Annotated in this window: 93 protein-coding genes (1 of these 93 only partly in view); 14 read left to right on the top strand and 79 right to left on the bottom strand. The window is 50.6% G+C overall.

Annotated features, from left to right (window positions below; translation table 11 throughout):
* Positions 1 to 11: 11 nt before the first annotated feature.
* From AC0YOA_RS04060 to AC0YOA_RS04125, 14 genes are all read right to left on the bottom strand, one after another.
* The gene (locus AC0YOA_RS04060; protein WP_475785509.1) at positions 12 to 1,700 is read right to left on the bottom strand and encodes a type 2 periplasmic-binding domain-containing protein; all 1,689 of its coding nucleotides are present in this window, start codon (positions 1,698 to 1,700) and stop codon (positions 12 to 14) included.
* Positions 1,701 to 1,919: 219 nt separating this feature from the next.
* Entirely contained in the window at positions 1,920 to 2,843 is a 924-nt protein-coding gene (locus tag AC0YOA_RS04065) for a carbohydrate ABC transporter permease (protein WP_210039416.1), read from the bottom strand.
* Positions 2,844 to 2,906: 63 nt separating this feature from the next.
* The gene (locus AC0YOA_RS04070; RefSeq protein WP_475785510.1) at positions 2,907 to 3,869 is read right to left on the bottom strand and encodes an ABC transporter permease; all 963 of its coding nucleotides are present in this window, start codon (positions 3,867 to 3,869) and stop codon (positions 2,907 to 2,909) included.
* 240 nt (positions 3,870 to 4,109) lie between these two features.
* Complete coding sequence (locus tag AC0YOA_RS04075) at positions 4,110 to 5,267, bottom strand: trans-sulfuration enzyme family protein (protein ID WP_475785511.1); 1,158 nt, start codon at positions 5,265 to 5,267, stop codon at positions 4,110 to 4,112.
* A 58-nt stretch (positions 5,268 to 5,325) separates the two neighbouring features.
* On the bottom strand, positions 5,326 to 7,242 hold the full coding sequence (locus tag AC0YOA_RS04080) for a heparinase II/III domain-containing protein (protein ID WP_475785512.1): 1,917 nt from the start codon (positions 7,240 to 7,242) through the stop codon (positions 5,326 to 5,328).
* On the bottom strand, positions 7,239 to 8,342 hold the full coding sequence (gene bglB, locus AC0YOA_RS04085) for a beta-galactosidase BglB (protein WP_475785513.1): 1,104 nt from the start codon (positions 8,340 to 8,342) through the stop codon (positions 7,239 to 7,241). The genes AC0YOA_RS04080 and bglB overlap by 4 nt, the downstream gene beginning before the upstream one ends.
* 102 nt (positions 8,343 to 8,444) lie before the next feature.
* Positions 8,445 to 10,241, bottom strand: coding sequence for a sensor histidine kinase (locus AC0YOA_RS04090; protein ID WP_475785514.1), 1,797 nt, complete (start codon positions 10,239 to 10,241; stop codon positions 8,445 to 8,447).
* 384 nt (positions 10,242 to 10,625) lie between these two features.
* Positions 10,626 to 12,272: a response regulator transcription factor gene (locus tag AC0YOA_RS04095; protein ID WP_475785515.1), complete on the bottom strand. Its 1,647-nt coding sequence runs from the start codon at positions 12,270 to 12,272 to the stop codon at positions 10,626 to 10,628.
* 644 nt (positions 12,273 to 12,916) lie between these two features.
* Positions 12,917 to 13,885: a ring-cleaving dioxygenase gene (locus tag AC0YOA_RS04100; protein ID WP_475785516.1), complete on the bottom strand. Its 969-nt coding sequence runs from the start codon at positions 13,883 to 13,885 to the stop codon at positions 12,917 to 12,919.
* 16 nt (positions 13,886 to 13,901) lie between these two features.
* Positions 13,902 to 14,327 (bottom strand): MarR family winged helix-turn-helix transcriptional regulator, encoded by a 426-nt coding sequence (locus tag AC0YOA_RS04105; RefSeq protein ID WP_475785517.1) that lies wholly within the window; start codon positions 14,325 to 14,327, stop codon positions 13,902 to 13,904.
* A gap of 151 nt (positions 14,328 to 14,478) precedes the next feature.
* A complete protein-coding gene (locus tag AC0YOA_RS04110; RefSeq protein ID WP_475785518.1) occupies positions 14,479 to 15,456 on the bottom strand; it encodes a hypothetical protein in 978 nt (325 codons plus the stop codon).
* Positions 15,457 to 15,553: 97 nt separating this feature from the next.
* Positions 15,554 to 16,552 (bottom strand): cysteine peptidase family C39 domain-containing protein, encoded by a 999-nt coding sequence (locus tag AC0YOA_RS04115; RefSeq protein WP_475785519.1) that lies wholly within the window; start codon positions 16,550 to 16,552, stop codon positions 15,554 to 15,556.
* A gap of 130 nt (positions 16,553 to 16,682) precedes the next feature.
* Positions 16,683 to 17,585: a helix-turn-helix transcriptional regulator gene (locus tag AC0YOA_RS04120; protein WP_475785802.1), complete on the bottom strand. Its 903-nt coding sequence runs from the start codon at positions 17,583 to 17,585 to the stop codon at positions 16,683 to 16,685.
* Positions 17,586 to 17,724: 139 nt separating this feature from the next.
* Entirely contained in the window at positions 17,725 to 17,910 is a 186-nt protein-coding gene (locus tag AC0YOA_RS04125) for a hypothetical protein (protein ID WP_475785520.1), read from the bottom strand.
* 279 nt (positions 17,911 to 18,189) lie between these two features.
* Between AC0YOA_RS04125 and AC0YOA_RS04130 the strand changes: the two genes are divergently transcribed.
* Complete coding sequence (locus tag AC0YOA_RS04130; protein ID WP_475785521.1) at positions 18,190 to 19,392, top strand: MFS transporter; 1,203 nt, start codon at positions 18,190 to 18,192, stop codon at positions 19,390 to 19,392.
* 91 nt (positions 19,393 to 19,483) lie between these two features.
* Here the strand turns inward: AC0YOA_RS04130 and AC0YOA_RS04135 are convergent, their stop codons facing one another.
* The 5 genes from AC0YOA_RS04135 to AC0YOA_RS04155 all read right to left on the bottom strand — a co-directional run bounded on the left by AC0YOA_RS04135 (position 19,484) and on the right by AC0YOA_RS04155 (position 28,638).
* Complete coding sequence (locus AC0YOA_RS04135) at positions 19,484 to 20,725, bottom strand: aminopeptidase (RefSeq protein WP_475765718.1); 1,242 nt, start codon at positions 20,723 to 20,725, stop codon at positions 19,484 to 19,486.
* 151 nt (positions 20,726 to 20,876) lie between these two features.
* Entirely contained in the window at positions 20,877 to 21,758 is an 882-nt protein-coding gene (locus AC0YOA_RS04140) for an amidohydrolase family protein (RefSeq protein WP_475785522.1), read from the bottom strand.
* A gap of 62 nt (positions 21,759 to 21,820) precedes the next feature.
* Positions 21,821 to 24,922 carry a GNAT family N-acetyltransferase gene (locus AC0YOA_RS04145; protein ID WP_475785523.1) on the bottom strand — a complete coding sequence of 1,034 codons (3,102 nt, stop codon included), beginning with the start codon at positions 24,920 to 24,922 and terminating at the stop codon, positions 21,821 to 21,823.
* Positions 24,923 to 25,249: 327 nt separating this feature from the next.
* Positions 25,250 to 26,992 (bottom strand): RNA polymerase sigma factor, encoded by a 1,743-nt coding sequence (locus AC0YOA_RS04150; protein WP_475785524.1) that lies wholly within the window; start codon positions 26,990 to 26,992, stop codon positions 25,250 to 25,252.
* 206 nt (positions 26,993 to 27,198) lie between these two features.
* A complete protein-coding gene (locus AC0YOA_RS04155) occupies positions 27,199 to 28,638 on the bottom strand; it encodes an ABC transporter substrate-binding protein (RefSeq protein ID WP_475785525.1) in 1,440 nt (479 codons plus the stop codon).
* Positions 28,639 to 28,841: 203 nt separating this feature from the next.
* Here AC0YOA_RS04155 and AC0YOA_RS04160 point away from each other — a divergent pair, with 203 nt between their 5' ends.
* A complete protein-coding gene (locus tag AC0YOA_RS04160) occupies positions 28,842 to 29,501 on the top strand; it encodes an NADPH-dependent F420 reductase (protein ID WP_475785526.1) in 660 nt (219 codons plus the stop codon).
* Positions 29,502 to 29,628: 127 nt separating this feature from the next.
* Here AC0YOA_RS04160 and AC0YOA_RS04165 read toward each other — a convergent pair whose 3' ends face one another.
* From AC0YOA_RS04165 to AC0YOA_RS04215, 11 genes are all read right to left on the bottom strand, one after another.
* A complete protein-coding gene (locus tag AC0YOA_RS04165; protein WP_475785527.1) occupies positions 29,629 to 30,231 on the bottom strand; it encodes a YjgB family protein in 603 nt (200 codons plus the stop codon).
* 189 nt (positions 30,232 to 30,420) lie between these two features.
* Positions 30,421 to 31,359 (bottom strand): hypothetical protein, encoded by a 939-nt coding sequence (locus AC0YOA_RS04170; RefSeq protein ID WP_475785528.1) that lies wholly within the window; start codon positions 31,357 to 31,359, stop codon positions 30,421 to 30,423.
* Positions 31,360 to 31,642: 283 nt separating this feature from the next.
* On the bottom strand, positions 31,643 to 32,878 hold the full coding sequence (locus tag AC0YOA_RS04175) for a Ger(x)C family spore germination protein (protein WP_475785529.1): 1,236 nt from the start codon (positions 32,876 to 32,878) through the stop codon (positions 31,643 to 31,645).
* A gap of 210 nt (positions 32,879 to 33,088) precedes the next feature.
* Positions 33,089 to 33,667 (bottom strand): hypothetical protein, encoded by a 579-nt coding sequence (locus AC0YOA_RS04180; protein ID WP_475785530.1) that lies wholly within the window; start codon positions 33,665 to 33,667, stop codon positions 33,089 to 33,091.
* A gap of 173 nt (positions 33,668 to 33,840) precedes the next feature.
* Positions 33,841 to 34,272, bottom strand: coding sequence for an NUDIX hydrolase (locus tag AC0YOA_RS04185; RefSeq protein WP_475785531.1), 432 nt, complete (start codon positions 34,270 to 34,272; stop codon positions 33,841 to 33,843).
* A 205-nt stretch (positions 34,273 to 34,477) separates the two neighbouring features.
* A complete protein-coding gene (locus tag AC0YOA_RS04190) occupies positions 34,478 to 34,795 on the bottom strand; it encodes a hypothetical protein (RefSeq protein ID WP_475785532.1) in 318 nt (105 codons plus the stop codon).
* 59 nt (positions 34,796 to 34,854) lie between these two features.
* On the bottom strand, positions 34,855 to 35,937 hold the full coding sequence (locus AC0YOA_RS04195; RefSeq protein WP_475785533.1) for a Gfo/Idh/MocA family protein: 1,083 nt from the start codon (positions 35,935 to 35,937) through the stop codon (positions 34,855 to 34,857).
* A gap of 30 nt (positions 35,938 to 35,967) precedes the next feature.
* Positions 35,968 to 36,831 carry a sugar phosphate isomerase/epimerase family protein gene (locus AC0YOA_RS04200; RefSeq protein WP_475785534.1) on the bottom strand — a complete coding sequence of 288 codons (864 nt, stop codon included), beginning with the start codon at positions 36,829 to 36,831 and terminating at the stop codon, positions 35,968 to 35,970.
* Positions 36,832 to 36,859: 28 nt separating this feature from the next.
* Positions 36,860 to 37,879, bottom strand: a complete 1,020-nt coding sequence (locus tag AC0YOA_RS04205; RefSeq protein ID WP_475785535.1) for a Gfo/Idh/MocA family protein — start codon at positions 37,877 to 37,879, stop codon at positions 36,860 to 36,862.
* Entirely contained in the window at positions 37,879 to 38,739 is an 861-nt protein-coding gene (locus AC0YOA_RS04210) for a sugar phosphate isomerase/epimerase family protein (RefSeq protein ID WP_475785536.1), read from the bottom strand. Before AC0YOA_RS04210 ends, AC0YOA_RS04205 begins: the two co-directional genes overlap by 1 nt.
* Positions 38,740 to 39,004: 265 nt before the next feature.
* A complete protein-coding gene (locus tag AC0YOA_RS04215) occupies positions 39,005 to 39,796 on the bottom strand; it encodes an AraC family transcriptional regulator (RefSeq protein ID WP_475785537.1) in 792 nt (263 codons plus the stop codon).
* A 137-nt stretch (positions 39,797 to 39,933) separates the two neighbouring features.
* Between AC0YOA_RS04215 and AC0YOA_RS04220 the strand changes: the two genes are divergently transcribed.
* Positions 39,934 to 41,220 carry a hypothetical protein gene (locus AC0YOA_RS04220; protein ID WP_475785538.1) on the top strand — a complete coding sequence of 429 codons (1,287 nt, stop codon included), beginning with the start codon at positions 39,934 to 39,936 and terminating at the stop codon, positions 41,218 to 41,220.
* A gap of 221 nt (positions 41,221 to 41,441) precedes the next feature.
* Here AC0YOA_RS04220 and AC0YOA_RS04225 read toward each other — a convergent pair whose 3' ends face one another.
* From AC0YOA_RS04225 to AC0YOA_RS04285, 13 genes are all read right to left on the bottom strand, one after another.
* Positions 41,442 to 42,407 carry a GNAT family N-acetyltransferase gene (locus tag AC0YOA_RS04225; protein ID WP_475785539.1) on the bottom strand — a complete coding sequence of 322 codons (966 nt, stop codon included), beginning with the start codon at positions 42,405 to 42,407 and terminating at the stop codon, positions 41,442 to 41,444.
* A gap of 24 nt (positions 42,408 to 42,431) precedes the next feature.
* Complete coding sequence (locus AC0YOA_RS04230; protein WP_475785540.1) at positions 42,432 to 44,036, bottom strand: helix-turn-helix domain-containing protein; 1,605 nt, start codon at positions 44,034 to 44,036, stop codon at positions 42,432 to 42,434.
* Between the two features lie 24 nt (positions 44,037 to 44,060).
* Positions 44,061 to 45,872, bottom strand: a complete 1,812-nt coding sequence (locus AC0YOA_RS04235) for a sensor histidine kinase (protein WP_475785541.1) — start codon at positions 45,870 to 45,872, stop codon at positions 44,061 to 44,063.
* Positions 45,873 to 46,053: 181 nt separating this feature from the next.
* Positions 46,054 to 47,430: an ABC transporter substrate-binding protein gene (locus tag AC0YOA_RS04240; RefSeq protein WP_475785542.1), complete on the bottom strand. Its 1,377-nt coding sequence runs from the start codon at positions 47,428 to 47,430 to the stop codon at positions 46,054 to 46,056.
* A 161-nt stretch (positions 47,431 to 47,591) separates the two neighbouring features.
* Positions 47,592 to 48,440 (bottom strand): carbohydrate ABC transporter permease, encoded by an 849-nt coding sequence (locus AC0YOA_RS04245; RefSeq protein ID WP_475785543.1) that lies wholly within the window; start codon positions 48,438 to 48,440, stop codon positions 47,592 to 47,594.
* Positions 48,440 to 49,375, bottom strand: a complete 936-nt coding sequence (locus AC0YOA_RS04250) for a carbohydrate ABC transporter permease (RefSeq protein WP_210039448.1) — start codon at positions 49,373 to 49,375, stop codon at positions 48,440 to 48,442. The genes AC0YOA_RS04245 and AC0YOA_RS04250 overlap by 1 nt, the downstream gene beginning before the upstream one ends.
* Before the next feature lie 202 nt (positions 49,376 to 49,577).
* The gene (locus tag AC0YOA_RS04255; RefSeq protein WP_475785544.1) at positions 49,578 to 52,034 is read right to left on the bottom strand and encodes a helix-turn-helix domain-containing protein; all 2,457 of its coding nucleotides are present in this window, start codon (positions 52,032 to 52,034) and stop codon (positions 49,578 to 49,580) included.
* A 150-nt stretch (positions 52,035 to 52,184) separates the two neighbouring features.
* A complete protein-coding gene (locus AC0YOA_RS04260; RefSeq protein WP_475785545.1) occupies positions 52,185 to 53,696 on the bottom strand; it encodes an extracellular solute-binding protein in 1,512 nt (503 codons plus the stop codon).
* Positions 53,697 to 53,735: 39 nt separating this feature from the next.
* A complete protein-coding gene (locus AC0YOA_RS04265; RefSeq protein ID WP_475785546.1) occupies positions 53,736 to 54,614 on the bottom strand; it encodes a carbohydrate ABC transporter permease in 879 nt (292 codons plus the stop codon).
* Positions 54,615 to 54,687: 73 nt separating this feature from the next.
* A complete protein-coding gene (locus AC0YOA_RS04270) occupies positions 54,688 to 55,599 on the bottom strand; it encodes an ABC transporter permease (RefSeq protein ID WP_475785803.1) in 912 nt (303 codons plus the stop codon).
* Positions 55,600 to 56,143: 544 nt separating this feature from the next.
* On the bottom strand, positions 56,144 to 57,382 hold the full coding sequence (locus tag AC0YOA_RS04275; protein ID WP_475785547.1) for a hypothetical protein: 1,239 nt from the start codon (positions 57,380 to 57,382) through the stop codon (positions 56,144 to 56,146).
* Positions 57,375 to 57,836, bottom strand: a complete 462-nt coding sequence (locus tag AC0YOA_RS04280; RefSeq protein WP_210039454.1) for an RNA polymerase sigma factor — start codon at positions 57,834 to 57,836, stop codon at positions 57,375 to 57,377. Before AC0YOA_RS04280 ends, AC0YOA_RS04275 begins: the two co-directional genes overlap by 8 nt.
* Positions 57,837 to 58,092: 256 nt before the next feature.
* Entirely contained in the window at positions 58,093 to 59,214 is a 1,122-nt protein-coding gene (locus tag AC0YOA_RS04285; RefSeq protein WP_475785548.1) for an ATP-binding protein, read from the bottom strand.
* Between the two features lie 339 nt (positions 59,215 to 59,553).
* Here AC0YOA_RS04285 and AC0YOA_RS04290 point away from each other — a divergent pair, with 339 nt between their 5' ends.
* Positions 59,554 to 60,972 (top strand): ABC transporter substrate-binding protein, encoded by a 1,419-nt coding sequence (locus tag AC0YOA_RS04290; RefSeq protein WP_475785549.1) that lies wholly within the window; start codon positions 59,554 to 59,556, stop codon positions 60,970 to 60,972.
* Positions 60,973 to 60,991: 19 nt separating this feature from the next.
* Here the strand turns inward: AC0YOA_RS04290 and AC0YOA_RS04295 are convergent, their stop codons facing one another.
* The 22 genes from AC0YOA_RS04295 to AC0YOA_RS04400 all read right to left on the bottom strand — a co-directional run bounded on the left by AC0YOA_RS04295 (position 60,992) and on the right by AC0YOA_RS04400 (position 89,759).
* A complete protein-coding gene (locus AC0YOA_RS04295; protein WP_475785550.1) occupies positions 60,992 to 61,981 on the bottom strand; it encodes a phage baseplate protein in 990 nt (329 codons plus the stop codon).
* 159 nt (positions 61,982 to 62,140) lie between these two features.
* Positions 62,141 to 62,545 carry a hypothetical protein gene (locus AC0YOA_RS04300; RefSeq protein WP_475785551.1) on the bottom strand — a complete coding sequence of 135 codons (405 nt, stop codon included), beginning with the start codon at positions 62,543 to 62,545 and terminating at the stop codon, positions 62,141 to 62,143.
* A 432-nt stretch (positions 62,546 to 62,977) separates the two neighbouring features.
* On the bottom strand, positions 62,978 to 64,279 hold the full coding sequence (locus AC0YOA_RS04305) for a 4-hydroxybenzoate 3-monooxygenase (RefSeq protein WP_475785552.1): 1,302 nt from the start codon (positions 64,277 to 64,279) through the stop codon (positions 62,978 to 62,980).
* A 1,015-nt stretch (positions 64,280 to 65,294) separates the two neighbouring features.
* The gene (locus AC0YOA_RS04310) at positions 65,295 to 66,401 is read right to left on the bottom strand and encodes a glycoside hydrolase family 172 protein (RefSeq protein WP_475785553.1); all 1,107 of its coding nucleotides are present in this window, start codon (positions 66,399 to 66,401) and stop codon (positions 65,295 to 65,297) included.
* 15 nt (positions 66,402 to 66,416) lie between these two features.
* The gene (locus AC0YOA_RS04315; RefSeq protein WP_475785554.1) at positions 66,417 to 67,403 is read right to left on the bottom strand and encodes an ABC transporter ATP-binding protein; all 987 of its coding nucleotides are present in this window, start codon (positions 67,401 to 67,403) and stop codon (positions 66,417 to 66,419) included.
* The gene (locus tag AC0YOA_RS04320) at positions 67,393 to 68,391 is read right to left on the bottom strand and encodes an ABC transporter ATP-binding protein (protein WP_475785555.1); all 999 of its coding nucleotides are present in this window, start codon (positions 68,389 to 68,391) and stop codon (positions 67,393 to 67,395) included. The genes AC0YOA_RS04315 and AC0YOA_RS04320 overlap by 11 nt, the downstream gene beginning before the upstream one ends.
* A 1-nt stretch (position 68,392) precedes the next feature.
* Positions 68,393 to 69,217: an ABC transporter permease gene (locus AC0YOA_RS04325; RefSeq protein WP_475785556.1), complete on the bottom strand. Its 825-nt coding sequence runs from the start codon at positions 69,215 to 69,217 to the stop codon at positions 68,393 to 68,395.
* Between the two features lie 24 nt (positions 69,218 to 69,241).
* Positions 69,242 to 70,240 carry an ABC transporter permease gene (locus AC0YOA_RS04330; protein ID WP_475765649.1) on the bottom strand — a complete coding sequence of 333 codons (999 nt, stop codon included), beginning with the start codon at positions 70,238 to 70,240 and terminating at the stop codon, positions 69,242 to 69,244.
* A gap of 87 nt (positions 70,241 to 70,327) precedes the next feature.
* On the bottom strand, positions 70,328 to 72,265 hold the full coding sequence (locus tag AC0YOA_RS04335; protein ID WP_475785557.1) for an ABC transporter substrate-binding protein: 1,938 nt from the start codon (positions 72,263 to 72,265) through the stop codon (positions 70,328 to 70,330).
* A 99-nt stretch (positions 72,266 to 72,364) separates the two neighbouring features.
* Positions 72,365 to 73,864, bottom strand: a complete 1,500-nt coding sequence (locus AC0YOA_RS04340; protein WP_475785558.1) for a response regulator — start codon at positions 73,862 to 73,864, stop codon at positions 72,365 to 72,367.
* Between the two features lie 18 nt (positions 73,865 to 73,882).
* A complete protein-coding gene (locus tag AC0YOA_RS04345) occupies positions 73,883 to 75,616 on the bottom strand; it encodes a histidine kinase (RefSeq protein ID WP_475785559.1) in 1,734 nt (577 codons plus the stop codon).
* 1,080 nt (positions 75,617 to 76,696) lie between these two features.
* Complete coding sequence (locus AC0YOA_RS04350) at positions 76,697 to 79,402, bottom strand: UxaA family hydrolase (RefSeq protein WP_475785560.1); 2,706 nt, start codon at positions 79,400 to 79,402, stop codon at positions 76,697 to 76,699.
* Positions 79,403 to 79,711: 309 nt separating this feature from the next.
* Positions 79,712 to 80,521: a class I SAM-dependent methyltransferase gene (locus tag AC0YOA_RS04355; protein WP_475785561.1), complete on the bottom strand. Its 810-nt coding sequence runs from the start codon at positions 80,519 to 80,521 to the stop codon at positions 79,712 to 79,714.
* Between the two features lie 184 nt (positions 80,522 to 80,705).
* Entirely contained in the window at positions 80,706 to 81,470 is a 765-nt protein-coding gene (locus AC0YOA_RS04360; RefSeq protein WP_475785562.1) for an SDR family NAD(P)-dependent oxidoreductase, read from the bottom strand.
* Positions 81,471 to 81,538: 68 nt separating this feature from the next.
* Positions 81,539 to 82,378 carry a carbohydrate ABC transporter permease gene (locus AC0YOA_RS04365; RefSeq protein ID WP_475785563.1) on the bottom strand — a complete coding sequence of 280 codons (840 nt, stop codon included), beginning with the start codon at positions 82,376 to 82,378 and terminating at the stop codon, positions 81,539 to 81,541.
* A gap of 2 nt (positions 82,379 to 82,380) precedes the next feature.
* On the bottom strand, positions 82,381 to 83,310 hold the full coding sequence (locus AC0YOA_RS04370) for a carbohydrate ABC transporter permease (RefSeq protein ID WP_475785564.1): 930 nt from the start codon (positions 83,308 to 83,310) through the stop codon (positions 82,381 to 82,383).
* 122 nt (positions 83,311 to 83,432) lie between these two features.
* Positions 83,433 to 84,779 (bottom strand): ABC transporter substrate-binding protein, encoded by a 1,347-nt coding sequence (locus tag AC0YOA_RS04375; protein WP_475785565.1) that lies wholly within the window; start codon positions 84,777 to 84,779, stop codon positions 83,433 to 83,435.
* A gap of 61 nt (positions 84,780 to 84,840) precedes the next feature.
* Positions 84,841 to 85,650, bottom strand: coding sequence for an SDR family NAD(P)-dependent oxidoreductase (locus AC0YOA_RS04380; RefSeq protein WP_475785566.1), 810 nt, complete (start codon positions 85,648 to 85,650; stop codon positions 84,841 to 84,843).
* The gene (locus AC0YOA_RS04385) at positions 85,650 to 86,648 is read right to left on the bottom strand and encodes a sugar phosphate isomerase/epimerase family protein (RefSeq protein WP_475785567.1); all 999 of its coding nucleotides are present in this window, start codon (positions 86,646 to 86,648) and stop codon (positions 85,650 to 85,652) included. The genes AC0YOA_RS04380 and AC0YOA_RS04385 overlap by 1 nt, the downstream gene beginning before the upstream one ends.
* Positions 86,649 to 86,678: 30 nt before the next feature.
* Positions 86,679 to 87,449, bottom strand: a complete 771-nt coding sequence (locus AC0YOA_RS04390) for an SDR family NAD(P)-dependent oxidoreductase (protein ID WP_475785568.1) — start codon at positions 87,447 to 87,449, stop codon at positions 86,679 to 86,681.
* Between the two features lie 96 nt (positions 87,450 to 87,545).
* Entirely contained in the window at positions 87,546 to 88,538 is a 993-nt protein-coding gene (locus AC0YOA_RS04395) for a zinc-dependent alcohol dehydrogenase (RefSeq protein ID WP_475785569.1), read from the bottom strand.
* A 60-nt stretch (positions 88,539 to 88,598) separates the two neighbouring features.
* Positions 88,599 to 89,759 carry a mandelate racemase/muconate lactonizing enzyme family protein gene (locus AC0YOA_RS04400; protein WP_475785570.1) on the bottom strand — a complete coding sequence of 387 codons (1,161 nt, stop codon included), beginning with the start codon at positions 89,757 to 89,759 and terminating at the stop codon, positions 88,599 to 88,601.
* A gap of 262 nt (positions 89,760 to 90,021) precedes the next feature.
* On the opposite strand from AC0YOA_RS04400, the gene AC0YOA_RS04405 reads away from it, so the two are divergent.
* The 6 genes from AC0YOA_RS04405 to AC0YOA_RS04430 all read left to right on the top strand — a co-directional run bounded on the left by AC0YOA_RS04405 (position 90,022) and on the right by AC0YOA_RS04430 (position 96,917).
* On the top strand, positions 90,022 to 90,825 hold the full coding sequence (locus tag AC0YOA_RS04405) for an IclR family transcriptional regulator (RefSeq protein WP_475785571.1): 804 nt from the start codon (positions 90,022 to 90,024) through the stop codon (positions 90,823 to 90,825).
* A gap of 429 nt (positions 90,826 to 91,254) precedes the next feature.
* Entirely contained in the window at positions 91,255 to 92,031 is a 777-nt protein-coding gene (locus AC0YOA_RS04410; RefSeq protein ID WP_475785572.1) for a helix-turn-helix transcriptional regulator, read from the top strand.
* Between the two features lie 195 nt (positions 92,032 to 92,226).
* Complete coding sequence (locus AC0YOA_RS04415) at positions 92,227 to 93,171, top strand: carbohydrate ABC transporter permease (RefSeq protein ID WP_475785573.1); 945 nt, start codon at positions 92,227 to 92,229, stop codon at positions 93,169 to 93,171.
* Positions 93,172 to 93,187: 16 nt separating this feature from the next.
* A complete protein-coding gene (locus tag AC0YOA_RS04420; RefSeq protein ID WP_475785574.1) occupies positions 93,188 to 94,561 on the top strand; it encodes an ABC transporter substrate-binding protein in 1,374 nt (457 codons plus the stop codon).
* A 66-nt stretch (positions 94,562 to 94,627) separates the two neighbouring features.
* Positions 94,628 to 95,488: a carbohydrate ABC transporter permease gene (locus AC0YOA_RS04425; RefSeq protein ID WP_475785575.1), complete on the top strand. Its 861-nt coding sequence runs from the start codon at positions 94,628 to 94,630 to the stop codon at positions 95,486 to 95,488.
* A 76-nt stretch (positions 95,489 to 95,564) separates the two neighbouring features.
* The gene (locus tag AC0YOA_RS04430; RefSeq protein ID WP_475785576.1) at positions 95,565 to 96,917 is read left to right on the top strand and encodes a family 4 glycosyl hydrolase; all 1,353 of its coding nucleotides are present in this window, start codon (positions 95,565 to 95,567) and stop codon (positions 96,915 to 96,917) included.
* Between the two features lie 144 nt (positions 96,918 to 97,061).
* On the opposite strand, the gene AC0YOA_RS04435 is transcribed toward AC0YOA_RS04430, so the two are convergent.
* Positions 97,062 to 97,352, bottom strand: coding sequence for a hypothetical protein (locus AC0YOA_RS04435; protein ID WP_475785577.1), 291 nt, complete (start codon positions 97,350 to 97,352; stop codon positions 97,062 to 97,064).
* A 365-nt stretch (positions 97,353 to 97,717) separates the two neighbouring features.
* Between AC0YOA_RS04435 and AC0YOA_RS04440 the strand changes: the two genes are divergently transcribed.
* Genes AC0YOA_RS04440 through AC0YOA_RS04455 form a run of 4 tightly spaced genes read left to right on the top strand, consistent with a single transcriptional unit; the run spans position 97,718 to position 100,216 of the window.
* Entirely contained in the window at positions 97,718 to 98,509 is a 792-nt protein-coding gene (locus AC0YOA_RS04440) for a hypothetical protein (RefSeq protein ID WP_475785578.1), read from the top strand.
* A gap of 4 nt (positions 98,510 to 98,513) precedes the next feature.
* Positions 98,514 to 98,987 carry a hypothetical protein gene (locus tag AC0YOA_RS04445; RefSeq protein WP_475785579.1) on the top strand — a complete coding sequence of 158 codons (474 nt, stop codon included), beginning with the start codon at positions 98,514 to 98,516 and terminating at the stop codon, positions 98,985 to 98,987.
* Positions 98,959 to 99,507 carry a hypothetical protein gene (locus tag AC0YOA_RS04450; RefSeq protein WP_475785580.1) on the top strand — a complete coding sequence of 183 codons (549 nt, stop codon included), beginning with the start codon at positions 98,959 to 98,961 and terminating at the stop codon, positions 99,505 to 99,507. The genes AC0YOA_RS04445 and AC0YOA_RS04450 overlap by 29 nt, the downstream gene beginning before the upstream one ends.
* Positions 99,425 to 100,216 carry a carboxypeptidase-like regulatory domain-containing protein gene (locus AC0YOA_RS04455; RefSeq protein WP_475785581.1) on the top strand — a complete coding sequence of 264 codons (792 nt, stop codon included), beginning with the start codon at positions 99,425 to 99,427 and terminating at the stop codon, positions 100,214 to 100,216. The genes AC0YOA_RS04450 and AC0YOA_RS04455 overlap by 83 nt, the downstream gene beginning before the upstream one ends.
* Positions 100,217 to 100,485: 269 nt before the next feature.
* Here AC0YOA_RS04455 and AC0YOA_RS04460 read toward each other — a convergent pair whose 3' ends face one another.
* From AC0YOA_RS04460 to AC0YOA_RS04520, 13 genes are all read right to left on the bottom strand, one after another.
* Complete coding sequence (locus AC0YOA_RS04460) at positions 100,486 to 101,490, bottom strand: 2-hydroxyacid dehydrogenase (RefSeq protein ID WP_475785582.1); 1,005 nt, start codon at positions 101,488 to 101,490, stop codon at positions 100,486 to 100,488.
* A gap of 17 nt (positions 101,491 to 101,507) precedes the next feature.
* Positions 101,508 to 102,713, bottom strand: a complete 1,206-nt coding sequence (locus tag AC0YOA_RS04465) for an iron-containing alcohol dehydrogenase family protein (protein ID WP_475785583.1) — start codon at positions 102,711 to 102,713, stop codon at positions 101,508 to 101,510.
* A gap of 21 nt (positions 102,714 to 102,734) precedes the next feature.
* Positions 102,735 to 104,171, bottom strand: coding sequence for an aldehyde dehydrogenase family protein (locus AC0YOA_RS04470; protein WP_475785584.1), 1,437 nt, complete (start codon positions 104,169 to 104,171; stop codon positions 102,735 to 102,737).
* 65 nt (positions 104,172 to 104,236) lie between these two features.
* Positions 104,237 to 105,331, bottom strand: coding sequence for a mandelate racemase/muconate lactonizing enzyme family protein (locus tag AC0YOA_RS04475; RefSeq protein WP_475785585.1), 1,095 nt, complete (start codon positions 105,329 to 105,331; stop codon positions 104,237 to 104,239).
* A 26-nt stretch (positions 105,332 to 105,357) separates the two neighbouring features.
* Positions 105,358 to 106,233: a carbohydrate ABC transporter permease gene (locus AC0YOA_RS04480; protein WP_475785586.1), complete on the bottom strand. Its 876-nt coding sequence runs from the start codon at positions 106,231 to 106,233 to the stop codon at positions 105,358 to 105,360.
* Positions 106,234 to 106,236: 3 nt separating this feature from the next.
* On the bottom strand, positions 106,237 to 107,121 hold the full coding sequence (locus AC0YOA_RS04485) for a carbohydrate ABC transporter permease (RefSeq protein ID WP_475785587.1): 885 nt from the start codon (positions 107,119 to 107,121) through the stop codon (positions 106,237 to 106,239).
* 79 nt (positions 107,122 to 107,200) lie between these two features.
* Positions 107,201 to 108,544, bottom strand: a complete 1,344-nt coding sequence (locus AC0YOA_RS04490; protein ID WP_475785588.1) for an ABC transporter substrate-binding protein — start codon at positions 108,542 to 108,544, stop codon at positions 107,201 to 107,203.
* Positions 108,545 to 108,847: 303 nt separating this feature from the next.
* Positions 108,848 to 109,504, bottom strand: coding sequence for a GntR family transcriptional regulator (locus tag AC0YOA_RS04495; protein ID WP_475785589.1), 657 nt, complete (start codon positions 109,502 to 109,504; stop codon positions 108,848 to 108,850).
* A 758-nt stretch (positions 109,505 to 110,262) separates the two neighbouring features.
* On the bottom strand, positions 110,263 to 112,044 hold the full coding sequence (locus tag AC0YOA_RS04500; protein ID WP_475785590.1) for an extracellular solute-binding protein: 1,782 nt from the start codon (positions 112,042 to 112,044) through the stop codon (positions 110,263 to 110,265).
* A 58-nt stretch (positions 112,045 to 112,102) separates the two neighbouring features.
* Entirely contained in the window at positions 112,103 to 113,002 is a 900-nt protein-coding gene (locus AC0YOA_RS04505) for a carbohydrate ABC transporter permease (protein ID WP_475785591.1), read from the bottom strand.
* Positions 113,003 to 113,014: 12 nt separating this feature from the next.
* Entirely contained in the window at positions 113,015 to 113,989 is a 975-nt protein-coding gene (locus tag AC0YOA_RS04510) for an ABC transporter permease (RefSeq protein ID WP_475785592.1), read from the bottom strand.
* 25 nt (positions 113,990 to 114,014) lie between these two features.
* Positions 114,015 to 114,410 carry a Rieske (2Fe-2S) protein gene (locus AC0YOA_RS04515; RefSeq protein ID WP_475785593.1) on the bottom strand — a complete coding sequence of 132 codons (396 nt, stop codon included), beginning with the start codon at positions 114,408 to 114,410 and terminating at the stop codon, positions 114,015 to 114,017.
* A gap of 18 nt (positions 114,411 to 114,428) precedes the next feature.
* A protein-coding gene (locus tag AC0YOA_RS04520; RefSeq protein ID WP_475785594.1) for an amidohydrolase family protein crosses the window boundary here: on the bottom strand, positions 114,429 to 115,343 show its 3' portion. 141 nt of this gene lie beyond the right edge of the window; only the last 915 of its 1,056 coding nucleotides appear in the window; the start codon falls outside the window, past its right edge; the stop codon is at positions 114,429 to 114,431.

Raw genomic sequence — 115,343 nt, forward strand, 5'->3', positions numbered from 1 at the left:
CATGACGGCGATTACGGCTGGTAGTTGACTTTTTTGTAGGCTTCCGTTAATTCGTTGTCGTATTCTTCACCGCCAAGCTTTTTCCAGCCTTCGATCATGGCATCGTATTCTTTGTCCGGATCGGAGGAAACGATGATCTTGGTTATCGATTCATTGATGAATTTCTTGATTGTTTCCTGATTTTTCTGCGCAAACGGCCTTGGATCCGTAATCTCAACCGTCTTCGGCGTGTATTTGGCAAAAATATCATTATATTTGGTGTTCACGGCCGCATAATATTCAGGATCGAACAGCTTGCCTTTCTCGCCCAGTATTTTCAAAGTGTCATATGAGCTTAACGGCTGTCCCTGCTGGATAATCGCGAGATCCCCGCTTCCGGCATACCATGTCACTTCCCTTGCGTTTTTCTCGGGATCGATCGGTATTTGAATGCCATCCGAATCAAGGGTGTAGTGCGTTCCTTCAATGCCGGATTGCAGGGTCTTGATGACTTCGGGATCCGCCATCCAGTTCAAATATTTCATCGCGGCAATCGCCTGTTCCTCTTTGCTGGCTTTGGGCACCATTATGAACATCCCGTAGTCCGCAGCACCACCGGCATACTGTTTGCCATCCGAGCTGATGAGCGGGTCGATCGGCATCCATCTGGCGTCCGGCACCGCTTTCATTGTAGAGTCAGTCAATGCCCAGCCGGAGTCATTGTTCTCCATGAAGCCGGCCACGCCTTGAGCAATATATTGATTAAGCTGCTGATTGTTCACATCCGTACCGAACTCTTTGGGGATCAAACCTTCCACGTAAAGCTTGTTCAGGAATTTGAACATATCCCGGGCGCCCGGCGCAGCAATATTGGAGATGAACTTGTCATTCTCCCATACCCCTCCGGCCAGGTCCGTACCGTTGCTCATCAGCTTCGGATTAATCCCGAATGCCGAGGACAGCGCATACATGAACGCTTTGCCGATAGCTGGAAAGGCGTAAGGCACGACTTTGTCCTTGCCTACGTTGCCGGGATCCTTTTCCTTGAACGCTTTGAGCACCTGATAGAGCTCATCGACAGTCGTCGGCGCCTTCATATTCAGTTTATCCAGCCAGTCCTGGCGGATTTTGAAAACCGCTCCGACATTCGGGTTCGCTCTGAGCGCCGTAATGGCAAAGCGTTTACCTTCGTAGGTGCCGGCTTGATCCAGCGCTTTTTGATTATTCGCGGTAATCTGCGGACCGTACTCCTTCAGCAGATCGTCCAGCTCCCAGATCCCGCCCTGCTGGGCATACTTGAAGAGCGTGTTGGTGTCATAGGTGAATATAATATCCGGCGCCTCACCGGAGGCAAGCCAGACATTCAGTTTATTCTCGGCTTCCGCCCGTGCAACAGGCACCATCTCCAAGTCGATGCCAAGCGGCTTCACCTGCTCCTGGGCCCATTTGACAAGCGGAGCATCTGTCAGCTTCATGCCCTCCGGTGCGTTCCCGCGATCATAAATCATAACGCGCAGCTTGACCTGCTTGACGGGCTCATCCGAAGGCTCCGGCGCATCCGCGCCCCCTGTGTTTGTGTTGGTCTGCTCCGGCGTGTTGGCAGCTCCGGAGCTGGTATTCCCTTCGTTCTTGCCTGAATTCGAGCATGCGGCCAGCAGCAGAAGCGTGAACACCAGGAAGCATGTCAGGCTGATCCTGACCCCTTTACGTACATTGACCATTGTCTTTCCTCCTCATGAATTTGGTAAAAACATCATTTCATCTGCCTACTGCCACAGGAGTAATCAAATATAAGAAAGTATTAGACTCCATCATACTTTGCTTATATTTCTGAGGAAGAATCCTGACTCTGCCTCCAAGGACGGCGAGAGCCGTTTCTTCTTGTATGAGACGGATGGCTCTTGGGGGAGCTGTCCGGTCCTGCCGGGCGTATCAGGAGGTTACCCTTTTACAGAGCCAAGAAAGGAGCCTTTGACAAAATATTTTTGCAGGAACGGATATACGATCAGAATCGGCACCGTCGCGAAGATGGCTGTGGCGGCTTTTAAGGATTCCTCAATGACCTGAAGCTTGCCCTGCTGCTGCATGACTTCAAGCGAGGTATCCATTTGCGAGAGGAGCAAAATGTTGCGCAATCGTACCTGCAGCGTAAACAGATCGGAGTTGTCGATCAGAATAATCGCGTTCATGTAGCTGTTCCAGTGTCCAACCGCATAGAACAGGCCGATTGTCGCCATTACGGCCCCGGAGAGCGGCAGCACGATGCGCAGCATGTAGCGGATATTTCCGCAGCCGTCCATAACGGCGGCCTCGCGCAGCTCCTCCGGCATATTTTGAAAGAAGGATTTCATTATGATGACATTAAACGCGCTGATTGCGCCGGGAATCATAAGGGCCCAGAGGGTATTGAGCATGCCCAAATATTTGATGAGCAGGTAGCCGGGAATAAGCCCCCCGCTGAACATCATCGTGAATATCATATAGTTCATGAAATATTTGCGCCCAACCAGATCCTTGCGGGAAAGCGGATACGCCGTAAGAATCGTGAACACCATATTGATCGTTGTCCCGACCGCCGTAACGTAAATGGTGACCAGCAGCGAACGGATGACGTTATTGTCCCAGAACACCGATTTCATGGCATCCAGCTGAAAATCAACCGGCCACAGGATAACCTTGCCTGACTGAATGGCATGGCTGCTGCTGAAGGCATTGGCAAAGGTATTGATGAAAGGAAAGATACAGACAAAAGCGATGATCGTAATCAAAGAATAGTTGATGACATGGAACGAAACGTCCCAGAACGAGTATTTTCGCGTCCGGCGATATTTGTTTTTACCTGTAGACTCCGCTTGCTCTGCCATAGGCTCACTCCTTTATACGACTTGATTCCAGTTCCATAAATGTTCCAGCTGCCGCCCGCTCCGTTACCAGATTCCTTCGCGGCCCATCTTATTGGCGGCATAGTTTGCAGCAATGATCAGCATCAGGTTAACGACCGATTGCACCATCCCGATTGCCGTCGTCAGACCGAATCCGCCCTGCCGGATTCCAAGGTCGTATATATAGGTGCTGAGAACGTCCGCAACATCCATAACCAGCGGGTTCATCAAGGCATAAGGCTGCTCGAAGCCGATGGAAACCATGTGGCCGACATTCAGAATGAGCAGAATAATGACGGTTGGCATGATGCCGGGAATGGTGATATTGATCATTTTCTTCCATCTGCCTGCTCCGTCAATCGAGGCCGCTTCGTACAAGTGAGGATCAAGCGTGGTCATGGCTGCCAGATAAATAATCGTTCCCCAGCCAACTCCGCTCCAGATGCCGGAACCGACAAAGACGCTGACCCACCAGTTGTTGCTGGCCATAAAATAAATCGGCTCCATGCCCATCCACTGCAGAACCTGGTTAACAATGCCGTACTTGGGCGAAAGCAGCGCATAGATCATCCCGCCCATCAGCACCCAGGACATAAAATGCGGCAGGTATAGCAGCGATTGCGAAATCCGCTTGAAGTATTTGTTCCGGACTTCGTTGAGCATGATGGCCAAAATAATCGGAGCCGGGAATCCGAACACCAGCCCCAGCACATTGAGCATCAGTGTGTTCCGTACGATTTTATAGAAATCCGGCAGATTGACCATATCCCTGAACGATTGCAAATGGTTCCACGGACTTTCCAGTACGCCCTTGAACATGTTATAGTCCTTGAAGGCAATCAGAAGACCGAACATCGGTATATAGGCAAATATAAAGAAGAAGATTAAACCGGGGCTCAAGCAGATATAGAGGTCGAGATTTTTCCGGATTCTTTTCCACAGAGAACTCTGTTTACTCGCAGCTATGCCCAGTGGCAGCTCAGTATTTGCTTTTGTTTGCGCTTCCATAGAATTCCTGCCTTCCTGATAGGATAGTCTTATTGTAAAGCCTGCCGTAAGCGTTTTAAATGAGTCTATCTTTACATTTTATTAGTTTTCTTGCTGTGAGCTGCGCATGCGGAAAATGTCTTTCGATATGCGCAAGTTTAAAAGCGGTTTTACAACTTGTCGTACCTTGAATTTTTGGATTGTGGGCAGCATTGTCACCCTGGTTCTCAACCATCCAAAGATAAATATCGCCGGCCTTCTCTACATGCCGGTGATTTTGTTTAATGAGGCATCCAAGTCCTCCATCAGCGAGTCCGCATTTTCCAGCCCGATCGAGATTCGCACCAGGCCCTGAGGGATGCCGCTCTCCATGGATGCTGCTTCGCTCAGCCACAGGCCTGGCGAGTTAATCAGACTTTCGAATCCGCCCCAGCTTGGTCCCTCCTCGAACAGCCGCAGCCGCTTCATGAAGCCCGTAATCTGCTCCCGATCTCCCCTTGGCACGAAGCTGAACAGCCCCGAGGTTCCGGACATCTGACTCTTCGCCAGCTCATACTGCGGATGGCTCGCAAGTCCCGGATAAAGCACGCGCTCCACCATGGGATGTCCCTCCAGAAATGCGGACACCTTCCCGGCATTCTCCTGATGCTGGCGCATCCGGACAGGCAGGGTCCGAAGACCACGGATCAGCAGCCAGGCCTGATGGGGATCCATCACAGCGCCGAACATCCCCCGCTCCCGGTGGGTGATTTCTTCCATAAGCGTTTTGCGGCCGATCATCACGCCCGCAAGAATATCGCTGTGCCCACCCATATATTTGGTGGCGGAGTGTACAACAATGTCAATCCCGCAGGCAATCGGATTCTGATAGAGCGGAGTTGCCCATGTATTGTCGACGATAGTCACAATCCCTCTGGCTTTGGCAATGGCCGCAATGGCCTTCAGATCCTGCAGCGTAAACACATTCGATAAAGGCGTTTCCAGATAGATCGCTTTGGTGTGGGGACGAAGCGCCGCTTCAATCTCATCCGTGCTCTCGCCGGATACGAAGGTTGTTTCGATGCCGAACTTCGTCATATAGGATTCCAGGAACCCCTTCGTCGGCGGATAGACATTCCGTGGACAGATGATATGGCTGTCTTTCTCCAATACGCTCATCAGCGCTGCCGTAATGGCAGCCATACCGGACGAGAAGCATCTCGCATCCTCCCCTTCCTCCAGGGCAGCGATCTTCTTCTCCGCGATCTCGGTTGTCGGGTTGGACACGCGGGTGTAAGTATAACCATGGTTGATCGTTTTGCGCGTGAACAGCGAGTTTTGGAAAATAGGCGGCACAATGGCTCCCAGATACCTGTCGTAATCATCGCCATAATGCGTGCATATCTCTTCCTTGGTGTAAGCAGATCTGTTATCGTCCATTGTTCCACTTCCCTCCGCGAGAAAGGCGCCCGAGTTGATCCGGGACGCCTTCTTCCTGTCATTTCATATGCAATTGTAAGGAATCGTTGATCCTGCTCGAAAAGCTGTATTCCGCTTTATAAGCCGCAGCGGTGCCGCGCCGTCTGACCATGACGCCCCAGCGCATCACATCAAGCCGGTGCTCATATCCCCTGAACAGATATACGGTTGTTCCCGGACTGCCTTCCATCTTCAGGGTCAGCTGTTTATCTGCCATCGTCCAGCTTACTTCCCAGTCGTTGTCCGTATCGCAGACCATGGTTTCCAGCATGAGCTGATAGCCATCCGCATCGCCTGGCGGGTCGGTTTCGCTAAAGTTCAGGTCCGATTGCGGCTCGCCGGAGCAGTGGAACAGCCAGTCGAAGACATGCTCCTCTTCATGTCCCGGCGCAGGGATCACCTGAAACTCGTCCTCCAGCCGGTCTTCATGAAGCTGGAGATGGCGGGCGTAATGGATGCCATCATAGACATCATCGGCCGCCACCCTGCAGCTGCTGTTCTCCCTGTCGAATTCCTCGATTCGGCCCACCGGCCGGTTCGGCTGATTCAGCTTGTCGACCATGACGGAATTATGGGCGATTGTTTTGCGCTGCCATTCACGGAACAAGTCTGAGCCGTAACCGCTGTTGGAAATATCCCGGGAGATGACTTCGTCCTTATAGAACAGCTCAAAGTTCATCATGTCGGCATGGGAATGGCCCCGCAGAACAAATCCATATTTGAGGAAGACGGAGGCATCTCCATTTTGCAGCAGGGCAAAATGTATATTCGGATCCACCCGAGACTCTGCGTCCGGCAGTCCTTTTCCGCGAAGCTCCCCGTCGAACTGCTCCTCCTCCCAATTCCTGCCGAACAGCAGTCTGGATACGCCACCGATATTGGCGTCCGCCCTGCCGGTATCCTCCTTGTCGTAGCATTGGGCAAGGGCATAACGATAGGCGGCTTCATCATGAATATTGCGAATCCATTCATACTGATGGGCGTAGTTGCCGAACTTCAGCAGCGGCCAGCCATCATTCGGATTCGGAAATTCGCCGTTCGGGAAGGCATACATGACCGGATACCGGTACATTCTCAGCAGGGCGTCTTCCATCTCGGGAAATTCATAGCCATAAAGTTTGCAGAAAGCCAGATAGTAGGTCATCCCTTCCGCGCAGTAGAAATGATAATGGAAGGAGGCTTCATACCAGAAGCCCTGGGGAAGCAGGCCGTCGGACAGCTTTTTCTTGATCCCGTATTCGCCCTCCGCAGCCAGCTCGCACCATTTTCGCTCATTGAAGAACAGACCGATCATACCCGCCGCCGCTTTCATCCAGCAAATAATATTCGGTGTGACGCCGACCTTCTCGATCAGAAACTCGGCCTCGGGAAGGAAGAAGCGGCGCTTGTACGTCTCCAGCTCATCCATCGTAAATTCATCCCGCACCAGCTCCATGCCGTTGAGCAGCCATATCACGCATACTCCGTCCGTCAGATCCGTACCGGAGAAACGCCCTTCCTGTCTTGGCGGTGTCCGGACGCTGAAGCTGCCATAATTGTCACTGAGGAAGCTGAGCACCTTGCGGATAAACGCCATGTAGGCAGAACCGCCGTACAGGTTGTGCAGCACGGCTGCCGAAAACACCTGCGAGCATACATTTGCGCGGTACATATAGCACCAGGCATCATCCACCTCCTGGGCTGCGCGCAGGCGGCCGCAGCCGCTGCATTTATGCTCATGCGGCTTCTCCGGATCAAAGATAAGCGCAGCAAAGCATTGGTCGCAGAAATAATGATGGCCCCAGCCGGCAACCCGGGAGGCATCGTCCTCGTAGTGGTCGACCCATTTGTCGGTGACCGGCTTTATCCTGTCTACGATCTGGCGGGCCCATGAATGCGTTTTGATTTTATCCCGCACGACCTGCCAATCCTCTACCAGATTCATCGTATCCTTCATTCGGCTGTTCTCCTCTCGGGCTCAAGCTGCCGTTCCCGGTGCTTCAGGCTCTCCACCAGCATCAATAACGTCATTGCCTGTCCATAAGGCATCGGGCAGACCGAAATATCCTTGTAATCCTGCATTGTATCCCCGACACAGGTGCCGTAGGAAACCTCCTGCACCATGCCCTCACTGTCGATGCGGCTCATTACAGCCTGCATCGCCTTCAGCCCGACCTCGCGGTATTTGGCCGGCAGATAGCCCTTGCGCACCGCTTTCAGAATCCCGTAAGCGAAACCCGCCGTTGCCGAGCTCTCTACATAGGAGCTTGAATCGTCAAGCAGCGTATGCCACATGCCCTCTTCCGTCTGCAGGCTGGCGAGCGTCCCGACCTGCCGCTCAAGCGAAGTAACCAGGAACTTTCTCACCCCTCCCGGTACCGGCACGATATCCAGATAATCCACCAGGCCAGCGGTATACCAGGCATTCCCGCGTCCCCAGAGAGCTCCGGCAAAATGATTGTTCTCCATAAAAGTCCAGCCATGATAGAACAGGCCGCTGCGGACATCGGTCAAATATTTTAGGTGGACGAGAAACTGGTGCATGCTCTCCTGCACATAATCGTCCCGGCCCAGCAGCACGCCCATCCGCCCCAGAAACAGCACGGTCATATACAGCGTATCGTCCCATAACTGGCCTTCATTCGCGCTCGTTACAGTCAGATGGGAGATTCCGTCCTCCGGCGTGCGCGGCATGTCCTCCTGGACATATTCGGCCCATTCCCGGCATATTTCCAGATAATCCGGCCGCCTGAGCTCTTCATAGAGATAACTCATCGTCAGCAGCGGGCACATCGTATTGACATTTTTGCGCGGCAGACCCTTCGCAATATGGCGGTCAAACCACGCTGTCAGTTCGTCGAGGATTTCTTTCCTGCCGGTTTCCTTGTAATACAGATAAAGAGCGAACAGGCCGACGCCCTGAGACCAGTCCCACACATCCATCGAGATGATGCTGTCCTTGACGTTCTCCTTGATGGTCGGCTTCAGGTTCCTCATGCCATGCAGTACGTGATCGATCGTGCCCTCAATTTCAGCCCTTGTTAAAGCCCCGATCATTCATCCCACTCCCTTCAACGCTTGATCTACTCCCATTTTACAAGAAATGCAAGCGTTTACTATTGGAGATTCTTGCGTTTATATTAGCTATTTTGACACGGGTCAAGAGGATTTCTCCTCACTTTCGTGCAGTACAGGCAGCCTTATCCGGATCTTCGTTCCCTCACCGATGGCGCTGTTTATAGTCAGGCCATATTGATCGCCGTACAAAATCCGGATCCGTTTATGGACGCTGATGATGCCCACATTGGTATGCCTGTTTTTCTCCAGATAGTGACCGTACAGCTCGGGGGCCAGCAGCCGCTCGACCATTTCGGATTCCATCCCGACGCCGTTGTCACTCACCTCGATCAGCAGATCGCCCTGCTCGGACCAGCAGTCTATCTCGATGATGCCTTTGCCCGGCTTCTCCTCGATACCGTGAATAATAGAATTCTCGATTAGCGGCTGCAAGATGAATTTGGGCACGCGGGAATCCATCAGCCTCTCGTCAAACCGGTAAATCACCTCGATTTTGTCCCCGTAGATAATTTTGTGGATGGACAGATAGCTCTGGATAAAAGCAATCTCCTCCTGCAGCGCCAGCACATCCCCCTTCTTGCCGATGCTTTCGCGCAGCAGCTTGCCCAGCAGATAAACCATCTCGCCGATCTCGTCCTCGCCTTTGATTTTGGCCATGCTGTATATCGATTCCAGCGTGTTGTAGAGAAAATGGGGGTTCATCTGCGCCTGCAGCGCCTTGTACTCAAACTGCAGCGTCCGGTACTCCGCCTTCTGCTTCAGCAGCTTCTCCCGGTAGACCGAATTGAACAGGTCGTTGATCTTCTCGGCCATGGAGTTGAATTTGGCGGCAAGCAGCCCCACCTCGTCACGGCTTTTGGGCACAATGACATGATGATTGAAATCCAGCGAGAAGCTGGACATGCTCTGCAGCAGCAGCCTGATATTCGCCGTAATGTTCTTGGAGATGAACGCCGCCATCAGAAAAGCGATAAACAGCGACACCAGAATGGTGCTGATGGTCCAATATTTGATGCTGTCCGTACCCCGGGTCAGCTGGCCGACATCGATGATCTGAACGATTTTCCATTTGTCGTATACGGTTGAGATCAGCGTGGAAATATAATGCCGGCCGCCGAACGTAAATCCATTTTTGGCTGAATCAAACAGGTACAGCTTGTTCTCCAGATAATATCGGGCGAGCTCCGTAGTGTCCTTCTCCCCCGGTACAAACAGCTCATTATTTTCATTCAAAATCAGAATATCGCCGTCCATCAGCGTATGGACATTGGTGATGATGCTGTTGACATAGCTGCTCTCAAGGCCGATCGCGATCAGTCCGATATATTTGTAGGTGCTGATATCATAAAGCGCCCTGGCCATGAATATGGTGCCGTTATCGCCTTGAAACCAAGCCGCTTTCCCCCGTTTATCGCGGATGCTGTCCATATCAAGCCGCTCCATGAGCTTCTCGTTGTAGTTCTGGAACATATTGCGTTCAATCGAATACTGTTTGTCGTTCACATCGAGGATCAGTACGGATAAGAATGTATCCTTGGTAAACAGCAGCTCGCTGAGAAAATCCGTTACATATTTGTCTCTCACATAGATTTCCTCTGCCGTGACCGCCTTCTGGCCCAGCTTTTCATTCAGACTGGAATTACGGAACTGCTGAAACGCGACTTCTTCAATATCCGTCGTGCGCTTCTCCAGATTGATGCCGATCTGCCCGATCAGATACTCCGAGAATTCTCCCGAATTCCGCTTGATTGCCCCGACGGAGACAAAATAGTTGATCCCGCTGATCATGAGCACCGTAACCAGGATGATCGCCGTGAACGAGATCAGAAATTTGGTTCTCAGCTTGGCATTGATAAAATAATTGATGATGGTGCGCAACAGCGCCACCCCCGGCTGAAGAATATGAATCCAGGCAGCGGCTGCCGCCGCTTTCCTGTACGAAATTGTTCGGCTGGCTTGGTACGAACAATTACCACGCATTTCATGTAAACGTTATCATTTATCTCGATTATTTGTCATTGAGATTCGATAGTTATAAACCTGTGGCGGGTATGGACGGAACAGTGCAGTCCTGAGAGGTATTTCCGGTGCCTCGCACTAGGTGCGACTAATAGATCAAATATTCATAATGATACATTGACGAGGTACTTTCGGTACTCTGCCCGAGGTTTGACGGAGCATATTGGCTTTCAACCTCATGCGGCAAAGCAGCCGCTGGTCTACATACATCTCACTGCTCCTGTACTGCAAGCAGCCGCCCATCTACATCTCGCTTCCCCTGTTCTTGTATTCCTTGGGAGAGATGCCCTCGATTTTTTTGAATACCTGATAGAAATAGGCGTATTCCTTGTAGCCGACCATTTCACCGACCTCGTTGACTTTGTTCTTCGGATCCTTGAGCAGCCGTTTGGCCGCTTCAATTCTCGCTTTATAGACCAGATCGACAAAATTAATGCCCGTTTCCATGCGCAGCAGGCGGCTCAAATAGCTGGAGCTGATGCCGAGATGGTCGGCTACGAGTGTCAGACTCAGGTTCTCTGCGAAATGGTTGTTAATATAATCAACGGACTTCTTGACGACCAGACTGTATTCCTTGTCGCCATTCTCCAGCTTGGTCTTGATCCCCTTAACGAATAAGGCCAAATAATCGGAAGCTGCCTGCATATTCGGCAGACGGTAAACATCATCCAAGATTTCATCAATCCGTTTGTTCATCCCGAATTCATCCCCGGTCAGACGGAAGTAATAACGGGCCGCTACGAGGCAGACATCGGACAGCAGTCCCTTGGCAACCAGGATATTGCCCTCGCTGTAGCCCCTGATTTGTTCAAGCACCTTCTCCAGATGCTTGATCATTTCCCCGCTGGTCGCATGCTCAAGCATCTGGTTGAACTGCTCCAAATCACGGATAATGGATTGCTTGCCCATTTCCCCGGCCGCATGACCGTTTTCCGGGAACAGAACAGGCTCCTCCGCCCGAAAGAAGCTGCTGTCCATCAGCGTCGAGGCTTCGGCAAATGCTTCGGGCAGCTCCCTCAGCTGCTTATACTGCGAGCTGACCGCAATACAGCACAGCAGTCCGTACTGTTCTCTGGCCTGCTCGATCAGCTCCTGGCATACGGCCTGAAGCTTCATTTTGATCTCTCGCGGAGGCAGTGCTCGGGGGAATAGACCAGCTAATACAAGGTCGTCCTGATGGAGCGACTCGATGATCTCAAAGTCCCGTTTGGCTGCCGAATGCCTTGCCATATCTGTGAGCTTGGCCTGCATGCCCAGCCTGATTCTGGCACTGTCCGCACCCTGCAGCGTTGCGAATGTCTGCTTGGAGCGCACAATCAGAACAGCGATGCGGCTGCATGAGATGCCCAACTGCTCGCAGATGATATACGCTTCCGTCTCCGATGCCCGTGCGCCGCCGATCTGCTCGGAAATAAATTTGCTCCGCAGGAAGGGCAGCGAGCTTTGATGACGCTCTTCCAGTCTGTTGATCGCTTCGGTCATATTCTCATTCAGGCTCAATTCCAGATGCCGGTTCTCCAGCTCCATCACGGCGAGCGCGATTACCCGCTCCAGTTCGTCATTACGCACAGGCTTGACGATAAAATCATAGGCGCCAAGCCGGACAGCCCGCTGTGCATAGTCGAAATCCTGGTAGCCGGTTATCAAAATCGTTTTGGACAGCGGGAAGGTCGATTGCATCAGCTCGGCGAGGTCCAGTCCGCTGAGTCCGGGCATCTTGATATCCGTGATCAATATATCCGGCTTGTTGTCCAGAATGACCAGCTTTCCCTCGATCCCGTCCTCCGCCTGCCCGACAACCGCGCAGTTCAGCTTGTTCCAATCGATCGTCTGCACGATTGCCTGCCGAATGAGCGGCTTGTCGTCTATCACTACCACACGTTTTTTCACAGGATTTCCTCCTCACGTTTACCAGTTAGCACGATTATAACCGAAGTCAACCGCTTTTTCCCATACTTCGGGAAGAAATGGCCCTGTCGCCCTCAGAAGCGGAATAGTCCCCCCCTTTGAAAATAATAAAATAGTGAAAGACTTACATGTGAAATCAACCTTCTCTGATATGAAGAGTAGAATTTTTTGCCGTCACATGAGCTTCTTCCACAACTTTGGTTGACAAGTATGGAGACGCACCGGGACGATCGGAAGAGCTGCAGCGAGGTTTTTTCCGGCTTACATGGCCGATGCTGGGGCTAATTAGCGTGTAAGCCGGTTTTTCCTTCCTTGAGCTGCCGGTTGGACCGGGAGAGCGCCGAATCGGTGCTGAAGTAAGGTCGGCGCTATCGCCGGCGCTTCCACGCATCAAAGGGGAACTCTCAAAAAGACTCCCCAAACAACAGCAAGCAATTCAAGCCCCGTACAACAACGCAAAGACGCCTCCAAAGCCACGATAGAGTGGCAGTGGAAGCGTCTATTTGGAATATCAGAGCCGGTATTCATAAAAAGCAAAAATGTCTATTGGGACAGTCCCTGACTGGACAAAAGAGTTCTAGCCTTAACGCTCGCAGCAAGCGGTTCATGGCGCGAAGGTCTGGACATTAACGTTTCGTGTTCAGCGGCTTCAGTTTGGCCTCTATGGATTGGCGTTGATTCTCCAGAAATGGCGGCAGCGCCAGCGATTCGCCCAGGGTCTCGAACTGTTCATCCGTCGCGAAGCCGGGACCATCGGTAGCCAGCTCGAACAGGATGCCGTTCGGTTCGCGGAAATACAGGGAGCGGAAATAATATCTCTCCACGAAACCGGAGTTATGCAGACCCGCCTGATTCAGGATGCCGATCCATTCCATGAGCTCTTCCTTGTCTTCAATCCGGAATGCAACGTGGTGAACGCCGCCTCTGCCCAGACTGGCTGCAGACAAATCGCTGCGCGGCTCGACCTGCACCTCGGCGCCGGAGCCGCCGTCCCCTACCTGCATAATGATAATATCCTCCTGCCCTTCAACCAGCGCCGGCACCCGGCTCTTCTCCGTGAAGCCAAGAAGCCGAAGCGCCCCTAACGTAGCATCCGGCTTACGGACCGTCAGCTTCACGGGACCAAGTCCCGTAATGCCGTAGGCAATGGGAACAGGGCTCTTGTCCCAGGGTATCCCGCCTTCCACGCCAACATTATGCTCATCCGAAATCAGCGCCAGCTTCTGGCTTTCCGGATCCTCGAAGAAAATCACGTTCCTGCCCGCATGTCCGGTAATCGGTGAATGCCTGACGCCTTTCTCAGTGAAGCGTTCGGTCCAGTACCGCAGCGCGTCGTCATTCTTCACCCGCAGTGAGGTTCCCGAGATACTGCTCACCCCTTCTTTGTTCGGCCCGATTCCGGGAAAATCAAAGAAGGTAAGCTCCGTGCCCGGCTTGCCCCGTTCATCCCCATAGAACAAATGATAAGCCGAGGTATCGTCCTGATTGACTGTTTTCTTAATCAGGCGCATGCCGAGGACATCCGTATAAAATTGATAGTTGCCTGCTACGCTTCCTGTCATAGCTGACAGATGATGAATTCCTTTTACATTCATGAGATTGCCCCGCCTTTCACGCTCTTAGTTTTCTTAACAGCTCAAGCAGCAGCTTCTGCTCGCCTTGGTCCAATGATTGAAATTGGGATGCCTGAAACTGCTCCTGGAGCGGAACAATTTCATTGAAAAGAAGCCGCCCGGCTTCCGTAAGCGAAATATATTTGGTCTTCCATTCCTGCTCACGTCCGATCAGTCCAAGCTCCTCCACCTTGTGAATGAGCTGGGTGATATTTCCTTTGGTGACGACCAGTTTCTCTGCCAGCTCCTGCTGACTGATTCTGCCAGCTGCGCCTACCTGAGCCAGGACATCGAACTGTGCGGCAGTCAGCTTCCACTTCTTCAAGTGGTGATTGGTTTCGCGGATGCTCCGGTTGTAAAAACGGGACAGCCGAAACCACAGCAGGATGCCCAATCGCTCTTCCTTCCTGGTTAATGCACTCATGTCCGCATCCTCACGCACCCGCTTCACCTCTTTCCTGCAGCATTACCGACAAAAATAATTTCTAAACTTGTTGTCAGTATACAACTAAACTGATAACAAGACAATCCATCTCAACCTCCGCCGGCGGCATTCGGAATCCCTTTATCCGTCATTACCTCAAGGCGATATCATTGAACCGGTTATCCACCGTTTCACGCATCAGCCCCTTCAGCGACCGGATTGCCGTCTCTTCCACCATCAAGGCATCGTCGAACAAATCAATCATATCCTTGGCTTCGCTCGCATTCAATCTCCGGACCGGCATCATGTCGACAATCATCATCGCCAGCTGTTGGAATATTGAATCCAGCCTCGCATAGGCATCCGCAGCTTCACAGATCTGCGGCATCCAGCGCACCAAAGCGGCGATGTAAGCATGGCTGTCTCTTTTGGCAGCTCCGTAACAGCGGATAATCTCCTTCAGTCCGGCTGGATCGTAATGACAGCCGCGAAGAGCATATATGATCGCCCCATAAGCCGAACGGCCGCAGGCATACTCCTTCTCAGGCAGCATCAAGTCATGGGATTCCCATTTATAGATAGCCTGCAGGAGAGACTCCTTGTAAATCTCCATCTCGTCCGATTCGATCCGGGTTTCAAAGGTCTGAACATACCAATAAGGCGATCGGTTACAGCCAAAATCGCCATACGGCAGCGCATCATAATCTTCTGCGGTGCCATCGGAGATATAGAGCACTTCCCGCTCATCATCATAGCCCGCGGCTATCGCAAATTTATCTTTCCAGATAACAGCGCCTGTCCCGCGGTCAAGGGAGTCTTTGACAGCGGCCACCGCCTGCCTCTGATAGAGCGGGAACGTGGGCTGAAAATGAAATCCGGCATTCTGCGAAGCGGTCACGCCCAGAAAATCCGCAGCCAGAAAATGTTCCGCCATCCAGTTGTATGCCGTCACGGATTCCGGGGTCAGCCTCCGGTTGACCGTGAAACGGAAGGCCGCCGCGGTCATCCCCGCAAGCATGGGTTTGGAACAGGCAATCCATCCCATCGGGAACAAAATCCCGTGCATGGCATCGATATAGGATTCGGATTCTGCGGTCATCCTCTGACCGGTTAATAAGACGGCTCCCACTTGAATCACTCCTTCCTTAAAAGCTTTCAGCTTACGCTTCCCAAGACTATATCCGCCTGCTCCGCCGGTTATCTCCGGGCTTCTTATCCAAATTGCATTATCGCGGGGAATGCGCTCCCCACCTGGGAATCGTAGTTCGTTTCGGATCCGGATATCGGGCGGATAATGTCTGGAATAGCTCCATTGCCTGCTGCTCCAGCATTTCGGCAGTCTTTAGCGCTGCAATCAGCTCCACGCTTCTCTCCTGTTCAACATGCCTGGATCCCCCTGTCTCCACGATGCAGCTCTCTATAGCGGTCGTCTCACCCACAAGACGATCATAGAGACTGAAGGCCACGTCTGCTTCATGCCAAATCCCCAGAATATCATGCAAATAATCTCGAATTTCCTTCCTGGAATAAAGGAAGGAATCCAGAATATAGACAGCTCCCCGCGCATCATATCCGCCTGCCTCAAGTGCCTCCGCAAGAAAGGTATAAGCCAGCTTCCCGGAAGCAATTTCCCGTCCAGGCAGCGTTTTATAAGGCGTTTCCCAGTCATAGACTGCCAGCCGGAAGGATTCCAGAATCATTTCCTCCTGCGGAATCTCCACTTTCTCTCCGAAGCTCTGGCAGTACCAGAAGTGCGTGAAATTAAGGCCGAAATTATCATACAACACAATCCGGCCCTCATCCGTCCTCCCATCCTGTACATAAAAGATCCCGTCCTCATCGTCATACCCGTGAATGACACCAAATTCAGGAATCCAATAGATAACGCCTATGCCGTTGTTCAGGCTCTCTCTTACCCATTTCACGGCCTCCTGCCGGTAATGGGAAAAGGTAGCATGCCTCGTTCTTCCTCCATCAATCGCTGTCCATATGCCCAGATTATCGATGGCAGGCTTATGCTCCGTCACCCACTGCCCGTAAGCGGATACGGACATCGGCAGGAGCTGCTCGTGAACAGAGAATTTGAACGCCATTCCGGTATAGCCGGAGAGCATATATTTGGGGCCGGCAAACAGGTTGGCCGCGGTCAATACCGCATAGAGGCTGTCTGTGAACGATTTCGATTCCCGCTTCATGATGAGATGGTCCAAATAAACACCGGACAATATTCCGCGCCCCCTCTTTTCGCACCGCGCACCGCTCATAGTTACCAGGCAATGGTCTCTGGCTCTCCGTATCGCGGCGGTCCAACAGTCCGCTTGATCGTATCTCTGGCTGGATTGTCACCGGCCGCCTTCACTCACGCTCCACAACTCCCAGCCGCTGAAGCGTTTGTTGACACAAATGAGCCAATTTCTTCTTCAGCCATTGCGGAGACTCAAGCTCCTTCCATTCTGCTACAAGCAAATGCTGCAGGAAGGCATCCGCATCATAGAAGGATATCCGGTAAAGGAGTCCATCCCGGGACAGGATCGGGTAACCCTTCCATGTATCGCCATGGACTGGACGAAGCATCTGTATCCGCGCTGTATAAGGTTTAAATACAGGGGGCGGATTGCCCAGGCCATCCGTCTCCATATCCTCGGAATACTCGTAATGCGACTCCGTCAATATGAGCTGCTGAATCTGATCCAGACGCACTGTTATTTTCAACCGCTGCCGGGCACAATAAGCGGCAATATAATCAGCGTTCACTTGGGAAATCAGCTTTAACGGATAGAGCTGAGCTTGCCGGGCGGCTCCCTGATCGGTATAAGTCATCTGAACGACAAGCTGCTGCCGGACGGCATGGCTGAGCAGCTCCAGATTATGCATCATGCGCGGATTAGCTTCAAAAACGGGCAAGCGAAAGCTGCTGCCGCTCCCCTGTTCACCCGTAAAACGCTCAAGCAGCTGCGCCACCCGGCGGATGGCGTCCGCATTATCGTAATTGTAGTTCCGGTACCGGTGGGCCAGGTATTTCAGCACCTTCTTCTCGTCCTCCGTCATATAGAGATGAGGCAGGACGTAGGCTTTGTCTTCATAACAATAGCCCCGATGCCTGGCAACATATAATAAAGGCGCCCGCAGTGACATTTCCAGATATTCAATATCGCGCTGCGCCTGCCGTTTGGAAATTTCGAACTGCTGCGCAAGCTTCGTGCTGTTAGGGTAACTGCCCTGAATAATCTGCTGGTCAAACCATTGAATCCGATGCATATTGCTCACTTTCAGCAGCCCTCCTTAACGGCAGATGCCCGTTTCCTTCCATTACAGCACTGAACAGTCTTTGCTTGCAAGCGGAATTTATGGAAAAAGGCCCGCCCCATCAAGGGAACGGGCCGTCCTTCCGGATAGCCTAGCTGATGGCTTCCACTTTCTCCTGCGGTGCGTTGATGCATCTTTTGCAAACCTTGACCGGCGTTCCATCGGACTTTGTCCGTGGATAAAGCAGTTTTATTCTGGTTCGGCTGCAGACCGGGCAAGTTCCCCGGCCGCGCGAGGGCAGACTCCACAGCACACGGCCTCTTTTTGTTTTTGCCACATTTAAACCCCATTTCATGCCTCAGCTCTTTTTTTCAACTATCACAAGTGGTCTGTGTCCGGCAGGCATCCGGCAGCCCGGCTGGCTTGACTGGATGAATCACGCCTTTCACTGCACTTGCACTCATTATAAAACAGCTGGTGCGACATAAAATGTCATCCCAATTGCACTCAGGAAAGAAACATCCGGGCCAAGCCGAAGCCGCCCGGCGCAAGCTTGTATTTAAGCCTGCCTGATTATCTGCTATATTGAAATAGCAAAGGAGCGGAATAACACATTATGGCAATGACATCCACTACCCCCGATATCGCTGCAGGCGGCCAGTCCCTGACCAAAGGATTAATTTTGCTCATGAGCGCGGCCTCCGGCATGGCTGTGGCGAACTTATACTACAACCAGCCGCTGCTTGCGGATATCGGGCGCACTTTTCACGTTTCATCCGACGCTGCCGGGCTTATTTCGATGTTTACGCAAATCGGATACGCTCTCGGCTTGTTTCTGTTCGTCCCTCTCGGCGACATCAAAGAGCGCCGCGGTTTGATCACCGCCTTATTGGCTGCCGTCACCGTATCGCTGCTTGGCGTCTGCACTGCCCAGAGCTTAACCTGGATCTACATCGCCAGTCTGGCAGTGGGCATTACGACCGTAGTGCCGCAAATTCTGATCCCCCTGTCCGCTCAAATGGCTTCACCACAGGAACGCGGCAAAGTAATCGGGACGGTAATGAGCGGACTGCTGCTCGGCATCCTGCTTGCCAGAACCGTTGCCGGTCTGATCGGCGGAGCGTGGGGCTGGCGGACCATGTATGCAATCGCCGCCGCGCTCATGCTTGGGCTGCTGATTGTTCTTCGTGCGAAGCTTCCGCGAAGCCAGCCGGGTATGTCGGCCTCCTATACGGAATTGATCAAATCGATCGGCGGTTTGATCCGCCAATTCTCCACGCTGCGGGAAGCCGCTCTGATTGGAGCTGCAATGTTCGGGGGCTTCAGCGTGTTCTGGACATCGCTGGCTTTCTTCCTGGAGGGCGGCACTTATGGCTACAGCAGCCAGGTTGCCGGATTATTCGGCCTTGTCGGGGTCGTCGGGGCCTCCGGGGCTCCGGTCGTCGGAAGATTGTCGGACCGATTTCAGCCGAAGATTCTGGCAGGTCTGCTGATTGCGGTTACGTTCGTTTCGTACCTTTTCTTCGGCTTTGCCGGCACTTCGTTATGGGGGCTGATTGTCGGGATCATTCTGCTCGATCTTGGCGTGCAGGGAACCCAGATTTCCAATCAGGCCCGCGTGTATGCCCTTGATCCCGCCGCCCGCAGCCGGTTGAACACCGTATTGATGGTCAGCACATTTATTGGCGGCGCCATCGGATCAACCCTTGGAAGTTACGCCTGGCATAATTGGGGATGGACTGGGGTCAGCTGGGCAGGAGGCAGCCTGATTGCCGCTGCATGCCTGGTATGGGGCAGTCACAGACTGCGCGGCAGATGACAGATCGGCTTCTATGCATCCCGAAACGAAAAAAAAGCTGTTCACCGGATTATGGGACTGACCCCCAATGTCCAGTGAACAGCTTCTTTCCTTATATTGCCCAGCCGCCTTTGCGGAATATGGGTACAGTGGAACCATCATGCAGAATGCCGTCGATATCCATCTGATCCGAGCCAATCATAAAGTCAACATGCGCTATACTTTGATTGACGCCATGCTTCTCCAGCTCCTCAGGCGGCATTGATGCGCCCCCTTCGATATTGAACGCATACCCGCTGCCGATAGCCAGATGATTGGAAGCATTCTCGTCGAACAAGGTATTCAGGAACAGCACGCCGGACAGGGAGATTGGCGATTCATGCGGCACCAAAGCCACTTCCCCCAAATAGTGGGAGCCCTCATCCGTATCCACCAGCTGCTGCAGAATATCCTGTCCTTCCTCTGCCTCCACCTTGACAATCCGGCCGCTCTCGAAGGTCAGCTTGAACTTGTCGATGATATTGCCGCCGTAGCTGAGCGGCTTGGTGCTTGATACAATGCCGTTCACACCGTTCCTCTGCGGTACGGTGAATACTTCCTCCGTCGGCATATTGGCCATGAACAGGACACCATTCTGGCTCGTACTGCCTGCGCCCACCCAAGTATGTTTCTCGTTGAGCTCGATAGTCAAATCCGTTCCAGGCGCTTTGTAGTGAAGCTTATATATCTTCTTGTCGTTAAGCAGCGACACTTTCTTATGTAAGGCTGCATTATGCTCCTCCCAGGCTCTGACAGGATCTTCCGCATGAAGACGAACCGAATCGAAAATAGCCGCCCACAGCTTATCGATCGCTTCCTGCCCGGATAATGCCGGGAATACCTTCTGCGCCCAATCCCTGGTGGAAGCCGCAGCAACGGTCCAGCTGACCTTATTGGATTGGATCGCTCTGCGGAATTCCTTCAACCCCTGGCCGGAGGCCTTCTGGAAATTGCCGATCCGCTGTGGATCGATTCCTTTCAGCAGATCCGGGTTGGGAGAGACAATGGAAATAAAGGCTGCGCCGTTATCCACAAAAGCTTGCCGTTTGGCCGTTTCCCATTCCGGAAACCGTGTGAACACCCCATCAGCCGCCTTCTCATATTTCAAGCGGGCTAATGCCTCGTCCGTCCAATCCACATGGACATTGCTTGCTCCAACCTCATAGGCCTTGCCTGCCACAAGGCGGATAAATGAGGCGATTTCGATTGTCGCTCCATTAATAAACACCTCTTGCCCCGGTTGGACGTTGACGCCTACCTTCACAATCAGCTCTGCATAAATTTCCAACAGCTGTTCGAAATTTTTCAAGGACATCTACCTCCTGCACAATAATCTGGAACTAATTCATTATACCCGCACCGGATATGCTAAACAATCGCCGCCCTTACAAACTTCTTTCCCCATGCTTTCATAAGGCTTAGCCGGGCGGGGTGGTGAAGCTAACGAAATGGTCATGATATCTCCTTTAATTCGTCAGCTGCTCCAGCCTTTGTCCGATACGTGGAAAAACCCGAAAGGCGTTATGATAGAACACTTCTTCATGAAACTTCTCGGGAATCAGCTGTCTGACGAAATTGATATACACCCCGATGGGAGCGAGCGGCCAGTCGGTTCCAAACAGCATCTTCTCATAATTGTCCGCATAGACGAGCGCTCTTCTGAAGTGATCCATGAACAGCGGCTCATTCTCGAACCGGTCGAACTTGAGCTGGTCTCCTACAACCAGCCCGGACAAATCGGCGTAAACATTCGGATTTTTGGAAACGACCTCCGCAGCATCCATAACCCAGGGATCGCCCAGATGGCAGATCATGAAACGCACCCCCCTTTGCTGATAAGCCAGCTCGTCGACGGTGAGCGGGTGGGAATATTTCAGAAGGCCGTTCATGGAATACGTATCGCCGGTATGAATCACCACGGGAACATCGTAGTGCTTGGCCAGCTCATAGATCGGACCATAGGTTTTGTCCGTTACATAATAATGATAGTAACCGGCGTAAAGCTTGATTCCCGCCACATCGGAGGATGCAAGCCGCTTCTCGATCCTGTCGAGCTCCCTCTTCTTCTCCGGAGAATCAAGCCTGACCGGATTGATCCCGACGCATTCCATCAGGAAAGGAGGGACGGATTCGGCCAGATCCAGCCCCATGGGATTGGAGGCAAGAGAATCCGGGAAAGCCCCGGCTGTTTTTTCCTGCACGCCCATCCCGATGCCCAGGATAACATCGCTGCGGTCAAACTCCGCTTTAAGACCGGCAGCGGAATAATCGACACCCGACAGCTCGCGCGCCGTACGGTGAAAGCTGTCGATATCCGACAAATGAATATGAATATCGATGATTGGCATAGCTACCCTCCATTATATTTAATTGCCGGTGAAAACCAGGCGGAGCATGCTCCGCCAGTTCATTACCCGCCAAAGCTGATTTCGGCTAATGCCCGCATATCCGTGTACGATAACGGGGTGCCGGCGAACGTGTAAAATACGGGAGCCGCCCATACCGTGCTCCCGGACGGCATCAGACTGCTCTGAGAAACTCCGTGATGGATAACGAGATTATTGGTATACATCCATGCTCTTGATCCCGGATAGCGGTTCAGCGTATGCAAAGCGGCGGAGCGGTTATCGCTGCCAAGACGGATTACGCCTTCCGATTCGATTTCCACTCCTGCTTTGCCGCATCTGTAACGGGTCCCGTTGTCCTTCTCCATCCATCCCTGCTCCAATGATTCGCCGGGGAGGAGAAAGCTGTTGATCGTGCTGTGGAAGCTATTGTAGGCCATTTCCGTTCCATTGGCCAATCGGGTAACGCAGCAGAGCACGGGAGCTCCCGGCAGCAGCAGCGCAAATAATGTCAGCTCCATACCGCCGTACCGCTCATGCTTCTCAATATGTGTGTGAAGCGCTATTCCGCTCCACTCATTCCCCCGGTTGTCGGTCAATGAAGCAAACGCGGCGCTTCGCCGCTCATCCTGCTGGCTTAGCGGTGATATACCCTGAACGGAAGCGGAGATTCCGCCATGCCATGGATTCCACCAGGAACGCGGTCCTGCTTCGGGATATGAACTATCCAGCCATTCTTCTCCGTTATGCCTGAGCGAGTGAAGTCCTGCGCCAAATGCCGGAGATGCTTCGATGGTCAATGTGCCGTTCGAACAGCGGTAAGTCTGGCCGTCTTCGCTTTGGCGAATTTCCTGTTGAACAGGCGCAAGGCCCACAGGGATCAGTACGGTTCCGCGTTCAATGCTCAGCTCCTCGGTCTCGAAGCGCATCCGGACCGGCTCGATTGAGCCAGGGACGAAAGACTTGAGCGCGAATACTGCCGAATGAAGAGCGTCATCACGGCGGAACGTTTTATGGAAAACCTCCGGCGCGGTCTCAGGCAAGGACAACGTCATATCGCCGGCAAGCGGCTGATTCCGGTGCTGCTTGATACTCACATCCGCATCCTGCGCGACGAATGGATTTCCCCCATTTACGCTCAATTCCAAATGATCCTGCAGCAGAGGCTGAACCGGATCTCTCCTTTTGCGAGCGAAGGAACGGAAATCCCACCAATCCGGGAATGTGCCTATCGCCAGAAAAGTCGATGCAGTGCGGACGGTTTCACCTGCTGCCAGCCCGCCGAGTTCATATTCGACGCCAAAATGCCATTCCATTTTTACCAGTCTTGCCGAGGGCTCCCAGCAGAATCCATGGGATAATTTCTCACTCCGGCTGAACAGCCAGTTTTCGCTTATCCGGTTAATATCCCAGTCGTCGTACTGCGCGGCAAAGCGGTCCTTCAGATCGTAATAACGTCCGTCATAGGGAAGCACCAGGCCTTCCGAATGATGATAGAACCCGTCGATCAGGTATTGATCCTCTCCGCTTGAATCCACGGAAACCGAAGCATTGTGCACTTCAAAATAACGTTCCACAATTCCGCTGGCATTCAGACGGTTGAAGGCTGTAAAAGCCATGCCCGGAAAATCCTCCGACCGGTAATCCGCTTCCAGCACCATCGCATCTCCCTGCGGATAAATCCTGACCTCTTCCGCTTTTTTCTTGCTGAATTCCGGGGAGTAGGGCTTCCCGATTCTGGGAAAGGTCCAGTTGGTATGATGGCTTCTCTGAAAATGGGAGGTCCAAAGTTCATTGTTGTTCTTGTTCAGTCCCATTGAATACGGTCCGTTCACGGCGACCCAATGGTCCACGATATCTCCCCCGTAACGGCCGGTGTTTCCTTTGAAAATACCCCAGATACGGGCGGTGAATGAAACGGGCTCCGAGCCTTCGGCGATCGCTTTAATCACCACATTCTCGGAGAAAATACCGAAATCCTTTAACAGGTAAGGAACCGTTACAGCGGCCTTGCCTTTGGCCGGAATACGGATCGAGATACGGGGATTCTCAAACTGTATAAATTCGGATGGCGGGAATTCAAGCTCAAAAACCGCCGGTTCCTTGAAATTGTTCTCAAAGGTAAGGAAGGCTTCCTCCCCGGCACCAATGTACTGCTCCTGGTTTTTCACGTCCAGCTTCACTCTTGCCGGAAACTTGGGTGCGATCCCCGTCCGAAGCTCCGCATGCCTCCCATTAATCGTCCAATCCGATACAACCGCAGGATGCGTTCGCCAGTCGCTTTGGTCTTCCTGGATCGGAAGGAGTTCGAACTCGCCCTCTACGACAACAGTATCCGCAACCCTGACGGTTTGCTCCAACGCGAATTGAACCGTCTTGTCATTGCGTCCGCGAATCGTACACTCCAGAGGCTCACCCGTCTTGTTCCGAATCCGGTAACGAACGGGATAGCGGCTGCCAAACACCAGATCGTGATCGTCAATTTCCGTATGTATCGCATATTCGCCGGTTTCAATCAGGCTTATTCCTCTGCCTGTTTTCTCGAACTCCACACGCAGTGATGTCCCGTCCTTCTCCCAGGCGTATTCAAAGTAATCAAAGCCGTTCTCCGAATGCCCGTCAGGGCGAATCTCCAGCTTGCGTTTGCTGTCGGCATACCAGTCGAGCCGCTCCAGAGAGGGCCGGAGAGCATCCGTCATCAGGACAGTCGGAATAAAATTCATCAGATGGACCGAATCTTCCTTCTTCTCCCAGAAGAAGCCGGTCTTCTTGTACATGGGAACCGCTTTCGTGTTTCCTGCCCAAGTAAACAAATCCAGCCTGGGCCAGCCCATCTCCACGGTGGTTTCAACGGCTTTGAGAATGAGATCCCTGCCAACCTTTCTTCCGTGATAATCCGGCCTTACATTCAGGAGCGGCACATACAGAGCGCCTTCGTCATGCTGGTACTGGGAAAAGCTGCAGTAGCCCACCACTTCTTCTCCGTCTACAGCCAGAAACACCTTCAGGTTGCCGGCATTCTGAAGCTCCCGCTTGACTCCGTCCGCGCTGCGGATACGGCTGCCCCCTCCCCAGCTCTCCTGGCTGCGGTTCCACATGTCGGCAACAGCCTTCGCATATTGCGGGGTATATTCTATAATCTGGATATGTTCTTGTGAATGACTCAAGCTTAATCTCACCTCTTGTCCGTATAATGGCTGATAGCTGATCGAATTTATTCTAAATTGTAAGGGATATTCCGAGGCCGGTAAAGTGCCACCCTGCGTATATATTCCATCATTCCCCTTTCCGCAATTATTAGGCCGTCCATCGCCATCTGCATAAACAAGAAGAAACGGCTGTCGCCGTTCTTTGGCGGCGCAGCAAGTTTCTTCCCTCAGACCTTATAGAAATCGATAAATGTGAAATTTATACTTGCTATAAGTGGAAAAATGGCAGCCGCTCCAACTCCAAGCCTGCTGCCATTTTGATCGATGCTCGATTGCAATTATTGCTTATCCCAACTTGTCCAGAATATTCAGCAGCTTCGATACTCCTGCCTGCTCATACATCTTAATGGTTTGCAGCAGTTCGATGGATTGCCGGGCATTCTCAGGACTATTCGGATCTCCGCCTTCCGGGAACGGGAACATTTGATGCAGTGCCCCGTAATGACCGGAAATCACTTCATACAATTCTGCCGTTTCCCCAAGCAGTCCCCGTATCTGCTGATCCGCTTCATCCTGCTGAGGCCATCCCGACAAGACTTCCTTCACAAATTCCAGCGCATTTCTGCGGCCGTCATTGATAACAGCGATGTTATAGGCATTCCCGTTCGGTTCCACATTACCTTCCCGGAATGCTTCGCACCATACATCGTAAGCCTTCAATCCTTTGACGGAATCAGAAGGCGTATTCGTTTCTCTTCCCTCATAATGGTCCACAATCATGCGCAGGGCGTTCCCGACCTGGTCGCGCCAGCTCGTTTCAATTGGCGTATCAAGCGCCAATACGAATATTTCTTCGAGCACGCTCCGGCCCAGATTCTCGTAAGCGAGCGTATCCCGTCTGCCGCATTCTTCCGCCAGCAGCAGCCGCTGTTCATCATCATAGCCGTAGAGAATCCCGAACTCGGGGAAGAAAATATCCCAGGCCAGGACGGGGTAACCCCGGTCCAGCGAATGATGAATCAAATCGAGCGCATCCGGCAGCGCATGATGAATCTCTCTTTTGTCCATCGCTTCTTTCGCAAGCAGAGAAGGATCGATCAAATTGGTGTTGAGGCCGATTGAAGCTGACAAACCATCGACAAACCTGGCGTGAAATCCCGCATTTCGCAGCCCTTTTGTCATGCTGTCGCCAAAGTTGTACGCCGTCGGGCCGGCAATATGAACGGTCTTCGGTATAATGTTGATGCGAAAAGCCTGGCCAGTCAGCCCTGCGACCATCGGGTAGGATAAACGTTTATCCGTATATTTCAGCATCGTGTAAAGGGCATCTACTGCCGTATTCCAGCTTCTAACCTCGGAGATCGTCTCCGAATCCGGTAAAATGACTTTCTTCATGCTTCCCATATCCTTCCTCGTCTTGATATAGGAGTCAACGGTCACGCGGATTTTCTCCTGGATAACCTTCTTGCGGGAGCGCGAAATAATCTGGTAGACATTGGCCGTGGAAAGCTCAAATAATTTCGCAATCTCCCGGGGAGACAGCTGATCGAAAAAATGGGACTCGAAAACGAGCCTTTCCTGCGGCTTCAGGCATTCGATGATCCCTGTCAGCACATGAAGCGTTTCCTGCCGCAGCAGTTGTTCTTCCGGGACATCTTCACGGGCAGAACGCTCTTCTGCCGATCGGCTCAGGCGATGAAGAATCGCATCCAGATTGTTCCATTCACCGTGTACGGCCTTCTCCGCCCCAGCGGGCTGCAGCGCAGAGAACGTTCTCTCTCTGGCAGCTGGACTGCTTTTCATCCGGGTAAAGGCCTGGTTCCGAACGATCCGGTGCACCCACGGCAGGAAGCGTTCCATATCAACCAGCTTCCCAAGATGCATAAACGCTCTTACAAGAGCGTCCTGCACAATATCCTCCGCCAGAAAGGATTCTTGCGTAATGGCTCTGGCGTAGCCATACATCTTGGACCGGTGCCGCTTGACCAGCTCTCCGAAGGCTTCCCGCTCGCCCGCTTGGGCGTGCCGCACCAGTTCCGCATCCTCCAGCAGTTCCCAGTTTATGATCTCTCCGCTCCAGTTATCCAAGGGCATATCCCCTCGCAGTGATGATTGTTGACTCCCTTTATTGACTTGCAAGGAACAGGATTTCTGACAGTTTCATAAAAATCCCATAAAAAAATTCCGGCTGCGCATGCAAAAGCGGTTTGTCATCGGACTTTTAAGTTGATTATAGCAAAAGAAACCGTTGTCGATAGAGCCGCTGCCAATATCCTTACAGCTTGGTATGGATATCACGTCGCCGGTGTTTCGGCCTCCACCGCCGCGGTGCCGGTTCCTTGTTCTGGCTGCTCCTTCACCTTGGCCTGCTCCTCGGCCATCGCCTGCTGACCTTTGACCTGAGCCGATGCAAGCGCTTCAGCAAGTGGTTTCTTGCCGTCGAACGCAGCCTTGAGCTCTTCCTGGGCAATGCCGGTAAACTTCGCGAAGAAGTTTTGCGGCAGTTTGTCGAAGTCTTTATAGATGGATGATTTTACCGGCTTCAGGCTGTAGAAGGCTTTAAAATTATGGTTTTCTTCATCTTTCAAGTAATTGGTGCGGACGGAGAAGGTGCCGTCTTGAAGCTTCGATGTGACTCTCGCATAATCATCGCTTGTAATATAGCGAATGAATTCTTTGGCCGCTTCCTGGTTCACAGACTTGGCATTGATTGCAAAAATTTGGCCAAGCGACATATTTGAACTGGTGTCCGGACTTTGCGGATCGACAGGAGCCGTGACAATATCCCAATTCTGGATAGCCTTGTCCTTCGCATTCTTCTGCGCTTCCTTGATCTGGGTCATGATATAGGCACTTTCGAACTTCATCGCCAGCTTCCCGGAGATGAACGGATCGCGCAGAAGATAATCCTCATAGGAAGTTTGAGTTGAGCCCGACGACATCCCGTTTGGATCTTCGGTGTATAATGCGCCGGACTTCAGCCCCTTCATCGCGACTTCAAATACATTCTTCCAGGCCGGTGTATCAATGGTAACCTGTTTGCTCGTCGCGTTGAACATGCTCAGATTCTGTGAGCTGCCAATCAGACTGCCTAACTGATAAAGCTCGCTATTGTAGCCCAGACTTAATCCATAGACCCGTTTGTCCTTCGCGCCATCTGTCGGAAACCGCTGCGCCAGCTCAAACAGCTGATCCCAGCTCATCTTGTCTTCAGGCAGCGGTATACCGTATTTGGTGAATAAATCCTTGTTGTAGAAAATAGCCTGGCTGTAGAAGTTCGGGGAGAGGCCATATATTTTTCCTCCGCCAAGCTCTCTCATATAATCGAGCAGGCCGGGGATCAGCGTCTCTTTGTCGTAATCCTTTTCTTCCGTCATCGTATCCAGCTCCAGCAGGCTGCCGTCCTCCGCGTAACGGGTCAGCTGATCCGCTGACAGCATGATGATATCCGGCTGCTCTTCTTTAATAAAGGTATCGAATCGGGCTTCCATATCCATCTCAGGATCATAGGGACCTGTTTGCTGATTGGTAACGACCGTGATGTCCACATCCGGATGAAGAGCTGAATAAACCATCCCCAACTGGCTGTAAAAAGATCTTTCATCATAATACATAATTTTCAGCGTCGACTTTTCATTGCTTGGCTTCGAACCCCCATCAAACATGCTGCAGCCTGACAGTATGATCGATATACCTAAGGCACCAACCACACCTATACGCTTTAACCCTTTCAATTCATCCTCTCCTTTTCCATCTTCTTATTAAATCTTCCAAATTCCTATTATTGTAACATATTATCGCCTATCAAATTCCAAATTTTCCTTAAACTCTTATCCCGATACTTCCAGATACTGAGAATAAACCTCATTGACATATGTAATTAAATTGGTTACAGTTAAGTTGCAAGTAGCCCATTACGACGAAAGAAGGGATACTAATGAGAATCGGAATTATTGGTACAGGCAATATCGGAGGAAACCTTACCCGCCGCCTCACGAAGCTGGGACATGATGTGCACATCGCGAATTCCCGCGGTCCTGAGACGCTGTCCGACCTGGCTGCTGAAACCGGAGCCAAGCCCGGATATGCGGCAGATGTCGCACAAGGAGCAGACGTTGTGATCGTGACCATACCCCAAAAGAATATCCCCTTGCTGCCTGCCGGTGTCCTTGACGGTGCAAGCAGTCATGCAGCCGTCATTGATACCGGAAACTATTACCCGCAGCAGCGCGATGGTCTGATTGCGCCCATTGAGGCCGGCTTGCCCGAAAGCCGCTGGGTGGAACAGCATCTGGGACGGCCAGTCATCAAGGTATTCAACGGCATTTATTCCCAGCACATTCTGGACCGCGGTCTGCCGGCAGGATCGCCGGGACGCATCGCCCTGCCGGTTGCAGGCGATGATCAAGCCGCAAAAGCCGTCGTGATGCAGCTTGTCGATGAGCTTGGATTTGATGCGGTCGATGCGGGCGGTCTCGACGAGTCCTGGCGGCAGCAGCCCGGGACTCCTTCCTACGGCGCGGATGCCGGTCGTGACGATCTTCGCCGCAAGCTGGAAGAAGCCAGTCCGGAGAGGCCCGCGAACTTCCGCGCTTAATATACATGCTTAAACAGGCCAACCGCCGATTTCCGGGTTGGCCTGTTTATTTTGCAGATCATTCACCGGGGCGGCTCAGAGTTGTATAAAAAAAGAGGCCTGTCGGCCTCTTTTAGGATTCATTCGTCTATTTATCCGCTTTAGGAGAGTAGACATTCATATGATCTATATGGGCTATGCTCCCTTTTGCGACACTTTTGGGGCCAACGAATTTCAACTGGAAGCTGCCGGCATTATACATATAAATTTTGTCTTCGCCGCTGAACCGCACCTCTTTGGGCATGCCCAGCGCAGAAATGATGGAGGTAAAGGTCAATGATTTGATCCCGGTAGTCGGGTCAATATTTTGTCCGAACGTGCGGAGATCAAACACGACTCCGCCTTTTCCCACCCCGACCGCAAACGAGCCTGTGCCCATTCCAAAATTGTAAAACTCATATTTGTTGGAAGGCCCTGAAGTGGGATCTCCCCATTTTTTATGAACATCCTTGATTAATGTTTTTCCGGATACAAAATCGGAGCCTGGTATTTTGCCCTGCTTGGCAAGAGCATACAGGCTTTTCACATAGGCGCTGGAGCTATTTTTGACTGTTGATGAAGAAATCGATTGCGTGCTGGCAGCCTTCGCATTTGCAATTTGTGCTGCAGCCGTAATCGAGCTTACGGAGATGATCGCAGCCAAGCTCAGCTTGGTCCATTTTTGCAGCGTTGTTTTTTTTATGTTGTACATGATGAACACCTCGATGAGTAGAATTTGTTTTTCTACTGCAATCATAATGGAGTTTGATTCTTAAAGAGTTACAGAAAAGTAACATTGTCATTGCCGGTATTAAACATTTATTCTCTTAATAAAAGTAATATTTTCCACAATATAATAACTTATCAATAATCAGGATCTGCTGAATTTTAATCCAATCTTCTACACAAGGAGTCTGTCCAAACCTATCGCACTAATCAAAAGACGCTCCTTCTTCGCGCCCAATAACTGTTGTGTCCAGTCCACAAAACCGCCGTCACCGATATTGAGCTCTTTCCCCTGAATCGTAGTCTTGATTGTAAACTGCAAACCTTTGTAATACTGATTATCCATCTTTGGTTCCGATACGGTTATATTTAATTTAACGTATTGCTCCTGGGCGAACTGCACAACTCTTGTCAATAGTCCCTCCGTGTCCGGGTAGCCGGCACGACCGCTGAGAATGATCTCGATTTGCGAACCAAACAAGGATTGAAACAGGTCTCTGTAAACCATGATGTGCTCCCAAAATGACTGCTTCTCAAAACCATAGGAGCCTTTATCCTCGCCTGCTGTGACCATACAAAACAGATGGAAATGCGGCAGCATCCCGGGGATATTTCCAAAATATTGCGCTCTCACATGCCTGTGCGTCGTACATAACCGGATATAATCATCTCGGTTATTCACGGATTGTGTTTTGATCATGTCACTAATATAGAGTGCCAGAAGATTGGTCGCATCCGATACCACTTCCGTTCCTCTTAGAGCGGAAATGATTTTATTCTGGTCGACGGTCGCGACCACCGAAGAGCTCCCAAGCGGCGCTACGGGCGATAATTGAACCGCTGAGACGGTATGCCTTGCCGCCATTTTCAATACATCCAGTTCAAGCTGCTTCAACAAAATCGCATCGGCATTTGCCGGTTGGACAAAACGGTTCTCGCCGTATCTTTTGAGCAGGTCGCCTGCAGAGGACGTTTCCGCTTTTTCCTGGAACACTTTAAGAAGAAGCGTGTTCAACTCGCTTCCCGACAAGCGCCCGGACAGTAATTCTACGATATTCTGCGTACCCAGCTTGCGTAAAATCCTCGTGAGGTCAGGCTGTTTCGATGGTCCCATACGACGCAACTCCCTCCATTTGACAAAGAAGCCCTTAACCGTTAAACAGAAAAGGGCGCCTTAATCTTGGTTGCACAGCTGTTACTTAACCCAGACAGCTTCATAAACAGATTTCCGGTCCCCGGCTGTTTTTGAGCTTTCATATGGATTAAATAAACATTAACATACTGGCACAAATGGAGAAATAGAAATTTTAACGCATCGGCCCGCTAATGCGGTCCAGAATATAATGCTGGCCCCCCTTGCGTGTAGAGAGTCAGGAAGTAGCAAACAATCGGGATTTCTAGCTTGCCTTCATTCCAACCCGCCGAATGCTCACCTTGCAGTCCACATCAACGGTCAAGGTCTTGAAGACCTCAATCCATTTCTCATCCGTTTGAATGCTGCGGTTCCAGTAATCCGGCATTTTCGCCCGAAACTGTTCGCCAAATCCGAGTATATCCGATCCTGCGAGCTGCAATTTTTTGATTAATCTCGTGGTCCCTTCATCTGTCATGGAGGCAGATATTTGGGACAGCTCCTTCAGATCCTTCTGTTTTCTGATTTTGGAGTTCTCGTTTGGATTCTCATCGATGTTTTCCTCCAGCAGCACCTGCACATGCACCTGCGGCTTCCCATTTTTCAATGAGATTTTTGTTGTTGTTTTTCGATGGGTGGCGCTGATCATCACCATCTCCCGGCTCCCCGGGTATCTTGGAATAAAGGCTGTATATCCTCCCCGCTGCCTGCCGGTTAAAGCCATATAAAACCCGATTTCGAGTGAATTGGTGTTTCCAACCATTTTATCACCGCTAAAATAGGCAAGTCCCGTTACTTCAATGCTTCCTTCTTCTTTATTCAGTTTGAACAGCGGCAGAATCGGGTCTATCCCTTTGCTCGTTCTCTTGCTCCAGAAAACTCCGATAAATTCATTCGGATATTCCCCTCTCTCGACAGCTTGTTCAAACATGCCCAGCAAATAAAGCGCAGGAACCCTTTCCAGCTGTGGAGCCGCTCGAAGCACCTTCTCCGCCCTGCCTTTGGCCACGCCAAGCCATGCGAGCCTTCGCACCTCCGGGTTCCGTCTTAAATAATCGTTCAAATTCGAAAGTCCTGTACGGGCGACCTTCTCGGAGACCATGATGACACGAAGATGCCCAAGAAACAGCTTATCCGCCAGCTGCTGCTGCAGCACGCTCATGGCGTCATCCAAGGTATGTCCGCTTGCCGATACAACCCAGACCGGCGATGTACCGCCTCCCCCTCCCTCATTGGCGGGACCCAGAGGAATACGCCCCGGCACGGCAATTTGCGCGGTAATCTGAAAGTCTGGCCCCTGCGGTTCCGGAAAGGATTTCTCCACATGCGTGACCTCCATTTGCTCTCCCCCCCTGTTTGGGATTGCAACATCAACAGCAATAGCCAGAACAACAGCCCTTTCTTCGATTTCCAGGCGGTCCCAGCAACCTGTCAGCAACGGGCAGAAGATGCATGCAAGCAGAATTGAGCTGCAGGTTCTTTTAATAAGCTGCGCCGACACTTTCTACACCATTGCCGAACATAATATCAAACTTGGTATTGAGGTCATAATCATATCAACACACTCCGTTTTTTTATCATGACAATATTAATAATGCATATTCTTCCCATTGATTCCTATTGTTATGTGAGAGCTCATGGCGCCCCTTCGTTTGTTCGCAAAAAAAAAGCACCGGCAAGGGTGCTTCAGAGTACTTCTTGGCAATTTTTTTTATTTTTTTATGCTGAGACGAAAGGTTGTATTATTAACGGTTTCGTCTCGGCTTGCGATATACCTGTTGAGAAGCTTCTGGGCCTGAATCGTGGACGTAGGTGACTGAAATCCGGTCTCTCGCAGATTTTTCACAAATTCACCTTCAAAATCTTTCCGGGCAATGCCTGTGTTATTGAGAAAGGTATAAGAGATGACATCGTTAGCGGGCTTAAAATGCGAATTCGTATTTTCCCTGGAATTGAAGCTATAAAATTCAATCTCATTGTCACTGTTCAGACCGCCAAGCGCAAACATAACCGTCAGGTGCTCAGGAATGAGCTTCTTTACTGCGGATATTAAGATGGTCTGAACAATGTCAAAGCTTATTCCTTCTTCAATGGCGTTTTTAAGATTTAACGCGATTGGTTCACACGATTCTCTATTGCCCGCATAAGCAATAAAAGCCTTCGAATCGTTGGCTTTTATGAACTTTTGGAAATCTTCCTGAATGATTTCTCCTGACACGATGTCCTTTACTCTTCCATCACTCATTACGGTAACAAAGCCAGTAGTCGCAACAATTGAAACAAAACTCATATCATGTCCCCCTTTACATACAATGTTCAACAAAAGAAGATAAATTTCCTCTTTCCGTGACGAATTATGTCACAACTTAATATATTCCCCTACGCTCGATTGAAGCAAGCCGATCGGCTCTTCGTTCATAAATTGATGTTGTCTTCACCCCTGCCTGTTCATTTTAATTTGCCTTACCGAAAAAAGCCATATTCCCCCGCAATCTGACCGATAATCCGGGTCATGCTCGCAGTCATCCATTCATCCGTTTCATGGAAAGGCATATAACGGTAACCATCAACCTCGGGGAGCAGTTTTCGGCTTTTATAGTGTTCAAAATATGATGTGCACACCATATCCTTAACATCAGGCAGGTCGTCCGTTATCCACATATACAGGTGCAGATTCTTGTTTCTCAAATATTCATAAACGCCCAGGTCCCTCAGTTTGCCAGGTTCGAGGATTATTCCGGTTTCCTCCAGCGTTTCCCTGCAGCATACGTCAATCGGCTGCTCATCTGCTTCCTGCAGCCCTTTGGGCAGATCGTAGAAGGAATTGCCTGTTGAATGGCATGCCAGAAATGAATGTCCATCCGTTATTAGAATACCGACCGAGGTTGCTTTCACCGCCATTCTCCCTTTCGTGCCTGCAGAATTCATTCCTCATTGATCATAACATTTTTCAACAGCAAGAAGCGGCTGCCGCATCCCTCTGGCGGTACGGCAAAGTATGGAGGAATTAAACCTTTCTTAACGTTCAAGAAAAAAACCTTTGCCAACAACCGGTTTACCCGGCTGATGCAAAGGCTCCTCGTTTTAAGCAAGCTAAGCTTCATTCCACAGCTGTACAGCAATTTCCTTGAAAGACAAAGCTCCTCCGGCTGCCCGGAAAAGATTGTACGCCAAAGCTGAACTGGTACTGATCCAGCAAGCTGCGCCAGCGCCGGGCTTCCGAGGGCTCCGGAAGACGTCCGAGGATGCCGGTAAATCCGGCCTTCGCGATATGCTCGAACTTCTGCTCGGCGCTCCATTCCTTACCGCCTTCCCCATAGCCGTTCATGGCCCACCAGGACTGCTGGATATCGAGCCTCGGAGCTTGCTCCAGATCAGTCCGACTGTCTTCGCTACGCGGCATATTCCATTCTGTCAATTTCAAGTCCTCCTCCCCTGTCTTTGCCTCATCGGCCCGCAGTGATAAAGCCCTCATCTCTATTCAATGGAATAGATATGCGCATTCTGACGGCGGCACTGCTCCATGACTTCCATCTGCGCCCTCACCTGAAGCGGCGTTATCTCAAGCTCCGCCCCTTCCGTCAGCGTCCTGAACAGCATCAGGTATACCTGCTCCGTCATATGATCGAAGGCTGACTTGCCGTCCTCAATTTTCAGGTCCCATGAATTATGATGCCAAATCAACTGCTCACTGCAGTATGCAGGCTTGCCGTTCGCGTCAAGCAGCGGTCCTCTGATCAACTGCTGGGGCGGCGCCTCCGCGGTTTTGTAATATTTCCATTCCAGGCGATGGTTATTGCCATGAAGGCCGCCATGCGTTCCCTGTATGACGAAGGGTTCGCCGGGAAATGCGCTGCAGGAGGAAATCTCGATATCTATAGAGGGATGCCCGGCACCATGCAGCAGCAGCTTGACATAATCCTCGGCATCTCCGAAGGTATTGGCGCGATCCATGATGCAGGTGACATTCGGCATCGTGCCGCTGCCGAACAGCTGAAGAGCCTGATCGAGCGGATGGGGACCCGTATTCATCAAATTCCCGCCGTTATTGCTCTGCAGAGTCTGCCAATCCCATCTGCGGGCAAAGCCGCTGCTCGTCAAATCAATCTGTACGATTCTGCCCAGCACGCCGGAAGCGATGATCCTGCGGATCTGTACGAAGGCCGGCTGATAACGCGAGTTCTGGAAGACAGCCAGCACCTTGCCGGAGCTTTGCGAAGCGGCAATCAGGCGGTCTACCTCCTCCGGCGTTTTCGCCAAAGGCTTTTCACACAAAACGTGCACGCCGCGGTTCAGCAGATCCAGCGAAATGCTGTAATGCTGATCGCTAGGCGAGGCATTGACAACAAGATCAAGCTCCTCATTCTCGACCATCTCTTCCCAGCTCCCGTATGCGCGGCAGCTATATTCCTTCTCGGCCAGCTGCCGGCGATCCGGGAGCGCATCCGCAACGGCAGCGATCCGATAGAAATCCGGAATCTGCTGCAGCAAATTCCCGTGTATGTCCCGGCCGCTCCGGCCCTGCCCGATAATACCAACCTTTAATGGTCCCCGATTCATAATGGCTTTCCCCTTTTCAGTGGTAGGATGTTATGCCAGGCCGCCAGGCTGAGCCAGCCAGTTTTTGACTTCCTTATAATCATGCTCGAAACGCTCCACAACCGGCAGCGGAGCGAAGCATTCCAGCGTTGCCCAGCCCTCGTAACCGGTTTCGGCGAGAGCCGCGAACAAAGGCTTGTGATCGACGGCCCCGTCGCCAAGCCTGCATTGGATAAACGCTTCTTCCCCGTGACGGGTCAAATTATTGAAGCTGCCTGCCGCTCCGGCTTCTGCGATCCGAAGCTCATCCTTCACATGCACATGAAGCAGTCGTCTGCCCAGCTGAAGAACGGATTCACGACCATAATCGGTGTCCGTGATGTACATGTTCCCGGCATCATGAATAAATCCGACATTGTCCTGCCGGATATACTGCAGCAATCGCTTGCAATCATCCGTCGTCTCCAGAATCGACTGATTATGAATTTCAAGGGCGACGCGGATTCCATAGGCTTCGGCTTCTTCGGCGCACCGGTCAATAAAATAAGCGGCCTTCCGGTAATGGTACTCCTGAGCCAGGAACCCGTTGGGCCCTCCCTGCTGAACGCGGAAGAGTGAAGCTCCAAGCTCGGCCGCCATTGGCAGCATACGCTTGAAATTCTCGAATTCCCCGGTGCTTTCCTTGTCTCCAAGCTCGGAAAACCGCCCCATATATCCCCCGATCGCGGGAATTTCCAGCCCCAGCTCTCCGGCAAGCCTCTTGATTTCCTTGACCCGAAGATCACTGGTAATTGGCGACAAATGCGGCTCGCGGCCGGCAATTTCCACGCCATCCACGCCAATCCGGTGCGCGATTTGCAGTGCCTCATGAATGCTGTAGTCGATTAAAGCGCCGCTGAATATAGCAATTTTCATAACTAATCCCTCCATCCGATGAAAGCGGTCAATCCAGCCATAGTTCCATTCCAAGCTTCGAGCTCTCATAAATTTTCCGCACCAGCAGCACGCTGGTATAGCCATCTTTTCCCGTGACCAGAGGCTCCCGGTTCTTCTCCAGCGCATCCAGAATATCCTCAATCTGCAGCCGGTGGCAGGTATGCTGAATACTTAACGGATCGGATACGCCCCCGCTTGTACCTGTCTGCTGGAGTGGCGGCTCCTCCAGCCCTTCCACCGACCAGTATGTAATTTCGGTGCCGAGGATTTTAATGGTTCCTTTATCGCCGTACAGATTGAGTCCTGCCGGAAAGCCCGGCTTGATACTGGTTGACGCCATAATCGTCCCGAAAGCTCCATTATCGAAATTGACGATAGCCACTCCCAGATCTTCCGCTTCCATCTGATGGGTTTGTGTGGCGATTTTTCCATATACGGAAACCGGCCTGCCAATCAGCCACAAGAGAAGATCGATGGAGTGGATACCTTGGTTCATGAGTGAACCGCCGTCTTCACGGATGGTTCCGCGCCAGGCGGCGCTGTCATAATAGTCCTGGGTGCGGTAATAGGGAACCGAAACCTCGGCGAACAGCAGCGACCCCAAGGCATCCTGCTCCACCAGCTGCTTGAGCAGCTGATGCTGCGGCTCGAACCGGCGCTGCGAGATGACCGATAATAGCAATCCCCCTTCTTCGGCGATTGCCGTCAGTTCTGCGGCTTCGGTATCATTCATCGCCATCGGCTTCTCGATTACCAGATGTTTGCCCGCCAGCAGCACATCCCTGCCAACAGCATAATGGCTCCCGCTGGATGTCGTCACCGACACAATATCGATATCTTCTCTTGCGAGCAGTTCCTTGTAATCCTCCGTCCAGGCGCAGCCTTCACGCTCACCGACCGCTGCTGCCCTGCCGCTGCTGCGGCTGGATACCGCGATGAGCTTCGCATGTTCAATTTCGTGGATGGCCTTGATATGAAAATCCGCTATCCCCCCGCAGCCGATAATGCCGAACCGCCACCGCTTCATCAATCGCTCACCTCGCGAAGCAGCGCCCGCAGCGCATCCAGGGTCATGCGCGTGCCGGTCATTTGTGAACCTCCTGCCGGAATGAAATGCGTCTCGATCGTAAAAAGCCCCTCGTAACCATCCTCGGCAAGAGCCTTCAACTGCGCGATAACGGGCACATCGCCGGAGCCGAGCGGCACGCATCTCGGGACTCCATTGCTGCCTATATAGGCATCCTTCAAATGAACATGGCCTACGGCATTCCTGATCCGCTCGTATCCAAGCGGGTAGGCTTCCCTGCCGCCGTAAGCCTCATTGCCGGGATCCCACAAACCGCGCAGGGCGGGAGAGCCGATCCTGCCGACAATTTCGGCTACCTCGCCAGCGAAGCCGGCATTGCAGGACGGCTCGTTCTCCAGCAGCAGGACCACACCGGCCTGCCTGGCAATTCCGGCAGCTCTCCCCAGATGCGCTGCGATTTCGTCCAGATACAGCTCAGGCTGCGCTTCACGCCAGAACGAGAAAACGCGGATCCGCCTGGTGCCCAGCAAGAGAGCGATTTCAATCATCCGGTCGAGCTTGCGGAAATGCGCGTCTACGCTTTCCTCCTGCTGTCCGAAGGTATCCCCCGTAGCAGCCGCACGGCTGGGGTCCAGCTTGCATTTGAACAGAGGCGATGCCAGCGCGGACACATACAGCCCGCGCGATTCTACCATTTCGCGTATATCATGCACCTCGTGATCTTCCAGATCCGCAATATTCCGTCCATTAATCACTCGCAGCTCGACATGCGCCAGCCCCTGCTCGGCAATCCAATTCAGCGCCTCCGTCAAATCCGTCGAGACCTCATCGGTCAGAACACCCAGTCGATTATTTAGCATTTTCTAACGCCTCCTTTGCCGCCCATTACAAGAACTGTACCTAGAACTATATCAACCCAGACTGAAAAATAATTGACTGATTTATTAACTTATTTGACAATTTAACGTTGGTTCCTTCATTTAAGCAGAAACGGTTTTATACATGCCATAGGTCAGGCAGAACCGGCTGCGCCGTTCTTTGGCGGCTCAGCCGACTTCTCTCCACCTTGTAAATACAAGCGCCGTATAAGCCGAATTATAAGCAGCCGCTCTCTTTTTAAGACTATTAGCGCTTGCGCAGCTCGGACGGTGCTACGCCTCTGTACTGCTTGAATTGCCGGCTGAAATAATAGACGCTGCCATAATCCAGGGCATCGGCAACCTCGCTGACATTCATGCCATAGTAGCGAAGCAGATGCTCGGCGCGCTCAATCTTCATATCGATCACATAAGCCTCCAGTGTTCGGCCCATAATCGCGCGGAACTTGCGGGAGAAATACCGCTCGGACAACCGCGCCCGCTCCGCCAGAGAGGATACCGTATGCTTCATCCCGGGAAATTGACGGATGTGGCTGGCAACCTCATGAATGATCGACAGCAGCTCCTGATTCTCACTCAGCCCGGCTTCCTCCTCGCATGTCTCCTCGCCAGCGTATTGCAGCAGCAGCAGATAGAGCAGATGTGCAGCCTCTGTCTCACTTCGCGCCTGGTTCTCCACCAGCGTGCGGACGTAGCGGGTCATATACGTTTCAAAGGTAAGACGATCCTTAATCTGATGGTAGAAAGGATAATGGCATGAAGCTTCCAATGGCATTTGAAAATGAATATAGGATATCGTGAGCGGAGATCGCTCATCATGGCGGCCGACCGTCTCGTCACCCGGCCGAAACAAAAAGCAGCTGCCCGCAGAAACGGGACGATGCACCCCATTCAAGATCACTTCGCCTTCACCGCTCCAAACATACCACAGATCAAAATCGTCAAATGGACGGCCAACCGTATTCCACCTCCAGCTCGGTTCGCAGAATACTTTGCCGAATGATGGTGTAAGCCTCAAATCCTCAACTGTAAAAGACATTGCTGAAGCACCTTCCTTCCCAGATAGACCAAATCGTATAAAAAGTTTGTCTTTACGTGAATGTATTTCCACACCCGGATTCGATAATCTGAAAATTAAGAATCACTATATGAAAAAAAACAGGAGGAATCGATATCATGCTGCATCCATTTATGGGTATCAAGGATTGGGATAAAATTGGGCTGTCTGTCGCCGACTCGGCCGAACGGCTGCGCCGCATCGCCTGCTTCGACAGGAAAATTACGCGGATAGCCGCTGGACGGATGATCGCTTGTCCGGAATACGAAATCAAGGGGCTTCTAGCCCGTATAGCATGGCTTGACGCCACGCATCATGATCAGCTGCGCAGCCGCTGCAAGCAGCTCCGCATGAGTACGTCCGCCTTCGACAAAAGCCCCGGACCATCGCTGGATAAGCTGATGGATGCCGTGCTTGATTCCGGCACCACGCTTGAGCTGCTCAGCGCCCTGTTCACCGTGATCAAGCCGGCGCAGATACGAGCGATCCGCGACTATATGGAGCTTGCCCAGCCTATCGTCGATCAGCCGACCCTTCACATCCTGCGCCACCAGCTGATCGATCGCGAGGATGAAATCGCCTGGGGGCAGGAAGCAATCGCTTATCTCTCTTCTACTGCCGGCCGGGAGGAGCTCGACAAGGTGCAGCGATGGAACGCTTATCTGGAGCAGCTGCTAGGCGCAGCAGGCGGAGCCGACGGAACCGGTCCGCAGTCAGCACTGCCCGAAGCAGGAGAATTTCAGAACGAACCTTTTGCACTGCCAGACCATAGCCCGCGCGACAGCCGCTACACATCCTCGGTAACCAAATTCAGAGACATTCATTTTGAAGACAGCGATGAAGGACGTTTCAAGATGATGATGTATTCCCGTTACTTTGAAATGTCGCCTGCGGAAGGCGTAGCCTTTGTTCTCTTCGAGACAACCGGCAGGCCATGGGCCTTCTACCTGGATACGGCGCGTCATCTCTGGGATGAGGTGCGCCACTCCTGGTTCGGCGAGGCCGCGCTGCGGAAGCTTGGATATGACGTATACGAAGCTCCTAACTGGACCGGGTTCTATGAGGTATCCAAAAATCTGTTCGGCGCAGAGGAAGCTTATGTGCATCTAACGGTAGCCATTGAACAGGCAGCCATGAAATACCCGCCCGGCAAGCGCGAGGAATGGGAATTTGCCCGGGATACAGCCAAGGACCCGCTTATGACCACCTTTCAGGATTTCGACTGGGCCGATGAAGTCGTCCATGCAGGCTTTGGCAAGAAATGGGTGATCGATACCGTCTATGACGGCAATATGGAAGCAGCCCGCAGGGACGCCGATCTGACATGGGAGAAAAGGAACCGCTTTATGGAGCAGGTGTCCGACAGGGAAGACAAGCCGCAAAGTCCCTTCGCCGGAAATTATTGATTGCCGCGTTGCCGCACCACAGCCCTAAAGTATTAGGACAGGCCTGGCCGCTTCAGAACGCAGAATGCCGGCCAGGCGTTGTTTATGCGCAAATTTATAGAACATGAAACTGGATTGCATGCCGCTGAAAATACTTGATGAGCTGCCAAAGGACGCAATAGACGATTCTTCTTTGCCCTCAATGGACGGCGAAGTCGTTTCTTCCTGTGCCCTATACTGGTCTAAAGAAGCTTGCTGTACATCGCATACGTACGCCACAGCCGGTAGCCCATATTCTCATAGAAGGCGGCAATCGGCGTCGCGTCAATGACAATGTTGTCAATTCCGCGGCTGCGAAGCATGGCGATGCCCGCTTGTACGATCGCCGCCCCATAGCCGAGGCCGCGGTAAGCGTTGTCAATGCCCAAGGGTCCCACGCCTCCCAACTCCTCTTTAAACAAGGGCGACCAGTATATATTTTGTGTCAAAAGAGGCGAAGCCGCGTCATTGATGCGGCAAAAACCGATTAGACGGTCCCCGCGCTCCATAATGACAAATTCCCGTCCGCTGCCGCCTTCCTCCCAATACTGGCGGGTGGAATACTCCCATCTGCCCGGAAAATGCTCTCTCATGAAGCTCTCCAAGCGGCCCCTCTCGTCTTCACGGAGAACGCGGATTGCAGCGTCCTTGAGAACAGGCATATGAATGGGTTCATCCGGGCGATATTGGCGCAGCAAATCCTGCAGGCTGCCTGTAGAGCGGTAGCCTTTGCTCTCGAACCATTCCGCCGCAGCGTCTCCCTGATCCGGAAGGCCGGGGAATATGCGTCTGTGAAGATCATTCCCGAGATCGGCTTTGGCCACGCCCGCTTCACGCAGCGCCCGCTCCGCTCTCTGCAGCAGCTGGCTGCCGATCCCCTGCCCCCGGTAGTCCGTATGAACCAGCAGCGCGCTGACCCACCCCTCATCAGCCGGGAACGAGATACCCTCCGTGGGATCCATCCATTTCTTCGCGGCTGCAAATCCGGCAAGTCGGTTCGTGGATTCATCGATCGCCGCCCAGGAACCGGCAGCGAGCATATTGCCATCCTCCTGCCAGCATTGCCGGAGCAGCCGCAGACGCATCGGAAAGTCGCTGCCGAGCTCTTCGTTCCACAAGTCAGCCGCAGCCTCAAGCTTCAATTCTGCCAAAGGTATAAATCGAACCATATTAATCCATTTCCCTCCTGAAGGTCAAGCTCCCCTGTATTCGCCTGGCGTCGAGCCGGTATGCTTCTTGAACAGCTTGGTGAAATAGCTCTTATTATCGTAGCCCAGCTTCTCTGCAATCTTCTCTACGCTGATGCCGGTTTTATCCAGCAGCTCCTTGGCCCGCTCCATCTTGGCGAAGGTGACATAATTAATGAAATTGTGGCCGGTTTCTTTTTTGAACAGCCTGCTGAAATAGCTGGAATTGATATGAAGAATATCCGCGACTTCCTCAAGCGTGATTTTCTTGTTGATATGCTTGGTCACATACTGCTGCGCCTCAAGAATCTCCGAGCGTCTGGACTGGCTGTAAATCAGCTGGACCAGCGGTATCCGCTCGCGGAAGAACTTCTGCACCCAGGCGGCGAGCTCATCCAGCGTACTGATATCCGCAATGGTCTGGTGCAGCACTTCCAGGGAGAAGGTCGTCTGGTAATGCTGCAGGGCCAGAAGCCTGGATTGAATATCGTAGAGTATCTTAAGCGTCCATTCCTTCACGATTTCAGGGGGATAACGTCTGCTGCGGATCAGCGCCATCCACCGGGTAATGATGCCGCCGAGCCTGTCTTCCTCTTCCTCCAGAAACGCATCCCGGATTTCCCCGAGCGCATCGGAGTAATGCTCGTACAAATCTCCGCCTGCAAATTCAGTAAACGCCGATCTCGGGTATATGCCGCCCTCTGCCAGATAAAAACGATAGGCCGACCCGCCGAGCAGCCAGGAAATTTCCGCGCTCAGCTCAAGAAGATCACCTGCCGCATTCCCATAGATAAAGGTCGCCACCATTCCGAACTGTCTTTTCAACTGCGAATGCAGCTCCTGGATCAACGGTCTGAACGCCTCGTAGGCATTTTCCTTTAGCGTCCGGCGATAGGGAATCAGAATAATATATTCCCTCACATTATTCGGAAGGAGCAGGACGCCAGGCTGGGCCTGCATGACTTCCGTCACAGCCGTCATCAACGCCAGCATCATCGGAGAATCCTGAATCAGACGTTCACGGACCTGGGCATCCGGATTCAGATAGCACATAATCGGCAAGTAGCTCTTCCCTTCAAGCGCGATCCCAAGCAGCTCCGCTTCCCTGATCCAGGCCGGGACTGCTGTTTCGGTCCCATGAAGCATCTTGTGCAGCAGCGTTTGTTTCTGGGCCATCTCATTCTCTTCGGCAATGCTCTTGAAGCTGTCGATTTGGGCGGAAATCCGGCTCCTGTCGGCAAGCTCGCTGCGTATCCTCGTCAACAGCTCAATCATTTGCTGCTGATTCATCGTTTCCTTCAGCACGTAATCGTCAACCTGCAGGCGAACCGCCTTCTGCGCATAGCTGAAATCATCCATGCACGATAGAATGACAATCCGGATATCCGGTTTAAGCTGCTTGAGCTCGGCTATCAACTGAATGCCATCCATCTGCGGCATGCCAATATCGGTCACCACAATATCCGGCGGCTGAGCCCTGGCTTTCTCAAGCGCGGCGGCGCCGTTCTTGCAGGCGGAGTGGAGCTTGAGCTCAAGCTCCTGCCATGGAATCATGGCGGAAAGAAACTCCAATACCGGGAAGTCATCGTCAACCAACATAACGGAGTACATCAGCGGATCACCTCTCAAGGTTGTTTATTCCGTCGTCAGAATCGGAATCATCACTTGCAATACAGTCCCTATGCCAGGCTTGGAGTCAATCGTCAGCCTGAATTGATTGCCGTAAATCAGATACAAACGCTCATATACATTGGATATGCCAATACTCGACAGCTTCACTGACGGCGCAGCCGGATTAATATCCCGGATACGGCTCATTTCATGCCGCAGCAGCTTCAGCTTCTCATAGGCGATTCCTTCCCCGTCATCCTCAATTATAATGGTAAGCAGCTTGTCCGCCTTGTGGGCGCTGATGCGGATCAGTCCCGCATTCTGATTCAGCCCGTGAATATATGCATTCTCGATTATAGGCTGGAGCAGGAATCGCGGAATCGGGACAGCCAGACAATCGGATGCCGCATTAATCTCCAAATCGGCCTTCTCGGACTGTCTGAAATTCAGCAGTTCCACATACTTCTTTACAATATGCAGTTCCTCATGAAGCGGCGTAAATTCATTGTCCCGCTGAATCGTCATCCGCAGGAGACCGGATAATGAGGACAGGAGCTCGGCATTCTCCTTGTCGCCTTTCATGAGAATACGGAGCCGGATCGAATTCAGGATGTTAAACAGAAAATGAGGGTTGATCTGGGCCTGAAGCATGGCGAGCTCCGCTTTGCGCTTTTGCGTCTGTTCCATCGTGACCTCCGCCATCATCCATTCAATGCTTTCGAGCATCTGGTCGAACATTTTGCCCAGATGGCCGATTTCATCACGGCCCCGGATGTTGGAGCGGATGGTCAGATCGCCGGCTTCTACCCGCGCCGCAACCTGCCCAAGCTTGATCACAGGCTTGGTGAACTGTCTCACCATATAAATAAACAGAACGAGGAACAGCAGCACCGCCGCGATTTGAATGGCAAAGCTTAGTCTGTATACGGTATGAATCTGGCTGACCGCTTCCTTGTAGGGCTTGAGACTTGCCAGCTCGTACCCGCCGTAAGACAGGCTATGTCTGCTGAGAAGAAAGGATTCATTCTCATATTCAACCAGGCGGGAATCGGGATTCTGAACTTTGCTGCTGAATTGAAACGGCTTGCCGACTTTACTGCTGTCCTTGCTGGCGATAATCATCCCCTGTTTATCAAGCAGAACGGTTTCCTGGCGTCCTACATCGTGGCGGAAAATCTGACTCAGCTGATCTTCCCCGATACTGACGATAAGATAAGCGTAAGTCTCATTGGAGGACATACGCAAATTACGCGCGACGGCGATTGAGAAGGGAATGCCGGAACGGCTGGAATCGGGGGTTCTTTTGATCAGACCCACCCAGTCCACCTCGAATGCCGGCAGATCCCTCAGCCGTTCCATCCATGGTTCATTCTCGATGTCGGATGGCTTGAATGCGTCATCCAGCTTAAGCGTGCTGGTAAAGTATTGTCCTTCTGTCGTCATCAGCGTGATATATACATTATCCATAGCGTAAGCAATATTTTCGAGCTTGTCATCGATAAAATATTTGGCCGCCAGCGTATCCTTCGCATAGTCCTGCTGTTTGGAACGGCTGCGCTGCCAAATTTCTTTCAGGGATACGTTGATATCATTCTCAAACAAGATCGAATTGGAGATCCGGATCATGCTGTCGAACAAGCCCGATATATACACATCCGCAAGCTCAAGCGATTTTCTCTCATTGTCAACAACCTGGGCCCGGACAATATTTTTGGTCAAATAATCGCTGGCCCACAAGGTGAGCAGGGAAGGCAAAAGCAAACAAAGCACAGAAGTAACGACGAGCTTGTAGCGCAGACTTCTTCTCCAGCTTTTATTTTGAAAAAATCCGGCCATGATTACCCCCCTGAGCGCTCTCAAATGTAAGGAAACTGTGCGAGCATGGAGAACAACTAAATGGAGTGATTTCATAGGATATCAAATAATTAGAAAAAACACCCTTTCCCGAAAAGCTGCGGATAAAATAAAGTTCGGGAAAGGATGTCGTGCTTATTCTATTTTAACATATTTTGAGCGATCATTTGTTAGCGTCGACTACTTTTTGCAAAGCCGCATTGGCGCTCTTGACCGTGGTTTCGAGATCCTGCTGTTTCAGTATGAATTTCTCCGCTTCCTTCACAAACGCATCATCCAGTTCGGTTTGATACGCCGGCGGGATATTAAGCGGTGAAGTCGGGCTGTTCTTGATGACATACGACAAGGAATCAGCGTCGATTTTATCGGGGCTTTGGACTTTTCCCTTGACGCCCGCAATAAATTGATCAACATCCTGGTTCTTCCATGCCGAATAAACATTGTTCAGCTGCTCGCCTTTGGTCGTGTACCAGCGGATGAAATCATAAGCGGCCTGCTTCTGCTCCGATTTGTTCAACACCGCCATGAAGTTGCCGTTCGCGGGGCTCAGACCTGTCTGCCCGTCCGCCGAGCTGGATGGCATTGGCGCAAACGCCGAGACGAAGGTTGCAGGGAACTCATCCGAGCCTCCTGCTTCGGTTATCATCCAGTTGCCGGTAACAATCATGGCTGCTTTCTGGGCGAAATAAACGGAGCGGTAAGCCAGCTTTTGAGAAATCGTGTCGGTATACGGAATTGCGCTCTTATCCACATTCTCCGCCTGATCGCGGATTTCCAGCGATTTGCGGATTTCCGGGCTGTCAATTTTGAGCACGCCGTTATTGATCAGGTTGTTATCCTTCGGCTGGTTGATCAAGCCGAGCTCAAAGTACAACGGCCAGGAGTGAAAGTACGTACCGAATATTTTATTGGCGCCTTCTCCGCTGGAAAGCTTTTTGGAATAATCGAGATAGTCGTCCCACGTCCATTTGGTCGGGATAGGCAGACCGGCTTTGTCCAGCATATCCTTGTTCAGCAGTACAAAATAATTCTCGTACGTGTCTGGAAGGGCATACACTTTGCCGTTGATGGAAGGATCAACGATATATTCGTCAGTTACGCTGATTCCTTCGGCAGTAAGCATATCATTGAGCGGGGCCAGCAATTCAAGACTCGCGCGTTTCGAATATTCGCTTGAATTGGGGAACAGGGCGATATCGATATCTTCCCCGGAAGCCACCAGCAAATCGAGCTTCTGCATGCCCGCCACGGAATCGTTATTATCAACAAGCGGAACATATTCCACTGTCACATCCGGTTTCTCCTTTTTATACGCTTCGATGGCCGGCGCCATCTGCTCCTCCGGAAACCACGCAGCCATTTTAATCGTAACCGGTTCAGACGAAGCATTGCCCCCTGTATTCGCATTCGTGGAGTTCGCGGGCTTGTTCGTTTCGGCAGATGTTGAATTCGCATTATTGCCGGAATTACCGCCGCATCCCGCCAACAATCCGACAGCAAGCGCAATTGTAACCGACATACCCCATGTTTTCTTAAACATATGATTCCTCCTCAGGTCTTTTGCGCAGCGCTTTTACTTTAGCAGCTGGATTTATCGCTTTAGCTAATCCTACCATTCAGCTTTTTATTAAGAAGCGAAAAAAATTGACTGGTTTAAAATTATTTTTACATTTTTCGGCAGTTTTCATTATTTTCCCACTCCTATCCTTTCACGCCGCCAAAACTGATTCCTTCGATTACATGCTTCTGGCCGATAATGAAGACGATCAACAGCGGAATTATCGCAGATACCGAAGCTGCCATAATCAAGGAATAGAACTGTCCGTTGCGGTCGGCAAAGGCGCTCATCCCCAGCTGAATCGTGAAGAGCTGCTTGTCGCTCAGGAAAATAAAAGGCGTTTGAAAATCATTCCACGTCCAGATAAAGCGGAGGATGCCGTAAGTTGCCAGGGCCGGTCTTACAAGCGGCAGCATAATACGCGTGAAGATTGTAAAATGGCCTGCGCCGTCCATTTGCGCCGATTCGATAAATTCATTGGAAATCCCCTGGAAGAACTGGCGCAGCAGGAAAGTTCCAAGGACGCTGAAGCCGCCCAGCAGAATAAGTCCGGTATGCGTATTGTAAAGACCCACAGAGCGGAACATGACGAACAAAGGAACCAGCGTGGCTTCGGCAGGAACCATATAGGTAGCCAGGATGAAGAAAAACAGAATATTCCGCCCGCGAAAATGAATTTTTGTAAACCCGTAGGCGGCCAGACTGGAAACAATAACGGACAGCAAGGTGGTAAGCAGCGTTACTTTTATAGAGTTCCAGTAAAACAAGGCGAAGTTCGCTTTGCCCGCCCAGACGGCGCGGTAATTATCAATGATCTGCCAATGCTTCGGAATCCATTCCACGGGATAGTTGAAGATATCCGTCTCCGGCTTGAAGGATGAGGACAGCATCCAGAAGAACGGCAGCAGAAACAGGAGTCCAATGATGGACATCATGACCGTCATAATGATTTTCCCGGTATTTCCTCTGCGTGAACCCGCGATTCTTTCCATTAATCATGCACCCACTTCCGCTGCGCAATCCATTGCAAAAACGTAATCAGCAATACGACGAAGAAGAGCACGACGGCCATGGAGGAGGAATAGCCGGTCTTCAAATTAACGAAGCCCTCCTGAAACATCCGGGTGACAATAACAGAGGTGGAATCTGCCGGTCCTCCGTCGGTCAGTACCTTAATGAGCGCAAATACTTTAAAGCTGCCGATGATTCCCGTAATCAGAAGAAAAAAGCTGGTTGGCGTAAGCAGCGGGAACGTAATGCTTTTAAACTTGTTCCAGGCCCTTGCCCCGTCAATATCCGCCGCTTCGTACAAATCATGCGGAATATTATTGATTCCGGCGATATAAATAATCAGCGATACGCCCATATCAATCCAGATCATCAGCATCATCACCGAAGGCAGCGCATAATGAGTGTCTGCCAGCCATTTGGGCGGGTTGTCCATACCGAGCGACATCAACAGCCCATTCACTGGCCCGTAGGACGGGTGAAACAGCACCTGCCATACGACTGCCACCGCAACGACACTGGAGATTTGCGGCATAAAAAAAATGATTTTGAAGAAGCTCTGCGCGTATACATGCTTCGTCAAAATAACGGCAAACAGCAGCGCTATGGCCATTCCGATCGGGACCGCCAGGATCAGAAACAGATTATGCAGCAGCGTTTGGATGAACGCCTCATCCTGAAACAGCTTGATGAAATTATCCATTCCGATGAAGCGGATTTTACTGTAACCGGTTACGAATGACCAATCCGTGAGACTTAACGTAAACAGCATAATAACCGGAATTAATGTGAATACAATGACGCCCAGAAGCATGGGACCTGTGAATAAATAACCGGCAAGCGTCTCGCGCCTTCTCCTGGCGCTGCTTGACCTTATCCTGACGCCGGGGACTGCCGCGCTCTTTTCCTGTAGCCCCATTTTATCGCCCTCCAACCCTATTCGAACTCATATCTTATTATAGGATTCATCAGAATGCGCACATAAGGCAGGATTATGACTCTTTTGTAATTTTTTTGACTGATGCAAGCGATTTCAGAGAGACACAGGGAAAAACCCGGAATCCAAGGATCCCGGGCAATTCTGAAATTGTGATAGAAATCGCTTGCAGTTATCAAGGTCTTCATCCGCTTCTTTGATCGCGGTATTGACCGGGTGTCAGCCCCTCCGCCTTGCGAAAGACGCGGATGAAATACGAAGGCTGATAACCGACAGCCTCCGCAATCTCGTTCACCCGCAAATCCGTTGTGCGCAGAAGCTCCTTGCCCTTGGCAATACGAACGGCCGCGAGATATTCAATAAAATTGATTCCATGGATTTGCTTGAACGCCCGGCTCAGGGAGAAGGTGCTAAGCCCGCAGGATTCCGCGCAGCTTTCCAGGGAAATGTCTCCTGCGAAGCTTCTCTCCAGCTCCTCCTTGACTCTGTCGACGATCTGCTTCAATTCCCTGTCCTGCTGCAGGAAGATCCATTTCATATAAGCGCCCAATACTTTATTCTGCAGCAGCTGGAGCATCGCTTCCGGCTCACGGATCGCCAGCAGCTGCTCGTAGAGGCTGCCTCCTTCCTGCTGGCCTGGAGGCTGGAAGCCCGCCTCCATCATCGTGTGCAGCAGGCTGCCAAGCAGCTGCAGCGCGCCCTCCTGCACCGCCATCTCCGTGACGCATCTGTGGGTCAGCTCCCGGAAGAAGGCTTCCATCCTGCCTGCAGACTCCTCTGCATGCCCCAACCGTACAGACTGGATCAGTTCCTTCTCCAGCGAGAACGGATAGCTTCCGGCTTCACCGCCCGCAGGAAGCATATCTGCAAGCTCCATCACCTGCCAATCCTCCTTGAGATCGCGGTGACGGACTGCTCCGCGCAGATAGGACAGCAGCACCGGGACCTCCTGCACCCTGTCGGGACCGCCATAGCAGATCACCGCCTGCAGCTTGAGCAGCGCGCGGAGCATCTGAGCCAGCTCCCTTGCCAAAGTGAGCAGCTGCTCCTTCGTCTGCTGCGGCGTTTCCCAGGCCGGGCACGGGATCAGAATCGCCACTGTCGTGTCTTGAAAATTAATCACTTCCGCCTGCTGAATTTTTCCCTGCACAAATTCCTGGGCGACATTGGCCGCGGCAAACGTCATCAATTGCTCTTCGTTCTCGCGGAACCTCCGCTCTGGTGAAGACAAGCGCCCGATCTGGAGCAGCAATACGGCAATCCGGTCCCCTGCGTTTAACGGCCAACCGAAGCCTGCCATTCTCTCCATCAGCTCCTCCTCGCTCAGCGTATGGTAATGGCCATTCACAAGCTGCATCAGAAAGCCCGCCCGCAGCGACGGATAAGCACGCTTGAGCTCTGCCTGAATAGCCTGCTTCTCATCGGACATATCCCGCCACCGGCTCTCGATATAGCCCATCTCATCCCCGTCGTAGCCTGTACTCCTGTCCTGTTTCCTGGAACCCGGTTGATTCGCAGAATCGCCATACCCGATGCCCTGCTCCATGGAAGCGGCATCCCGCCGAGGTTCTCTCACCAGCGCCACCAACCGGTGGATAGGCCGGTACAAGCGGCGGGATCCCAGCCATGACAGCAGTACAGCGAGCAGCAAGCCCGTCAGACTGACCGCAAACAGCGACCGGGATAATAAAATTATCGGGCCTGTCATCGCCGATAGCGGCGAAGCGGTTACATAGGTCCACGAGGTTCCGGATCTGGCGAGTTTGCTGTAAGAAACGGAATAGCTTTCATGATCCCACTTGAACAGATAGGAGCCGCTCTTCGCTGCTTTGCTGCTCGCGCCCTTCTCCTTATTTTCCCCCTGCCGTTTTCTGACATCTGTTATTAATGCGGCCCTGAACGGTTCCGAGCCCTCGGCAGCACTTGTTTCCTGAACGATCAATTCCCCGGCATCGTCAATCAGGAGCGAGGTTCCTTCCTTCTCAAGCGCCGTCTCCTGCACCATCGCCGTCAGCTTGGAGCGATCCATGATAAATAATAATGCCCCATATGACTTGCCGTACACCGGAAGCCTGTTAACCAGCACCACCTGCTCCTGCGGATCAGCTGCTGTCTGCCTAAAGTGAGTAAGCCAATAAATGCCTCTCGTATTGTCCAGCAGCCGATTCAGCTGATCCTGTTCTTCCTTGCCGGTAACCTGCCTGATTCCGCCGCTATCGGAGAGGACAACGGGCAGATCCTGCTTGAGATACAGCTGCACTTCACCGATAAACGGATAGGTTGCTTTAATCAGACCGAGGAAGCTGAATAACGCATAGGACGTATTGTACTCCCGCTTCAGATCCGTTTCCTTAAGGCTGACATCCATTCTGGGATCCAATGCCCATTGGGAAGCAGCCAGCTCCAGCTGCGAGAGGGTCTCGTCCATCCTCGCCGTTGTACGGCCGAGCAGCGCCTGATGGGCGCTTGCCACCTCCCGTTCGATATTTGTTACACCAAGCACATAGGAGGCTATTCCGATCACAGCAGTCGGCAAACTCGTGATGCATAAGACGAGTATCAGGCTTTTCTGATAGAAACGTCCGCGGCTTGTCCGCTGTTTCCACCACCGGTTTCCCATATTCCAGCCACGTTTGATCATCTGAACATGCGCTCCTTTAGAGGGATCAAGAAGTCCAAATAGGATCACGGGGAACTTTTTGAACCTGCATGATTAGCCAGTTTTTTTGATGCTTGCCTTCTGGCTTGACTACCAGTTTAACATGTTCAATTGTGAAACCGACGGTTACGCTTACCCCTCTTGGCGCTTCGCATAAGAGACATTAATCTCTTCGGTAATCTTCAGCATGTCGGGATCGGACTTCAGTTTGTTCACATAGTCGTCCCAGTCGCTCATCGGCACCTTGCCGAGAATCACTTTGGTCTTCATATCCTGAATTTTCTTGCGAAGCTCCGTGCCTGCCGTCACATTCGTTTCGGAATACAGGCCGGTGGACGGATCGGGAACGCTGACCTTCTCGCGCTCGTCGATGATTTTCTTGTTGCGTTCCAGCATATCGTTTGGCATGCCGCTGCGGTAAGCTCTCAGATATTTATCATATTTGATGAAAACCTGTCCGAGCGCCTGCTGGGCGACGATGTCCTTCTTCGCCTGCTCCGTCACCGTCTTGACGCCGTTTTCTTCCGTATAATGGGTTCCTTTGATGCCGAAGCTCGCCAAATCGCTGCCCTCATCGGAAGCTCCGTAGTCCATCAGCTCCAGCAGCCTCTTCATTTTCTCTTCGGGCACCGTCTTGGGGATGGCAAACATGCCGAAAAACCCACTGTCCTTGTTCACATAACCGTTAAGCGATACCAAGGGAAGGAAATCCGCATTCGGGTCGCTTTTGCGAAGCTCCTCTGTCGGCTCCCAAGCCGCCTCTACCGTATCCTGGAATCCGCCTGCACGGCCGGCCTTCAGCATGTCCTTGGCCTGACTGTTCTTCAGCACCGCCAGATCCTCGGGGATGAGCTTCTCATTATACGCCCTGTTCAGCCACTGGAGCGCTTCCTTCATCTCCGGCAGCAGATTCACATTGACCAGCTTGCCGTCCACTTCCTTCCAATCGCCGGTGGTATGGGTGAAAGCATTCACAAGGGTGCTGAAGTAAGCCATCCCGTTCTGATCCACAAAGCCTGCGTAGCCTATTGTATCCTTCTTGCCGTTCCCGTCGGGATCCTGCTCCACAAAAGCCTTCAGCACGGTGTACAGCTCATCTGTTGTAGTCGGAGCCGCCAGGCCCAGCTTGTCCAGCCAGTCCTTGCGGATATAGGGGAAGCCTCCGCCTTCCACAGGACGGACCCTTGGAATGCCGTAATTGTTGCCATCCGCCTGCTTCGTATTGGTCCAGGAATCCTCAGGGAATTTCATCAGATTGGGATAATCCTTCAGGAAAGGAGTCAAATCCCAGAATGCGCCCTGCTGGACCATGGTTCTCACCTGTGCCGTGAACGGGTCATCCAGCAGCATCAGATCGGGGATATCGCCCGAAGCGAGCGTGACATTAACCTTGTCCCCATAGCTGTTGGGAGAGACCCAGGTAATATTAAGCTCCGTATTGGTCTTCCTGGCGAACTCCTGCACAACGACATTGTCCGGTCCAGGCGGCTCCGCTGTGTAATACATGGTCATAATATTGACCTTCAATGGAGCTTCGCTGCCTGTTCCTTCATCGTTCGAATTCCCCGCGCTGCAGGCGGAGATAATCATGGTCATTACCAGAACGACGGCAAGGGTCAACCGTTTTTTTGATAAACGTTTCATAGTTTCATAGCCTCCCAATAGTTTATATGGTCCAGTTGCTTACTCTTTAACGGCCCCGATCATCGAGCCCTTCGCAAAATGCTTCTGCAGGAAAGGATAGACCAGCAGAATGGGAATCGTCGCAATGACGACCGCCGCCATCTTCAGCGTCTCCGGCGGAATCTGCTGCTCCGAGACCATCTCCGCCGCCGCAGCGCCCCCCGCAGCCGTGGAAGAGTCAATGAGCATGTTCTGCAGGAGCACCTGCATGGGCTGCTTGTCAAAATCATTAATGTACAGCAGCGCGCTGAAGAAGGTGTTCCAATAGGCTACGGCATAGAATAGGCCGAAGGCAGCCATAGACGGCAGGGATAAAGGCAAAATGATCCGCCACCAGACGCTGACATCGTTGCATCCGTCAATCCTTGCAGCTTCCTCGAGACTCGGCGGGATGCTGTCGAAGAAGCCCTTCATCAAGAGGACATACCAGCCGCTTGTCAGCACAGGCAGGATGAGCGACCAGGTGCTGTTGATCAGATGCAGATCGCGGACAAGCAGGTACGGCGGGATAATTCCAGGATTGAACAGGGTGGTAAGCAGGATCAGCAGCATCATGATGCGTCTGCCCTGCAGCCTTCGGCGGGAGAGGGAATAGGAAAGCCCCGATGTCACGAGCAGACTTAAGGCTGTGCCGACAACAGCGAGAAATCCGCTGTTGCCCATGGCCCGCAGGAACGCGTCCGTGGACATCAAATATTGATAGGACACCAGGCTCCAGTGCGCCGGCCACAGCGTTGCCCGGTTCTTGATGAATTCCGACGGGTCGGTGAAAGATACCACGAATACATAATAAAGCGGAAACAAGGTGACCAGGCCGACAACGGCAAGCAGAGCCGCATTGGCAAAGGTGAACATACGGTCACCGTAGTCTCTTTTCATAATCGACTCCTCCTTTCATTCTTGCGTAATTACAAGCCCAGGCATCTACGCGGATAATCCTTCGAATGCCTATTCAATAAACGCCTTCCTCGCCGAATTTTTTGGCCAGGCGATTGGCGCCAATGACCAGCAGCAGGCCGATGACCGATTTGAATACACCCACTGCCGTACTGAAGCTGAATTGTCCCTGCTTGACCCCAAGGCGGTAAACGTAGGTGTCGAACACGTCCGCAACCTCGGACACCGCTCCGTTCATCATCAGAAATACCTGCTCGAAGCCGACATCCATCATATGGCCGATGCGGAGAATCAGCAATATGATGATAACCGGCCGTATGCCGGGCAGCGTGACATGCCATATTTGCCGAAGCCTCCCCGCTCCGTCAATCTTCGCCGCCTCGTATAGCTGCGGGTCAATCCCCGCCATAGCGGCAAGGAAAATAATCGTCCCCCAACCTGCGTCTTTCCATATGGATTGCGCCGTCAGCAGCCCCCAGAAGTAGTTCGGGGTCGTAAGGAAATCTATTTTGTTCAGACCCGCCGCCACAAGCAGCTGATTCACAATGCCTTCACCTGTGGAAAGCAGCAGGAACGTGATGCCGACAATAATGACCCAGGATAAAAAATGCGGCAAATAGACGATGGTTTGAATGACCCGTTTGTAGGCGATGCTGCGAACCTCGGCAAGCATGACCGAAATGAGTATGGGAAGTGGAAAAAACAGCAGCAGCGACAACAGGTTAATCGCCATCGTATTGCGGAACAGCATCATGAAATCGGGATTGGAGAAGAACCGTACATAATGATCGAAGCCCACCCACGGGCTGCGCCACATCCCCTGATACGGCGAGTAATTCTGAAATGAAATGATGATTCCCCACATGGGCACATATTTGAACAAAATAAAGAAGACAATTCCCGGCAGCGCCAGCAGGTAAAGAAACTTGTCCCGCTTGATTCCGTTCCATATGCTCTGCTTGCGCATTTGCTGCACGGCAGAGATGTATGCGGTTTCATCACTTTGCTTCCGGTTCGCCTTAAAATACGAAGACATCCTTCCTGCCACCTCCTTTGACTGTATGAACCCAAGCCGCCACCCAGGGTTCGGGTAAGGCCACTTTACGATATGCGGTCATTTCCGGCAATCGCAACTTTTTGCAAAGCGGGCCTGCAGGTGCCTGATTGCCCTCTGCTGCGGGGTTTCCAACCTGACCGCTCCCTCTGCCCGGGAGGCTTATCCATGGATTTCCACCAGTTGACTTTTCTTGCATAATGACTGTCCGGCCGTGAAACTGTTCGTTGAACATACAAATTGTTGAATGGGGATGTTGATTCCGCGCGGTTATTAGAATGACAAAAACGGCAGCCCTGGACGAAAGAATGTCCTGGACTACCGCCGTTATATGGAGCCATTTAACCGGGAACGGGAATTTCCCATCCACGCCTGTTTGAATTCAAGATATAAGCCGCCAGGCTTGCAAACTTCACCGAACGGTCTGAATTGGAGCGGTATCGTCAGAATATGCCTGTTACAGCTTCAGATAATTAACGTTGCTGATATAAACCGTATCATCCGCATCCGCAGCTGCAGCCTCGGCTGGTTCGTCATGATCCTTTTCGGCTCGCCGAACATCGATTACGCCTTCATTCTTGATCAGCTTCGTTTGGACTATGCCATACTGTTCGCCCTCGACGCTGATGACGCCATAATTTACGATAGATCCGAGCGAATCGAACAGCAGTTGCGGATCGATCTCTGGCGCAACATCAAGCACCCCGTGTACGATGAAAGAGAGTGGTTCCGGCGTATATTTCAGCTCGCTCGGTGTTAAGCGGTATTCGCCTTCAACGACGCGCAGCTTGCCAGCGTAGCTCAGCACCTCCACGGCGGGATCGGTCGTTACGGCCAGCACGCCGTCTTTCAGTTCCAAGGGGCACAGGATCGTTCTGTCAGTGTGCAGACGGTCGACTGACGCGGCAAGCCGCTCCGGCGTTACGTCGCGCTCGAACCGGAGCATACTGGTCGCATGGATGCTTCTATGCGGCAGTCTCTGCAGCACGCCCGCATCCAGCGTCAGGTCGCGGTCGATATAGTACGTATCTGCAGGAATAGTGATGATCTTCGCCTTATGCGGATTGACCAGCCTGCCGGACAGCGCGGCCAGCAGCTCCTCGCGGATAACAAGCTCGCCCGTGAACTCCGCATTGTGCAGCTTTTCATCCAGCAGGGCAGTGTCGACAGCATCCAGCAGAACAGCTTTTCCGCTGAAGGAGACCCTGGAGCCGGAAGGCAGCTTGCGCAGGAACAGGTCGTCGATATGGACCGGATCGTTAATTAGAAGCGCGTTATCCATGTATGAAGCGAGACGGCCGTTGTGCTGTATGATCTTCCGTTGAACGACGCTGAGCACGCCCTCGGGGCAAAAAATCGTGCCATTCACGATGATTCCGGCAATGCCGCGCTCCAACGATTCGGCATCGGCATCCGGCCGGATAACGATCGTCCCGTTGACCAGAAGATATTGCGGGCTGTCTCCCTCCGCGGCGGCTCCGACCTCGTACCGGTCGTTCACCATATGCAGCTTGACGCCTTCCGGTATCTCGACCCGTACGTTGATGTTATTCTGAGCGACGTTAGCCAGCAAGCCGACGGTCGCTGTGCTGTACAGCAGTAAATTCACGTTCCTGATCATGCTTACGTCGTCCATCGTTTGTTCGGCTGCCGTCGTGATGTCCAGCACATTAACATTTTGGATTACTTTATTCATGGCGGGAATCCTCCTGTTCTTGGTTCAGCTTATTTCGCAATAAGCGTAAGGCGGTATGAATACGATAGCGGACGGTGGCGTGGGGGACGCCGGACCGATCGGCGATCTGCTTGCCGGTCATGCCCAGAATGTAACGCTGTCGGATGATTTCGCGAAGCTGGGAAGGAAGGCACTGCAGCAGCTCTTCCGTTTCCAGACCAGCCAGGAAATCGAAGTCGGTCCAGGGGTCGTACCCTTCGGGCAGCGCGGTCTCGAATTTCGTTCTCCGGCGCCGGTCGTAAAGCAGGTTTCTCATCACCTTATAGAGCCAGGCCCTGCGCTCGTACGCCGCCAGCCGTTCGAGGGTTACGGAATGGGCCAGCGCCCGGACGAACGTCTCCTGCAGCAGATCCTCCGCTTCCTTGTCGTTGCCGGCGATGGATCTGGCAAAGCGGTTCAATTCGGCATAATGCACGGTATACAGTTGTTCGATGATCGCGGCAGCCCCCTTTCAATATCCGTCCATTTCAGCTCCATCCGTCCTTCGCATGTATAACGTTCGGGCGGGGGAAAGTGTTGGGCAATGCGCGAACTTTTTTTTCCGGAAGCACAATCCTTGAAATTTGAGTCTGGCAGGGAGCAACAGTATCCAGTAGATTGTATAGGGGTAATGGCATATTTGAAAAGCACGCCAAAAAGCCAACCATCGAAACGGTTGACCCCTGGATCGTCTATTGAATGCTGAATCGCAGCTCTGGATTGTCTTTTCTCAGCTCATTGATTCGCGCTTCTATAACTGCTTTGTCAAAACTGCCCGCAAACAGGTCCCGTTCGGGATTAAAGGTAATGCTCGTGCCCGTTTCATTCGTCTCACCGACCTTCATTAATCCGGTTTGCGGTATCCCGTGCCGATACTCTTGCCGATAAATTCCGCCATCTCTGCGAATTTCCACGTTCAATACGCGAGATAGCGCATTAATGAACGCCATCCCGATTTCTTTCTCCGCACCTGGAGCGAAAAACGATGTGCCTTCTTTGAAGGCGTTGATCTGTTCGATTTCGGTCAAGACAGTCTGCACCACAGGCTTGCCGGTTTGCGGCAGCAATCGAATCGGAATCCCCCGTCCGTTATCCGTTACCGTTATGCTTCCGTCGTCATGCAGATAGATACCCAGTTCGCTGCAATATCCGGCCCGATGCTCATCGATCGAATTGTCGAGAACAGGCCAAAGCAGATGATGTATATCATATCCTGACTGCGTTGGAGCGCCCAAATAGGCATGCGCTTCATTACGGGCTTCAGTCATATCGATAAAATCGCTGGTATCGATCAAATCCGAAACCGCTGACAGCAGAAGAAGAATCGGAAAACGGCGGTGAGCCGGAATGGTATAGCGTCCTCCGCGTTCTTCCTGAGTCAATAAATCCGCGCCAGACAAAGCCTTCAAATGGTGATACAGCTGTCCGGTTGTCCCCATATTCAGCCGCTCCACAAGCTCCGTTCCAGTACGTGGCTCATCCCAAACCTCAAGAAGCAAATCCAGACGCTGTTTATGTCCGAGTGCGGAAATTACTTTCGCCGCCTTGCCTCTGTCAAGTCCGAGCAAATCGTCAGATTTTCGTTCCTGCGGCCCACATCTTACCGTTTGCTGCCCGCTTCGATAATAACCCGAGAAGTAAATCGCGCCATGTTCCGTGTTACCATCCTGCAGAAACGCTTCCGTTGAGAGGGGTTCGTTCCCTCCTTCAGCCGCCGGTTTCCGCTCGGTTCCTCCCATTTGCCGAACAAGCCGCTCGAGCTCTGACAACTGCGTTTTCAAGGCATCCAGTTCAACTCCGTAATCCCGATCCATTGTACCTCACTCCTTTTATTTAATAATGCTGCGGTCACTTAAGATATTCATTCGTTAATAACGTTATTACGTAATTACGTTATTACATATATAATAACAAATATATCCTTCGTTGTAAATGCCAATGGGCATAAAAAACAAAAGGAGCTGCCGCAGCAGCCCCTTCGTCAAATGACTTTCGTTAAACTAGTATCGCTCGCTCTCATTCTGATGCAGGTTAATTCGAGCAGATACAAACGTTTATATTTTGTTTACAACTTCATTACGTTTTGGTCACAAGCATCCTTTACATTAAATGAGGCAGAACTCTGAATCCGCAGGAAGACAGGTGTGTTCACGATGAAAAAAACAGCCCTTGCATTATTTCTAAGTATCCTTTTTGTATTTCTAGCCGCCTGCAGCAATAACAGTTCAGGCAGCGCAGCATCCCCCTCCAAGCAGGAGACGGGAAGCTTGGAAGATCCGTCCACCCCGCCGAACCAGACGGGAAATGGAACAGATCCGCAGTATCCTCCGGCAGAGGGGAAAGCCACAATCGTGTTCTCGACGTTCTGGGAGGACGCCAATCTTCAGGGAGCCGTAAAGAAATATGAGGCGCTGCATCCCAATGTTGATATCGATCTGAAGTATGTGAAGACGGATAATGAGCATTTTACAGCCGATCTTGAAAAATTCGTGGAGACCTCGAACACGTCTATGCTGGCAGGCAAAGGTCCCGATCTGATCATGATGGATGATTTGCCGATTGATAAGTATGTGGATCATAAGCTGCTTGCCGATCTGAACCTTATGATGCAGCAGGATTCGAGCTTTCCGGAGGAAGACTATTTCACCAATATTCTCGATAAGCTGAAGCTGGATGGAGGTCTGTACGGAATGCCGCTTTCTTTCCAGCTGCATGCGCTGGTCGGCGATTCAGACACAATCAGCCAAAGCGGAATTAAGGTGGACGATAAGAACTGGACATGGAGCCAATTTGCCGAGTCCGCGAAGCAAATCAAGGAAAAAGGCAGTGACAAGAACAAGATCGGGTTTGGCGGCACTCCGAATTATATGCTGCTTCAGATGGTGAACGATAATTATTCCCGGTTTGTGGACCGGACAAGGCGGCAAGCGAATTTCGACTCGGAGTCCTTTACCGGCCTGATGCAGCAGGTCAAAACACTCTTCGACGACGGAGTCATAGGCCCTGGAGTTTTAGGAGCGAATGGGTCTTTCTCTTATTTTAACCAGTCCCAATTCAATTCTCCCAGCGACTACCTCGTTTCCCTGAAGGAATTCGGAGAGGGCGCCAGGCTGTACGTCACACCACATACGCAAGACGCAGGAAATGGAGGTTATTTCACTCCCTACAGAAGTATAGGAATGAACGCCAGTTCTTCAGTGAAGCCGGAAGCCTGGGAATTCATCAAATTCCTGATCTCGGAAGAAGGACAGACCAGTACCAATCTGCAATCAGCTGGATTCTCCTTCAACAAAAACGTCTTCAAAAAACAAATCCAGCAGCTGAAGGACGCAGGGACGGTGCAGCCCGATAAGGAAGGACCTCTTCAAGGAAAGCCGTTTGCGGTTGATGCCGCTGCGCTTGATCAATTGGACGCCATCTTGAACGGAGAGTTTCATTCCGCGGCGCCCAAATCCTCACAAATTGAAGATACGATTATTCAGGAATCCGAAGCGTTCTTCACCGGCCAAAAAACGGCGCAGGATGTTGCCAAGCTGATTCAGAACAAAGTTACGCTCTTCCTTAATGAGTAGAATGTTTATTGGCGCTATTTTAAAAAGTGCTGTCAGGAACGTAATAAATTTTCTGCGTATTTTTTTTATTTACGGGGTCTGTAACGATATTAAAATAAACGTTACCGTCTTTTGTCTGTACTCCCTCGATTTCATGGGTTCCCACATTTGTGATATTCACAAGGGTTTTGTACGCTCCTGTGTTTGACATCATTGCAATCTGGGGAGTATCGCCTTCCGCTCCGCCTGATGTATAGATTTCCGTATTAACGAGCATATCAAAACCCTGGAAAGATCCGTTCGGTCTGACTATTGCACTGCCTGACTGGGTAAAGCTTGTAACGCAGGCGCTGACGGCCGCAGCACTGTCCATCCGCACCTGCTCATTGCTGTCAAGAAGCCGGTTCAATGCTGCCGTGTCATAAATGGACCAGGTAACAGTTCCTTCTGCAGTTTGTATGCGTAAAATCGTATGGGTGCTGTTGCCGCCGCCATCAACACGGTATGTCTCACCTAATCTTGAGCCGGTCTTATCGGCGTAATTCATATAGGTTAACCGATGAAGATCCGTATAATCATAAGTCGCGCCAGCCGAGTATTGAAGTCTTGCTACCTGAAGCGACCAGTTATACGTTGTTGAGGGATCCGCTTTTGAGCTGAAATAAAAGTAATTTATACCATTGTATGTGTACATATCAAGCGTTTGGCCATGACCGGAATTGGTAATGGTCATTTCATCCACGTAAGTAGCGTCACTTCCGTTCATGAGCAATCTTGATAGATAGACTGTCCCCCCAGACCGCTGGGTAACGTAGAGATATGTTGAAGCGATATAAGCTTTCTGAACGGCCAGGTTGTGATTAAGTCCCTTGAGATTGTATGCGAGTTTTGCCGAAGCGTTTACTGTTCTCTCAGGAGATGCCGCAAATACGGGCAAAACAGACATTCCAAAAATGAGAATGGCGAGAAAAACAGATGTGAGTATTCTTAGTTGGCTTTTGATAAGACTGAGCGCTTGAACTTGAAACATAATGATACCTCCATTGTTTTGGACTAAAATCGTTGTACGGCTCTGGAAAACTGAATCTATAACTGGTTTATAAATACAACTAGATTATCCAGTATTAGGATTAATCTTAGAATGGTCATTTAGAACCAAAAAATGTTAATATTCTGTATATGAAAATGGTTATGCGCACTTTCCTATAATATTTACCTTATCATTACTAATTGTCACTTTCGAATTTCCCGCCAGATATTCCGTATAGCCACAAACCGTTTCCTTACCGGTAACTCCTCTTGAGTCGATATATGTTATATATATTGCCCCTTCACCACTTAAGGTAAGTTTAGGCTTTATTTTCATGGTTTCCCCGCTCTTGATTTTCTTTGTACGAATATCTTTCGAGGTCCCTTTTATTATTCCAGTCTCCACTGAAACAATCTCATAGTCTGATTTATTATGTATGGTTACGGAAAAGCTCTGAAATTGGTAAAGTATATTGTCCTGAAGCCAATTGAAACCTAAAATAACTAATATTATAAAAGAAAATGCTGAAATTAACAGAAGAATAGGCCGCTTTTTTCGGTTCACATTCGTGCCCTCTTCCATTATTAGTATAATATTACTACTATAAGAGACGTATTCATACGCTTATAAGTTGCACCCTGCCAGGTTAACCTATTGACCCAAGTGTGAAAGGATTCACCTTTGTCAGAATAGCCATACAATGTCAATTGTGAACAATGAAACGCAGAATGTTGAGCATTATCTGCACTCTTCGTGCCAGTTCTAATGCGCTTCTTTGAAAATCCTTCCAAGTTATTCCATTTCCATGTATTTCACCGGGTTTACATTATTCACGACACGGTTCACATAACGAGACCCCTGTGCTTAGTCCACAGGGGCAGAATACTTTCTCATATTCACTGCAGTACGATCGATGGCAGACATTGGTCCGGTTTTAATAAAACATCTTCAGATTCGTTGCCCCTGAGACGATGATCTACCCGATTAGCAGGATCGCTATCGACCGACATAGCTTTCCGCGAACAGATTCGCATAGGCGTTGGATCCGCACAACCTTTCAAGTCTTGCCCGTCGCAGGCGCTCGGAGAACGCCTGTTCGTTGCTTCCATCGGTGCTGTGGATCAACCGCAACATCCAGTCGGAGAACTCTTGTACCTGCCACACATGCGGGAGGCGTGTCTCGGAGTACTCCCTTAGCAGCGTTCCATCCCTCTTTCGGTAGTGAGCGATAAGCGCGCGTGCGAGGACTTCGGCGTCGGCAATGGCGAGATTCATGCCCTTCGCTCCGACGGGAGTGATGATGTGGGCAGCGTCGCCTGCGAGGAAGAGGTTTCCATACTGCATCGGCTCAGTTACTACGCTACGCATGTCGAGTACCCTGCGCTCGATGATCGGGCCGGTGATCAAGTCGTTTTCACCGTCGATAGCCATACGCTTGCGCAGCTCTCTCCAGACGCGAACATCTGGCCACTCTGATTCCATGTCCCCGGGCGGACACTCCAGGTAAAATCTTGTGACCTGTGGGGTTCGAGGCATCTGCCCGGCAAAGCCGGAATCGTGCAGTGCATATACTATCCTTTTCATCGATGATGGTACCTCAGCGAGGAGAGCCAGCCATCCGATACCGTACTGCTTAGTGAATGTCGTAACATGGGTCGAGGGGATCGATGTGCGGGACACGCCGTGGAACCCGTCGCACCCCGCGACGAAGTCACATTCCAGTTCCAATTGGAGCGGACTGTCAGAAGAGTCCTGCACGACACAGGTGACCACTGCTCGATTGTCCTCCAGGCCTTCCATTTTGACAGCCGGGTGTGAGAACAGCACTTTCCCGCCTCGGGACGTAAACAGCTCGAGCAGGTCCCTCACCAAGAACTGCTGCGGGTAGACGACGTGGGCACCGCCGGCGAGATCACCGTATGGAACTATGTACTGGCTCCCTCCGTGACGGAACTCGCATGCCGTGTGGGGTACGCCTCGAAGGTCCAGTCCCTCCGAGAGGCCATGTTGGCGCAGGAATTCCACTACGCGGTGCTCGATAAATCCGGCTCGTGCACGGGTCTCCACGTATGCCTGGGTCTGACGCTCGACGACGACGCAATCAATGCCCTCCTGCTGCAGCAGGAGGGCCAGGACGAGACCGGCTGGCCCCGCTCCGACGATAGCCACTTGCGTGCGTGAGCGTATCAGATCCTCGCTATCTACCGGGCTTGGCACAAATTCCTCACCCAACGCTTTGGTATAGCATGCAGATTGTTCACTAGCAATCTCGTCGTTAAAAAAGTACCGCTTCGCCATTAGAACAGCCTCCCTTATTGTCAAACAATTCTGATTTTTATAGGGTCATTACTGTTTTTTGTGCTCTAACATCAGTTCAAGCGATTATTTAAAATCACTTACGTTTGTTCGTGAACCGATGGCATTAAGGCGTTTACTGGTACTTTTGGCGACTTGCGGTTAATTTGTTTTATTCGTATCTCTATGTGTGGCAACACGCCACAATAATTCAAAGACAGCTCCAAATGCTGAATGCTCAGTGATATTGAATCCCTCTCCAGTTTTTTCATATAGGTATAAAGCTTGCCATGATGAGGGTAATGGTGCTTCTAAACTCGATCGTAGAAGAAAACTGAGTAGCAAATAGCCCATTATCTACTCATGGCGCAATAACTGGTTAGAGCTCGCGACTTTCTTCAAGTATGTAAGGACTAAATGTGCACCTGCATTTCTCCGTCTTCTTCCCGAACCCTTCCCCCACCATTTTATCATTCCCAACATTTGGTTTAAAGGTTTTCCTATAAATAAAGCCCTCAAGAATGAGGACTAAAGTATACCTTTGAGAACTGTCATAAGCAGCGGGAACGCCGAACATCAGATTGCACACAGCTCAATTCCTTTTGTTAGCTGCCGGATCTCCAAAACTACATAGCTTTGTATCGCGTTCCTCCTTCAGTAAGCAGCCTCTCGGCACTCGTGTAGTGATGACTTAATGCCGTTATTTCTCAAATAGATCAGAAAGGATTTAATTTCATACGGTTTTATTTCGAATGCCTCTGCAGCTTTGGTTACATAGCGCTGAATCCGCTGCTCGTCGATATCGGGACCAGCAGAAGTGAGCGGCATGTGTTTCCGGCTATTTTACAAAAAATGACCTGAGTCTGCGACAATCCATACAGGTTCTTATCAGGAACTGACAAGAACCTGTACCGATAAAAAAAGTCGCACAGTTGCGCGACACCAAACCATAATATTTATTCTTACCTCTGCCCAATAAATTTTTATTTGAATTAATTATATTTAGGATGAGCTGGCTTTACCTCGGCCATCGCTTGTTCACAGGCAGCAGCTGCGGGAATGAAGCATGCGGCTCGGCCTGGTACCAGTACGCGACGGAAGACACATCATCCGTTCGTTCGTACAGGGCGCGGCTGTTATGGCCCATCTGCTGAATCGTAACCCGCAGCTCGCTGTCGAAGCGGATCGGGTCCATCAGATGCCAGCGATACAGACCGTGCATCGGAACGCTGTCTTCGCCGAAGATGTCGCTGCGGGTGTTGTCCTCCTTTGAGTAGAACGGATAGCCCATGTAAGGCGTGTTATAGGGGGTTTCTACAATTTTGCCGTCGCGCTTCTCATAGAAACACCAGGCTCCGCCGAAATAATCCTCCGTACCGGTGCCGCAGATCGTCGGCCATTCCACGTCGCCGTCCATAAAGAACTTGATCTCGCCTTCGCCCCACCAATACCGCTCAAGCGCGGCCCATGCCAGGTAGGTACCCACGTAATGGCCTTTTCCCTTAATGCCGTCCACAATTGTGTAATCCTGCGCTTCTGTCGTAATGTTCTCTCTTCGCCATTGGGCATGAAAATAGCCTGCTTCCTCCGGGAGCGCATCAACGAGCGTGTAATTGAATTGATAGAAGAAGCCTTGAATATCGGCAGCGTGCTGATTCTCCACCGTGATCTTCGCCGATTTGCGGAATGGCATCGGGAAATAGCAGTTCATGCCTCCTGTCGGGTTGACCACGACCGGCAGGGAGTTCACATTGCTGCGGGCTCCGAAGCCGTTGCAGAAGAAGTCGCCGAGCGGCGCCTCTACCGAAGGCTCCGCTTCGTCATCCCAGTACATCCGCAGTACTAAATCCCGCAGGACGAAATACCCCTGATCCGTTCGATCGGTAACGGTAATCCAGAAATGCTGGAGAACGCCCGGCCCTGTAATTTCTGCGAGAGTTACCGTGTCTCCCTGGGCAAGCGTGATACAAGGGCGGCCTTTGCGCGCTACACCGAGATGGCTTGCTTCTTTTCCGCCTGCGCCTGCTTCGCCCTTCGGATTCTCGGCCGAGATGGAGCGGGATTTGCCGTTGGTCATTAATGGGGCGGTGGATAAACCGAAGCCTAAACCGTGATTTTGCAGCATGTTCATTACCTCCTGTTATCGTGTGGTTTGGTATTCGTTGTGTTTAATGCATAACACCTCATGTTCCGGTTCAATGTCAACCATGTAAGGCGGAGCGGCTCGGCAGGCGTCCCTCGCGTATTTGCATCTTCCGGCAAATTTACAACCGGAACCGTCTGATTGGACACCATCCCAATCGGGGAGCGTGAGATCTTCATCCCATTTCCTGCCTACTCTCGGAATGGAGTCGAGCAGCAGCTCGGTATACGGATGGGAAGGCATGTTCAGAATGCTTCTCGCATCCCCGAACTCGATGAGCTGGCCGCGATACATGGTTGCAATATAATCGCTGATATAGTAAGCCGTCGAGAGATCATGCGTAATGTAAATGAAACTGACCTTATATTGGTCCTTCAGCTTGAGAAACAGGTTGACGATGTTCATCCGCAGCGAAGCGTCGATCATCGCGACAGGCTCGTCGGCTACGATCAGACTCGGTTTCGGGATAAGCGCCCGCGCTATCGATATACGCTGCAGCTCCCCGCCGGAAAACTGGTTCGGATACTTCCCTTTAATATGGTCCGGATCAAGACCAACCGAATGAAGCACCTCAGCTACGGCCGCTTGCGCTTCCTTCTTGTTTGCGGCAATTTCAAGATTGATCGCGGTTTCGTACAAATAGGAGTCGACCGTCTTCTGCGAGCTGAACGACGTGAACGGATTCTGGAAGATCGGCTGTACCTTCTTGAAAAATGCCTTCCTGTTCTTTCCCTTCCCATAGGCTGAGAGTGGGACGCCGCCAAGACGGATATCACCCGAGGAAGGGGCCAGCAACCGCAAAATCATTTGCGCCAGCGTCGTCTTGCCGCTGCCGGATTCACCGACGATGCTCAAAATTTGCGGTTTGTCGCCAGGCAGCTTCAGATCAACCTTGTCGACAGCAATGATCTTCTTGCCGAGCACCATGCCTCCGATTTTAAAGCTGCGGCTTAGCTGATTAATTTCCAATATATTAACGGACAATGATTTCACCCCTTTGCAGCGAATGGGAATCGTTCAGCAGGTGGCAGCTCGCGAAGTGATCCTCGCCGACGACCGACTCCGCAGGATCCTTCATCCGGCAAAGGTCCATCGCCAGTGGACATCTCGCAGCGAACCGGCAGCCGGCGGGAGGGTTTTTCAAGCTCGGCGGCGTACCGGGAATTCCCTCCTTTTGGCTGTTATCTCCGATTCTCGGGAGCGCGTTAATCAACATTTTCGTGTAAGGATGCTGCGGGCTGTTGAAGATTTGCTCCGTCGGTCCAACTTCAATCATCTGCCCGGCATACATAATGCCCATCCGGTTTGTAATCTGGTAGTGAACGCCCATGTCATGGGAGACGATTACCATGGAGTTCTTCATCTTTCTCTGGACGCGGGAGAGCATCGTCAATATCCCCCGCTGCACAATGACATCCAAGGCGGTCGTCGGCTCGTCGGCAAGTATGATCTCGGGATGGAGGAACGTCGCCAGCGCAATCAGGACGCGCTGCTTCATGCCGCCGCTCAGCTGATGCGGATAAGCATTCAGCACTTCTGGAGGGAGCTCAAGCTCTCTTAAATACTGTACGATCTCCTCCTGCAGCAGCCGCTTGTTTTTCTTGCCATGATACTTGCCGATTGCATCGAAGAACTGCCCCTTCACCCGCGCCACAGGATTCAAGACATGCATAGCTCCCTGAGGGACATACGAGATGACTTTCCACCAGCTCTTATGAATGTCTCCGTTCGTATAGACAATCGGCCTGCCGTCCTTTTGCGTGGAGTGAATTTCTACGGAGCCCGTTGATATTTCCAGCGGATACGCGATCAGGTCATACATGACCTTCAGCAGGGTCGATTTGCCGCAGCCCGATTCTCCGGCAATCCCGAAGATCTCATTCTTTCGCACCTCGAAATTGACGCGGTCTACCGCCTTAACGTAGCTGCCTAGCATATTGTATTGAGCGCTTACGTTGTTCAATCTCAGCATACTATTTCCCTCTCCTTAGCGCAGAATATTGTTGATATCCTGTCATGGTCAGGAACAGGGCAATGAAGATAAGGGCAATCGAGACAACCGGAGACCCGATCCACCACCAGCGGCCCGCCAGCATCGCCTGATGCTGATTCGCCCAGTAAATCATCGTGCCGAGCGTCGCTTTCTCGTTGCTCGACATCCCGATGACCGCAAGCCCGGATTCCGAGCCGATCGCGACCAGGATGGTATTGACGAAGTTCGCAAGCGACCATCCCGCTACGAACGGAAAGATCTCTTTGACGATAATTTTCAACGTGCTGCTGCCGGAGAATACAGCGGTATTGATAAAGTCGCGCTCCCTCAGCGACAGCGCCATCGCACGCAGCTGGCGCGCGGGCCACGGCCAGTTGAAAATAATCAGGATAAGCGCAATATAAAGCAGAGACGCCCTGCCCTTGAGCAGTGTGCCGAGAAGGATCAGGATCGGCAGCGACGGAATGACAATGAACGAATCGGTCATCAGCGTGATGAGCCGGTCAAGGAAGCCCCCTTTAAAACCGGCGATCAGTCCGAGCAGCGCTCCGATTACGGTGGCGAAGAATGCGACGGTAATGCCGATGATGAACGAGTTTTGCAGCGATTTCGTAAGCAGCCAGAACGTATCCTGGCCCAGGTTCGTCGTGCCAAACCAGTGCGCCGGGCTTGGCTTCAAATTTTTGGGATACGTTCCCCACTCGATCGGGTTTCCCGCGTAAAACCAAGGAAATACTAGTCCAAGGATAAGGAAAACGGCAAGGATGGCAGCTCCCGTTTTTAATCGAAAGTTCCAATTCTTCATGATTTCTCCTCCTTTTTCCTCTGGTCACTTGTAGCGTACACGGGGATCCAGGAACGGATACAGGAAATCCACGATAAACGTCGCTCCAGCAACGGCAATGATGGACAGCGTGATCGTACCCATAATCAGGTTGTAGTCGGCCTGCAAAATGCTGTTATAAATAAGCGTTCCGACTCCCGGATAGCCGAAGAGGATTTCCGTGACAAGCGCTCCGTTAAAAATAGTTCCGAGCTGCAGCGCCAGCATGGTCACCTGAGGAAGCGCCGCATTCGGCAGGACATAGCGGGTCATAATTTTACGCTCCTTCAAGCCTTTCAACCGGGCAAAATGCACATAATCCTCCTCTGCGATCCCGGACGAAATCGTCTTCATGCTGATCACCCACCAGCCGGTGCCGACTAGAATCATCGACAATGCGGGGAGCGTCGAGTTCACCAGCAGGCTCCTGATATGTTCCCATGTAAAGCCGGCCCCCTGAAACGTCGCCGTGAGCGGGAAGATCGGAATGATATAGGAGAACAGCATAATCAGCACAAGCGCGAAGATATAATAGGGAATCGGATAGAGTGCGATAGACAGGGCTTCAAAGAATTTGGAATACGGCTTCTCCTTCCGGAATCCGGCCAGCAGTCCGACGGTATTGCCAATCAGCCAGGAGATGAAAGTGGAAGTCAGCAAAAGGCCCATTGTCCAGGGCAGCGCGCGTCCGATCAGCTCGTTGACAGGAGCCGGATAGTTGGCCAGTGAAGGCCCGAAATCCTGAGTCAGCAGCACCCGCTTGAAAAAACCGAAGTATTGCGACACAACCGAGCCTTGCAGTCCGAAGGAATCGTTCAGCGTTTCCCGCAGCGTCTCAACGGCTTTCGGATCGAGAAATGCGGATTTGGACGTCATTTGTCCGATCATCGCTTCCACCGGGTCCGAAGGCAGGAATCGCGGTACGAAGAACACCGCCGTAATGCCGATGAACACAACCAGGATAAAGGTTAAAATCCGGGAAAATAAAAATTTATAGAAATCCATGGGGACTCACACTCCCTTTTTTGAAGCGCATTCCGGGCCGGATACGTTACACCCGGACCGGTATGAAAGGCTTCGATTTCTTCTGTCCTACTTGCCGGTCGGTTTATAATTTGGCGTATAGAACTTGAACTGGGACCACCACCACCACGGTCCTTCGAATTCATTCTCGGCTGTTTGGAATCCCTTCCAATAATACGTGTCGACAGGGACGAACTTGGATGTGCCGAACATGGGGATAAACGGCATTCCTTTTACCATTTCCTTGCTGATTTCTGTGATGTTCGGAATGACCTTCGGATCGCTGCTTTCCAGCCCGTTCAGCTCCTCGACCAACTGGCTGACGCGGTCGTTCGACCAGCGGTTCCGGTTGCCCGGCGCCTGCTGTCCGTTGGGAACGATATATTCCTTATTCCAGCCCTGCAGGTTGGCCGTGCTGTCCGGCAGCAGGCCGCAAGCAGGCCAGTATGAACCGACTTCGAAGCTGCCGGTCGATTCGCTGTCCCAGAACGTGGCGGCATCCATCTGCTGTACGTTCACATCAATGCCGTTCTTTCTCCAGCTGTCCGCAACCGCGAACGCCAGGCGCATCGATTGCACCTCGAAATTGGCAGGGGCGTTGATCGTCAGCTTCCAGGGCGTACCGTCCGGCTTCAGCCATTTATCGCCTTTCTTCTTGAAACCGGCCTTCTGCAGAAGCTTGGCGGCCTCATCGGGATCATATTTGAACCAGCCTACGCCAAAGGTGTTGACCATTTCTTTTGGGTCGGTCGGCAGTCCTTTAATGCCCTGCTGCTTCAGCATGTCGACCATATCCTTTGCATAGCTCTCCTCGAACGGCTTATAGCCGTCACTGAGCTGAAAATCCTTCAACCACGCCGTCATCGGCTTATGGTAATTATCCTGCAGCACGGAGATTGGCGGGAGAATAATTGGCGATACGCGAAGCATGCCGCCAAATGTTGCCATGGAAACGTTCTTGATATCGGTCATGAGCGCCAATGCCCATCGTACATCTTCGTTATCGTAGGGAGCTTTAGAAGCGTTGAAGGACATGCCCCTCTCGCAAGGGTCGTTCATATCGGCGTACGGGAAATTATCGTACCACGCCTGGGCAAACGTGTTCTTCTGTCTTAATACCTCCCAGCTCTCTGGCGTAATATCCTGAAGAATGTCCATATCATGCTGGATAGCGGCTACGATACGCTTCTCCTCAGGACCGAAGTATTTGAATAGAATATATGGGGGTCCAGGCTCTCCTACAAGCTTGCCAACGTCGCTCTTCTGCCAGTCCTGTCGCTTCTCGTACAGAAACCAGTTGCCCTGCGGGTCCCGCTTGCTCAGCTTGTAAGGGCCGACGCCGATCGGATCGGTAAATTTGAACTTCGTCGGATCTTCCTTCTCCCAGATATGCCTCGGCATGACCCGGAACGAAGTCCCCCAGATCACGACGCCCAGCTTCTGCGCGAGGCGCGTTTCCGGCTGCACGGTTTCCACTTCGATCGTCGATTTATCGACAGCCTTCATGCTCTTCACCAGGCTGGAAAAATAGCCGCTATATCCGATCTCCTTGGTTTTCAGCAGCATATCCGCCGTGTACTGCACGTCATCAGCCGTAAATTCGACACCGTCGGACCAAGTGAGGCCTTCCTGAATCTTGAATTTGAATTTTGTATTCGTCTTGTCAAGGGGCTCCGGCATCGTTGCCGCCAAATCAGGGATTTGCTCGCCTTTTACCGTATTAATTTCCCATAGATTCGAGTAAATCAGCTGATGCAGGCCGCTGTCCATCGCGACCGCTCCCGGCATATACGGATTCATGCGGTCGGGGTCCGGGCTTCTTCCGCTAAGAATATCCACGATGAGCGTCTGGTTTCGCGGTGTGCCGACGTCTGTCATTTTCCCTCCGCTGCTCGCGGACGGGGTATCGCCGGCAGACTTCGGTTGGGTCGTCGTGGCGGAATCCGTACACGCCGTCAGAAGAATAATAAGAGCCATCAGATAACTGACCAACCATTGATTTTTCATCACTATGATTCCTCCTTGATTAGGATATCAAAAGTGTATCACCGCCCCTTATTGAAAAAATTGAATATCCTTTGATTTCTTGTAATCGTATTGGGATTTTCATGTAACCGTTTTCTGAAAATCCTTCGGGCTCATCCGCTCAATGCTTTTAAAAACGGTGCTAAAGTACGCGGGGTCTTGAAAGCCGACCATTTCGGCCACCTCATATACTTTCAGATCCTTCTGTTTCAGAAATTGTTTGGCCATTCGTACGCGGAGCTGGTTGACGTATTCGCTGAAGGAAACGTTCATCCACTTCTTAAATTGTGTGCTGAAGTACCAGGAATTCAAAAAAACCGTGTCCGACACGTTCTTGAGTGTAAGCTCCTCCATGTAATGCTCCTCCATATACCGGATGGCTTTTTGAATGTAGCCCGGCATCGCTTCATCCCCCTCCGACTGGCTGAGAAACGAAGTTGTGACCCGCCTGATCCATAGCATCAGCCCATGGAAGGTGGCCTGGCGTTTCACTTCATCCACGTAATCGATCCATTCATGCCGTATCGACGTGACGCCGTGTTCCTCCAAATACTCCTTAAGAAACAGCACCTCTTTAAGTACTTCGTTCTTAAGCCGCTTCGGATCCCAATAAAGATGAAGTCTCTCAAGCGCCTCGACGGCTTCCCCGAGGACCTGCTTCAGCTTGGTTTTATCTCCCTTCAGGATGCACGTTCCCATCACCCGGATGGAGAAATAATAGCTGAACGAATAGGGTTTCTGCTTCTTCATATTTTCACAATACGATATGGCATTTAAAAGGGTCGGAATCTCGTTAAATGAGGCAAAATCCATCCGCCTGAGACAATCCTCATAGATTTGTCTCAGCTTGCCCGGATCGTCGAACCGATCGCCAATGCCAATATACGTCCTGTAGCCTTGGTCCAGCAAAAACTGCTGAACGCCGCAAAGGCTGCTCACGAACTTGTCGTCGTTTACCGGAGCGCGAAAGATCATGACAACATGCCCGTCGCCGCACACCAGATCATCCATCCCCTGCAGCATGACGCCCGACTTCCACCGCTCCTTGAGCAGCAGAGCGACCCGTTCAATGGCGCTAATATGTGACGCAAGCGTCACCATGAGCCTTGGATGCGGTTCAGTCCAGTTTGCCGTCAATACCCGCTTCCCCGACAGTGCCTCCTTCAGCAGCTCTTCATTCGCCCGTTCCTCATCCTGCTTGCTTTCTTTTGACCTTCTCTCTTCTATTTTGTGCAAGGTGTCGATAATATTCTGGTAATGGCAAGGCTTGAGCAAATAATCGCATGCGCCGTGCTTCATGGTTTCCCGGACAAATTCAAAATCCGCATATCCGCTGTGGACGATGACAGAAGTATCCGGGTATTGCGATCGGATAAACTTGGTCAGCTCGACCCCGTTCATATCTGGCATTTTAACGTCCGTAATGACACAATCGACATGCTCGCCGGTGAGCAGTCGCATGGCGTCGGCGGCATTCTGTGCCGCACCTACGATATCGTAATTCGGGCAGTATTGAGACAAAATATGCGCCAGACCTTGCAGGACGGTATTCTCATCATCAACCAGCAACAATTTCAGCATATCGATTGATCCCTCTCTTCAGGCATTGTCTTCGCTAACTGAAAGCGGTCTGATGTTTATTCGATTGCTAAGCTTTACTGTAATGATCGTTCCCTTTCCCACGGTGCTTTGAATCGAGACTCCATAGCCCTCTCCATATAAATATTTCGCCCGTTGATGCACGAGCTGTATGCCAAGGCCCAAACCTTCCTCTGGGTCCTCCTGCTCGCAGGCCGCAAGCAGCTGCCGCACCCTCGCCTCGGGTATTCCAATCCCGTTATCCTCCACTTCAAACACCAAATCATCCCTGCTGATCCGATAACCGCGAACGGAAATGTGTCCGCCATGCTTCATATCCTGAAACGCATATTTGAACGTATTCTCAACCAACGGCTGAATGACCAGCTTAGGTATTTTGTCTTCCCATATTTCGGGATGGATGTCGAAGCTGTAATTCAATTTATCTTGAAACCGCATGTACTGAATCGTTAAGTAGCTTTCCAACTGGTTTATATCCTCCCGTACGGTGACAAAATCATTGCTGTGAGAGATGGAGTAGCGAAGAATATTGGATAAGGCAACGATCGAGCCCCCAATCTCCTCCTCTCCTTTCATAATCGTTTTCCAGTAAATCATATCAAGGGAATTATAAAGAAAATGAGGATTAAGCTTGGACAGCAGGCTTACGATCTCCGCTTCCCGATGACGCCTTTGCTGCTGAAATACCGTTTCGATCAAGCCTTGAACCCGATCCACCATGTAATTGAATTGGAACATGATCGCGCTGAATTCGTCATTGCCTTTATGCTCCAGCTTTACGTTCAAGTTTCCCTGCTGAATGCTTTCCATGCCTTTAATGATCTTCTTCAGAGGCCGTAGAATAGCTCTTGCCGACATCATTGCGAATGACAGGATCGCCGCCAATATGGCAATGACCATCAAAATGAAAATCCGGTTGAACTCGTGGATCAGTTGTAAAATCTCAGCCTGTGGAACGATTCCTACCAAGGTCCAGCCGGTTTCGCTCATGGCATATTGCCCTCTTGTGCTGCTTCTGCCGGCTTTCTCCCGCTCATTCAGGGAGTTCCCAATCTGCGACCGGTCTTTGGCATACAAGATGGTATCGTCTTTCACCAAATAAATTTTGCCCTGCTTGCCAAGCTGGACATCGTCAAGGAAGCTGAAGAATGAATCGCTCAAGCTGATTTGCAGAATGCCGTACCTTTCGGTTTCCTGAATGGGTAAGAATGCCGATATCTGACCGGGTTCCGCCCGGGATTCCTTCCATAGAATCTTTTCTGGCTGCAAGCCGGAAGTGTCCGTCATCATTCTTTGGATGTCGGCGTCTGCAGTGAATACCGGGTTTGAATAGTACAGATTAATCGGAGGCTGACCGTCGACCGGATAAATGCACATATTGTCAATCCAGCTTAAATTCGCCGTTCGTAAAATTACGTAGCTGATTTTATACTTCGCAATCGTATAGTTGATGGATCGTCCCTTCAGATCCGCCAAATAATTTTTGACGACCTGATCTTTCCCGATCCCGATCGCCATCGTCTGGAACTGTTGAAATTGCATATCCACCCGTTGTCCGATCTGATAAACGGTTCCCTGGAAGTATGTTTCCGATTTATCCAGAATGATCGAGCGGATCCATTGCTGGAAAACTCCGATCTGAAGTACAAAAATCATGCTTGCAAAAATAATGAAGAAAATAATAATCTTCGATTTCAGCGAACGTATTTTTATTCGTCTCCCAAGTGATATCATAATTTTCCTATATCGTCCAAAAAAGTAATTTTAATCCTCTCCCTTCAGCTCAATCGTGTTTTGTAAACGATTACAATTTAGTTCATTGTAATTCTAGTACTCCCTTTCCGAACCCGTCAAGATTATAATTAACCGGCAAGTCGGCCAATATCCTACCGGAATACCGGAATCAGACATTAATAGGCGCTAGCTTCAGCCACCACAATGATTCCTTAGTCAATGTGCGCCAAGAACAGAAAAGCCTAATCTTCAGTTTTGAACTGAAGATTAGGCTCGTTTTGTTAGTGGGAGATTTAGCTGATCTAAGGGGACATCATCTTACTGCAATCCCCCTTCAGGTCCAGGCGGCCTGCCATGCCTTGACGCTGCGCTTGTATGGCGTCTCCTAATATTTAATATGGGAGCGAAACCGCTGCCCGATGATCTAAAGTTCCGCTCATGATATGATAATCCTATTGCTTAATACTCTTTATGTCCCCATAAGCCAATCTGAGACCGTCCCACGTGGCAATAAGTTCGTTAGTATCCAACTCATGAAGACGAATGACGGTATAGTCATACAGGTTATTATTCGCTGCACAGTGAATGATGCGGTCTATATAATACTGTCTTGTATTCTCCAAATTTAAACATCCCCCTTGAATTATTTGAATTCAATGATTTTCAATTGTTTCAATAATCATTGCTTGACGAAGCTTCGAGCAAAATAAGTTGGGCGACGATTAGTAAAGATTGATTTTACCGTTAATCTGTATGTCCTCTATCGAAGTTGGATGAAAGAGCAGAAGCACGTTTAACTTTTACTCTTGTTGCTTTAAACCCAATATAAAACGGATTCAAATTTATATCAATAGGTAGATCAATAAAACAAAAAGAGTCGAGTACTCCAATACTCGACTCTTTTATCCATTTATAACGTTAGCTTTGGCATACTTAATCCCCAACAACTTTATTTAGAATCAAACTACCAGGGATAATCAGAGGAAAAAGGTTGCTGAAAACACTCCCCCGGATCTAGTCCCATCAATCTATTTGCCAATATCATTTTATCCAGCATTGAAACCTCACCTGAGGTCCCATTCACAACGAAACACCCAAAAATCCGCGTGTTAATTGAAAATCAATATTACCCTGTTGATAGAGACGCGGAGTATAGCTATGCTCAATGATTTGCTTAGATGCTTCCAGAATCTGATTGGTCCAAGCGGCCGGATTCCCGGTAAGCAACAGATCCAAATCATTGGGATAGGTTTGCTGCATAGTCGGCTCCGATGCCACTTGCAGCATCGGCACGAACGGATGTGTCTGCATTGGGCGACGGTGGACGAGCGCAATAATTAACTCTACACCCGTGGCTGCTAAGCCCGTTACGGTCTCCACCCAATGCTCGGTTGGGGTTTCCATGATGTGGAAACCTGTGAGGCGGGCATGTTCGCCATACGCTAATGACGGCGGGACATTGGAGGCATTAAATAAATTATCACGGAAAGCTGGCTTTGAAAGCAACCCGCTGTTCTCGGGGATAACCACCATACCGCCTTCGCCAACAATCATCCTTGTCAACTTGGCCAGTTGTTCACTATCTGCGTCTGTAACGGAACCATCACTTATGATGCCAATGCGTAATGCTTCCAGACCAACAGTCTCCTTCGTGGTTGGCCCAGTCGCGGACAATTGATCAACAAACCACGCTTCCACCTTCCGGGTTACCTTATCAATCCCGCCGTCAAGTTGAATACTAGCAAAGCCAAGACGGCTGGGATCAACCCCCCTCTCCTCCATCTCGTGACGCATATAGTCATTGTGGGTTTTCTCACAGCCATGCTCCAGTAACAGACAATGCTGAACTAGCGGATGGGCAATATAGCCGATCATAGTGCGGGCATACAACTGTTCGGGTTGACCAGCCGAATTACCGCATCCTTCCGTATGAGCCAAGGCCACAAAGCGTGAGATGTGCTCAGGTTGCCCAAGCCCCTGTTTGTTCAGCTTCAGAGCAATCATATTCGCTACCTGCCCGGCACAAAGACTCGTGGGCAGGATTAAGCCAATGTGGTCACTGGCTCGATGGCCGTTGTGACGTGTTAATGTGAATCGGAAGGGATTTGGATCCGCGGCTGCATCTGTTTGAATCGCAATAGGTTCCCCTGTCGGCAGAGGTGCATGGAGCAATATATCAAGTTGGCTGGAATCGGTTTGCCGCCAGTTGCGCCAGATCTGCACCTGTGAGTGGCCAGCCTTCTCGCCAACACTGCGCTGACCGGAGGCTATTTGTAACGAAAGTTCAAAGGCTTGCTTGCCCAACTCATCCATGGATACACCTTCTAGGTACTGACCGGCGTTGACATCCATATCATTGGCTAATAATTCGAAACGACGCGTTGTTGTTACCACCTTGACTGTCGGTACAAAAGGAAAGTTGGTGATCGAGCCATTGCCTGTCGTAAAGAAAATCAGGTTGCAGCCTGAAGCCACCTGACCGGCAATGCTCTCGAGGTCATTACCCGGGCTATCCATAAAATAATATCCGGATTCTTTCATGGGCGCACCATAGTCTATCGCATAGTCAAGGCGGGTGGACGGGTCTTTCTTGAGGGCAGCACCAATGGACTTGAGGTAGATATTATAAAGGCCGCGATATTTATTACCACCGGATGGGTTTCCTTCAGCGTTAGCGCCATGCCAAGACGTGCGCTCCTTGAATTCTTCTAAGAACGTTAAGAATTTACGGGCGGTTTCCACGTCGCGTACCTTCTTCAAGACATAGGGCTCTGCGCCAATTAATTCATCGGTTTCAGCCAGACTGGCACTGCCGCCGTAATTTATCAATTCCTGTGCAATCCAGCCCAGCAGCGGATTAGCAGAAATGCCGGAAAAAGCGTCTGAGCCTCCGCATTGTAATCCGATTTTTAGATTGCTAATGGATTCAGGAGTCCGCTCCATGTCATTGACCGTTGGCAGCCAATCTTGCACAATAGCTTCCCCTATGTTCAGATTATCCTGAAAGCCGCCTTTGATTGACAGAAACCGATGCAGAACTTCATCCAATGGATAATTGTGTTCGCGTAAATACGTTTCTACCATCTGGTTGGTCACGGATTCAATGCCATAATCTACTATCAAGACCGCGCCTACGTTGGGATTGACGATAAATCCGGCCAACGTGCGCAGCAATAGCGCCAGGTTATTAGGTTGTTCAGTGCCCCCCTCAGTATGCGCTGCAGGGACAATCCCATCTACTTGGGGAAAGTTCTTCAGTTGCCCTTGCAGACGAGCGGCAAGCTGCTTGACATAGCTGCCCGTGCGTGAGGTTGTGCCCAATAAGACAATTGTGTTGCGGGTACCGACACCGCGGGCTTGGCTGCGCCGGTAACCCAGGAAGGTGCGCGTTTCCGGGTAAGGGGGCAATGCTGGAGCCGGTTGAAAATTCATCTCGTCGAGAACATATGGAGGAACTTGATCAGAAAAATTGGGCGCCGCCGGCAGCGCAAATTTCAACGAACGCACACTAAGCGCCTCCAACACACTTTTGTTGATCACATAATTGCCGGGCTGTATGGATTGCAGAGCCACACCAAATGGTAATTCCCACGAGAATAAGGCTTCACCAGGAGCTATCGCCTTCACCGCAAAGCGATGGCCTTCCATGACCGTATAATCCAAGGTCAGGATTTGGCCTTGATAATGAATGATGGAGCCGGCGTCCAGTTGTCGGGTCGCTACTGCGACATTATCTCCTAGTAAGGGAAGTCTACCCACTTCGTCAAAGTTAAAAGATGCGTTCATAGATTTCTAACTCCTTATTTAAGTTTTCGCTTGAATTAAATATAAATCCGTTAGCTCGCTGGTCACCAGCGGGAAGAGTTGAAACCGATTGCAAAAAGTCGAAATCGAAACTTCGCTTCGACGCATGTTCATGCAAATATTGTATCATAAGTTGAAATAACTAGCTGATATTTTCAACTTGCATCCAATTACTTATATCCGTCCTCATATCCATTCCTCCCATGAAGTTTAAATTGCAGACAAACAAAATCAATTAAAAAAATTACGGCTCAGCATCTGATCGTCGGGATTTACACTCTGTGTAAATTTTTATATCTTCTTTAAAACATTTGGATAATTATACCAGATAAACTCAATCCAGGGCGGTGCTACATTTGCAAAATGTCCCCAACTGCCAGGCAATGACTCAGTATCGTTGCTTTTAATCTCGGAGAAGTAAGCAAGAAGAAACCCTTCTTTAATTAATCCATTCATCATTCTGCTTAATGTTTGCCTGTATTCTCTCGGTTCTTGGATTTTAACAGGAGACTTGGATTGATCATACACCCACTCTTGATCCGGATAAGAAGTCACTGTTTCATCTTCATATGGATGTTTTAATGTGTAACCATCCCCATTCCAATCCTTGTGGGTTACTCCTGAGAAGAAAGGATTAGCGCACATCAGATGATAGAGTCCGCCCGCTTTGAGAACACGGGATACTTCATGAAATACAACCCGTGAATCCGGAACAAACGTAAGGGAATACGGATGCCAGACTATATCAAATGAAGCAGCGTCGAAGCAGGATAAATCCCGCATGTCACCCTGATATAAATTAATTCTGATCCCATAATGTTCAGCTGCAGCTTTATCACGTTCCAATTGGGACGGGGAAATGTCTAGGACCGAGACCAAAGCGCCGAGCAAAGCAAATGCAACTGACTGTTGCCCTCCACCACTTGCCAGACAAAGAACCGTCTTTCCGGATAAATCCCCATTAACTCCCAGCCTATCCAATCCCAAATAATCACGGGCTGTCTTTTTATCAAGATCTAGCTTTGGTCGCGTGAATAAGGCATTGGCTTCAGCCAAAGCTTCCCAGCGGGCGTGATTATATAAATAGACATCATCCTTCAATACGACACCTCCTAAAATGGATTTTATCATCAAACTAATATCTTAGGCAGAGATTTATTTTACTCAGCCATGCTGCCAGTTACATCCAATAGACTGAAAAGAGGAGCTGCCCCGGGCAAGCTCCTCCAATATCGTGTCCGCCAGCTAAATTAACATGGATGTGCAAATCACATGCTTACGCTTCTCACCGAAGGCTGGCTCCCCCGTCCACGGTCAGGATTTGGCCTGTTATCTGACCTGCCAAATCCCCGGCCATGAACACGACCGCGCCGGCAATATCCTCTCCAGTCTGCATCCTTCCAAGCGGCATACGGTCACCACGCTTGTCGATCTCTTCTTGATCCATGCCCAAGGCTGTCAAGCGCTCAAGTTCCCCATCGGACATTACCCAGCCGGGGTTGACGCAATTGACGCGGATACGATGTTTGGCCAGTGCCCGGGCCAAATTGCGTGTCAGGGTGATGATGCCGCCTTTGGAGACGGCATAAGCCATCGTCGATTCTTCGCCCATCCTGGCGTGGAGGGACCCGATATTGACCATGCAGCCGCCGCCGCGCTGTATCATTCCGGGCACTGCTGCTTGACTCATCAGGTATGCCCCCTTCAGGTTGATGCCGAGCACCTTATCCCAGAATGCCTCATCGGTGCCAAGCAGGTCTGCCCTTGGGAAGATTCCCGCATTGTTTACCAGTACGTCCACGCCGCCGAATTCCAGATCAGCTTTGCGGATAACGCTCTCCGCCTGCTCCGGAACGGATACGTCGCATTGAATAAACCGGACTGCGCAGCCTGCCTGCGCCCACTGAGCAGCATCCTCTTCTCCGTTTTCAGCGACGTCGGCGATTACTATTCGTGCACCGTACCGGACGAACTGTTTCACGATTGCGCGTCCGATTCCCTTCGAGCCGCCTGTTACGACTACCGTTTTCCCCTCAAAATTCCAATCCATTTGGCGAATAGCGCATTCCCCCTTTTTCGATCCCGCTTGTCAGTCCAACCAATACCTATGTCTCACCATTAACCTTTTATGCCAGTTGTCGAAATACCCTCCACAAAATGTTTCTGAGCGACGAAAAACACGAGAATGGACGGGATGACAGATACGAGCGAGACGGCAAGCAGCTGACCCCACTCAACTTTATACTCGGAATCGATAAAAACCCGCAGCGCCACGCTGACCGTATAATGCTCCGCTGAGCTCAAATACAGCAGCTGCCCGAAGAAATCATCCCAGCTCCACAAAAACGTATACACGATAACGGTCACCAGCGCCGGTTTGACCAGCGGCAGTATGATTCTCAGAAAAATGCCCAAGGACGAGCAGCCGTCGATTTTTGCGGATTCATCCAGCTCGCGCGGTATTCCGCGGATAAACTGCACCATCAAAAAAACGAAAAACGCGCCTCCGCCGAAAAAGTGGGGCAAAATGAGCGGAAGGAATGAGTCTACCATTTCCAATTTGTTGTACATAATATACTGCGGTACGATGGTCACTTGTCCGGGCAGCATGAGGGTCATCATCAGCAGGCCGAACATCAAGCCCTTGAGCTTGAAATTGATCCGCGCGAACCCGTAGGCTACAAGCGGCGTTGTGATCGCGGCTCCTAGCACGCACCAGAATTCAAGCCAAAGCGTATTGCCAAAGAATCTCGTAAATGTGAAGGACGGGAATGATGTCCAGCCGTTATAGAAATTCTCCCACATCGGCCTGGAAGGCCAGATGGCGGGAAGCGGCATCTCGGCATTGCTTTTTAGCGACGCGCCAACCCACCAGAATACCGGATACATCATCAGGAAGGAAAACACGAGCAGTATGATATGGTACCGTAGCGAGCCGCGTCGGATAGCGAAGGTCATTTTTACTTCCTGCCTCCTTCCGATTCATAGAATACCCAGTATTTCGAGGCGTAGAAATTGACGGCTGTCAAGAGAGCGATCAGAAACAGCAAGAGCCAGGCCAATGCCGATGCGTAACCCATTTCAAAGTTTTTGAATGCTTTGTCGTAGAGCATGAGCGCATACGTATAGGTCGAGTTTGCCGGTCCGCCGCCCGTAATGATGAACGCCGAGTTGAACATTTGGAACGAGCCGATTATGCCGAGCACGAGATTGAAGAACATAACCGGCGATAGCATTGGCAGTGTAATATGGAAAAACTGGCGAATCTTCGATGCGCCGTCCACGCCCGAGGATTCATATAAATCCCGCGGTATTTGTTTTAGGCCGGCCAGGAAAATGATCATGGTGGAGCCAAACTGCCAAGTCGCGAGCAGAATAAGCGTGCCCAGCGCGGTATTCGGATTGGAGACCCAGCCGATTCCTGTGATCCCGAACCATCCCAGCATATGATTGACGTAACCGTCCATGCCGAACATGTTCTTCCACAGCACCGCCACCGCGACACTCCCGCCGATTAACGAGGGGATGTATACCATGGTCCGATAGAACGAGATGCCTCGAATTTCCCGGTTAAGCAAAATCGCCACCATGAGAGAGAAGAACAATTTCAGTGGAACGGAGAACAGAACGTATGCAAATGTGACGCCCAGCGACTTCATAAAGATCGGATCCTCGCCAAATATACGGCCGTAATTTTTCGTACCGACCCACTCCGGGTCGCGAAGCAGCGGATAGTCCGTGAAGGAAAGATAGAAGGATTGCACAATCGGCCATAAAGTCAGAAGCAGAAAGCCGACAAGCCAAGGCGAGATGTACAGGAAGCCGGCCAAATTGTTTTCGTCCGATATCCGCTTCCGTTTGAAAAAAGCATACCAGCGACCTGAAGCCAACTTTTTTGTCCTTGTCGAGTTCAATTTGCGTATCACCTGCTCTCGATAAGATTCGGGATGGGACCAAGACTTGCAAACTCCCGGTCCGGCCCGATTTGTTCCTTCTGTAGGCTTGTGTCTGCTTAATTCACTTCGGCCATCTTACCCTCGGCATCCTTCGCGGCGGCCATGATTCTATCGAAAGCCTTCTCAATCGTCTGCTTATTGAACATGACGGCTTCCATTTCCGATAGATATACTTTCTCAAAGTCCTGCGCGCCGGCCGGGAGCGGATAAAACTTCTGGCCCATCTCACGCCCTACGTCCAGCATCTCTTTGCCAAGCTTCTGTCCCGGCTCGAGACCGGGCTCGATCGCTTTCCAAACTTCCTCGTTCAAGGGAATGCCCCGTGCCGTCTCCATGATTTTGCCCGCCTCCGGATCCTCCAGGAACCACTTGGCGAACTTGAGGGCCTCGTCTTTGTTTTTGGAATTCTCCGCTACGCTCCAGAACAGCGTCGGCTGCGACCAACCGCCGCCCTGCGCCGCTGTGGGATCATTTACGACAGCAATCTTCCCGGGCATCAAATTCTCCACGACGCCAGCCGAGGCAACGGTGGCTCCTGTTACAAGCACGGCTCCGGAAGCGACCGGATCCAGCTGCGGGTCGCCTTCTTTAAAGCTGATCGTCTTGTCGGGCGGCGGAACGACTCCTTCTTCGCGGTATTTCGCGTACAGCTGCTGCAGGCTCATCCACAGGTCTTTATCAATGTGCACCGTGCCGTCTCCCGGGAAGACGGGGCCTTTACCATTTGCCATCTGGTAGGTCTGGAAGGGGAACCATAGCCGGGAGAGATCCTGAATACCGTACCGGTCTTTCGGAAGCTTCTGCCGCGCCTCCTCCGCAAACTCGAAATATTCATCCCAAGTCCAATTCTTATGCGGCGGCGTCAGGCCGAACTTCTCGACATCGGCTTTATTATAAATGTATCCGCCGCCATTCAAGCTGGTCGGAATGCCGTACAGCTTTCCGTTGAATTTAATCGCATCCAGCAGCTTGCTGTCCACGAGGCCGGACAGGTCGATACTCGAGACATCCATCAACTGCCCGCGTTTGACGTATTGCTCCATGATCGCCATGTCCATATGGACGATGTCAGGCAGATTCTTGGCAGCTGAAAGCGTTACCAATTTATCGAAATAGCCTTGGACGGCAGCATATTCCGGTTGAAACTTCACATTCGGAAATTTCTGCGAATAGAGCTCAAGCACCTTTAACGTATTGTCATGCCGCTCCTGCGACCCGCCCCACATGATCCGCAGTGTGACGGGCTTTGCTTCCGATTGTTCGCCACTCCCCTCTTCATTCGCCTTCCCGCTGCCATTCTCTTCCGTGCCGGAGCTGGTATTTCCTCCGCCGCACGCCGCCAGGAAAACCAGACTGAACATGAGCGAAATCGTCAATGCGCGCTGTACGTATAGTCCGATCATCTTCATAAAACCTCCTCCAGGTAATGAAGTGCCCTATTCCTGCAACATGTACCGGCCCTCCTCAAAACTCGTAGCTGCCATCCTTGGCGGCGAACTCATAGGCCGCTCTCGGGATTTGGGTCGCAAGCTTGCCTCCGCTGATATCGATCATCGTTCCGGTAATGTAACCTGCATAGTCGGATGCGAGGAAGCAAATCAAATAAGCGACATCCTCCTTTTTCCCCCAGTACCGCAGAGTTAATGTATCCAGAAGACGTTCCTTGCGGTCCTGCGGCAAATCGGCAAAATGGTTCATATCGGTCGGAATCATCCCCGGAGAGTAACAGTTCGCCGTGATGTTCCAGGGACCCAACTCACCTGCCAGCACGCGCGTGAATTGATGAACGGCCGATTTGGAAGCGGCGTAGGCAGCGCTTCCATAAGACGGGATGATGGCCGCGAAGGATGCCGCGTTGATGATCCTCCCCGATCGCTGCCGCTTCATGACCGGAGCGACTGCTTTGCACATCAGGAAGGTGCCTTTCAAGTTGATATCCATATTGAGATCCCAGGTTTCGATTTTCAGTGCATCTATGGGTCCCCCGCTTGCAACTCCCGCATTGTTGACGAGAATGTCGATACGCCCACGCTGCTTTATCACATCCTCGATCACTTCTTCGATGCGGGCATAATCCCGCACATCGCACTCGTACGGATAGGCCTGTAATCCTTGATCGGCGAGCTCCTTTGCAGCGTCCTCCACCAGGGACCTGTTCATATCCAGTAAAATGGTGATGACGCCCTCATTGGCGAGTGTACATGCTATTTCCTTCCCGATCCCTCTTCCCGCACCGGTTATGACGGCCACTTGGCCGCTCAAATTGATATTCACTAAGAAGCCCCCTTCTTCGAAATGTTCTGGTCCCGGATAAGCTGATGCACATAATCCAGACTTGCCTGCAGCTCCGCATTCTCGTACGCGACAATCGCTTCCGCCGGCTCGCCTAACTCGTATGGTGTCCGCCATTCGTCAGGTGACGTCTCCGCATTTGTTTGAACATACCGGATCGTCTTGGCCAGCTGATGTGCCAAGCGGGGTGGATATTCCGGCCAATAGTCGTCGGCGAGCACGCGTATATGCCGCGCTTCAAGAGCGCCGATCTCGATAGACATGGTAAGATCGGTCATCGATGATTTCCGGAACACATTCAGGAGCGCCGGGAAATCCAACACGCCCTGCCCGATCGGGCACCGAACGAGCCTGTATCCTTCGCTGCTGAGGAAGCACCTATAGTCCTTCAAGTGCACATGCTTGATATAAGGCAGGATTTTCTCGGCAAAATCAACCGGCTCTTCTGCCGTAGCCAGCGGATTGCCGGTGTCGAGCGTAATACCGAAATGAGGTGAAGCGATTCTTTCGCACAGCCAGATCAATTCTTCGGAGGCAAGGTCTTGATGGTTCTCGACAGCAAGCACGACCCCTTTCTCCTCGGCCATTCGCGTTGCCGCTTCAAGCCCACTCAATACGTTCTGGAGAAACGGCTTCCATTTGCCCGCCATTTCCCTTCTGTCGCCGCCAATTTTTGCTCCTCCGACTACGGTTCTAACCGTTGCCGCACCAAGCTTAACCGATAAATCGAATATTCCCGAAAGCTTGCTCGGATCATACCCGCCGGATGCGATCGTGATATACATATCACTCCTGCGCGCCCTCTTTGCAATCGCGGATAGATCGGCTCCTTCCAGAAGGTACGGCGGCAGCTCCACGCCCCGCAATCCGCAGTTCTCCGCCTGATCCAATAATTGGCCCGGCGTAAGGGGCGATCTTCCGGAACGGGGGTGCAGCCCCATCGCATAAGTGGTGCCGAACATAGACAAACCAACTCGCATGCTGTTCACCTCTTCTTCTTTATTGAAGAACTATTTTGCCGTCCAGCCTCCGTCCACAGTAAGCGCCGATCCGGTCATAAAGCTTGAGGCTTCGGAGGCCAGAAAAAGGGTCGGGCCCGCGATTTCCGAAGGCTTGCCCCATCGTCCCATCGCAATATTGTCCAAAAACATGCGGTTCGCTTCCGGATTGTTTATGACTGCTGTATTGAGCTCCGTCGCAATCGGACCCGGGCATAACGCGTTAACCGTCACGTTATGGGCGGCGAGTTCGAGCGCCAGTACCTTGGTCAACTGAATAACGCCGCCTTTGCTTGAACAATAAGCGCTTCGTTCCGCCAGTCCTACGACGCCCAGCATGGATGCAATATTGATGATTCTGCCGTATTTCTGTTCTTTCATTTGTCTGGCCACCGCCCGGGAGCACAAGAACGGCGCCTTCAGATTCGTGCTTTGCACCAAATCCCAGCTTGCCTCGTCATACTCCTCGATCGGCTTTCGAATATTAATTCCCGCATTGTTAATCAGAATGTCGATCCGCCCGAAAGCATCGGTTGCAGATCGCACCATCGCTTCGACATCTTCTGCATTCGTTACATCGGCCGCAAGTCCGAGTGTCTCTTTGCCTGTTGCCTGTGCCAGATTCGCCGCCGCTTCTACCGCTTTCTCCTCCGTGCGGCTCGTTATGACGACGGCCGCTCCTGCTTCAGAGAGCGCCTGCGCCATCACCAGGCCCAATCCGCCTGTTCCTCCGGTGATCAGCGCAACCCTGCGGTCCAAATTGAATAGCTCCGAATAACCCAATTTATATTCCTCCATTCATAGCAGATTCCCGGTTTATGCAGGCGTGTACAGTCATTATGGACCTCGCTTCGTCCTTCCCTTATCCACCTGTTAACATCAGCCGGGCGCCAGCAAAATTTTTGCCGTTTTGCCCGGGCCGTAAATCAGCTTGTCGAAGCAAACGCCTCCCTCCTCAAGCGGCGCCAGGCTGGTCCACGGGCTCAGCCGTACTTTTCCCTGGGCGATCCACTGCAGCGCATCTTTAAAATCGGCCTGGTTATAGGCGAAAGCGCCGTAAGTCCTGATTTCGTCACGGATCATCTCATTGACCGGCAGCTGGCTTTTGTCCTCGTGCAAGCCTGTAAAGACTACACTGCCGCCGGGTTTAACCGCGCTTATGCATCCGTTCCGGGTAATCTGCAGACCGACCGCATCTACCGCAGCATCAAAGTCGTTGATCCCCCTTCTGGCATCTATTCGGGTCGCCGTTAAGGCGCCAAGCTCCCTCGCGATCTCCAGGCGCTCTTCATTGAGGTCAATGACCGTAATATCCTGCAAACCGAAGATTCGGGCGGCTTGCAGCGCAAGAAGCCCGATCGGACCTGCGCCCATGATCAGCAGCCTGTCGCTGGGATACAGCTTAATCAGATTGCAAATATGAACCGCGCACGCAAAGGGCTCGGTGTAGGCGCCTTCATCAAACGATACATGAGGCTCCAGCAAATGGACATTTCGCTCCGGCACGACGACGAACTCGGCAAACGCGCCCGGAAGGTGAGCCCCGAGCAGCTTCCGCTCCGTGCATAACTGCGCCGCGCCTGCCGTGCATGCGAAGCATCTGCCGCATGTGACAAGCGGATTGGCTGTAATCCGGTCGCCCACATCGACAAGACTTACGCCGCTGCCAATTCGCTCAACTGTCCCGGAGAATTCATGACCCATAATAAGAGGGGGCTTGCGCAAGGAATTATGTCCCAAATAGCCGCTCAATTCGGATCCGCAGATACCTGCGCGCACGACCCGTATAAGCACCTCGTCTTCACGCGGTTCGGGAACCGCCGCTTCGCGGACAGTCATCTGCTTCGGTCCCTCATATATCAGTGCTTTCATGCCGTACCTCCTAAAGCGTTTTCAAAGAAAACGCTGCTTCGTAAGCATTGCTTATTATCTTCATTGGCTTCTTTCATCCACCAGCGCTCTCTTCTCCCAGCCCTGCTTGAATAGCGGAAGATAATGACCGGGATGATACGGATGCTTCGCGATCTCTTCCAGGTTTAAATCAACGCCGAGACCGGGCAGCTCCGGAGGTTTGATATAACCTCGTTCAACCTTGCAAGCCGGCTCAAGGACGAATTCCTCCCAGGGCTCGTTAAACTCGTCAAAAATTTCATGAAGATAGAAGTTCGGCGTCGCCATATTCAAATGTGCGCATACGACGGAGCAGAGCGGACCTTGCGCGCTGTGCGGCGCAATGACGCCGTTATGGGCGTGAACCATACCGCATATTTGCTTGGATGCCGAGATTCCGAGAAACTGCGGTTCAAGCTGAATGATATGGACGGCGTCGTGCTTGAGCAGTTCTGCGAACTGCTCTCTGCAGTAGTAATCCTCTCCGCAGGCGATCGGCACCGGGCTTCTCCTTGCCACTTCCACCATGGAGGAGATGTTCTGCGGAGGCACGGGTGCTTCGAACCAGGTCGGGTTGAAAGAGCGCATGGCTTCGGCGAACTGCAGTGCTGTATGGACGCTGAAGCGGTTATGGCCTTCGATCAGGATATCCGTATCCGGGCCGACTGCGTCGCGGACAGCTTCGATGATGTCAAGAGCGAGATTGAAATCCTTTTTCTCTACGGTTCTCCAGGCACTTCCGAACGGATCGAATTTCAGCGCCGTGTAACCCCTTTCAATAACGACCTTGGCTTTTTCGTAAAAGTTGTCCGGGGTTCTCGGACCGCGGTACCAACCGTTCGCATAACAGCGCAGCTTATCGTGGCATTGACCGCCAAGCAGCTTGTAGAGGGGCTGGCCGGAAGCCTTGCCGATGATATCCCAGCAAGCGGTTTCAACCGCTGCCAGAGCCGATCCTTGAATTTGTCCTCCGTTCGAATAAACATCCCGCAGCATTTTCAAGGAGATTGTCTCCACATCGAAGGCACTTCTGCCGATGAACAGATGCTTCAGTTCATGGATGGCCGCCTCGACCGTCTTCGCAAAGCCATTCAGCGTTCCTTCGCCGATGCCGTACACGCCCTCTTTCGTATGCAGCTTGACGAAAAGCCAGTTCTTCCAGGGATTGCCCACGATAAACGTTTCCACATCGGAAATAATCACTCATGGTCACCTCATTTCATTTCTATATTAGAAACAATGTTTCTAATTTTATGGCTATAGTGTATGTGAAGAGTGAATAGTCTGTCAATTGTTTTTGTGCAGATTGACTGAATCTCGTGCTGAGCTATAAAATAACTATATACTCTATTGTTTTCGAAGCTGCCGCAGCATCTCCCTTCTCACGTTGACACTCCGTGCTGTGTTCTTGATAAAACGACAACCAAACCGGAAATAAAATTTCGAATCAGGAAGGGGAAACATCATGACACGCCGAATTCAGACAAAACCTTCAAAAGACAAAGTCGCTTCCTCTACAGTGCTCAAAGCGCTCCACGTGCTGCAGGCGTTAGCTGATTTATGCGATAATAATCCCCAAGGCGCTTCCGTCAGCAAAATTTCGCAGAAATCCGGGGAAAGCCCAAGCAGCGTTTGCAAGCATTTGGCCGCCTTTCAACAGTACGGGCTTGTCGAGCAGGATCCGTACTCGGAGCTTTATCGGATCGGGATCTATGCGCTTCGTCTGTCCACCTCGGCTCTGAAATCGATGTCCATTCGCGACATCATCTCCCCTTATCTTCGTAAAATCGCCGACCGGGTTGGCGAAACGATCCACCTAGTCGTTCGCGAGGGACTCCGGGTGGTGTACATCGATAAAGTCGAATCGTCCAAAACGATTCGCATGCACTCTGAAATCGGGCTGCGCAACCCGCTCTATTGCACGGGCGTTGGCAAAGCGATTCTCGCTTATTCGCCCATTTCGCTCGTCGATGCCGTCGTGACGGAAGGCCTCATTCCGTTTACCCCCCAGACAATCACCTCCCGGGGAGCTCTCCTTGAGGACTTGGAACAAATCCGGGCACGCGGTTATTCGATCGATAATTGCGAGCACGAAAGCGAGGTCCGCTGTGTTGCGGCTCCGATCTTAAACCACCTGAAGGAACCGATCGCTTCCTTCAGCGTCGCCTGTCCGAAATGGCGCCTTCTCGATGAACGCGTTGACGAGATCGGAGACATGATAAGAGAGATTTCCGCGGAAATTTCCGCACGTTTTGGTTATAACGGCTGATAGCTGCCCTGTCCTCGCTGCACCTTTTGACCTAAACATACCGCTCCTGTCTCCAGGAGCATTCGTATCACTATTTGTATAGTTCTCAGAGCCTTATATTCGCGCCTGGTTTCATTGTTAACTTTAGAAATCCCCACCCTTCATCCTTGGGCGGGGATTTTTTGCATTAAAAAGTATATGGAGGGATGAACGGAAGCGGTCACAGTCCGACATTTTTTGCTCCCTACTGTCCAAGCTCAGCAACCCATTCAGAGAGCCGCTGCTCGCATAGACAAAAATTCAATAAAGGTATAAAAAAGTAGGTAAGCCAATTGGTCAAATGGCTATTTTGATAAGAGAGGGGGGGCTACGTCTTGCAATATCCGCCGCCTGACTAAAGGGTCCGCTGCCCAGGATTCCAGGAAATCTATAAGAAGAGGAGGTATTTTTATGGATAAATCATGTCTATACTCTGCACTCAAGACTCATATCTCCGGATGGGTGATGGGATTTCATGAACATCCGCATTTTGAAATATCTGTCGTTGTATTTGGCTCCGGTACCTTCTTCATACACGATGATGACCAGGCATATCCGATTCATGAAGGCGATATCATTCTTATTCCGCCAAACGTCCCACACAACTTTACTTCCTCCACTTCCATCCGTTTCGCCGTGCTGCAGATTCAGAATTTGCCCGCTGAACTGCAAGCCATCTTTTTTCGCATGACTCGAAACTCTTTTTTGTATTCCCTGAGCTATATCAAGCTGGAACGTTATGAAGCGTTATTCAACAACTGGATCAATTCGGTCGTGGTCGTGCAATCCTTGAACTGCAGCGAGCGGGTGATCAAGCTATGGATCGAATTATTGCTGCTGTTTATTAACGATTCCATCGAGAACGTTCAAGACAAGGGATCTTTGCAAAGCGCCGCGGATTATATCCACAATAATTATGATAAGGACATCCGTATTTCGGAGCTTGCGAAGATGGCGAATATGTCCGAGAATGGTTTTCGATCCGGGTTTAAAAAGAAGTTTGGCCAGTCCCCGAAACAATATCTCCAAGCATACCGCATGTCCCAAGCCAAGCTCCTGCTGGAGTCCTCCTCCAAATCGATTCAACAAATAGGCCAGCAGGTTGGATTCCCCAGCATCCACGCCTTCTCTGCATGGTTTCAGAATATTGAAGGCAGGTCTCCTTCCACTTATCGTAAAGAAAAATAAGGGAATTTTGGAATGTTGTGTTTTTTATAAAAGGTTTATTTTTTTTTGTAAATACTTCAATTGGCGATATATATATAATCATTCGTGAGGCCTGTAAGCGCTTAAAACTCAACGCATCCGCGGAAAAGCTGAGAATGTTCACCACGTTTTGACCCGTTTCACCATATGTTCTTATCAAGCATGGGGGGTGTTTATTTGTCGACTTCACCTGCACAGATTGGTCAGCCCGTTCCAAGTGAATCGTCAAGGAAAAAAATGACTAAAGTAACCAAGCGGAATGTCGTAAACGGAATGCTGTTCGTCTCGCCCTGGGTCATTGGATTCATTGCACTTACGATGGTTCCCTTTGTCTTGTCACTGTACTACAGCTTCACCACCTATGACGTGGTCGCGGCGCCCGACTGGACCGGACTCCAGAATTACATTCAGCTGATGAAGGATCCGATATTCTGGACATCGATCTACAACACCTTGTTTTATACGGTATTTTCGGTCCCGCTGAGCATTGTGATCGGGGTTGCACTCGCGCTCCTGCTCAACTTGAAGATCAGGGGGATGGCATTCTATCGTACCATCTTCTATCTTCCGAGCATCGTTCCGCTGGTAGCTTCCTCGATTCTATGGCTGTGGCTGTTCGATCCCCAGTTCGGATTGATCAACAGCATGCTTGAAGCCGTAGGCATTCGAGGGCCGGGGTGGCTTGTCGATCCGGCTTGGTCCAAGCCCGCGCTTATCGTGATGGGCCTGTGGGGAATCGGCGGTGCCATGATCATTTATCTGGCCGGTCTTCAGGATATACCGCAGGAAATGTATGAATCGGCGGAGCTGGACGGAGCCGTATGGTGGCACAAAATTGTGTATATCACCTTGCCGATGCTGACTCCCGTCATTTTCTTCAATCTCATCATGGGCCTGATCGGATCTTTTCAATATTTTACGCAGGCCTATATTGTGACGTCGGGCGGCCCCAACGATTCAACCCTGTTCTATTCTCTATACCTCTACAATAATGCATTCTCCTACTTTCATATGGGATATGCATCGGCCATGGCATGGATTCTGTTTCTGCTGATCATGGCTGCAACATTGATCGTCTTCAAAAGTTCAGCCCGCTGGGTGTTCTATGGCGGCGACAAATAAATTTGGAGGTGTGTATATGAAAGTCCGAATCAGATCCTGGGTATTGCCGCTGTTTGCCGTCTTGCTTGCAATCAGTGTTGTCGCATGCTCCTCTTCTTCTACTCCCGCCAACACAGGTGAAGCCGGCAATACGTCAGCCAATGAGGAGCCTGCTAATTCTTCGGAGGACGGTAAAGTCGTAGAAGTGACGTATTGGCATATGTGGACAAGTGACTGGAAAAAGCTGATCGACAGCCTCGTGGCGGAGTTTAACGAAACCCACCCCAACATCAAAGTCAATGCTTTGTCGATTACCGGCGATGCGAATGCCAAATTCCTGACCGCGCAAGCGGGCGGGGATCCGCCGGATGTCATGACGCAATGGAATCAAATTATCCCTTCCTGGGCGGAGAAGGGCGCGATCCTGTCCCTCAAGGATTACATCGACGGCTCGGCTCCCGATCTGGGGGATTGGATGTATCCCATCGTCCGGGAAATCGGTACCTATAATGGCGAAATGTATGCCGTTCCTTTCTCCATGAACACATTTGCCATGTTGTATAACAAGGATGTGCTGGAAGCAGAAGGCTTCGATCCGGAGAAGCCGCCGTTAACTATCCAGGAGCTGGATGCGATGCAGGATAAGCTGTGGAAGACGGATGATCGCGGCTTCATTCAACGGGTCGGATTCATGCCGAGCTGGCTGACGCAGTGGACCGCGCCATTCGGCGGAAGCTGGGCGGATGCCGAAGGAAATCCAACTGCGACCGATCCGAACAACCTGGCTACGCTGGAGTGGTTTCAATCCTATGCGAAGAAATTCGATCCCACCAAGGTGGCCGCTTTCAATAAAAGCAACACCTCCAACGTGAATGCTGCATGGCCATTCCTCAGCGGCAAGCAGGTATTCGCCGTCGACGGAATGTGGAGGCTGGTCGATCTTCAGAAATATGCGCCTGACCTGAAATATGGGGTCACACCGCTCCCTTATCCAGTCGAGAACGGGAAGCCAAACGCAACCTGGGTCAACGGCAACTACAATATCATTCCTGCAAAAGCCAAACATCCCAAGGAAGCGTGGGAATTCATCCTGTGGCTGACTGGTTATCATAACGAAGAATGGGCAGCATCCATGCTGAGCAAGGGCGGATGGATTCCCGCGTCGCCGAAGATTACCGAGCAGCAGCCGTATCAGGATTATCTGAATGAAATTCCGGCAAGACGGTCGTTTGTCGATCTGCTCAGCAGTGAGAATGCGGTCATTACGCCGTTAATTCCGGACCAGCAGTACTATTGGGACCGCGCGGTCAAAGCTGAAGAGGATGTCATGACCGGGAAGAAGGACCCCAAGAAGGCGCTTGAAGATCTGCAAAAGGAAATTGAAAACGAAATCTCCAAAAATAAAAAATAACTGATAACGGGTGGAAGGAAGGGCACATATCTCTTCCTTCCCTTCACCCGGAAAGGGGAGAACCGGATGGCTGCGATCGGTAATCGGACGTCAACCCGAAAAAAACAGGAAATGCTCAGACAAGGAATGAGTCACATCATTCTCATACTGCTTGGCTTATCCTTTCTGTTTCCTTTCATATGGATGCTCTCAACAGCCCTTAAACCTGAAGCACAGATATTCAAATGGCCCCCCGAGTGGATTCCCGAACCGTTCATATGGTCGAACTTCCCGGAAGCGCTGACCTTTGTTCCATTCGGCTCTTATGTCAAGAACACGCTGATCATATGCTTCTGGTGTGTGGTGGGTACGTGCCTGTCCTCCGCTCTGGTGGCATATGGCTTCTCCAGAATACAATGGCCGGGACGGAATCTTCTGTTCATCATCATGCTGAGCACAATGATGCTTCCTTACCAGGTCACCATGATTCCTTTATTCGTTCTGTTCAAGCAGATCGGATGGGTAGGAACCTTCAACCCGCTGATTATCCCCTCTTTCTTCGGGGGAGCGTTCTTTATCTTCCTGCTTCGCCAGTTCTTCCTCACCATACCGCATGAGCTGACGGAAGCGGCGAAGATCGACGGCTGCTCCGAGTTCCGCATCTTCTGGCAGGTGATACTCCCGCTCGCAAGACCTGCCCTTGCCACGGTTGCATTATTCACATTCATGAACACCTGGAATGATTTTCTCGGTCCGCTCATTTATTTGAATGACGATTCCATGTACACCGTCTCGCTTGGTCTGCAGCAGTTCATTGGTCAATATGGAACGCGGTGGGGCATGCTTATGGCTGCTTCCACGGTTGCTGCCCTTCCTATCATCATTCTGTTCTTCTTTGCACAGAAGACCTTCATCCAGGGCGTGTCGACTACGGGAATCAAGGGATAAGCGATTGATATGAATCATAGCTTGTATAGAGATATAAAAGACCTGCTTACATTCGCAAGCGAAAGGAAGGGTTAGTATGAAAATCGTTATTATCGGAGCCGGCAGCGGCTTCGGCAGCAGACTGAGCATTGACATCATGTCCAGAGAGTCTCTAAGGGAGGCTACTATTTGTTTGTGTGACCTGCACGAGGAGCGCCTGAAGAAAGTTACGGCTTATATTCAGAACACGATTGATAAGTATAACTTGCCCACTAAGCTTGAGAGCAGCACAGATCGTACCAAGCTGCTGCCCGGCGCTGATTTTGTCATCACCTCTGTTTCAGTTGGCGGCGGAGCTTATTACGGCTTCCCCTATAACATAGAGGTAGAGATACCCCGCAAATATGGCATTGAACAAACGGTTGCCGATACCTATTCTGTAGGTGCAGCGTTCCGTCTGATGCGTACCGCCCCTGTTCAGCTGCAAATTTGCCGCGAGATGGAGCAGTACTGCCCTGACGCCTACCTGCTTAACCATACCAACCCGATGGCAGGGCTTACGATGCTGCATTCCACGGCCAGCAGCATTAAGAATGTGGGTATCTGCCACGGCGTGCAGCATACGAGCAGCGTAATCACCAAATTCATCGGTTTGAAGGATGAGGATGTCACTTACAAGGTCGCCGGAATTAACCATCTTGCCTGGTTCCTGGAGTATCAGCGAACTGACACCGGTGAGGATCTGTATCCTATGCTGCGCGACATGCTGGATAATCCTCAAACGGATGAGCAGAGGGATTTCCTGAAGAAGGAAGCCGTACGTGTCGAAATCATGCGCAAGTTCGGTTACTTCCCGACAGAGAGCAACCATCATGATTCCGAGTATTTGCCATATTTCCGCCGCAATGCGGATCTGATGAAGCAGTACTTCCTCAAGCCCAGAGATCCTGTCCGGGATTCACTTGGCGAGAAAGCCCGCGAGTGGCTCAAGGATAGCATGGATAGCGAGCACCAGCTGTCCGGTGATTTGCGTATGTCCAATGAGTACACCTCGGGCATTATGGAGGGTATCGTAACCGATCGCCCTTTCCGCTTCATTGGCAACGTGATGAACAAGGGCCTGATTACCAACCTGCCCGGCAAGCTGTGTGTTGAGGTTCCATGCTTTGCAGACAGACATGGTATCAACGCGTCCGTTGTTGGCGACCTGCCCACCCATCTGGCTGGTTTCAATCATGCTAACGGTACTTGCGTGCAGTTGACCGTTGAATCCATTCTCGAGAAAGATAAGGAGAAGGCCTTCTATGCGGTCGCTTTGGATCCCAATGCCGCTTCCATTCTGTCCCTGGATAATATCCGCAGGATGTTCGAGGAGATGTGGGAGGCCGAAGGCGACCTGCTCGAGTGGTACTGGAAGGATAAAATCACCGAACGTTACGCCCTGAACTGACAAAAACAAAAGGGCTATTCAATATGAAGATTCACTTTCTCTGGTTACGCGGTGTCCCGAGATACGCCCGCTTGAAAAAAAACGTACAGCTGCCAAGGTAGACCGGCAGCTGTACGTTTTTTATTGAACAACCTTATTTTGGATTTAATCGATCACGCCTCCCTTCAGATTACCGGAGAATTGGGGGTTGACCGAAGTGCCGATCGGGCCGTCTATGGCCTCATATACGTCCTTCATCGCTACCAAGCCGTCGGCCGCAGGTACTTCTTCGCGCATGATCTGCACGGCGAGCTCATCCGGCGTCGAATTGAAATCGCCCATCAGCATTGCCGGGAGCTGCTTCCGGGCGCGGACTTCGCGAACTCGGCTCCAGATCAGCTCGATCCCTTTCACTCTCGCCGTCCGGCCTTTGTGAACCAGGTGCGTAATGAACACGAGATTTCGATGCCATCCGCTTTATGACGGATATGTGCCCACGTGCAGATGCGGGAGCTCCCGCTTACCTCTCTTCATGCCGGACATTTGCGAAATGGCCATAATACGCCTCGCAATGATACAGGCGAAAAAAATTTTACGCGGTCTACATTAAACGACAGACTATTCTGTCACCACGCTTCTATACTAACTATTGGATCGACTTTCCTTACTTATCCAATCTACTCACGGATGCAGAAATTCGGGAGCAGACGGGCAAGGTCTTCGCGCAAGATTCGCTGGCTGCGCGTCTGGCGACTCAAGGCTCACTGGGCCGCATCATGTCGGAAAACCTGCAAGCGCTAACCCGGATCGAGACCCGGCGAATGACGAACACGCGCGCGAATGCGAGCGTGCAGACGGACAAGGGCATCCGACTCGCGCCCAAGGCTGCCAAGCGGCTCACCGTGGGCGCGGTCTACGATTTAACGAGCATCCAATTAAACGAAATCTTCGGTGAAGCCGCCACAGCGCCCCGCATGGAATTCGTGTGGGAGTTCGGCGATGGCAGCACCGCCACGACCCGCACGCCTGTAGTCAGCCATGACTACTTCCCGGCAATCGACCACTCGGTGGGCGTCGGCCAGTTCGTCGTTTCTTGTCACGTCAAACACGCGGGCATCTCCGTCAAACGGACGCTTACCATTCACTCGGCTTATGCGATTTGCAAGGCTGCCGGCACGGTCGTGCCTCATGTGACGGCCGACCTGTTCGCTCACAAGCGTTATAATATGCTGACCGGTATGTTCACGGTCCACAACGTGGAGGACACGCCGATCGTCCTTGATCGCATGTCGATCACGACGTTGGTTGATGATGGTGACGCCGTTACGCTGCCGCGGCCGTACGTCAATCTCAAGCAGCCGATCGCGATCGCGCTCGGCATCCATGGTCGGCGACAACGTCCCGTTCGTGACTGGCACCCCGGAGGCCGGACAGCTGCGTTTCGACGTCAAGAGCTTCACGGTTCTGTACGCTGGAACGGTAGGGACATTGCCAGTACGGTGCAGCGCCGTCTTCGACGTTCCGGTATCGGAATAGGGCATGAAACCGAAGCCTTTCCTCCTGCCCGAAGTTCCGCCCGAACAGCGCAAACCGTGGCCCTGGGAACTGGTTGAGAATATGATCGCGGAAGTCGTCAACCCCGTGGTCAATCCGGTTAGTCCCGGCAATGCCGTGCTTGACACGAAGACGGGCATCTTAGCCGTCTCCTTGGGAGCCTTGCAAAACGCTGCGAAGACGAAAGCTCTCGCGCGAGACCAAGGCACGCGAACATTATCCGCGGTATACGCGCCGGTCGACAAGATGATGGAGATGCGCCGCATGGCCGCACCTGCCGCGCGGTTCCTGTCGCACGAGATCAAGCGCGAATCGTTGAAAGTTAATCTTCCCAAGTTTACCCCGAAGCTGCCGACGCTTGACCTCGGAGGCAGCATACACACTCTCAATGGCCCGCCGCTGCTCGGCTTCATCGCCGAAGGGCAAGTGTGCGATCCTGATAACCTGTCCGAAGAGGATCTTGCCGCTGCCGGACTGTCAGCTCACCGAAGAAGTCAAGGATGTCCTCATGCCGGCGCGGTGGATGAACGCACGTAAAGTTTCTCCCAGCGGCGACGGAATCATCGGCGGTCTGATGTTGAACGTGAAACCGGCGCAGTGGTACAGCCATTCCGGGATCATGACGCGTAATTACGATGAAATCACCCATAGCATCGGCAGTCAGAAGCGTCTGATGGACCATCTAATCGGGGTGCTCGCCGACGGCTCCGATGGCTTCGAGCCGAACGTTCTGAAATACATTTGGTCGGGTGCGATCACGCAGACCGTTCAGCACTCAATTGAAGGGGAAGACTTTCCCGATCCGGAGTACGACAAGAATTATTCCGTTTCCGCTTTCGGACCGCATGCCGTTGGCGTTACCCACAACGACCAGTTCACGATGATTCCACCGCTGGTGGTAAAGCGGGATCCGATGCAGGAAACGCCAGCGGTTCGCACAGCGCTGCACGCTATCGCAACAGATGCGCGCAATAATGCAGGGCGGCCAGGCGTCAAGCCGAAGTATCACTATCGATGGTACTGCTACACCGACCCGACCATCGGTTCTTACCGATAGCGCGGATGACATCGCCAATCAGTTCCTCAATGCATTCGCCAATGACGATGCGGACGGGAAAGACAGCGACGAGTGGAGAAATACGACGGATGCGGACGCCGTGTCGCCGGATAACATGCTGTGGTGGGACGGTCCCTCGCTCGGCGGGCTCTACGGCTTCGCGGAGCCGGCGATCTACCGCGAACCGCGCATGGAGAGCTACACGGTCAGCAGGTGGAAGAAGGTTCTGAGCCGCGGAACCGTTCGCGGAAAAGTATACGGCGAAGCCGGTGCGGTCGCCGGCGCCATAGTTCAGGCCTATGACGGCAAGACGACGTTCACGGGCACCGACGGAAGTTATTCGCTTCACGACGTACCGCTTGGAGGCTACTTGCTCAAAAGCTCGAAGGTGATAGACGGCGTCTTATACTCGGCCCAGATCAACATCAATTTGAACGTCGCCGACCTCGTGGCGGACATCCATCTGCAGCCTCCTTCGGATCGTTACCGGCTCGCCCAAATCTTTATCAACTACTGGGGCCGCGATTACGAGGGAACGAGCGAGGACAACGACGACCTCGATGGCCAGGGCGGTCTCACATTCCAGATAGGCGTCGGTCAAACCTCCGGAGCTACGCTCACGATTACGAATACGGACGAAGACGACGCGGGCGTCTTGACCATTTCGCTCAAAAATGTCCGCAACACAAATGAGTCCTGCATTCGGTAGACGGGCTCGTTGATCAAGCAGAATTCAATCTGGAAGAAAAGAAACTGCTGTGTATGTAAAAGCAAGAAACCATGCGATGTTTCAAAGTTCAGACTGCGGAGCAACTGATCCGTTCTAGGAAGCTGGTTGGATTGAATAATAGTACCATTTCTAATTCAAATAGGGCCCTCCCAAAAAGGTCTGAAAAGACCGGGGGACAGCCCATTTTTTTGTGTGTTTTCAAACCAAGAACTTTTTACCTGCCAATGGAAAGGTATGCGCGCCCCATTTCATAATAAATCTGCATGCTTATTTGAAACCCTTGTATTGTAAACGTCAGGATTTACAATATTTTTTATTTTTTCGCCACTCAATCCCATCAGTATATTGTGGGCCGTCATTTTAGCCATTTCCATCCTGGTAGCTGCAGTTGCGCTTCCGATATGCGGCAATACTACTACATTATCAAGAGAGACCAGAGGATGGTCAGCATGAATCGGCTCGACTTCAAACACATCAAGGCCGGCACCCCAGATCCGGCGTTCTTGTAATGCAGTAATAAGCGCTTGTTCATCAATATTGCTTCCTCTGGAAGTATTAATCAGAATACCAGTCGGTTTCATCAATGAAAGCTCTCTTTCCCCAATCATTTTACGTGTTTCCAAAGTGGCCGGGGCCAGCATCACTACAAAATCGGAAGCTTGAAGCAGGTTATCAAGCGAGCTATATTTTACACCCAGCTTGTGCTCCATGTCTTCTCTTCGTCTCCTGTTATGATACAAGATCCTCATACCGAAGCCGGAAGCTCTTCTGGCTACCCCCATACCAATTCCACCCATGCCGATTATGCCGATTGTGGCATTGTAAACATTTTGTCCGGTTAGCAGCATTGGCCCCCAGCCTCTCCAGCTGCCTTCCTTAATATAATTGGCAGCTTCCACTACTTTTCGCGCAGTCGCAAGCAGCAAGGCAAATGTCAAATCCGCCACCGCTTCAGATAGAACATCTGGCGTATGCCCGACAAGTATGCCTCTTGCGGTTGCCTCCGCGATATCGATATTGTCATAACCGACTGCCATCGTACTGACCACCTTCAGTTTGGGAGCCGCTTGGAATACATATTTATCGATCCGATCCGATACATTTGTAAACAGAGCATCGGCATCCCTGACTTGTTCCAGCAGCAGCTCACCCGGAATCGGCACATTTTCCTCCTGCCACATGTAGGTGGTGTATTTCACTTCCAACATTTGTTTGACACTATCCGGAATACATCTGGTAATAACAATCTTCATGAAATCCACTCCCGAAATTAATAGGCCTCTTCAAGCAGCGCGATGAAACCTTCCACCGTTACCGCACGTGGATTGTTACGAATCAGCCGATCGATTTGCACCGCCTTCTCCGCAATCCCGGTCAATTGTTCCTTCTTAATCCCGATAGAGTTAAGCCGTGTCGGCAATCCGATTTGCTGCAAGATATCTGTGATATAGGAGACGACAGCCTGAATCTTGTCCGATGCTGATTGGAGAGGTGGAGCAGGAATATGCAATGCTTGTACTAATTTATCGATTTTCCCGCCTGCAGTATGGGCGTTGAAATTAATTACATAGGGCAGCAGAAGTCCCGTTACTTCTCCGTGAGGGGATTTGGTCAGGCCTCCGATCGGGTAGGCTAACGCATGAGCCGCAGCCGTACCGGCATTGGAAAATGCCAATCCGGCTAATAAACTGCCCAGAAGCATGTTGGAGCGGGCTTCCAGATTCGTCCCTTGCTGGACAGCCATTACAAGATTATTGGAAATGAGTTCAATCGCTTGTAAAGCCAATGTATCGCTTATCGGAGCTGAGCCTTGAAATAAAATGTCGCCTTCCGCTTGAATATATTTGGAATCCTTGGCAAGAAAGGCTTCAACTGCATGACATAAGGCATCTATGCCTGAGCAAGCCGTTATATAGGGTGGCAGCTGCAGCGTCAACTCCGGGTCCAGCAAGGCTGCAGCAGGTCTCAAGTAATTGTTGGAAATGCCGACTTTGATATTATGATCCGTATCGGTTACGACAGCTACCGATGTTACTTCAGAGCCTGTGCCTGCCGTAGTGGGAATGGCGATCAAGGGAGCAATCGGCGATGGAATCGCGTTCTCGCCAAAATAATCCTGCGGCCGTCCCCCATGTGCTACCAGCAAGGCGACTACTTTGGCCAAATCGATGCTGCTGCCTCCACCCAGACCGATAATAACATCCGCATTAATCTCCTTTTGGGCATATTCATAGCACTCCAGTACGACCGAAACCGGAGGTTCAGAAGTTGTGCCGTCAAACACTTTCACCTGGAAGTTATCTTTCTCCAATATAGTCATAACCGTATGAAGTAAGCCGGATTGAACGATCCCCTTATCGGTAATGAGAAATACATTACGGGCATTCATGTTTTTTAATAGCTCGTTTAATTTATGAATGGCGCCATTGCCGAATATAATTTTACCCGAAGGAAAATAAGACCATGTATTCCTCATATGCTGATCATCTCTTTTCAACTAAATATCAAAAACAACTAATTTTTCGTTCGTCATTTCTTGAATGGCATACCTCGGACCTTCTTTACCATAACCGCTGTCTTTCACGCCGCCATAAGGCATAATATCGGCTCGAAACGTGGATACATCGTTGATCATAACACCGCCAAATTGCAGCTCCTTGGCAGCCTTGAACGCCAGTTGAAGATCAGAAGTGAAGATCCCTGCCTGCAGCCCGTAATCGGAATCATTTGCGGCTGCCAACGCTTCATCAATGTCGCTATAGGCAGTAATGCAGATGATCGGGGCAAACACTTCCTGGCACATTATCTTCATCGAGGATAAGGTATTGGTCATAATAGTCGGGTATAAAATCGCACCCTGCCGATGACCTCCATAAGCGATCGTCGCCCCCTGAAGAGCGGCTTCCTGTATCCACTGCTCTGCCCGAACCGCTTCTTTATCCGATATCATCGGCCCGATATCGGTTTCCTCCAGCTCAGGGTCGCCTACCTTGAGCTTCGATGCCGCTTCAATCGACTTTTCAACAAAAACATCGTATACATCTCGATGCACATAAATCCTTTGTACGGATATACATGCCTGCCCCGCGTTACCAAAGCCTCTGCTTACGCATAATTGAGCGGCTTTTCCTATATCCGGTGCGTCTTTATGAACAATATTGGGCGAGTTGCCTCCAAGCTCCAAGGTCACCCTGCGGATACCGGAGGCTGCTTTAATCTGCTTACCAACCTCCGTACTCCCTGTAAAGGTATACATCGCTATGCGGCTATCCTCTAATAAATACTGCCCGATTTCTTTTCCAGGGCCGTTGACGATATTTAAAAACCCTGGCGGAAGGCCAGCCTCCAACAGAATTCCCGCCATTTTGGCAGCAATTTGCGGTGTTACGCCTGCCGGCTTTAAAATAACCGTATTGCCTGCGGCAAGGGCAGGCGCAATTTTATGCGCTACTAAGTTGAAAGGATAATTGAAAGGTGTTATCGCGCAGAGCACGCCTACAGGAACCCGCAGCGTAAAGGCGATTTTATTGTCATTGCCCGGCTGTGCCTGAACTGGTACTTCATGTCCTTGCAGCCTCTTTGCTTCTTCAGCAGACGCGATGAACGTCTGGATCCCCCGTTCAACCTCCGCACCGGCGTCTTTCAGTACCTTGCCGCCTTCCCGAACAATCGTCAGAGCAAGCTCATTTTTACGCTGCTTAAACAGTTCGGCTGCTTTCATCAAAATTTCGTACCTTTGATAAGGAGTCAGCCTGGTTGTTTGGAATGTGTCCAATGCGTTGCCAATGGCATGACTCACTTCCTCCAGGGATGATTTTGTCACCTTAACAATCACATCACCGGTATACTTATTGAAAACATCAAATGTTTCTGAGCCCACGATCCATTGTCCGTCCACCAAATTCCCTAACGCTTCAACGGTATGCTTTGACATTCTCCAGCTCCTCTCGAAATGATGACAGGAGAACCCGGTCATTGCCGGGTCCCCTATCAAATCCCCTAGTCTATGCGGTATTTCTGAATATATTCTTCATCGACTTCGGTTCCCATTCCCGGTACATCCGGAAGCAGTACTTCCCCGTCTACCATGGTCAGTCGGGTTTTCAGCAGTCCATTTTCTTTTTTCAAGCTTCCGCTTTCCAGGAAGATCGCATTAGGCAGGACGCACAGCACATTCACATTTGCAGGACCGCCCCCATGACTTGCGATATGATGTCCAGCCGCATCCGTGATGGCTCCGATTTCCAACCATTCCGTTGGTCCTCCGGCTCTTCGGTTATCCGGTTGATAAATCGATGCGGCTCCGGCTTGAACGGCATCATAAAATTGGAATTTAGAGTAAAAGTTTTCACCGATTGCAATCGGGATATCCAATGCTTGGGCCAATCGCGCTGAACTCTCTTTATGCTGCGGAATCAACGGCTCTTCAAACCATCTGATGCCCAGCTGCTCGTAAGCCCGTCCCCGGCGAAGCGCTTCTTTTTCATCAAATCCCTGGTTGGCGTCGACCATAATTTGAATATCCGGCCCTACTTCTCTTTGCGCAATTTTAATCCGTTCAATATCATTCTCCAACGAATATTTGCCTACTTTTAGTTTGATTGCCTTGAACCCCTCTTCTACCGTTTCGATGCATTTTGCGACATATTCCTTTTCGGTATCCACATACCATCCGGCCATGCAGTAAGCAGGGATACGATCACGAACGGCGCCTAAAACCTTTGCCGTCGGAAGATTCGCTTTCTTTCCAATAATGTCCCAGAGCGCGATATCAATGGCAGAGATAGCAAAATGCGAGAAGCCCTCAGCACCGTGATAGTCGGCAATGCTCCACAATTTTTTGCGGATTTTACGGGTAAAGTGCGGATCCTCGCCAATGAGATGAGGGCCCAATTCCGATTCCAGCATGAGCTTCAATATCGCTCCGCTTGCTTTTCCTCTACCGAAAAAGCTCGTAGCATAACCTGTAATACCTTCATCCGTATAAATCTTGGTTATGACCTGAGTACCTGCATCATACGTGTGCAGCGCATCCTTCATTGGATTTTTAACTTCCGTTACAATAATGACAGCTTCCAGCTTTGTGATTTTCATATTAAACCTCCATGGAATATTTTCTATTAACCCTTGATACCTGAAGTAGCAATTCCTTCAATAATGTGGCGTTGACAAAAGGCATACAATAATAAAACCGGCAATTCAGCTATAAATGCTCCTGCCATCATAAGATGCCATTGAGTTACAAACTCTCCCTGGAAAGTACGCAATCCGACTTGAATCGGCTGCAGGGCTACCGAGTCAATGACAATAAGCGGCCATAGAAAGGAGTTCCATTCGCCCAGGAAAATAAATATGCCCAATGTCACAAATGCAGATTTTGCCAGGGGAATGATAATATTCCAGTAAATTCTAAAACGGCTGCACCCGTCTATTCTCGCCGCTTCCTCTAGCTCGACAGGTATGGTCAGAAAAAATTGTCTCAGCATAAACACCCCGAAAGCCGTAAATAATTGGGGGAAAATCAATGCGTTATACGTATTGAGCCAACCGAATTCTTTCATAATCAAAAAATTGGGAATCATCGTGACCTGCTGCGGGATCATCATGGTTGTCAAAAAGCATAGAAAGAGAATGCTTTTCCCTTTAAAATTCAATCGTGCAAATGCATAAGCTGCCAATGACGAAACGAGCATGGCTAAAATCGTGACCGAAACAGCAATAAAGAATGAGTTTAAAATAAACCGTCCCATCGGGATGCTTTGAAAAACCTCCACATAGTTGCTAAATCGAAATGTCTCGGGGATCCACCGAATAGGGATTTCGCTTACTTCCTCCAAATTTTTCAACGATGATGATACCATCCAAATAAAAGGGAGTACCATAATTCCGGAAAAAGCAATTAATATGATATACGTAATTAAATTTGTAATCCGCTTCAGGGTCGACCGCTTCATGGCGATGGACGACGCTTTTGCCGTAGTTTGGACAGTTTCCAAGGATTAGGTGGCCTCCCTTCGATGATTGACATAGGACTGAGTCATAGTAACAATCAATAGAATAATGAATAATACCCATGCAATTGCTGAAGCATAGCCCATATTGAAATACTTGAATCCTTGCTGGTAGATGTATAAAACCAGCGTGTTTGTCGAAGCGCCGGGACCACCTTCCGTCATAATCAATGCATACCCAAACACTTGGAAAGAATGGATAATCGAAATCACGGTTATAAAAAAGGTAGTAGGCCGCAGCAAGGGAAGCGTGATTTTCCAAAATATGTTCCACCTGCTTGAACCGTCAATTTCAGCAGCTTCATATAATTCTTTGGGTACGTTTTGCAAGCCGGCCAAAAAAATAACCATATTATAGCCGATGGTTTTCCAGATCGTAACAATGATGATAGAGGGTAATGCCCAAGTGGTACTGGTTAGCCATGTAGGGGGATTCTGAATTCCGAATTCCCTCAATAATACATTGATCAAGCCGACATCAGGGTTGTATAACCACTTCCAGACCAGCGAGATCGCGACCGTTGAAGTCATGACAGGGAGAAAATAAACCGTTCGCCACAGGGCAATACCGATTATTTTTTGATTTAATAACAAGGCAGCAGCCAACCCCAAAGCGATACTTAAAGGAACAACACCTACCGCATACCAGAAAGTATTTTTCAGCGCTATCCAAAATATTTTGTCTTGGGTGAATATGTTGATGAAGTTATCAAAGCCAACGAATTTGGGACTGGATAATGTATTCCATTCATAAAAGGAAATAACAAGCGAAGATACCAGAGGCACTACGGTAAAAATCGCAAATCCGATTATGGCCGGCAGCAAAAAGTAATAGGCTACCATTGTCTCGTTTAATAAAAACTTTCTTGGCATGCTGCACTCCCCCCAATATAAATGAATGAACCGGACAAGAGGGGCCAGAATCCTTTTCCGGTCACCATTACGTGTTTCCTTACTTAGGCATGATTGCGTTCACTTCGTTCTCTATGAGCTTCAGCGATTCATCGATATTTCCGTTCTTATCCAGGAAATAAAGACTCAAATACTTTTTAATAATGGTATCGGTTTGTGTCCAAACAGGATTCGTAGGCTTTACAGCGGAATGCTCCGTGTAACTTTCCAATGCGACATTGCGATCAACTTTAAATTTGTCGCCCGGCAAATACTTGGACTCGTCATTCAGAATGGACTCTCTGACAGGAGCGGAAAAACCGGTGCTGATCAGGATTTCCTGACCCTTCGGACCGTTAATAAACTTGGCCAATTCCCAAGCCGCTTCTTTGTTCTTGCTGGCCTTCGGTATTGCTAAACTTGTAGGAGATAAGGCGCCGATACGGTTCTGGGGGCCCATAGGGAATAAAGCGATATCCCATTCGAAATTAGCCTTTTGCATAGTTGCAATAAACGAACCCGCATCAAAGTGCATAGCTATTTTTTCATTCATGAATAGCGATTGAGGAGTGTCATTGGTATAAACGCTGGGGTTGGGTGCAATTTGATGCACATAGATGAGGTCATGTAAATACTGGAAAGCCTTTCTGCTTTCGGGTGAGTTAAGAATAAATTTTTTCCCGTCCGGACTGAAATAATCGCCGCCCGCTTGCCAGATATAGCTGGCCCCTATGTCCGATATTTCCCCTTGAAAGCCAATCGCGTACACTTTCTTATTCGGATCGGAGCTGTTGTTGGTCAGCTTCTTTCCCTGCTCGATCAATGTGTCCCATGTCCAGGTATCATCCGGATATTTAACCCCGGCCTCGTCAAAAATCCTCTTGTTGTAGAAGATTGTTCTGCCCGCCGAATTTCTAGGTAAAGCCCAAATCTCGCCGTTATATTCCATCGCTTTCATCAATCGTTCAAAGTTGTCGCCGAAATTTTCTATATCCCACTCGTCTTTAATCCATTTGGTTTGCGGCTCCAATACTCCGGCTGCAGCAAAAGAAATCAGATCGTTGGCTGTGAAATTGATAAGATCCGGCTGGGTGCCGCCCGTGAATGTAGTCTGAATTTTGGTTAAATACTCGGCTGGAATATAAACAGGTTCAACCGTAATATTAGGATGCTCTTTCATAAAGGCTTCAATTACGGCAATGTGCAAAGCTTTTGTATCCGTATCGCCCCAGAAGGAATATTTGATCGTCACTTTTTTATCCGGATCATTTTTTGGCGCCGATTCGTTGTCTGAGGCCGGCGTGTTAGAAGCTGAGGAACCGTCGGATGCCGGACTGCCTGAACTGCAAGCGCTTAACACAACAATTGACATTGCAATCAGAGCTATAACTTTGAATATCTTCATTTCTTATCACCCTCCCGAATTGTAGTTCATACCAGCCATGCTTAAAGCTTGCTCGGAATTCATCTAAATTCGCGGATCACCTCCAATTATAATGTACCGTCTTCAAGACAGCGCTTACAAAACGGCACGCCTCCCCCGTGCTCAAGCCCGCATCTTGCAACTTGGTTCCACCATTCAAAGAAAGAACCCATTCAATATAATCGAATGCAAGTGTAGCGGGCTTGTGCTGCTGTCTGAGCATTGCAGAAACGAGTCTATCGATCGGCTCTATGCAACTCTATAACACGGTAATTTACAAATATGCTATTCCTTTCTTTGCAATAAACGATTTTTCGCATCCCAAATGTGCTTAGTAACGGCTTCCTCGGCACGATAGATATCACGGAATCGAATCGCCTCCACAATTTTGACGTGCTCAGCTGCAGCTTCACGCTGGTCCACTTCACCTCTTACATGATAAAAACGAGCGATATGCAGATGACAATGCATGCCTTTGTACGCATCGGTTAGAAATGAATTTTCTGTCGCCTGTACCATGGTCAAGTGAAACAGATGATCTAATTGATTAAATTCAAGCACCTCCCTGTAAGATGACCCCATCTTAATGGCAGAGATTTGTTCGATTAATCTGGTCATTCCATCTAAAATATGTAAACGGTTATAGCGGATTATATTTCGGACTGCGTGCGTCTCGATTAAAATTCGAGCCTCCAACATATCGGTCATGCTTTGATCATCCAAAATACCGCTGACTCTGTATCCCTTATAGGGTTCAAGTATAACTAACTTCTCGGAATGAAAGCGGGAGAGTACTTCTCTTAGCGGGATGGGGCTAATATTTAACTCCTTCGATAAATGATCAATATTAATCTTTTGTCCAGGAGATAATTTCCACTCAAAAATCTGCTCTTTTAACAAGTTGTAAATATACTCGGTTGTAACCCCTTTTTCCATATCCATTCACTTCCACCTTTCCTTGACTAAGAAAAAAAATCATGCGCACTAATCAGCGTGATAATATATTAAAGATAATCAATCATATATTATCTGTCAATAAAAATTTTGATTAATGCTATTAAATAGAAAGGATTTTCTTTATAAAAAGACTGGTAAAACCCATGTTGCCCAGTAGAGCTCAGCTGCAGAAAACAGGCAGGCATCTTCAGAAGCTTACGGATATTCGAATAATGGTCTTATCCTGTGCATGATGAAGCACACATGATCATTTTCCTGAAAATTTCTTGTTAAATCAGGTATTTGAGGGACTCCGCACGTCTCCCTTAATCCATAATAACATATGTGAAATCCTATTGATTTTTCATAAATACAAGACGTTCTCTTCATTTTATCCAATCAATTATGCGTTCATAAAATAGGGGATTTAAGTATACTCATATGCAGTAATTTTATGCAAAACTAAAGTATGAAAAAAGATTTTTCAACAATAATCATATATTATTATACGGGAAATACCCAATATAATATATGATTATCAAGATAATTTGGTCTTACGGGGATGCATTTCTCGAAGAGAAAATGAATTGTATCCGACCCAAATAGGCAGCCTGATCCAATATGGATCAGGCTGCCTGACTATCTATAATGTATGATCCAAACCACGATCTCCTATCCTTTCCAATTCCCTATCCGCCAAGTTTGGCTGCTCAATTGTTGTTTGCTTGCCCTTTATGCGCTCATTCACTCTCTTTCGTGACAAATTATTTGACGCTCTGTAACCAATCGTTTGCTTCTTTGGTTAGTTGATCTCCTCCATCCTTATACCAACGATTCACGGCATCGTTGAATGTGCCGTCAATATCGATATCGCCGGCTATAGCCTTCACCACATATTCCTTAATCCGGGTATCGGTAATCTCTGAATATTTGGCCGCAGATGGCAGCACAATTCCTAACTTATTTTCATAGGAAGGAAAAGTATTGATAACATCCATGGTTAGCTTATAGCGCTGGTCTGCGCGCGGTCCGCCAATAACGCTGAAAAATTCCGGATTCGTATTCTGTACAGGATTCAAGATCCAATCTCCTAATTTCTTGTAACCGGGATCATACAAAGCATGCTTGACCCAATCCGGATTCAGCAGCCTTCGTCCCTTCTCGTCGCTTTTCCACTCCAATCCGTCAATCCCGTAACTAAGGTATAGATAGGCTTCTTCATCGCTTGTAATATAATCGACGATTCTTAGCAATTTGGCCAGCTTCTCAGGATCCTTCTCCATTTGTTTTCCAAACACCATTGGACTGCCCTGAAAACCGGAACGATAAAAACCTTTGGCTCCGTTTGGCCCTGTTAATGACGGCAAGTTAATATAAATCGGCTGGGGCACTTGATCATTAAAGTCGGTGAACAGCTTAGTCGCATACATAGTGTCCGGATTGTTCTTATTATCCTCAAAGAACTTTTGCCACTCCGGACTATTTTTGACCCATCTGTAGTTAATATGGCCGTCATTATCCCATTGGCTGTCCTCAAAGCCAAGGTTATCCATATATCCGATCTTGCCTTCAGAGAACTTGGTCGCCAGGTCTTCAACTTCTGTGCTTCTTGCGTTATCGGTAATAAATTCCGGCGAAATCAGTTCCATCTCATACCAGCTATGAAGCTTCTTCAAGGCTTCTTTGGTTTCATTAGTTGTGAAACCAAACTGCAGCTTGCCGTCACGCTCAACCCAGAGGAACGGATTGGTTCCGTAGGCGCCGAAGATGGATTGAAACCAGATTTCGCCGTCTTCAGTGCTTGCATTCGACAGCGCATAGGTGTCCTTCTTGCCGTTCTTATCGGGATCATCGTTTCTGAATCGTTTGAAGGCTTCTTCAAGCTCATCCAACGTTTGCGGGACCTTATTGATTCCTACGTTCGTTAACCAGTCTGCCCGAATGTTTGCAGTGAGCGGTACTCCGCCTTTGGCTGCGTAGAAGGGCAGGGCCATGTTTTTACCATCGATCTGGACGCTTTGAAATAAATCAGCCTTCTCGATTTGAGGATAATAGTTCGGCATATTTTTCTCAATCATATCCATGGGAACTTCCGCCAGGAGACCTTGGTTGGCGTACTCGCTTACATTCAACAATGGGATATAGGATAAGAAGTCGGGAATCGTGCCGGTGGCAAACATCGTATTTAACTGCTCATTCCGATTCGTACTGTCAAGCGGGACAAATTTGAGCTTGACGTTAAACTTCTTTTCAAAATATTGCTGGCCAAACGATCCCTCCTTCTCCGGAGATGTCGGAAATTGAACGGTATACTCGTACGTAGGCGTGTTCTTAAAGTATTCAGGCGTCTCCACCTTGGCAAGCGCATCTGCGATCATTTTATTGTCGGCCGATAAGGAAAAGGGGTCCGTGCTATCCGTGGCTGTATCTGCTTTTGGGGTGTTGTTCTCCTCCTGATTTTGCTGATTGCCCGTACAGCCCGCAAGCATTGCGGCAAGCAGGCACACAATCAAGGCTGCCGTCATTGGTCTCTTTTTCCATGTCATCCTTTAACCTCCCAATATTCTTTACGATTCAAATTGCTCCTATAAATCGTCGTGTGAGTCAGCCCTTAACCGCTCCCATAACCACTCCTTTGACAAAGTATTTTTGGATAAACGGATAGACACACACTATGGGAATCATCGTGATCAGGATCCCTGCCGCCTTGATGCTCTCTGCGGTGGGAACACTATCCATATTGGCGAATCCGATTGTGCTGGCCATCAGCATCTGGCTTTGTTCAATAACGAGCTTTCTAATCAGAACCTGAATCACTTGTTTATCCAGTGACTGAACATAGATCAATGAATCAAACCATGAATTCCAATGCGCAACGGCCACCCATAGGCTGATTGTCGCGATCGCCGGCCCCGACAGGGGGACAATAATATAAAAGAAGGTTTTCCAATCACTTGCCCCGTCCATCTTGGCCGATTCATCCAGACTCTCGGGAATCGTCATAAAAAAGTTCCGCAGAATCAGAATGAAGAAGGAGTTGAATAAAAATGGAGGAGCCAGAATATAAACCAGCGGGTTATCCAATAACCCCAAACTTTTAATCAAGATAAAGGTAGGGATCAAGCCGCCTGTAAAAAACATCGTAAAAATGAAATAAAAGGTGAACGTTTTTTTTAATGGTATTTTTTTTGAAAGCGCATATGCTGTCAACGCCATTAAAAATACGCCTGCAACCGTGCCGATTACGGTTCGGCAAATCGTATAGAAATAACCGGTATAAATAAAGGTTGTCTTGAAAAAGGCCGTGTACGCCTCCGGAGTAAATCCCTGCGGCCACAATAATACAGTGGCGCTGGTCCCGCCTGCGGCCAACCCTTCTCGGGTACTTAACGACAAGCAAATCAAGTAAACGACCGGATAAATGATTGAAACGCATAATAAGATAAGCGCTGTGTAGTTGAAATAATCAAACACGGTGAAGCGCTTTCTTCTTTCGACGGGCATTTCCGTCACCTCCTACCATAATCCGGTTTGGCCGAATCTGTTCGCGACCCGATTCACCAGGAGAACCAGCGCTAAGCCGATCGCATTCTTGAATAAACCCACAGCCGTGGAAAAGCTGTAATTCATTTGTGTAAGGCCCACGCGGTATACGTAAGTGTCAATAATGTCGCCGACCTCATATACTCTCGGATTATACAGATTGAAAATCTGGTCAAAGCCGGCATTCATCAGGTTGCCAATATTGAATATCATCATAATAATAATGACATTCGTAATCGAAGGCAGCGTAATACGCCAGATTTTCGTGAACCTGCCCGCTCCGTCTATGGTTGCCGATTCATAAATTTGCGGATCCACGCCAGTAATAGCTGCCAGATAAATAATGGAGCCCCATCCGACGCTTTGCCAAATATCCGAGACGATCAGTACGGGTATGAACCAATTAGGATCGGCCAAAAAGTAGATCGCCTTGCCGCCCAGCGCCTTAATGATATTGTTCACAAGTCCGCTGACGGGAGATAACAGCTCAATCATGATGCTTCCGATAATCACCCATGATAGAAAGTGAGGCAGATAACTGATCGTTTGGACGATTCTCTTAAACTTGTCATGAAATATCTCATTTAATACAAGAGCCAGAATGATGCCGGACGTGTAAACGAATAGGAGCTTCAAACCGCTGATAATCAGCGTATTTCTCAATACTCTTATAAATTCGTAAGTGTGGAACATCTGATTGAAATTCTCAAAACCGATCCATGGGCTTCCCAATATACCATCCATAATTTGAAAGTCCTTGAATGCGATCGTCAGGCCATACATAGGAATGTAGTAAAAAATGAAATACCAGACAAACGCCGGCAATAAAAACAAGAGCAGAAGCTTCGATTTCCGGCATTCTTTAATGAATACAGCAAGCCTTGAATTTGCGGCATTCTTATGTCTTAATTTCCCGTTTTCGCGAGTGATCGCCCAAGGTTTTGACACCTGAATTCCTCCTTAAGCTTGACGGCTACGCATATAGAACGACCAAACCTTCTTCTATGGCTACCGGGTAGGTTTCGAGACTCTCCTCTAATGGCTCGACCGCCACATCATAACTCTTTACCAGACACTTGTGGGGGTTGAAGAGCGATTTGCCCGTTGTTACATCAAATTCCCATCCATGCCAGGGGCAAGCGAGTATTTCTCCCTCCCGCCCATAACGGTAGGTGCCAGGTAAAGATGGCAAAGTCGTCCCGGTAAGTCTGCCCTTGCATAAAGGCGCTCCTTGATGGGGGCAGCTGTTGCGCAGGGCATAATAGCTGCCGTTTGCGTTGAACACGCCAACAGACCTCCCCCCAACCTGGACGATCTTCCGCTGACCGGGCTCCATTTCAGTTGTTTTACATACCACCAAACGTTCCATAAACAAGTGCTCCTTTACTCATAAGTTATAGAATGCCTTCGCGTTCTCGAAGAAGATACGCCGCTGCAGTTCATCCGGCAGCTTCGGAAAAGCACGTCTGGGCGAATCAAAGTCCCAGTGAGGATAGTCACTGGCAAACATCAGGATATGCTCGGCATCCATAGCTTCGAGCATCGTCAGCAAATACTTATCATTATCAGGACGTTCGAGCGGTTGGCTTGTCAATCGGACATGATCCCGTAAAAATTCGCTTGGACGTTTTTCGAGCCATGGCACCTCGTAACGCAGTCCTTTATATTCCGCATCCAGTCTCCACATCAATGGAGGCAGCCAGGAAACTCCGCCTTCCACGAGTACAATCTTGAAGTTGGGAAATTTAACAAACACTCCCTCGGTCAAGAAGCTGACCAAATGCGCCTGGAACGCAAGAGACAAACAGGTATGGAATTCAATATACCGGCTGGGATGACCCGGAGTCGGCTGATGATTGATGCCCATTCCGTCGGTACCGGGATGGATAGCCAGCGGGAACCCGTATTTCTCGCATGCTTCGTAAATCGGATAATATTGTCGTTGACCGAACGGAGCGCGGGCGCCGGAATCAGTCATGACCTGCACGAAATGCGGATGTCCCGCCCAACGCTCAATCTCTTTGGCAGCTCCGATGGGGTCCTGAGTGGCAATATATAAGGAGCCTTTAAATTTGCCGTCATGATTGTATTTGTCCAGCCACGTGTCGGCAAGCCAATCGTTGTAGGCTGCTGCTACCGCCGAAGCCATGTCGGGATCCGGGAGGTTGTTCAGCATAGCGCGGGGCAGCAAAATAGCAAAATCGACATCGTATTCGTCTATAAGCTGCTCCCGCAAAAAATCGGGGTCGGAGCCCGCTCCTCCGCCTCCAGGCGGCGCCGCATCCTTCCGGTTTCCCTGAAT

The sequence above is a fragment of the Paenibacillus sp. JT22N12 genome, from assembly GCF_056269365.1.

Coding starts and splice junctions, on each gene's coding strand:
- AC0YOA_RS04450 (WP_475785580.1), top strand. CDS start 98,959: ATGCCGGCGCGGTGGATGAACGCACGTAAAGTTTCTCCCAGCGGCGAC.
- AC0YOA_RS04130 (WP_475785521.1), top strand. CDS start 18,190: ATGGCAATGACATCCACTACCCCCGATATCGCTGCAGGCGGCCAGTCC.
- AC0YOA_RS04290 (WP_475785549.1), top strand. CDS start 59,554: ATGAAAAAAACAGCCCTTGCATTATTTCTAAGTATCCTTTTTGTATTT.
- AC0YOA_RS04425 (WP_475785575.1), top strand. CDS start 94,628: ATGGCTGCGATCGGTAATCGGACGTCAACCCGAAAAAAACAGGAAATG.
- AC0YOA_RS04165 (WP_475785527.1), bottom strand. CDS start 30,231: ATGTACAACATAAAAAAAACAACGCTGCAAAAATGGACCAAGCTGAGC.
- AC0YOA_RS04515 (WP_475785593.1), bottom strand. CDS start 114,410: ATGGAACGTTTGGTGGTATGTAAAACAACTGAAATGGAGCCCGGTCAG.
- AC0YOA_RS04440 (WP_475785578.1), top strand. CDS start 97,718: ATGACGAACACGCGCGCGAATGCGAGCGTGCAGACGGACAAGGGCATC.
- bglB (WP_475785513.1), bottom strand. CDS start 8,342: ATGATCGGGGCTTTAACAAGGGCTGAAATTGAGGGCACGATCGATCAC.
- AC0YOA_RS04430 (WP_475785576.1), top strand. CDS start 95,565: ATGAAAATCGTTATTATCGGAGCCGGCAGCGGCTTCGGCAGCAGACTG.
- AC0YOA_RS04445 (WP_475785579.1), top strand. CDS start 98,514: ATGATCGCGGAAGTCGTCAACCCCGTGGTCAATCCGGTTAGTCCCGGC.
- AC0YOA_RS04160 (WP_475785526.1), top strand. CDS start 28,842: ATGAGAATCGGAATTATTGGTACAGGCAATATCGGAGGAAACCTTACC.
- AC0YOA_RS04490 (WP_475785588.1), bottom strand. CDS start 108,544: ATGAAGATATTCAAAGTTATAGCTCTGATTGCAATGTCAATTGTTGTG.
- AC0YOA_RS04170 (WP_475785528.1), bottom strand. CDS start 31,359: ATGGGACCATCGAAACAGCCTGACCTCACGAGGATTTTACGCAAGCTG.
- AC0YOA_RS04140 (WP_475785522.1), bottom strand. CDS start 21,758: ATGCCAATCATCGATATTCATATTCATTTGTCGGATATCGACAGCTTT.
- AC0YOA_RS04260 (WP_475785545.1), bottom strand. CDS start 53,696: ATGAAACGTTTATCAAAAAAACGGTTGACCCTTGCCGTCGTTCTGGTA.
- AC0YOA_RS04500 (WP_475785590.1), bottom strand. CDS start 112,044: ATGACATGGAAAAAGAGACCAATGACGGCAGCCTTGATTGTGTGCCTG.
- AC0YOA_RS04240 (WP_475785542.1), bottom strand. CDS start 47,430: ATGTTTAAGAAAACATGGGGTATGTCGGTTACAATTGCGCTTGCTGTC.
- AC0YOA_RS04470 (WP_475785584.1), bottom strand. CDS start 104,171: ATGTCAAAGCATACCGTTGAAGCGTTAGGGAATTTGGTGGACGGACAA.
- AC0YOA_RS04385 (WP_475785567.1), bottom strand. CDS start 86,648: ATGCGAGTTGGTTTGTCTATGTTCGGCACCACTTATGCGATGGGGCTG.
- AC0YOA_RS04215 (WP_475785537.1), bottom strand. CDS start 39,796: ATGTCTTTTACAGTTGAGGATTTGAGGCTTACACCATCATTCGGCAAA.
- AC0YOA_RS04305 (WP_475785552.1), bottom strand. CDS start 64,279: ATGGCGAAGCGGTACTTTTTTAACGACGAGATTGCTAGTGAACAATCT.
- AC0YOA_RS04245 (WP_475785543.1), bottom strand. CDS start 48,440: ATGGAAAGAATCGCGGGTTCACGCAGAGGAAATACCGGGAAAATCATT.
- AC0YOA_RS04285 (WP_475785548.1), bottom strand. CDS start 59,214: ATGGATCGGGATTACGGAGTTGAACTGGATGCCTTGAAAACGCAGTTG.
- AC0YOA_RS04360 (WP_475785562.1), bottom strand. CDS start 81,470: ATGGATTGGAATTTTGAGGGGAAAACGGTAGTCGTAACAGGCGGCTCG.
- AC0YOA_RS04310 (WP_475785553.1), bottom strand. CDS start 66,401: ATGCTGCAAAATCACGGTTTAGGCTTCGGTTTATCCACCGCCCCATTA.
- AC0YOA_RS04060 (WP_475785509.1), bottom strand. CDS start 1,700: ATGGTCAATGTACGTAAAGGGGTCAGGATCAGCCTGACATGCTTCCTG.
- AC0YOA_RS04080 (WP_475785512.1), bottom strand. CDS start 7,242: ATGAAGGATACGATGAATCTGGTAGAGGATTGGCAGGTCGTGCGGGAT.
- AC0YOA_RS04325 (WP_475785556.1), bottom strand. CDS start 69,217: ATGAAGAATTGGAACTTTCGATTAAAAACGGGAGCTGCCATCCTTGCC.
- AC0YOA_RS04230 (WP_475785540.1), bottom strand. CDS start 44,036: ATGTACTCCGTTATGTTGGTTGACGATGACTTCCCGGTATTGGAGTTT.
- AC0YOA_RS04195 (WP_475785533.1), bottom strand. CDS start 35,937: ATGAATCGGGGACCATTAAAGGTTGGTATTATCGGGCAGGGCCGGAGC.
- AC0YOA_RS04320 (WP_475785555.1), bottom strand. CDS start 68,391: ATGCTGAGATTGAACAACGTAAGCGCTCAATACAATATGCTAGGCAGC.
- AC0YOA_RS04340 (WP_475785558.1), bottom strand. CDS start 73,864: ATGCTGAAATTGTTGCTGGTTGATGATGAGAATACCGTCCTGCAAGGT.
- AC0YOA_RS04120 (WP_475785802.1), bottom strand. CDS start 17,585: ATGCATCGGATTCAATGGTTTGACCAGCAGATTATTCAGGGCAGTTAC.
- AC0YOA_RS04070 (WP_475785510.1), bottom strand. CDS start 3,869: ATGGAAGCGCAAACAAAAGCAAATACTGAGCTGCCACTGGGCATAGCT.
- AC0YOA_RS04200 (WP_475785534.1), bottom strand. CDS start 36,831: ATGAAAATTGCTATATTCAGCGGCGCTTTAATCGACTACAGCATTCAT.
- AC0YOA_RS04135 (WP_475765718.1), bottom strand. CDS start 20,725: ATGTCCTTGAAAAATTTCGAACAGCTGTTGGAAATTTATGCAGAGCTG.
- AC0YOA_RS04225 (WP_475785539.1), bottom strand. CDS start 42,407: ATGGTTCGATTTATACCTTTGGCAGAATTGAAGCTTGAGGCTGCGGCT.
- AC0YOA_RS04250 (WP_210039448.1), bottom strand. CDS start 49,375: ATGGGGCTACAGGAAAAGAGCGCGGCAGTCCCCGGCGTCAGGATAAGG.
- AC0YOA_RS04210 (WP_475785536.1), bottom strand. CDS start 38,739: ATGCTAAATAATCGACTGGGTGTTCTGACCGATGAGGTCTCGACGGAT.
- AC0YOA_RS04295 (WP_475785550.1), bottom strand. CDS start 61,981: ATGTTTCAAGTTCAAGCGCTCAGTCTTATCAAAAGCCAACTAAGAATA.
- AC0YOA_RS04180 (WP_475785530.1), bottom strand. CDS start 33,667: ATGAGTTTTGTTTCAATTGTTGCGACTACTGGCTTTGTTACCGTAATG.
- AC0YOA_RS04395 (WP_475785569.1), bottom strand. CDS start 88,538: ATGAAAGCACTGATATATGAGGGACCGAAGCAGATGACTGTCCGCGAA.
- AC0YOA_RS04220 (WP_475785538.1), top strand. CDS start 39,934: ATGCTGCATCCATTTATGGGTATCAAGGATTGGGATAAAATTGGGCTG.
- AC0YOA_RS04505 (WP_475785591.1), bottom strand. CDS start 113,002: ATGCCCGTCGAAAGAAGAAAGCGCTTCACCGTGTTTGATTATTTCAAC.
- AC0YOA_RS04345 (WP_475785559.1), bottom strand. CDS start 75,616: ATGATATCACTTGGGAGACGAATAAAAATACGTTCGCTGAAATCGAAG.
- AC0YOA_RS04485 (WP_475785587.1), bottom strand. CDS start 107,121: ATGCCAAGAAAGTTTTTATTAAACGAGACAATGGTAGCCTATTACTTT.
- AC0YOA_RS04465 (WP_475785583.1), bottom strand. CDS start 102,713: ATGAGGAATACATGGTCTTATTTTCCTTCGGGTAAAATTATATTCGGC.
- AC0YOA_RS04405 (WP_475785571.1), top strand. CDS start 90,022: ATGACACGCCGAATTCAGACAAAACCTTCAAAAGACAAAGTCGCTTCC.
- AC0YOA_RS04270 (WP_475785803.1), bottom strand. CDS start 55,599: ATGCGCAAGCAGAGCATATGGAACGGAATCAAGCGGGACAAGTTTCTT.
- AC0YOA_RS04255 (WP_475785544.1), bottom strand. CDS start 52,034: ATGATCAAACGTGGCTGGAATATGGGAAACCGGTGGTGGAAACAGCGG.
- AC0YOA_RS04105 (WP_475785517.1), bottom strand. CDS start 14,327: ATGAGTGCATTAACCAGGAAGGAAGAGCGATTGGGCATCCTGCTGTGG.
- AC0YOA_RS04365 (WP_475785563.1), bottom strand. CDS start 82,378: ATGACCTTCGCTATCCGACGCGGCTCGCTACGGTACCATATCATACTG.
- AC0YOA_RS04455 (WP_475785581.1), top strand. CDS start 99,425: ATGCAGGGCGGCCAGGCGTCAAGCCGAAGTATCACTATCGATGGTACT.
- AC0YOA_RS04265 (WP_475785546.1), bottom strand. CDS start 54,614: ATGAAAAGAGACTACGGTGACCGTATGTTCACCTTTGCCAATGCGGCT.
- AC0YOA_RS04350 (WP_475785560.1), bottom strand. CDS start 79,402: ATGAACGCATCTTTTAACTTTGACGAAGTGGGTAGACTTCCCTTACTA.
- AC0YOA_RS04475 (WP_475785585.1), bottom strand. CDS start 105,331: ATGAAAATCACAAAGCTGGAAGCTGTCATTATTGTAACGGAAGTTAAA.
- AC0YOA_RS04495 (WP_475785589.1), bottom strand. CDS start 109,504: ATGGATATGGAAAAAGGGGTTACAACCGAGTATATTTACAACTTGTTA.
- AC0YOA_RS04460 (WP_475785582.1), bottom strand. CDS start 101,490: ATGAAGATTGTTATTACCAGATGTATTCCGGATAGTGTCAAACAAATG.
- AC0YOA_RS04205 (WP_475785535.1), bottom strand. CDS start 37,879: ATGAAGCGGTGGCGGTTCGGCATTATCGGCTGCGGGGGGATAGCGGAT.
- AC0YOA_RS04330 (WP_475765649.1), bottom strand. CDS start 70,240: ATGGATTTCTATAAATTTTTATTTTCCCGGATTTTAACCTTTATCCTG.
- AC0YOA_RS04420 (WP_475785574.1), top strand. CDS start 93,188: ATGAAAGTCCGAATCAGATCCTGGGTATTGCCGCTGTTTGCCGTCTTG.
- AC0YOA_RS04100 (WP_475785516.1), bottom strand. CDS start 13,885: ATGAATGTAAAAGGAATTCATCATCTGTCAGCTATGACAGGAAGCGTA.
- AC0YOA_RS04335 (WP_475785557.1), bottom strand. CDS start 72,265: ATGAAAAATCAATGGTTGGTCAGTTATCTGATGGCTCTTATTATTCTT.
- AC0YOA_RS04075 (WP_475785511.1), bottom strand. CDS start 5,267: ATGGACGATAACAGATCTGCTTACACCAAGGAAGAGATATGCACGCAT.
- AC0YOA_RS04275 (WP_475785547.1), bottom strand. CDS start 57,382: ATGAATAAAGTAATCCAAAATGTTAATGTGCTGGACATCACGACGGCA.
- AC0YOA_RS04375 (WP_475785565.1), bottom strand. CDS start 84,779: ATGATCGGACTATACGTACAGCGCGCATTGACGATTTCGCTCATGTTC.
- AC0YOA_RS04065 (WP_210039416.1), bottom strand. CDS start 2,843: ATGGCAGAGCAAGCGGAGTCTACAGGTAAAAACAAATATCGCCGGACG.
- AC0YOA_RS04235 (WP_475785541.1), bottom strand. CDS start 45,872: ATGGCCGGATTTTTTCAAAATAAAAGCTGGAGAAGAAGTCTGCGCTAC.
- AC0YOA_RS04410 (WP_475785572.1), top strand. CDS start 91,255: ATGGATAAATCATGTCTATACTCTGCACTCAAGACTCATATCTCCGGA.